Source organism: Arthrobacter sp. SAFR-179, from assembly GCF_059414945.1.
Genome location: NZ_JBPFDM010000005.1, coordinates 1 through 115,343, shown reverse-complemented (window position 1 = coordinate 115,343; position 115,343 = coordinate 1). Strand labels below are relative to the sequence as shown.

Sequence of the window (115,343 nt, the reverse complement as noted above, 5' to 3'; positions counted from 1 at the left end):
ACAAGGAACTGGGCTGCCGGGTGGAACGCCGCAAGGAAGGCTTCACCAAGGGCATTGGCGACTCCGTCCGCGTCGAGGACCCGCTGGGCTTCCCCTACGAGTTCTTCTACGACGTGGAGCACGTGGAGCGACTCACCCAGCGCTACGACCTCTACTCCGCCGGCGAACTGGTCCGCCTGGACCACTTCAACCAGGTCACCCCCGACGTCCCCCGCGGCCGCGCCTACCTCGAAGACCTGGGCTTCCGCGTCTCCGAGGACATCAAGGACGCCGACGGCGTCACCTACGCCGCGTGGATGCACCGCAAGCAGACCGTGCACGACACCGCGCTGACCGGCGGCAACGGACCCCGGATGCACCACGTCGCGTTCGCCACGCACGAGAAGCACAACATCATCCAGATCTGCGACAAGATGGGCGCCCTGCGCATCAGCGACCGGATTGAACGCGGCCCCGGCCGGCACGGCGTGTCCAACGCGTTCTACCTCTACATCCTGGACCCGGACGGCCACCGCATCGAGATCTACACCCAGGACTACTACACCGGCGACCCCGACAACCCCACCATCACCTGGGATGTCCACGACAACCAGCGCCGCGACTGGTGGGGCAACCCCGTCGTCCCCTCCTGGTACACCGAAGCCTCCCTCGTCCTGGACCTCGACGGCAACCCCCAGCCCGTCATTGAACGCGAGGAAAAGTCCGAAATGGCGGTGACGGTTGGTGCCGACGGCTTCTCCTACACCCGCAAGGAAGGCTCCCCCGAAGGCGACCGGACCGGCTTCAAACTGGGAGTGCAGGTCTAGGAGATGCTGGAGCCGAAGACGATTGAGGCCATCGCGGACGAGCTGGTGGAAGCCGGCCGGACCCGCACCCCTGTCCCCCGCCTGACCGCCCGCTACCCGGAGATGACGGTGGAGGACTCCTATGCGGTGCAGCAGCTGTGGCGGCGCCGGAACGAGGACGCCGGCCGGACCCTGGTGGGGCGCAAGATCGGCCTCACGTCCAAGGCAATGCAGGCCGCCACGGGAATCACTGAGCCTGATTACGGGGCCATTTTCGATGACATGGTGCTGGAGACCGGCTGCTCCGTGGAGTGGGACCGGTACACGCATCCGCGGGTGGAGGTGGAGCTGGCGTTCGTCCTGAAGGACGGGCTCAAAGGCCCGGGCGTGACCATCTTCGACGTCCTGAAGGCCACCGATTACGTGGTTCCGGCCCTGGAAATCCTGGATTCCAGGATCGAGATGGAGGGCCGGACCATCGTGGACACCATCTCGGACAACGCGGCCATGGGCGCCATGGTGATCGGCGGCAACCCGGTCAAGCCCGATGCCGTGGACCTCCGCTGGGTCTCCGCCATCCTGTACAAAAACCAGACCGTGGAGGAAACCGGAGTGGCCGCGGGCGTCCTGGACCATCCCGCCAACGGGGTGCACTGGCTGGCCAACAAGATCGCCGCCCACGGCGACGCGCTAAAGGCCGGCGACATCATCCTGGCCGGGTCCTTCACCCGTCCCATGTGGGTCTACAAAGGCGATACTGTCCACGCAGACTACGGACCCCTGGGGAGCGTCACATGCCGTTTCGAGTAGAGGACACCTTCCGGTCCGCCCTGGCCGCGCAAAAGGGTGGAGCAGGCCGGCCGCTGGCCGGAATGTGGGTGTGCTCCGGCAGCCCGCTGATCGCCGAGCTCTGCGCAGGGTCCGGCCTGGACTGGCTCCTGGTGGACGCCGAGCACAGCCCCAACGGGCTCGAATCCATCCTGGCGCAGCTGCAGGCCATCCACGGCTACCCTGTGCACACCATGGTCAGGCCGCCCGTGAACGACACCGTTGTGATCAAGCAGTACCTGGACCTGGGCGTGCAGAACCTGCTCATCCCCATGGTCAACTCGGTGGCGGAAGCGGAGGCGGCTGTTGCGGCCACCCGCTACCCGCCGCAGGGCGTCCGCGGCGTAGGTTCGGCTTTGGCCCGCGCCGCCCGCTGGAACCGTGTCCCGGACTACCTCGCCCGGGCCAATGAAACCATCAGCGTCACCGTCCAGATCGAGTCGACGGCGGCCGTCGAGGCTGTGGAGGACATCCTCAAAGTCGACGGCGTGGACGCCATCTTCGTCGGCCCGTCCGACCTCGCAGCCTCCATGGGCCTGCTGGGACAGCAGGAACACCCCGAGGTGCGCGCCGCCGTCGAACACTGCCTCTCCGCTGCCAAGGCAGCCGGCAAGCCTGCCGGCGTCAACGCCTTCACCGCCGCCACGGCCCGGCATTACCTGGACAACGGCGCCGGCTTCATCCTGGTGGGCGCGGACGTTTCAGTCCTCGCCCGCGGTTCCGAAGCCCTCGCCGCCCAGTACATCCCCCAGGCCGACGGCGGTACAACCGCGAGCTACTGACGCCACCCCCCAGGCGTCCGAGCAGCGTTCGCGGGAGGCGTCCGACGGCGTCACGCACGGCACGCTTTCGGCCCACCTTTGGCGGCGGGACCCCGGAAACCCGGGGTCCCGCCGCCGCGCGTTCCGCAAAAAGATGCCTGGCGTGACGCGGCGTTCGCTCCCGGACAAGGGCTCTGCGCACAAACACAAGAGTTGCCGGCCGGACACAGCGAGACTGGGACATAACCCGCTACGCCGACCGGCTGGCGTCCTTGCTACTCGAAGTGGAGTATCCCTTGGAAACCTACGATGCACTCCTCGCATCCATTGCCCCCGCGGCCGGCACAGGCCGGACCATCCTCAACCCGGCCACTGGCGAGCCGGTAGGCGAGGCGCCTGTCCACAGCCTGGAGTTCCTCGAAGAAGCCGTCGCGGCTGCCGTCGCCGCCCAGCCCGCCTGGGCGGCCCTGGGACACGACGCCCGGTCCGCCGCGCTCCTGAAAGCAGCCGACGCCGTCGAACGTTCCGCCGAGGAACTCGCCCAGCTGCTCTCCCGCGAGCAGGGAAAACCCCTGAACGGCCCCAACGCCCGCTTCGAAGTGGGCGCCTGCGTCGCCTGGCTCCGCGCCACCGCCGGCCTGCCGCTGGAACCCGAAACCATCGTGGATGACGGCGACACCCGTGCCGAACTGCACTACCGGCCCATCGGCGTCGTGGGTGCGATCGGCCCCTGGAACTGGCCCATGATGATCGCCGTCTGGCAGCTGGCCCCGGCCCTGCGCATGGGCAACGCCGTGGTGGTCAAGCCGTCCGGCAACACTCCCCTGTCCGTCCTGGCCCTGGTCAAGGTCCTCAACGAGGAACTCCCTGAGGGCATCCTGTCCGTGGTCTCCTGCGGCCGCGAGGTCGGTGCCCGGCTCACTGACCACCCGGCGATCGGCAAGATCATGTTCACCGGTTCCACCGCCGGCGGCCGCGCCATCATCAAATCCTCCGCGGACACCGTCAAGCGGCTCACCCTGGAACTGGGCGGCAACGACGCCGGCATCGTCCTGCCCGACGCCGATCCGAAGGCCATCGCCACGGACATTTTCTGGGGCGCGTTCCTGAACACCGGCCAGACCTGCGCCGCGCTCAAGCGCCTTTACGTCCACGACGACATCTACGACGCTGTCTGCGAGGAACTCACCGCAGTCGCCAAGGCCATGCCGATGGGCAACGGCCTGGATGAGAACAATGTGCTGGGCCCGCTGCAGAACAAGGCACAGTACGACGTCGTGGCGAACCTCGTGGAGGCAGCCAAGGCTTCCGGAGCGCGCGTCCTGGTGGGCGGGAACCCGGACACCAGCCAGCCCGGATTCTTCTACCCCACCACCCTGGTGGCGGACATCGACAACGACAACCCGCTGGTAACCGAAGAACAGTTCGGCCCCGCACTGCCGATCATCCGCTACAGCAGTGTCGATGAAGCGGTGGAGAAGGCCAACGGGCTCGACGTCGGGCTGGGCGCCTCGGTCTGGTCCCCCAACCTGGACGCCGCCCGCGAGGTTGCGGCCCGCATCCAGGCCGGCACCGTCTGGATCAACCGGCACGGCGCCGTGGACCCCCGCATCCCCTTCGGCGGGGCCAAGCAGTCCGGCTATGGCGTCGAGTTCGGCGTCGAAGGCCTCAAGGCCCTGGGCGTCCCGCAGGTCATCAACGGCTGATGTTGACGCGGGAGCCCGGCGCGCAGCTTGCCAGTGCCGGGCTCCCGGGGCTGTGTGGCATTACCCCATGGCCGGGGCCGTGGACGTCCTGCCGGCAAACTGCCGCCTGGCCCACCGGGCGAGTTTCTTGCCCTTGCCCTTCCACCAGTTGTCCTCGTCCTGGTTGTGGTGGAACCGGAAGACGATGGCCACCAACACAAACATGCCCATCACCACGTCCACCCAGGACGAGACCACCAGGGCGATGAAGACGGTCATGGCATTTGCCACGATCGACGGGATCGCCAGGGTACGGAAAACCGTGCTGGCCAGGTAGCGCCGGTGCGACCGCGGGACTGTCAACTCACGGACCATGTCGAAGCAGACGCAGACCACCACAATGGTCTGGCCGATGGCCAGCACGATCTGGCCCGGCATGGAACTGCTGAACGCTGCCACGGATTCCATTCCCGGGCTCATGGCCGGGCCCTGGTTGAAGCTTTGCTGAGATCTGTAAACACGGAAAAACCCCCAGAACTTGCAGAACTACCGCCGCTGATCCGGCGATGGTTCCATTCAAGTCCCAGGGGGCTTTTCCGTCACGAGTAGCGGGTACTCATATTTGTGCTGGGTGCGGGGAAACAGTACTTATTGTCCAGTCGGGTTATTGTCCGAGCGCCCGCGGCCGCCACAGCATGACCGCCTGGGACCGGGGCCGGGGGCGCTGGCCGCGGGCCAGGCTCACCACGTCGCCCGCCGCGCCGGCCGCGAAGATGCGCGAATCCACCGAACGCGGCCGCCGCGCGAGTTCCTCGGTAAGTTCCGAGACCCGGCTTTGGAGGGCTGCCACCTGGTTCTCGAGTTCCAGGATGCGCTTGATCCCCTCCAGCGAGACGCCTTCCTGGGACAGCCGCTGCACTTCCCGCAGCATGTTCACGTCACGCTGGGAGTAACGCCGGGACTTTCCTGGGGCACGGCTGGGTTTGACGATGCCCAGCCTGTCGTACTGCCTCAGGGTCTGCGGGTGCATGTCCGCCAGCTCGGCCGCCACCGAAATCACAAAGATCGGCTGGTCAGCATTGATGTCCACGGCTCACCTCCGCGCCTAGAGCCGGGCCTTGGCTGCCAGGCCCTCGCGGACATCCGCCGATGACGTTGCTTCGGCGAACGCCTTGACCGCAGCCTCGGCTTCCTTGTTGAGGTTCTTGGGAACCGCGACGTCGATGGTCACCAGCAGGTCGCCGGTGGCCTTGGACGTCTTGACGCCTTTGCCCTTCACCCGAAGGGTACGGCCGGACGGTGTGCCCGCCGGAACGCGGACCTTGACCTTGTCGCCGTCGATCGTGGGAACCTCGATGTCCGCACCCAAAGCAGCCTCCGGGAAGGTAACGGGGACGTGGATCCGGAGATTGTCGCCGTCGCGCGTGTAGAACTGGTGCGGTTGGACAGCGACGGTCACCACCAGGTCCCCGTTACCGGCAGCACCGGGCTGGCCCTTGCCGCGCACGCGGACCTTCTGGCCGTCCTTGATGCCCGCGGGAACCCGGACGTCAATCACTTCGCCGCTCGGTTCGCGCAAGCCGATGGTGGTGCCGCGGATGGAGCCGGCAAAGGAAATGCTGGTGGAAGCGGTCCGGTCGGCACCCTTCTGCGGGGTGCGCTGGAACCCGGGGGCTCCGCCGAAGCCGCCAAAGAGGTCCGCGAACTCGGGCGGAATGCCGCCCGCGGAGGGATTGAACCCGCCGGCGTGGCGTCCGGTGTTGCCGGTGAACAGGCCGCCGAACATGTCCTCGAAGCCGCCGTTCGTGGCGCCTGCGCCGCCCGGAGCAAAGCGTGCCCCGCTGCCCATGGCCCGGATGGCGTCATACTGCTGGCGCTCGTCCGGATCCGAAAGCACCGAATAGGCCTCGGAGATGTCCTTGAACTTCTTCTCGGAAGAAGCGTTCCCCGCATTCGTATCAGGGTGGTGCTGCCGCGCAAGCTTCCGGTAAGCCTTCTTGATATCGGCGTCGGAAGCGTCCTTGGCAACACCAAGGATCTTGTAAAAGTCCTTGTCCACCCAATCCTGGCTAGCCAATGGCGTTTCCTTTCAAGTCTCTTAACTAATAGCTCTCCGCGGTACAGGGGCCCCCGCCCCTACGCTGGATGGCTGAGGATCTGCGATCCCCAGCCACCCAGCTTCGGCAGGCCCGATGCCACTCCCGGGGCCCCTGTACCGCTGCGAGCTTCGTGGTTACCTCACCTTAGGCGAGATGACCGCTGGCGCGGAGGCCGGATATGGGGCGGCGGTGTGGAGGGCACCGCGAAGCGGGCACCGCCCCATATCCGGCGTAGCGCCAAGTACCCCGACTACGCAGGGACCGCGACGATGACCTGGGCTGCGCGGAGGACGCGGTCGCCTGATTTGTAGCCTGAACGGAGGACCTGGCTGACGGTGTCAACCTCGATGTCCTCGCCGGGCTGCTGGATCAGGGCCTCGTGGATCGTGGGATCGAACTCCACGCCGGTCTCATCGATGCGGACCAGGCCGTAGGTCTTCAGCGCGTTCTCCAGCTTGGTGGCGATCGCGGCGAAGGGGCCGTCGGTGAGGTCGCCGTGCTGCCGGGCGGCGTCGACGTCGTCCAGGACCGGGAGCAGGGAGTTCAGGACGCCGATGACGGCCATTTCCCCTGCCACGGCGCGGTCGCGTTCAACGCGCTTGCGGTAGTTGACGTACTCAGCCTGGAGGCGGAGCAGGTCGTTGCGCAGTTCGGCTGCCTCGGCGTTGCCGGCGGACCCTGCGGGCGCACCCTGGGCCACGGATTCCTCGGCCGGCACGTCCACGCCGTTGAGAATCTCCTCAGCCTGGGCCAGCGCGTCGCCGTCGGAATCTGCTGCCCCGGCCTGGGGACCGGCCCCGGAGGCGGACTGGCCGCCCTCCGGGTGCCGGGCCTGCCCGGTCACCGGGTCAACCTTGCGGTTGTCCCGGATAACCGGCTCCTGGCCGTTGCCCTGCGTGTTCTGCTGGCTTGCGGATGTGTTGTGCTCTTCCTCGTTACCGTGGTGCGGCATGGGTTACTTCTTCGCTTCGTCTTCGTCGATGATCTCGGCGTCCACGATGTCTTCGTCGGAGGAACCTGCCGAAGCACCTGCAGCGCCCTCAGCACCTGCAGCGCCTGCGCCGTCCGGCGAACCGGGCTGGGCGTAGATGGCTTCCCCGAGCTTGGTCTGGGAAGCCTGCAGCTTCTCGAACGCGGACTTCACGGCGGCATCGTCGGTGCCTTCGAGGGCCTTCTTGAGGCTGTCGACGTCGCCCTGGACCTCGGTCTTGACCTCTTCGGGCAGCTTGTCCGCGTTGTCGGCGATCAGCTTGTCCACGGAGTAGGCGAGCTGTTCGGCGGTGTTGCGGGTGTCGGTTGCCTCGCGGCGGGCCTTGTCCTCGGCTGCGTGCTCCTCGGCGTCACGGACCATGCGGTCAATATCTTCCTTGGAGAGGCTGGAGCCGCCGGTGATGGTCATGGACTGTTCCTTGCCGGTGCCCTTGTCCTTCGCCGAGACGTGGACGATGCCGTTGGCGTCGATGTCGAAGGTGACCTCAACCTGGGGAACGCCGCGCGGAGCCGGAGCGATGCCGGTCAGCTCGAACGTGCCCAGCGGCTTGTTGTCGCGGGTGAATTCGCGTTCGCCCTGGAAGACCTGGATGGCAACGGACGGCTGGTTGTCATCCGCCGTGGTGAAGGTCTCGGACCGCTTGGTGGGGATGGCGGTGTTGCGCTCGATCAGGTGCGTCATCACGCCACCCTTGGTTTCGATGCCCAGGGACAGCGGGGTGACGTCGATCAGGAGGACGTCCTTGCGCTCACCCTTCAGCACACCGGCCTGCAGGGCTGCACCGACGGCTACAACCTCGTCCGGGTTTACGCCCTTGTTCGGTTCCTTGCCGCCGGCGAGTTCCTTGACCAGCTCGGAAACGGCGGGCATACGGGTGGAGCCACCGACGAGCACGATGTGGTTGATGTCGGAAAGCTTGATGCCGGCTTCCTTGATCACATCGTGGAACGGCTTCTTGGTGCGCTCCAGCAGGTCCTTGGTGAGGTCCTGGAACTTGGCGCGGGTCAGCTGCTCGTCCAGGTGGACCGGTCCGTCGGGGGTGACGGACAGGTACTGGAGCGAGACGTTGGTGCTGGTGGAGGAGGAGAGTTCCTTCTTGGCCTGCTCAGCTGCTTCGCGGAGACGCTGCAGGGCGATCTTGTCCTTGGACAGGTCGATGCCCTTGACCTTGAGCTGGTTCAGCAGGTAGTCAACGACGCGCTGGTCCCAGTCGTCGCCGCCCAGGCGGTTGTCACCGGCGGTGGCGCGGACCTGGATGGTGGAGAAGTTGTCTTCGTCCTTGCCGACTTCCAGCAGGGAGACGTCGAAGGTACCGCCACCGAGGTCGAAGACCAGGATGAGTTCGTCTTCCTTGCCCTTGTCCAGGCCGTAGGCGAGGGCTGCGGCGGTGGGCTCGTTGACGATGCGCAGGACGTTCAGGCCTGCGATTTCGCCGGCTTCCTTGGTGGCCTGGCGCTCAGCGTCATTGAAGTAGGCCGGGACGGTGATGACGGCGTCGGTGACCTTTTCACCCAGGTAGGACTCGGCGTCGTTCTTCAGCTTCATGAGGATACGAGCGGAGATTTCCTGCGGGGTGTACTTCTTGGCGTCGATGTCCACCTTCCAGTCGGTGCCCATGTGGCGCTTGACCGACGCGATGGTGCGCTCGATGTTGTTGACGGCCTGGCGCTTGGCGATCTCGCCAACCAGGACCTCGCCGGACTTGGAGAATGCAACGACCGACGGCGTGGTGCGGCCACCCTCGGCGTTGGCAATAACGGTGGGCTCGCCACCTTCGAGAACGGAGACGACGGAGTTGGTGGTTCCGAGGTCAATACCTACTGCACGTGACATGTGTTGCTTCCTTCTTTCCTTGGAAACTGGTTGGCGCCCTAAGCATTGAGCGTTCTGCACTCAACTCTACTCAGGGCGCCAGCGATGTCAATCCAAAGTTGAGCGGAGGCCGCTCAACTTTGGAGACCATGCCAGGCTTTTAGTTCGATATTCCTTGGATTTCCGGGCTTCCGTGCGCAGGATTACGACGCCGATCCAGGGTTTCGCTTTGGGAGAACGCACCGCCGGGCTGCTTAGCGCTCCGTATCCCGGTCGCCGTGGAGCGGGCCGCGCTCTTCCGCCGTCGTTTGAACCTGGCGGTCGGTGAGTCCTTCACGGATGGACTCCTCCGTACGGCGGCCCGCAGTGCCGGCATCGCCGTAGTCGCCTTCCTCATACTCGCCTTCGTCGTACTCGCCGTCGGCAAGGCCGCGTTCGGGCTTGTTCGCCGCGCCGGTGTCGCCGTAGTCCGCGTCCACGTACTGCCCGCCCTCTCCCGCGCCAGCAGCAGGAGTCGAGACTGTTCCGGCAGCGCCGTAATCGCCCTCCGGATATTGCTCACCCAGTTCCCCGGCCGGCCTTTCCACGGCTCCGGCGTCGCCGTAGTCGCCGTCCACGTACTGCCCGCCTTCCCCTTCAAGTCCGGGGGCGCTGCTGCCCTTGCGGGGCTCCTCGGCTGCAACTTCAGGGTTCTCAGTCATGGTGCATCTCTCCTTCGAGGCTCCGCGTCCATGCGGGCGCACTGGCAGTCTATCGACGGCCCGGGCGCATCAACAGGGCTTCGCCGGCACTTATCGGGAGGCCCGGACCGGCAGTCCGGCGACGCCTGCCAGCACGGCGAGGTGATGGTCGAAGAGCTCCGCGGGAGCCTTGAACGTGTCCGGCCCGTACTGGTTGAACACCTCAAAGCTGACCGCGCCGAAGAGGGAACTCCACACCAGGACACCCCGTGCCACGAGCTCCTCAGGGAGGTCCAGACCATACTCCGCACGGATGGCGCCCAGGTCGGCGGCAAGGATTGGCGGCAGTTGCGGGGAGCCGTCGGCCGGAACTGACAACTGGCCGGCCCGGGAAGCCGCGTCCAGGATCCCGATGAGGCTGACGATGACCCTCGTTCCGGGGCCAGTGGTGCGTTCCGCCGGGGCGTTGTAGCCGGGAACGGGACTGCCGAAAAGAAGTGCATAGCTGGCGGGCTCGCGCAGGGCCCATTCCCGGACAGCCCTGCCCAGCGCCAGGAAGCGGGCACTATGGTCCCCTTCCGGGGCCTGGGCGACGGCGGCGTCCACTTCGTCCCCAAGCTCGCCGAAGGCGTCGATCAGCAACAGCGTCAGCAGCTCGTCGCGGCTCTCCACATAACGGTAGACGGCGGAGGACACCACCCCCAGGTCCCTCGCCACCGCGCGCAGGGAGAGCGCGGTCGCGCCGTGCGTGGCGAGGTGCTGCCGGCCCAGTCGGACAATGTCCGCGATGGTCTGCGTCCTTGCCCGCTGCCGGGGCGTGAGCGGGCGGTCCAGGCCGGCTGCTGTTTCCTGAACTTCAGTCACCGGTCCAGCATGCCACAACCGAGAGCGCCGGAATCAGAAGAGAGCACCGCTCTTGACTTCACCAAGACGCAGCCCCATGCTGTTCCTGAGAGCACTGCTCTCGCAAACCGGAACGAGGAGGACAAGTGGCAGATGCGTATGTGGTGACGGGCGCGGGCCCGGTGGGTTGGACGGTGGCCGAACAGCTGGCAGACCTGGGGCGGCAGGTGCGCGTCCTGACCCGTTCGGGCAGCGGACCCCGGCACCCGCTGATCGAACTCATTGCCGGGGATGCAAAGGATCCGGACATATTGGGCACTGCCCTTGCCGGGGCCAAGGCCGTCTTCCACTGCATCCACGGGTCGGCCTACACCGCCTCGGCATGGCAGGCCGAACTTCCCGCCGCCGAGCAGGCGGTTCTGGCTGCCGCGCAGGAAGCAGGCGCCGTCGTCGTATTCCCCGAAAGCCTCTACTCCTACTCGGAGCCGGACCGCGTGATGACGGAGGGAAGCCCGCGCCGGGCTGCCGGCGGCAAGCGCGGGGTGCGGACTGACCTGCTTCGGGCCCGTGCGGCCGCAGCCGCTCCTGCCGTGAGCGTGGTGGCAGGTGACTTCTTTGGGCCCCGCGTCCGGATGGCGCACGGCGGCGAGCGCATGGTGGTGCCGATCCTGGCGGGGAAGAATGTCAGCGTCATCGGCAGCTCCCGCCAGCCGCACTCGTTCACGTACGTCCCGGACCTGGTTAAGGCAATGATCGCCGCGGCGGACAGGCCCTCCGCCTGGAACGCCGTGTGGCACGCACCCACAGGCCCGGCGCTCACCCAGACGGAACTTGCCCACGCCTTCGCCGCAGCGGCGGGGCGGCCCGCTCCCAAAGTGCGTGTCCTGCCCGGCTGGACGCTCCGGGCGGCAGGCCTAGTCTCAGCCGATGCCCGCGAACTGGCCGAGATGCTGTACCAGTTCGAGCGGCCGTTCATCATGGACTCGGCCGTGTCGCAGGCAGCCCTGGACGTCAGCCCCACCCCGCTGGAAACGGCTGCTGCCGCCACCGTGGACTGGTGGCGGCAGCATGGTTAGTGCTCCGGGTGGCGAGGGGCCCAGTGTTAGCGGCTGGGAACCTCTTCCAGGGGTTCGACGCCGGGCTCCCGCGGCCGCACAGCGCTCGGGCCGTCCGTGCGTCCCAGCTTGCTGGGCCACCAGATCTTCGGTCCGATGTCGTAGGCCAGGGCAGGCACCAGCAGCGAACGCACCAGGACGGTGTCCAGCAGCACGCCGAACGCCACAATGAACGCCAGCTGGACCAGGAACATGATGGGAATGACGCCCAGCGCCGCGAACGTGGCGGCGAGCACCACGCCTGCGGAGGTGATGACACCGCCGGTCACCACCAGGCCGCGGAGGATGCCGGGCCGGGTGCCGTGCTTGAGGGATTCCTCCCGGACCCGGCTCATCAGGAAGATGTTGTAGTCCACGCCCAGGGCCACCAGGAACACGAAGCCGAACAGGGGCACTGTGGCATCGGCGCCGGGGAAGCCAAAGATGTTGTTGAAGACGAAGGCCGACACGCCAAGCGCCGCCGCGTAGGAAAGCACCACGGAGAGCACCAGCAGGACCGGCGCCACGATGGAGCGCAGCAGCAGCATCAGGATGAAGAGGATCACCACCAGGACCACGGGGATGATGACCACCAGGTCATGCTGGGCGGTGGTGTTGGTGTCGAGTGCGGTGGCGGTGACGCCGCCCACCAGGGCCCCGGGGTCAACGGCCTTCACCCCGGTGCGCAGGGCCTTGACGGTTTCCTCCGCCTCCAGCGAGTCGGCAGCGTCGTTGAGGGTGGCGTTGATGATCACCCTTCCCTCTCGGACGTCCGGGGCGCTGGGAGCTCCGGGGGCTCCGGTGATGGGCACACTGCCCGGGCCCAGCAGGTAAGCCTCGCCCACGCCGTCGTCCGCTTTCACGCGGTCCAGCACCTCGGCCGCCTTGGCCTGGTCGGCAATCACGACGGCGGGGCTGCCGCTGCCGGCGTCGAAGTGGCGGGCCAGCGCGTCCTGGCCGTCAACGGCGTTGGAGGCGGTGAGGATGACGTCGGTCTGCGGCACGCCGTTGGCCTTGAGCTGGAACAGGCCGCCTGCCGCAACCAGCAGCAGGAGGACCGAGGCCACCCAGACCGTCCTGGGCCGCCGTGCCACGAGCGAACCGGTGGCACGCCACAGCCCCTTCTGCCCTTCCAGGCCCGTGACCAGCTCGGGTTCGCGCTGGTCTGCAGGGAGGAGCTTGGGGCGGAACGGCCAGAAGGCGGCCCGGCCCAGCAGGGCCATCAGCGCGGGCAGCAGGGTCAGCGCGGCGAACAGGGCACAGAGGATGCCTGCGGCAGCCACGGGGCCCAGGGCCTTGTTGGAGTTCAGGTCGGAGAAGAGCAGGCACAGCAGCGCAATGATCACGGTGGCGCCGGAAGCCAGGATGGGCTCGAAGGAGGCCTTCCATGCGGTGAGGACGGCGGCCGTGCGGTTGGTGGTGTGGGTGAGCGCTTCCCGGAAGCGAGCCACGAACAGCAGGGCGTAGTCCGTGGCCGCGCCGATCACCAGGATGGAGAGGATGCCCTGGCTTTGGCCGTTGAGCTGGATCCAGCCGGCCTTGGCCATGCCGAACACCAGCAGGATAGCCGCGCACAGGGCAAACACGGATGTCAGCAGCACCATGATGGGCAGCAGGAGGGACCGGTAGACAATGAGGAGGATCACGAACACGGCGGACAGGGCAACCAGCAGGAGGATGCCGTCAATGCCGCCGAAGGCTGCGGTGAGGTCGGCTGCGAGGCCGGCTGGGCCGGTCACGAAGGTCTGCGCGCCCTGCGGTGCAGCTTCCGTCACCGTTTCCCGGAGTTCCTTGACCGCTTCCTTAACCTCAACGGAGGACCCGACCGGGACCACGAACTGGACTGCCTTGGCGTCCTTGGATGGAATCGGGCCGATCACCGTACTACCCAGCTTGAGCTCTTCAAGGCTGGTCTTGAGCGTGGCCAGTTCCCCCAGCTGCGCCGGCGTGAAAGCCTCGTTCTTCTCGATGACGATAATGCCCGGAACCTCGTCCGAGTCACGGAACTTTGCCTGCCAGTCCTGGGCCTCGGTGGCCTCGGCGCTGGCGGGCAGGAACGACGCCTGGTCGTTGGAGGACACCTCCTCCAGCCGGCCGAATGTGGGGCCGCCAACCCCGGCCAGTCCCAGCCAGGTCAGCACCAGGACGACAGGGACCAGCCAGCGCAGCCAGAAAGGGACTCGCTCCTTGGCAACTTTTGTGCGGTTCATGGCGCCTTCCATCAATAAGCGGGTGGAGTAGTATTTGTTCCAGCATAGATTATCTCCATGATAGACATAAGTGGCTGCCAAGCTTTTTTCAGCTGCTGAAGACGTAAGCGGGACCTGCAGTAATATCCGTCAGTACGGCCGGATAGAAACGTTCGCGTGGAACAAGGAATGCAGGGAGGTGGACATGGCAGGGAAAACTTCGCCTGATGCGGCCCCGGGTCCGCTCGCCGGCGCGCCCGGAGGTCCGCCCGGAGGCCCGCTGCTGCGCCTTCTCCAGGAGTTCACCATGGAGGCCAACCGCTACGTGGATGTTGCCGGCGGCCGGAAGGACATGCACCGCACGGACATGAATGCCCTGGCCGTCATCATGCGCCACACGGCCGCCGGAAGCGTGGTGACTCCCGGGGTCCTGCGCAAGGAGCTGAACCTGAGTTCCCCGGCCACCACCGCCCTGATCGATCGGCTGGACAAGTCGGGGCACATCGTTCGCGAACGGAACAGCGCGGACCGGCGCCAGGTCCAGCTGAAGATGACTCCCAAGGCGTTCCAGGAAGGCGGGGCCGTCTTCGCTCCGCTTGCGCAGCATATGGGCAGTGCCATGGCCGCCTTTTCAGAAGCGGAGCTGAAAACCGTCACGCGCTTCATGACGGCGATGGTGGAAGCCACGGTGGCGGCCCGCGGCGAATCCGAATAGCTTCCCGGCCGAGGGGGTAGCGTTTGGTTATGAGTGCCCAGCAGCCCGAAGACGACGTTTACACGCACGGCCACCACGAATCCGTGGTCCGCGCCCATGCCGCCAGGACCGCCGAAAATTCCGCGGCGTTCGTCCTTCCGCACCTCACCCCCGGCTCGACACTGCTGGACGTGGGCTGCGGCCCCGGTACCATCACCTGCGACTTCGCCGCCCTGGTCAGCCCCGGGAAGGTCACGGGCCTGGACCGGTCACCGGACATCATTGCCCAGGCCCAGGCCCTCGCCGTCGAGCGGGAAGTACCCAACGTCGAATTCGTGGCCGGCAATATCTATGACCTCGACTTCGCCGACGAAACGTTCGACGTCGTCCATGCCCACCAGGTGCTCCAGCACCTCACCGACCCCGTCGAGGCCCTGCGTGAGATGAGGCGGGTGGCCAAACCCGGCGGCATCGTGGCAGTGCGCGACGCCGACTTCCACGGCATGAGCTGGTACCCCGCCATTCCGGAGCTGGACGAGTGGATGGACCTGTACCAGCGGATTGCGCGACGGAACGGAGCAGAACCCGACGCCGGGCGGCGGCTGGTCAGCTGGGCACAGGCCGCGGGATTCAGCGACGTCGCCCCCAGCAGCAGCAACTGGCTTTACGCCACAGCCCAGCAGCGCCGCTGGCAGGCGCGCGTCTGGGGTGAGCGGGTGCTGCACTCGGCCTTCGCGGAACAGGCGCTGGAGTACGGGTTCGCCAACCCGGCTGACCTTGCCCGGATTTCTGCCGGCTGGCACCGCTGGGGCTCCACCGACGACGGCTGGTTCCTGATCCCGAACGGCGAGGTCATCGCCAGGGCTTGAGGGCGATACCCCATATAGGGTGGCAACCCCCTGGCAGCAAGGGCACTAAACTTGGTTGGTGCAATTCTCTCTCTGGCTGGCCCTTGCGGGCGCCGGCGCCCTAATCAGCTTCACCCCCGGCGCCGGGGCCATCAACACCATGAGCAACTCCCTGAACGCGGGCTTCCGCCGGTCCATCTGGGGGATCCTGGGCCAGCAGGCAGCACTGGTGGTGCACGTGTTGATCGTGGCCCTGGGCGTTGGCGTCCTGGTGGCCAGTTCACCCCTTGCCTTCAACGTGATCCGCTACGCGGGCGCGGCCTACCTGGTGTACCTGGGAATCCGCCAGTTCCTGAGCAAGCCCACGGTGGCCCAGGAGCAGGCCGCCACCCTTCGCAACGAACCCGCGTGGTCCATCTTCCGGCGCGGGTTCTGGGTCAACCTCCTGAACCCGAAGGCGATCGTGTTCTTCCTGGCCTTCACTCCCCAGTTCATTCGGCCCGATCAACCGCTGTTCACCCAGTACGCCGTGCTGACGGCCACGATTGTGGTCATCGACATCCTGGTGATGTGGTTCTTCTTTGCCGCAGCCGCGAGGTCATTTCAACGGTTCACCAACACGGAGCGGGGCCAGATGGTCCTCAGCAGGGTGTTCGGTGTGCTGTTCGTGGCTGTGGGTATCCTGCTGGCCCTGATCCACTGAAAGAGTTACCCGCCAACACCGGCACCAACGTGACCCGTACCCATTCCGGCGTTAGTAATGCATCTTTACAAACCCGTAAAGCTTTGTGAACAGGCCGCTAGCCAAGAGTGATTGGAAGCGCGCATGCTTAGGGGCATGAACTCAGCGTCGAGCGCATATCGCGTCATCACCGTCTGCACGGGCAACATCTGCCGGTCCCCCATGGCTGAGCTGATGCTCAAGGCAGCGCTTGAACGCGAGGGCCTTGACCGCCTGGTGGAGGTGGACTCCGCAGGCATTACCGGCTACGAGGCAGGCCGGCCCATCGATCCCCGCGCCGCCCGCCGGCTCGCCGCAACCCAACTCGCCTCCGAACACCACGTGGCCCGGGAGTGGGAGCCTGGCTGGTTCCGCGAGCGCGACCTGATCCTGGCCCTGGACATCGACCACTACGCCTGGCTCAGCGAGGCGGCGCCGGACCAGGAATCCCTGGAGAAGATCCGGATGCTCCGCAGTTTCGATCCCACCATGGCCGAACGTGACCGGCTGGACCTGGGCATCGAGGATCCCTGGTACGGCGGCCATGCGGATTTCGATGCCGTCTGGCACCAGATCCATGCAGCACTGCCAGGCCTTGTGCAGCACATCAAGTCCGCGGTCCTGCACAACACCCAGCTTCAGCCGCACTAGGGCCGGCGGACCCGGGAAAAGCGGTGCAATCCCCTGGCAGTAGGAGTATTTTGTGCTGCATGCAGGCCGCATCCAATCCCGGTAGTTACACCAGGCTCCTTGGGAAGCTCGAGAGAGCACAACCTTTGGACGCTGCCGTCACAGCGGCCGAGCCACTGGCGTCCCGCCTGATGTCGGGGCGCAAAATCCCGTCAATCATCCGCGGGGACACCACGGGCATCCCGCTGCACGTCATCCTCACCGACGCCCCCTTTGGCACTTGGTGGTCGGCGGTCTTCCTGGACTTCTTCGAGGACGAGGGTTCCCGACGTGCGGCGCGGCGCCTGGTAGGCCTCGGCGTTGTGGCCGCGGTGCCCACGGCCCTGTCCGGGTGGGCCACGTGGTCCGGCAAGGACCGTGCCCTGAAGCGCGTAGGCGTCGTGCATGCTGCCGCCAACGCCGCCGCAACCATTGTCTATGGTGCGTCCTGGACTGCCCGGTCACGCGGACGGCATCAGCTGGGCGTGGGGCTGGCGCGTGCGGGAGCAGTGCTGCTGCTGGTGAGCGGGTTCCTGGGCGGGCACCTGAGCAGCGGGCGGCACGCCTCCGGGCAGGGCGTACCACGTGGATGAAAGCGAGCGGAGGAAAACGGTACGCTCTAGTCCATGAGCCCAGCCCCCGTCATTATCGCCATCGACGGGCGCTCCGGCGCAGGGAAGACCACCCTCGCCGTCGAGCTGGCGGCCCGGCTCCGTGCCCACCACAAGGTCTCGCTGTTCCACCTTGAGGACATCTACCCTGGCTGGGACGGACTGGCTGCCGGCGTCGAGCGTTATATCTCCACCGTCCTCACCGCGCTGAGCCGAGGCCAGGCGGCCTCCTGGACCAGTTGGGACTGGGAGAACCACTACGACGGCGACGCACGGGTGACGCTTCCTGCGGAGATCGTCATCGTGGAGGGGGTAGGGGCTGCCGCGGAGGCGGCCCGTCCCATGCTGGACGCGGTGATCTGGGCGGAATCCCCCGATGATGTGCGGCGGACCCGGGCACTGGATCGCGACGGCGCAACGTATGAACCGTACTGGGACCTGTGGGCCGCGCAGGAGGAGGAATGGCTGGGCCGCGACAATGTGCCCGGCCACGCGGACCTTCGCGTCCGGAACCTCGCCGACGGCGCAGCCCCGGCGGAGCTTTTGCAGCTGCTCCCCTACCTGCCCGCCCTGGCTCCGGTCCTCGCCCCCGAACTGTCGGCCCGCCGCGGTCTCCGCCTTCAGGCCCAGCGCATGGAGGCCGTCCCGGATGCGCCGGCCCTGTTCCAGTCGCTGTACGGCCGCTCCGCCAATGCCGTGTGGCTGGACTCCTCCAACGCGGGCACGGAACCTGGCGACGGGGAGCCCTCACAACGACCGGCGGCAGAGCGCAGCCGTTTCAGCATCATGGCGGACGACGGCGGCACGTTCGGCCAGTGCGTCACGCACCGCGGGGGTGTGAGCCGGATCAGCGCAGGCTCGTCCACTGCCAGCGTCCCCGGCCCCTTCTTCCGCTGGCTGGACACGGTCTGGGGCCGCCGCGCGGTGCGGACCCCGGAGGGCTACCCCGGTGAATTCACGCTGGGCTGGCTGGGCTTCCTGGGGTACGAACTGAAGCGTGAAACCGGCGGCAGCGATCTTTCCGCGCCCACCCCGGATGCCGCCTTGATCTTCGCGGGCAGGGCAGTGGTCCTGGACCATGCCGAGGGTTCCGCCTGGCTTCTGGCGCTCGAGGCACCGGACGCGGATGATTGGCTGGCCCATGCCCGGTCAGCCGTGGAAGCCGCCGCTGGCCCAACGGTGGAAGCCGGCGGCAGCACCGGCGTCGTACCCCCTGCGCCGCCCGCTTTCCGCAGCCGGGACACGGGCGAACGGTACCGGGAGAAGATCGCCGCCGCCCAGCATCAGATCGCCCAGGGAAATACCTACGAGGTGTGCCTGACCACCACATTGGAAGCCCGGGTCCACGCCGGTGCCCTGGATCCGTGGGCCACGTACCTGGCGCTCCGCCGCAGGAACCCGGCCCCCTTCGCCAGCTACCTCCGGCTGGGAGACCTTGCCGTGGCCAGCACCTCGCCGGAGCGGTTCCTCAAGATAGGGTCCGACGGCGGCATGCGCGCCGAGCCCATCAAGGGCACCCGGCGCCGGGCTGCCGACCCGCAGGAGGACAGCCGGCTGCGCACAGAGCTGGCCACCTCCTTGAAGGACCGGGCCGAGAACATCATGATCGTGGACCTGCTGCGCAACGACCTCAGCCACTTCGCCGAACCCGGCTCCGTTACGGTCAGCCGGCTCTGCGCCATCGAGAGCTACGCCACCGTCCACCAGATGGTCAGCACCATCGATGCCCGCCTCCTCCCCGGGGCGCCGGGGGCAGAGGCGGTGGCAGCCTGCTTCCCTGCCGGCTCCATGACCGGCGCCCCCAAGATCAGCACCATGGCCATCCTCGACCAGCTGGAGGCCGGGCCCAGGGGCATCTATTCGGGAGCCATCGGCTACTTCTCGCTCAACGCAGCGGCGGACCTCGCCGTCGCCATCCGGACCCTGGTGATCAATGCGGCCGGCGACGGAACGGCGGAACTCTCGCTCGGCGTCGGCGGTGCCATCACCTCGGATTCCGATGCCGACGACGAGTATGAGGAAATCCGGACCAAGGCCTACGGGGTCCTCTCCACGCTGAGTGCGGAGTTTCCCGACGACTGACCCGTCCAGCCCGGGCCGGCCGCCAGGTTGCCCTGCCGCCACACGCGGGAAAACGGTTTAGGAGGACACCACCGCGGGTAGGGACCTGAGCGTCAGCTGAACCGCTCAAGCAATGCGGCGGAATACCCAAGCGCCCACGAGTGAGGTTTGCCGCGTGACGGACCCGTCCCTCCCCCACAACAACAGCAAGCAGGCACCGCGGAGCGTCACGTACATCCTCATGCTTGGCGCCCTGGCCGCACTTCCAGCCATCACCACGGACATGTACCTGCCCTCGCTGCCTGCTGTGGAAACCGATCTCCACACCACCCAGACCGCCGCCCAACTGACACTGTCCGGAACCCTCGTGGGGGCCGGCGTCGGCCAGCTGGTAATCGGGCCGTTCTCGGACCGGTTCGGTCGACGGCTGCCGCTGGTGATCGGGATCTCGCTGCACGTGGCCATCTCGCTGCTGTGCTCCCTGACGCCGAACATCGAAACCCTGACCGGGCTGCGCGTTCTACAGGGCTTCTTCAACGCGGCCGCCGCCGTGGTGGCACTCGCCGTCATCCGCGACCGCTTCGTTGGGTCCGCCGCCGCCCAGCTGCTCTCCCGGCTGATGCTGGTGATTGGCGTAGCGCCGCTCCTGGCGCCCACCGTGGGCCAGGCGATCGCCGGCGCCTGGAACTGGCGGGCCGTCTTCTACGCCCTGGCACTGATCGGGGTGGTCCTGGTGGCCATCGTCTGGCGGTTCATGCCGGAGACGCTGCCGGAGGACAACCGCAGCCCGGGCCACCCGCGGCATGTGGCCGGCGCCTACTGGTCGCTCCTGCGGGACAGGCATTTCATGGCACTGGCGGTCATCCCGGGGCTGGGGCTCGCCCTGATCATGAGCTACGTGGTGGGATCACCCTTTGTCTTCCAGAACGAATACGGCCTCACCGCCCAGCAGTTCGCCCTGGTCTTTGCCCTTAACGGCGCCGCGCTGGTCCTTTCCGCCCAGCTCAATGCCGCCCTGGTCCGGAAGTTCCCGCCGGCCCGCCTGCTGCGCACCGCCCTCGTGGTCCAGTTGTGCCTTGCCCTGCTGCTGCTGGTGGTGGTGGCCACGGGTGCCGGTGGCATCTTTGGCCTGGTGGCCGCCCTGTGGCTGGTCCTGTCAGCCCAGGGAATGGTCCCGGCAAACGCCTCCGTACTGGCCCTGCACAACTACGGGCACATGGCGGGAACGGCGGCGGCGGTCATCGGCGCCCTGCAGTCGGGGGTAGCCGGCCTGGTGAGTCCCCTGGTGGGGATCCTGGGCGGGAATTCGTGGTCGATGGCCGGCGTCATGATCGGCAGCTGCGCCCTGGCGGTGACGGTGCTTGCCCTGGGGACTCCCGCTTACCGGAAGGGCGGCTGGGCAGAGCATGCCGGGCGCGACGACGGCCAGCGGGTGGGCGCGGACGAATAGTTCGTTGCGGAGCCGGCTTGTTGGAACGTGTTTATTGAACAGTGCTTACTGGACCGTACCTATTGGACTGTGGCCGTCAGCCGGGCCACGTTGTCCACATAACGTGCGGCGAGCGGCCTGTTGAGCCAGTCCGCCAGCTTCAGTTCATGTGAAATGTCCCGGTAGGTATCCTCCACCGCCCGCATCTTGTTCACGATGTCCTCGCCCAAGAGCATGACCGACACCTCCAGGTTCAGCGAGAACGACCGCATGTCCATGTTGCTGGAGCCCAGGACGGCCACTTCGTCGTCGATGGTGAAGTGCTTGGCATGCAGCACGAACGGCGCCTTGTACAGGTAGATCCGCACGCCGGCTTCAAGGAGCGCCTCATAGTAGGACCGCTGGGCGTGGTGGACCAGGAACTGGTCGCCCTTCTCGGACACGAACAGCTCCACGTCCACGCCGCGCTGGGCCGCAGTGGTGATGGCGTAGAGCAGTGAATCGTCTGGAACGAAGTAGGGGCTGCAGATGGAGATCCGGTGCTGCGCGGAGTAGATGAGCGTGTTGAAGAGCCGGAGGTTGTTTTCGGTGATGAAGCCGGGGCCACTGGGCACCACCTGGGCCGTGACGTTGCCGGGTTCGGGGTTCGACGGAAGCTGCAGCTGGTGTTCCAGGGATTCGTCGGTCTCGGTCAGCCAGTCGGTGGCGAAGACGACGTTCAGGGTGGTCACGATGGGGCCGCGCAGGCACGCCATCAGCTCCACCCATTCGCGGCCTGCCTTGCGGTGCCGCGGGTTGTTATAGGAGGGCTCGATCAGGTTCTGAGAGCCCGTGAACGCGACTTCGCCGTCCACCACCAGGATCTTGCGGTGGTTCCGCAGGTCCGGCCGGCGCCACTGGCCGTGAATGGGCAGCAGCGGCAGCATCCGCTTCCACTGGATCTTGCCGGCCTTGAGCCGCTTGAGCAGCTTCCGGTAGCCCTTGATCCGCAACGTTCCGATGTGGTCGAAGAGGAGCCGGACTTCCACGCCTCGTTCGGCGGCTTCCTCCAGTGCGGTGAGCAGGTCGTTGGTGATGTGGTCCGAGCTCATGATGTAAAACTCGGCATTGACGAATTTCTTCGCCTTCCGCACGGCGTTCGTCATGTCCAGGATGGAGTCCGGGTAGCCGGGGATGAGCTCGACGGAATTGTTGTCCACCATGGGCAGCGAACCCAGGGTGCGGTTGAGCTCAGCCGCGGACTTCACCCACTCAGGCCCCGGATAGTCACTTTCGGCATCCGCGAGGGCGGTGATGCCGGCCCGCACCCGGTCATTGACCTGCTGCTGCTGTGCGCGGCGGCGGCTGGAGAGCTGGAAGTTCCCGAACAGCAGGAACAGCACAATGCCCACGAACGGGATGAAGAAGATCCCCAGCAGCCAGGCCATGGCGGTGGTGGGCCGCCTGTTCCCGGGGATGATACCCAGCGCCAGGACCCTGATGACAAGGTCGGCGAAGCCCAGGAGCACCACAACCCATGTCGGCGCGGTGCCGGCAAGCGAAAAAGGCCACAACACGTCAATAACTCCCGGGGAGATTGGGCTCCCGGAGGACGGTTTTCGCCCGGGGCACTCTGCCCAGCTTATCCGCGGCACCGCACTAAGCTGGTGCCATGAGCTCTCCAGCCCCCGTGGTTCTCGTTTTCCTTGACCCTGCTTTCCCCGACGGCAGGGTGGCCGACGCCTCCAAGCCCCAGCTGCTGGTCACCGACCTTGGCGTCACGCGCGGCGACGGCGTCTTCGAAACCATGCTGGCAGTCGGTGGGACGGTGCGGAAAATGCAGGCACACCTTGATCGGCTTGCCGGTTCGGCAACGGCGCTGGACCTGGACATCCCGGACCAGGACGCCTGGCGGCGTGCCATTGCCGCTGCCGTGGCCCGGCACCGGTCGGAGAACGTGCCGGCAGACCCTTCGGCAGATGAACTGGTGGTCAAACTGGTGGTGACCCGCGGCGCGGAGGGCGCCACCACTCCCACCGCGTGGGTCCAGGCCTCCCCGGCCGGTGCTGTCGGCCGCCGGCAGCGCGAAACGGGCATCGATGTCATCCTCCTTGACCGGGGCTACGACAGTGACGTGGCCGAACGGGCCCCCTGGCTGCTCCTGGGTGCCAAGACGCTCTCCTACGCCGTCAACATGGCGGCACTGCGCCACGCACACAAACAGGGCGCCGACGACGTCATCTTCACGTCATCCGATGGTCGCGTCCTGGAAGGGCCCACGTCCACGGTGCTGCTGGCCCATGTGGAAAAGTCCGACGACGGCACAACAGTCAAACGCCTCATCACCCCGCAGCTGGACAGCGGCATCCTGCCCGGAACCTCCCAGGGCGCCCTCTTCGCTGCAGCCAAGGCGGCAGGCTGGGAACTGGGCTATGGCCCCCTGGAACCCCGGGACCTCCTGGACGCCGACGCCGTCTGGTTGATCTCCAGCGTCCGCCTGCTGGCGCCCGTGAACCGGATCGACGGCAAGGAGATCGGCACCCCGTCCGTCCAAAAGGAACTGACCACCGAATTGAACGGGCTCTTCGCGGGCATCCATTAGCCCCCGACAGGCCCGCCCTGCCCTTTTCCCGTCCCGGCTTCACCCGTAAGGTGTGCACCATGGACTCGCAAAAGCTGCCGATCGAGAATTTGTCCTTTGACGACTGCTGGGATCTCCTTGCCAATGACATCGTGGGCAGGCTGGCCATTGTGGTGGACGGGCATCCGGAGATCTTTCCCGTGAACTACGTTGTCCATCTGCGCAGCATCCTGTTCCGCACGGCGCCCGGGTCCAAGCTCTGGGGCGCCAGGATGGAAAGGCCCGCCGCACTGGAAATTGACGGCTACGATCCCGCCACCGAACTGGCCTGGAGCGTGGTGGTGCGGGGCGATACGGAGATCGTCGAGGACCAGGCCGTCAAGGATGCGGTGGACGGCCTGGGCCTGGAACCGTGGCAGCCCGGCGAAAAGGCAAACTACGTCAGGCTGAACGCCAAGGCACTGACCGGGCGCAGGTTCCAGGTGAACCGGCCGGACGTCTGGAACACCCGCGTCCAGGACCGGCGCCGGGCGTCATTCGAATAGCGCCGCTCCTAAGGCTTCACCTCTCGGCGGCGGCACTTTCACGCTCTGGAACCGGCCACCTGCCGCGAAAGCTGCGCCTCCAGCCCGGACAGCAGGATGGTGAGTCCCTGGTCAAGCTCCCTGGCGCCGTCGTACTCTGACAAGGCCGGTGCCAGAGCCCGCAGGCGGGGGAATTCCTTGGCGGGCAAGCGGTGGAGCCCAAGGCGCAGCAGCACTTCGTTCTCTTCCGGGTCCACCACGTACTCCTGAAGTTCGTTCAGGATGTGCCCGTAGAGGAAGCCGTAATAGGCACGGTAGACATGGAGCGCATCCGCCGGTTCGAATCCCGCGGACGCCAGCAGGGTCAGGATCTGTTCCAGCGGCCGTAGGGTGCCCAGCGGCCGCAGTCCCAGCGGCGTGGACAGGGGCCGGGTCACCAGCAGGGGGACCACGTTGGGGTGCTCGAGCGCCAGCATCCGCAGATCGTGGGCGATGTTCCGCAGCTGGGCTTTCCAGTCCGGATCCTCGGGATGAATCGGGAGCTGGTCAAGGACCAACTCTGAAACCCCGTCCAGGAGCGCAGCGCGGTTCTCGGCGTAGCGGTAGAGGCTCATGGGGTCCCGGCCAAGCTCCTGCCCCAGGCGCCGCATGGTCAGCGCGTCCAGCCCTTCGGCGTCAACCAGTTCGAGGGCCTTGGCCAGCACGGTTTCCCTGCTTAACCTTGCCTTGGCAGTTGTGCGGCCGGAAGCACGCGGGGAATCCATGATGTTGTCCTAGCGGTGGAGGTGGTCCCGAATAAATCGAGACGGTTGCGTCACTTGTAGTCTACGGGTACAGTCTACAGCGTAGACAGGCGCTGACAACGCTGAGGCCCACTGCATTCCAGGGGGACTCAACCTATAAATCCGATGGCCACGTGCAGGGCATCGGATTTTGCTGCTGTAGCCGAACGGCGGCGCCGAGCACTTAGCGAAGGGGGCCGTCATGGCACATTCGCAGTTCGATATTTTCCTCAATGAAGCCACCTACCCCGACCAGGCCTCGGGTTCCAGCCTGGACCGCGACCGCCTCTACGGGCTGTACACCAGCTGGTGCTTCATCAACCAGCAGCCGCCCGGCAACGAGGACAGCTTCTGGGCAGCCATGAAGCAGAGGATTTCGCCGCGCCGCAACGGCCTTCGCATGAAGGGTCCTGCCGCTGCGGACTACATCCTCACCAGCTACCCCGGGCTGGTCTAAGACCTCCAGGGCTTTACAACGGCCACCTGACAACGAGTGGTACTGATCAAATGCTGTGGCACACCGTGCCGCAGCATTTTTCATGCCCGCCTTGACGTGGCAGCATAGCGGCGGCTGGGCTGGGCCGGAGTGGAACTAGGTAGGGATGATCCGGAACAGGAACTTGGTGCGGACCATTACCCAGAGCAGCGCCAGGACCACGGCGTAGGCCGCCGTGTTGAGGAAGATGCTTTGCTGCTGCAGCGCCGGAATGTTGGCCACGACGGCGATCAGCACCACGTGCATGATGAACACGTAGAGCGTGGCGCGGCCCAGCGGAACCAGGAACCAGCCCAGGGCCCGCTCCACCGGTTTCCAGTAGGCGCTGAGGAACGCGTAGGCCGCCACCACCAGGACCAGGACGTTGAGCAGGCGGCCCGGGGCCAGGTATGTCCGGGAGAAGAAGGCGTCGTACATGGCCCGGTAAGAGGCGTCCGGCAGGAGCGCCAGCCGGACGTCATAGTTGTTGGCCAGGTACGGGTTGCCCCAGGACAGGAAGGCCAGCGCGAACGCCACCGCGGTGCAGGCAACCACCGCCCAGGCGTGCCGGGACAGCCATGCCGTGATGCTGTGCCGGTGATAACCCGCCACCAGCCCGAGCACGAACAGCACTTGCCACACCAGCAGCGGGAAGGAGTCCTCGAACTGCGAGGGCAGCATCCGGAACCTGGTGACGGCCCCCACCGCATACAGGACGAGCGTCGCAGCCAGCACCCAGATGGCCTTGCCGCGGTTAAGCGCAGCGAGGATCAGCGGGCTGGCCAGCAGGAGCACCACATAGAGTCCCATGACGTTGAACTGCCAGGGTCCGAACTGCAGCAGAACGATGGCCGGCAGCACCTGGGGCGGGACGGGGAACTGGAACAGCGATGACATGCCTGCGTACAGGTCATAGGACCGGCCGGTTCCGGTATGCCCGGCTCCACCGGTTCCCTGGTCAACGAATGTGGTCAGGGCCTCGGTATTGAAGAGCGGGAGCAGGGACAAGAGGAAGACGCCGATCAGAACCGCCAGTGCCGTCAGGTAGAGCTTGCCTGCGCGGCGTGTGGTGAGGTCCACCACCCGCCCGAAGTCCTCCCTGGCCTTGGGCCCGTACACCATGCCCACCACCAGGCCGGAGAACAGGACGAAAAGTTCCGCGCCGGACACGAAGCCCACCGTCTCCTGGGTAAGCAGTTGGAACAGCGAAGCCATGCCCAGGTGGTTCACCACCACAAAGACGATGGCCACTCCGCGCAGCAGATCCACCCGCGAATCCCGGGTGGAGGGATCCCGGTAGCTCCAGGCCGTGGCAGCGTTGATCCGGCGGGGAATCTGCCACAAGGCCACCAGGAGAATCACCATGGCGGCAGCGACAGTCCAGGCGGCAGCCCCGGAGAGGGTGTTGCTCCGGTCGTACGTGATTCCGGAGGCAACGCCGGTGAGCGGACCCGTGACCATCGGAGATTCCTTAAGTCTCTCCAGTGCCGCTTTGGCAATATCCGGGTGGCCGGTAAGCAGCCAACTGATGCTTGCCACGCCGGTATCCCTGGTGCTGGTGCGCTCGTCCCAGACCACTGCGGCAGTCGCGGCAAACCCGGGGGACGTGGCAGTGGTTACCACCTGGTCCCACCAGCCCGTTTTGATGTCCGCCTCGGACGCCCCGCCGGAGGCAGGGCTGTAGAAGGCCGCGGTCTGGAGGAGGAAAGGCTTATTGTGCCCCTCGGAGTAGGTGCCGTAGAAGTTTTCGCTGCCGGAGTCCGTCAGCATCTCCTGGAGTTCGCCGGCCCGCGGCAGGGTGTTGGCGGCGGCACCACCGGCGGTGTCATCGTGATAAGCAGCCAGCCCCACCCAGTCCACGGCGTCATCGCCCGGGTAGAAGGGCGCGTAGGCGCTGTCTTTTCCGTCCCAGGCACCGTCACCGTTCGTGTCCAGGACGGAAAAGCCTTCGCTTCCCGGCTGCGGCGCATTCCGGTTCCGGTCGAAGGGGTAGTCCTTGCCCAGGTAAGGCGCCCACACCATGGCGGCCCGGCCGCCGTCGTACTTCCTGAACGCTGCCGCAACCGTTTGGAAGGCCTCACGGTAGGCGGCAGGTTGTTGGCCCCATGCCACCCAGCTTGTGTTCATGTCCGGGGCAAACCGGACCAGCAGCTGCCCCTTGAATCCGGCGGCGAGGCCGCGCACCTGCTGGGCGAACGCTTCTGCCTCCGGGGCGCCGAGCTGGTCCAGCGGCACCGCCGGCTTCACCGTGAGCAGGGCGTGGGCGCCTTCGGCCCCGGCCTGCTGAAGGAAACCATCGATGTCATTCCGTTCAGAATCGCGGTACGGAATGGTGATGTCGTGGCCGAAGACGGCCGGGCCTGCGCCAAGCCTGCCGCTGAATCCTGCGGCAGTGTCCTCGCCCCATTCGAGCACCGCACCGAGCCAGGGCTTCCCCTTCTCGGGTTCAGCCTCCGCCGCATGCGCAGGAGGAGCCGCCAACAGGACCATGAGCCCAATGAGGGCCGCTGCCAGAAGCGCGGCAATCGGCTGCCGGTGGTTCCGGCGGGTTGCGGCGTGGTGGTGCGATGTGACTGGCCGCATGGTGCGAAGACCCCCGGTACTCGTTGCCCTGATGACGCCGGCGGCGCCCCGGTAAGAACTTTATCGGCCCGGCGGCTGCTGACTGTGCGCGGCGGGCCGCCCACCTGCGGCGATGTCCGTCGTCGGACTGTCCTCCGGCACTGCACCTTCCCTCGGCTCAGCTCAATTACGGAACATGACGACGGCGGCGATGCGGCCTGGCGCGGCAGGTGTTACGTTTTTGGGGAGTAATGAGTACCGGTGTGAAGCCCTGACTGGCCGGTCGGCAACCCTCCCTTTCGCGGCGGGGTGCCTCAGGTGAATACTCGGCATATCGACCGATTCGAGCTGCAAGCGTGAAAGAAGGAGATCCGTCGTGTCTGACGCACCCGCCCCTGAAGAGAAACTGTCCTACCGCCTGATCAGTGGCCCGGACAACCGTGAATTCTGCGAGCGGATTTCTGCCGCCCTGGCCGAGGGCTACGTGCTGCACGGCAGCCCTGCGGCAACCTTCAACGGGACCAGCGTCATCGTGGCGCAGGCAGTGGTCCTTCCGGCAGCGATCGCCTCCGCAGACGCAGCGGTGGCCACCGCAGTGGATCAGCTGGACGCAGACTTTGAGGGCGAGTTCGACGGCGAGGGCCACGCATGAGCTACGCGGGAGACCTCACGCCCCATGAGGCATGGGAAAAGCTGCAACAGGGCGCCGTCCTGGTGGACGTCCGCACCGAGGGCGAATGGGCCCACATCGGCATCCCGGACACCAAGGCCACGGACAACGATCCCCTCTTCATCCAGTGGACCTTCCCCGGCGGCATCCCCAACCCCGACTTCGTCAAGGACCTCAAGGAGCAGGCGCCGGAGGACCCGTCCGCTGAACTGGTGTTCCTGTGCCGGTCCGGCGCCCGTTCCGTTGCGGCTGCCACCGCCGCCACGCAGGCCGGCTTCATCTCCTACAACGTGCTGGAAGGCTTTGAAGGCGAGCCGGACCGCTACGGTGAACGCACCGTCAACGGCTGGAAGAACCGCGGCCTGCCTACCAACCTCGGAAAGAACTAAGTGAGCTTCAACCAAGACGCCCCCGGCTGGAGCCCCGACACCCAGGCTGTCCGCGGCGGGCTGGACCGCACCAACTTCCAGGAAACGTCCGAGGCCATCTTCCTGAATTCCGGCTTCGTCTACGAATCCGCCGCAGCAGCTGAACGTGCCTTCACCGGCGAAGACGAGCGCTTTGTCTACTCCCGCTACGGCAACCCGTCCGTTGCCACTTTCCAGGAGCGGCTCAGGCTGCTGGAAGGCACCGAAGCATGCTTTGCGACGGCGTCGGGCATGTCCGCGGTGTTCACCGCCCTGGGTGCCCTGCTCGCTGCGGGGGACCGGGTGGTGGCCGCCCGTTCGCTCTTCGGTTCCTGCTTTGTGATTCTGAACGAGATCCTCCCGCGGTGGGGCGTGGAGACGGTCTTCGTGGATGGTCCGGACCTGGACCAGTGGCGCGAAGCCCTCTCCCAGCCCACCACCGCCGTCTTCTTCGAATCCCCGTCCAACCCCATGCAGGAGATCGTGGACATCGCCGCGGTCAGCGAACTTGCGCATGCTGCCGGGGCCACCGTGGTGGCGGACAACGTCTTTGCCACTCCCCTGCTGCAGCGCTGCGGGGACCTGGGCGCGGACGTCATCGTTTACTCGGGCACCAAGCACATCGACGGGCAGGGCAGGGTGATGGGCGGCGCCATCCTGGGCACCAAGGAGTTCATCGATGGCCCGGTGAAGCAGCTGATGCGCCATACCGGGCCGGCGCTCTCCGCGTTCAACGCCTGGGTCCTGACCAAGGGCCTGGAGACCATGAGCCTGCGGGTAAGCCATTCCTCTGCCACCGCCCTGCGGCTCGCGGAGTGGCTGGAGCAACAGCCTGCCGTGAGCTGGGTGAAGTATCCGCTGCTCACGTCCCACCCACAGTATGAGCTGGCCGCAAGGCAGATGAGCGCCGGCGGTACAGTCCTCACCCTTGAGCTCGCTTCCTCCGGTGGGCGCTCCGGCAAGGAAGCGGCCTTCGCACTGCTGGACGGGCTGCGGATCATAGACATCTCCAACAACCTCGGCGATTCCAAGTCCCTGATCACGCACCCCGCCACCACAACGCACCGCGCGATGGGCCCGGAGGGTCGTGCCGCCATTGGCCTCACTGACGGTGTGGTCCGGCTTTCCGTGGGTCTTGAGGATGTTGACGACCTGATCGGCGACCTGGAACAGGCACTGAAGCAGATCTAGCCGGGCGGGGAATGGTCCGTCCGGACTTCCAGGTGGACTTGCACGCTGTCACCGTCCTTGAGGTGCGCCTTGTCCCTGACTTCCTTTTTGACGGGCAGCAGGTACGACGCGCTTTTGCTGTCGCGGAACAGCGACGTCTGCCACGAATGGCCGTCCACCTCGGCCTGGACTTTGACGGAGCCGAATGCCTTGCTGGCCCCTGCCGTTAGGGCGCGGACGTCGTCCGCCACCTCTGGCGGCAGGGTCAGGAAGTGCCAGCCGGCTTCGCCTGGGTACAACCACAGTTCGGCTTTGAAGGAATACGACGGCGTCACGCGCCGAGTATGGCACGCCGCCCCCGCAGGTGCCACAGATTTCGCCGGTGTGGCTATGAGCCGGCTAGAACCTAAAGTGTCGGCTTCGTCGTCTGCTGCTCTGAAGGAAGTGAAACCAAGGCGAGATAGCGCATTACCAGGGCCGCTGAAATCAGGGCCGCCGAGAACGGCAGGCAACCCTGGGCCGCCAGGACATAGATTTGCGTCAAGGCGAAGAAGAAGCCGTTGGAACCGTTTAACGTATAGGTTCCGATCGTCTGCATAAACGTGTTTGAAAACAACAGGATCAACAGGCCCACCGCACCCAGGATGATTCCCGCCCACAAGGTGCGCCGATACAGCATAGACTTCGCGTTTTCCACCAATTCAATCCCCCAACTACAAGAGCAGCCCATGGCACCGTTAACCCACCTAAGCACGGGCTGGAATGCTCGACAAGGCTCGGGGAAATCGGGCCGGCTATCCTTCAGGACTGGCGGACGCGCAGCAACTCAGGCGTGGCCTCCACATCTGCAAGATCCAGGGCATCGCGCATTGTGACGTGGACGGCCTGCCGGACCACGGCGCCGAACCCCATGTCCTCCGGGGGCGGTCCCGCCAAGGCCTTTTCGCGGGCGCGGCGCTGTTCAGCGGCTCCAGTTCCGCGGGCGATGATGTCCTCCACGCCCTGGCGGGCCAGGGCCAGCTCGCCCTGTTCGGTCAGGACGGGAGCCAGGTAATCCACCAGGGAGCGCACCACGTCCGCGGCCGGCGCGGGGCGGAAATTGCCGAAATCAAGGAGTTCACCACTGAGGCCGGCACTGCTGGCCTGCCAGGAAGCCATCCGCAATAGGACAGTGGGAACAGGCGCAGGCTCCACGCCGTCCCGCCATTCCCTGCTGGCGGATTCCACCAGCGCCCGGACCAGCACGGCAATGAGCGCAGCGTCCTCCGCACGAAGGCACACATCCGCCACCCGGACCTCCACCGTGGGGTGGTTGCGGGAAAGCCGGGCATCGAAATACAGCATGCCCTCATCGAGCATGACGCCGCTGTCCAGCAGCCGGGTGACCACCCGCCGGTAGGCAGCGTATGTGCCGTAAATACCGGCGGGCCCCGCGGTAGGCCACCGGTTCCAGGCCTGCGTGCGGTAGCTTTCGAACCCGGTGGGAACGCCGTTCCAGAAGGGCGAATTGGCGCTTAGGGCCGTCAGTACTGCCAGCTTGTCCCGGATCCGGTCCAGGACCGCCACGCCCTCTTCAGGCGATTCGATGAACGTGTGGACGTGGAAGCCGCAGGTCAACTGTTCCTGGGCGGTGAGGCCAAAGCGTTCCAGCATCCTGGCGTAGCGCGGGTCCGGGGTGGTGTGGGTGGTGGACGCCATCGGCGACGTGGCGAGTGCCGCCACCCGGGCGCCGTGTCTCCTGGCGGACTGATCAGCCAGAGAGCGGCCCGCGCGGATCTGTTCGAGCAGGCTCCCGTACTCCAGGCAGGGCCGGGTCTGCGTCTCGATCTGCTCAAGCTTCAGCTCGGCACTCAAGCCCATCTCGTCGTCGTAATCCGCCTCCCTTCCCGTGTGGTGGACCTCCGCGTCGACGGGAAGATCATCAGCTGCAACGTGGTGGTTGGCCAGGAGGGCGTCGGCCAGGGCAAGGGGCTCCCCCGACTCCGGATCAACGATCAGGAGTTCTTCCTCCACGCCAAAAGTACGCATACCAACATTCTGCGATACTTGCCCCGCATTCACAGGGCACCAGCGGTTCATGACGAACCGTGAATGCTAGTCCTGGAAGTACTCCACCTTGGCGCCGATGGTGTTCAGTCGCTCGGCCAGGTCCTCGTACCCACGCTCGATCACGTAGATGTTCCGCAGCTCGGATACTCCCCGCGCGGCAAGCATGGCCAGCAGCAGGCAGGCGGCCGGACGCAGCGCAGGCGGGCAGCCCACCTCGGCGGCGCGCCACTTGGTGGGCCCATTGACGTAGATCCGGTGCGGATCCAGGAGCTGCACCTGCGCCCCAAGCCGGTTCAGCTCCGTCAGGTAGATCGCCCGGTTCTCGTACACCCAGTCGTGGATCATGGTCTGGCCATGGGCGTTCGCCGCGATGACCGCAAAGAACGGCAGGTTGTCGATGTTCAGCCCGGGGAACGGCATGGGGTGGATCTTGTCCTCGGGGGCACGCAGCGTGGAGGGTTTGGTGGTGACATCCACCAGCCGGGTACGGCCGTTGCGGGCCATGTACTCACCGGAGATTTCCAGTTCCTGGCCCATTTGGCCCAGGGTGGCCAACTCGATCTCCATGAATTCGATGGGCACCCGGCGCACCGTGACCTCGGAGTTGGTGACGATGCCGGCGGTGATGAGGCTCATGGCCTCGATGGGATCCTCCGAAGGGAAGTATTCAATCTCGGCATCAATTTCGGGCCGGCCGGTGATCTTCAAGGTGGTGGTGCCCACGCCCTCGATGGTGACGCCGAGCATCTGCAGATAGAAGCACAGGTCCTGAACCATGTAGTTGGGGCTCGCATTGCGGATCACGGTGGTACCGGGCCGGTGCGCCGCAGCCATGATGGCGTTCTCAGTGACGGTGTCCCCGCGTTCAGTGAGGACGAAGGAGCGGTCGCGGGTATCGGCAGGGGGCGCCTGAACGGTGTAGAAACCTGAGGTGGCCTCCACCGACAGGCCGAACTGGCGCAGTGCCTGCATGTGCGGCTCCACGGTGCGGGTGCCAAGGTCGCAGCCGCCGGCGTAGGGCAACCGGTACTCCCGCGACTCATCCAGGAGTGGACCCAGCAGCATGATGACGCTGCGGGTCCTGCGGGCCGCGTCGACGTCCATCGCATCCAGGTCCAGGACGGCGGGACGGCGCAGGCGCAGGTCCGTGTCGTTGAGCCAGGTACATTCCACGCCGATGCTGGTCAGCACTTCGACGATGCGGTTGACTTCCTCGATCCGGGCCAGCCGGCGAAGCACGGTGGTGCCGCGGTTGATCAGGCTGGCGCACAGCAGGGCGACGCCGGCGTTCTTGCTGCTGTTGACGTCCACGGCGCCGGACAGGGTGCGGCCGCCCTCCACGCGGAGGTGCGTCATCTGCGGTTTGCCCACGTTGACGATGCTGCGGTCGAAGATGGTTTCCAGCCTCTGGATCATCTTCAGGCTCAGGTTCTGCTTGCCCTGTTCCATCCGGGCGACGGCGCTTTGGCTGGTGCCGAGTTCGGCGGCCAGCTGGCCCTGGGTCCAGCCCTTCTCGGTGCGGGCGTCCCTCAACATGGCGGCAACGTGCTCAGCGGTTTCCTGCGTCATAACCAAAAATATATCATAAATGAGTTATTCTGGCTGCTGTCGCGCCACGAGCCGCATCGCTGGAAAGCCTGTACCCGCTGGATGCGATACAAATCACCAGCAGGGTCACCGCCAACCTCAGCTGCCCAGCCACACCATGTTCCATGTTCCGGCAGCCAGTGCTGCAAAAAGGGCAAGTCCGGCCACGAGCACCCCACCGGCCACTACCCCAAGATCCAGCGTGCTGAACGTGGATTCGCGTGCCCAGGTCCGTTGGCCACCGCCGAAACCCCGGGCTTCCATGGTCACGGCGAGCCGCGACGCGCGGCGGACTGCCTGCACCAAAAGCCCGAAGCTCTGCCCCAGGGTCGCTTTGACCCGCTGGCCCAGGCTTCCGCGCGAACCCACGCCGCGTGCACGGCGCGCCATCCCGATGGTCTGCCACTCCTCGGCCATCAGCCCCACAAGGCGCATCGCGGCGAGCGTTCCCAGGACGAACCGGTGCGGCAGGCGGGCCTTCTGCGCCAGCGCGTCGGCAAGGTCGGTGGGATCCGTGCAGCTCATCAGGAGCACCGCCGGAAGGGCGATGGCAAAGCCGCGCAGCATGAAGCCGACGCCCAGCTGCAGGGATCCTTCGCTCATGGTCCAGATGCCGGCGTCGAGCAGGGTCCTGCCGCTGTCCGGCGCAAGGATGGACGTGCTCCAGCCGCCCACGGCGGCGGCGATGATCAGCGGCCACCCGCGCTGCCACAGCAGGGACAGGGTGAGCCCGGCCAGTGGAAACAGCAGCAGCTCGAAAACCAGGGCCACGGATGCCGACACCCAGTCGATGGACAGCGCCAGGACCGCGGTGATGAGCAGGACGGCCGCGAACTTACTCAGTGGGTTGGCGCGGGCCAGGAGGGCATGGTTGCCGGTCAGGGTGAGTTGCTGCCTCATGGTGCCACCGCTTCCGCCGCAGCCATTCGCAGTTCGGTCCCGCCCAATGCTTCCGTGAATTCGGCGTCATGGGTCACGGAGACCACCGCGGTGCCGGCGTCCAGGAGTTCGGACAGGAACGAGGCCAGCTCGGCCCACGTGTTGGCGTCCTGCCCGAACGTGGGCTCGTCCAGGACCAGCACCTGCGGGCTGGCGGCAAGGACGGTGGCTACGGACAGCCGCCGCTTCTCGCCGCCGGAGAGCGTATAGGGGTTCGCGTCCACCAGGTGGGTGAGCCGCAGCCGCTCCAGCAGTTCGTCCACCCGGTCCTCGCCGTGGCCCAGGTGCCGGGGGCCGAACAGCAGCTCATCCAATACCTTGCCGGTCACGAACTGGTGCTCCGGCTCCTGGAACACCGTCCCCACGCGCGAAATCAACTGGTCGGCCTTCCAGCGGTATGGGTCGATGCCCGCCCCGCGGCTGAGGTCCAGGGTGGCGGACACCTTTCCGGAGACCGGCTCCAGCAGCCCGGCCAGGGTGAGCGCGAAAGTGGACTTGCCGGCACCGTTGGGGCCTGTGACGGCGAGGGCCTGCCCGGCGCGGACCTGCGCGGACAGGCCTTCCTGGACCGGTACCGGCGGAATCTTCCGGAAGCCTTGGCGGCGGGGACGTTCGCGGGAGACACCCAGCTGTTCGGCGGCCAGCAGCAGGTTCCCCGTGCCGGGCGCCGGGACAACGGCGCGGGCGCGGGTTGCCGGCACGTAGCCGGGCACCCACACACCGGCTGCGGCGAGCATGGCACGGGCCTCCGTGAGCACCCGGTCCGGCGGGCCATCCAGGAGCACGGCAGGATTGGTGCCGGAACCCGGCTGCAGGACCACGATCCGGTCCACCAGGTCCTTCCACACCGAAACCCGGTGCTCCACCACCACCAGGGTGGCCCCTGTCTTGTTTAGGCAGCGCGCCACGGCGTCGCGGACCTCCAGCACGCCGGCGGGATCCAGGTTGGCGGTCGGCTCATCCAGCAGGATCAGGCCCGGGCGCATGGCCAGGATGCCGGCCAGCGCCAGGCGCTGCTTTTGCCCGCCGGACAGGGCCGACGTCGGGTGGTCCAGCGGGAGGTGGGACAGTCCGACGTCGGCAAGCGCCTCGTGCACCCGCGCCCAGATTTCCTCCCGCGGCACCGCAAGGTTCTCGGCACCGAAGGCGGCGTCGTCCCCCAACCGCGACAGGACCACCTGCGTCTCGGGGTCCTGCTGCATGAGCCCGGCGCACCCGCGCTGGGTCCGGGGCACGGCGCCGTCAACCAGGAGCGAACCTGACTCGTCGGCGTCCCCTGCCTCGCCGCCGTCGTCGTTGATGTCCCCCAGCACCCCTGCCAGCGCATGAAGGAGGGTGGACTTGCCGGCGCCCGAGGGGCCGAGCAGGAGCACCCGCTCCCCCGGGCTGATGTCCAGGTCAAGGGCGTGGACGGCGGGCTTTGCCCTGCCGGCGTGCCGCCATCCCCACCCGCGGGCGGTGACAGCGGCAGGGCGGACCGCCGTGGCCTGGGCCATTGCCATCAGGAGAAGACAGGCTCCGTGGCAGCCTTGCGCGAGGCGAAGGAGCTCAGGACTCCCGTCCGCGCCAGGCCGCGGGTGGCCACCCAGGACAGGGCGCCGGCAATGACTGCTCCGGAAATCATGCAGAAGACGATATAGGCCAGCTTGTCGCCGCCGGAGTACGCGATGTTCCAGCCCCACGGCGCAAAGGAGTCATTCAGGCCGCAGAAGAGACCTGCTGCCGCACCTGCCAGCAGGGACACGGGCAGGTTGAACTTGCGGTAGACGAAGATGGCAAAGATGATTTCCGCGCCCAGGCCCTGGACGAAGCCGGAGAAGAGGACCGAGGCGCCGTACTGGGAGCCCATGAGCAGTTCCCCGGTGGCGGCCACGGTCTCGCAGAACAGTGCGGCGCCCGGCTTGCGGATGATCAGCATGCCCAGCACGCCCGGGATCATCCATCCGCCGGCAATGATGCCGGTCAGGGGCGGGTAGGCGGCGTTCATCGGCACGGATACTGCCGCCGCCCCTTGCGACCACGCCCAGAAAATAACGCCGCCGGCGATGGCCACCAGCGCGGCGACGACGATGTCCACGACGCGCCAGGACTTACTGGTGGTCTTCTTGATTGCTGCAGTGCTCATTGGAATCCTCCTGGGAAACAGGAGGGGAAAGTGGACCCGGCTGACGGCCCGTTGCCGTGCAGCCGCGACACTTCGAGAACTCGACTCCCTTGCGCCGGTACTAACCGGATCAGGTTCGAGGGTCTGCGGCTGTCCGCACTCTCAGCGCCCACCTGCGGTGCCCGGCGGATGCCAGGATGCCCGACGGCGGCGCTCCCCTGTCGTTTGTAGTGTTGCTTTTTGTTGGGTAAGGCTTTTGATTGCCCTTCCGGGCGTGGTCAAGTTTACACCGGGCGGGGGTAGATTGAAGGCCATGAGCGCCATTCCACCGGATGTGACCGGGTTCGATCCCGATTCCCCCGACGCCCAGCCCGAGGGGTCGCTCGAGGCCCTGGTTGCCCGGGTCGAGGCGGAGGTCCGGGAGCTCCACTTCCCCGGCTTTTCGCCGGATGACGCACTGAACCTTGGGCTGCTTCTGGTGGAACTGGGCAAGGAGCGGTCGCTTCCCATCGCCATCGATATCACTAAGGGCGAGCAGGTACTGTTCCACGTCGCGCTTCCCGGCGCCACTCCTGACAACGGGCACTGGATCCGGGCCAAGCAGAGCACTGCCGCCCGGTACGAGGTGCCGTCACTTTTGGTGGGACTGCGGGGCCGGCTGGGCGGGGGCAGGATCGAGGACAACGCCTGGTTCGACCAGTCCCGGTATGCAGCCCACGGCGGCTCATTTCCCATCTACGTCACCGGCGTGGGTGCCGTGGCCACGGTCACCGTCTCCGGATTGCCGCAGCTGCAGGACCATGACCTGGTGGTGGAGGCGCTGCGCGACATACTGGGGTCGGCCCTGTCTGACTGACCACTGCCTGGCTGAACACTGTCCGCAGCTGGGTACGGGGGGACCCAGCAAAACCCCTATATACAAAGCCTGCTTAGCTTTTATTAGTAATCATGCTTACTATATTGTCCCCCGGGTTTCGAGGAGGACAGGGCATGGAACTCACCATGGGCGGTCCCGCGTTCGTTCCCGTCACCAGCGCGGCAGACCAAGGAGCACCATGAGAATCCCGGAAACCAGAGGCCCCCTCAGCAGCGCCCTGTTCACGGTCCTGGCGCAGGCTCCGGACTCCGCCGGGACAGAACTGGACGCCCTGTACCGCCTGGCCGCACGGCAGGTGGCTGCCACCGCTGACATCATTGGCGACGAGGACATCCAGTTGGCCCTCTTCTGCCTCTACGAGCTCCATTACTCGGGGCTGGACGGCGTCTCCGACCACTGGGAGTGGGAGCCGGGGCTGATCAGGGTCCGGCGGCTGCTCGAGGAACCGTTTGAGGCGGACCTTCGCGCCGCCGCACAGCAGGCCGCCGGGGACCTCGAACTGCCCGCCGGCGGTGCCATGACCAGCGACCAGGTAGCCGATGTCCTGTTCGGCCTCGCCGGCAAGGACACCGGCCCCAGCGTCTCCCGGTACGTGGCCAGGAAGGCAGACCTGGGGCAGCTCAAGGAATTCCTGGTCCACAAATCCGTGTACCAGCTGAAGGAAGCCGATCCCCACACATGGGCCATCCCGCGCCTCAGTGGACGGCCCAAAGCCGCACTCGTGGAAATCCAGACGGACGAATACGGCGGCGGCCGCCCCGAGCGGATGCACAGCGCGCTGTTCGCACGGACCATGCGTGGCCTGGGCCTCGACGACAGCTACGGCGCCTACGTTGATGCCGTCCCCGCAGTCTCCCTCGCATCGGTAAACCTCATGTCCCTCTGCGGACTGAACCGGCGGCTCCGCGGTGCCATCACCGGCCACCTGGCAATCTACGAAATGACCTCCTCCCAGCCCAACCGGTTCTACGGCAACGGATTTCGCCGGCACGGGTTCGGCGCGGACGTCACGCACTACTTTGACGAACATGTGGAGGCCGACGCCGTGCACGAGCAGATCGCCGGCCGTGACCTCGCCGGCGGCCTCGTCGAAGCCGAGCCGGAACTCCTGGCGGACGTCCTGTTTGGCGCGACGGCCGTCATGGCCATCGACAGCCGGCTCTCCGCCCACCTCCTGTCCTCGTGGGAAGCCGGGACATCATCGCTGCGGGCGGCCGTGCCGGCGGCAGCATGACGGCCCGCCCTAACAGTGTCCAAGGGCGGGCACGCCTGCTTGGCCGGGGCGGAGTACATCCTTCCCCTGCGCTGGAATGAGGATTCCGGCCTGGCTGATCTGTCGGACTACCTCCGGCGCCTCGCGGACTGGATCCCGGTGACGGTGGTGGACGGCTCCGCCCCCGACTTCTTCGAACGCCACCGCGTGGCGTTCCCCGCGGCGGTGCGTCACCTCCGCCCGGACCCAGACGGTTACCCTGACCAGTCCCCGGACCACCGGGGCCCCGGGGGCGGCCTCCACAACGGAAAGGTGGCCGGGGTCATGACCGGCGTGCGCGCCTCCGGCGCGGAGTTCCTTGTCATAGCCGACGACGACGTCCGCTACACGCGCGAGGCCCTCGCCGCCGTCGTGCATCACCTCGGATCGGCCCATCTGGTGCGTCCGCAGAACTACTTCGACCCCCGCCCGTGGCACGCCCGGTGGGACACGGCCAGGACGCTGCTCAACCGCGCCTGGTCCACTGACTACCCCGGAACGCTGGGCGTCCGCCGCAGCGCCCTTCAGGCCACCGGCGGCTATGACGGTGTCCTGTTCGAAAACCTGGAGCTCATCCGCACCATCAGGGCCGCCGGCGGCAGCGAACGGATCCTGCCCGGCCTGTTCGTGGCCCGCCGGCCGCCAACCACCCGGCACTTCCTGCGACAACGTATACGGCAGGCCTACGACGATTTTGCCCAGCCGCCACGGCTTACCGCCGAACTTGCCCTGCTCCCGGCCACCATCGGCGCCACATTTTTTCCGGCCCGGACAAGGCGGACCGCCCTCCTGGCGCTTGCCGCGGCGGCCGTCACCTGCGCGGAAGTTGGACGACGCCGGCACAACGGGACCGCCGTCTTTCCCGCCTCGGCAGCCTGGTTTGCGCCGCTGTGGGCACTGGAGCGGGCCGTCTGCGTCTGGCTGGCGGCCGCCTTCAGGCTGGCGGGCGGGATCCCCTACGCGGGCAGCAGGATCAGGACGGCGGCGCATTCGGAGGCAGAACTCCGGCAGCGCCACGCCAGGAAGCTCCGCCGGGCGCCCGGCAACCAGGAAGCGACGATGAAAGCGGTGCAGGAATGAACCCCGGACAGCAAGGAACAGGAGCCCACATGGACCAGGAAGCAGCCAGCTCCATCGTGGTGTGCCCGGACGGGCCACTGATTATCAGGGGCGAGTTTGAGATCGTCACCCCGTCCGGGGACGCCGTGCCCCGCGACCGCAAGACCGTTGCCCTGTGCCGCTGCGGGGCCTCGGCCATCAAGCCTTACTGCGACGGCACGCACAAGATGATCAAGTTCCGCACGGAGCCGCCCACCGGTTAGTCCAACAACCGCTTAATCCGCCAAGCTGTCAGTCCAACAAGCTGCCTGCAGCACGCCACGCCCTTGCCCGGACCGGCACGGGGGTACGGCTAGGCTGGAGGCAGTCCGTTTTCCGCCCGCAAGGAGTAATAGGAATGAACCTTTTCATCAAGCTGCTCGGGACCGGGGTGAGCCTGGGTGCAGGCCTGGTCGGTACCAAGCTCGTCAACACCATCTGGGAAAAGACCACCGGGCAAAAGGCCCCCACCGGCAAGAACGAGGACGTCCCCACCAGCCTGCGTTCGGCGTTGACCTTCGCGCTGATCTCGGCGTCGGTGAGCGCCATCATCCAGGTCCTGGCCAACCGCGGCACCCAGCGCGCCATCACCCGGTTCGCCAAGTCGCAGGACATCGTCTAGCTCCAAGCGCTACCCGCCGCCGTCGGGGCTGTCCTTCCGGGCAGCCTCGGCGGCGGCTTTTTGCACCACGGCCTCCAGCTCGTCAGCCGTGAGCAGTTCCCGGTGCAGGTGCTTGGTGCGGTACCCGGCGCGGCCCACCATGTGCGCGGACACCGGCACGGTGAGCAGCTGGAAGATCCAGGCCACCGCCAGGACCGGCCATACCCACCACGTCCGCATCTGCAGCCCAATGGCCGCCAGCAGCAGGAACAGGCCCAGGACCTGCGGTTTGGTGGCCGCGTGCATGCGGCTCAGCAGGTCAGGGAAGCGGAGCAGCCCAATGGCCGCGCCCAGGGACATAAGTGCCCCCACCACCATGAACACCGCTGAGACGGCGTCGATCCAGCCGTCGGGACCGGACAGGTCAGGATTCATCAGGCTTCACCCTTCGGTCCGCCACAAAACGGGCCACGGTCACGGATCCGATGAAACCGATGATGGAAATGGCCACCACCAGCATGAGGTTGTTCAGGTGCCGGTTCACGGCCATGTCGATGCACAGGGCTCCGGCCAGGATGGCCAGCAGCACATCGGCCGCCAGCACCCGGTCCAGCAACGACGGTCCGCGGGAGATCCGCATGATGGCGCCTGCCGCAGCAAGCGAGAAGATGACGGCTGTAACAGCCAGGACAACGTGCATCATGCGGCGGCCTCCATTCGGACAGCTTCGAGTTCCTCAGGACTGCCCATGATGCGGATCAGGCCGGCTTCGATGGACCGCACTTCGTTCCGCAGGCCCTCCACGTCCTGCTTGGAGGTGATGTTGAGCGCGTGCAGGTAAAGGGTGGATGTGGAGCGGTCCACCTCCACCACCAGGGACCCCGGGATCAGGGAGATTACGTGGCCGGTGGCGGTGACGATCAGGTCCTGGTGGCTGCGCAGCTTCACCGCGACGACGGCGTTGGTCACCTTGGGGCCGCGGACGGTGGCCAGGTACAGGACCTGGGCGCTGGCCACCACCACCTTGCCCACGAAGGCCAGCGCAAAGGGCACGGCGTACAGGATGTTGAAGCGGCCGCTGAGCTCCACCGGGGGAAGGTAGAAGAGCCGGGCCACGCCCACTGCCAGCAGCGCACCGAACAGGAGGTTTGCGGCACTGAAATCCTGCCACAGGGCACCCCAGACAATCACCAGCCAGACCAGGAGGGGCAGCTCCTGGCGCAGGGAAATGCGTTTGCGGCTCATCGCACTCCTCCCACGGCAGGTGTGGCCGGGATGGGAACATCACTGCCCAGGACCGCCTGGATATACGGGGCCCGGTCCAGCATGTCCCTGGCGGCCCGGTCCGAAAGCCCGAACAGCGGACCGGCAAAGACGGTCAGGGCAACGCCGAGCACCACCAGGCCCAGGGTGGAGCCCACCATGGTGCGCGGCAGGAGCGTCACGGTGTTGTTGGCTTTGGCTCCGGGCCCGGAAAGCCTCGCCGCAGGAGCGGCAAGCAGCACCGGGTCCGGATGTTCGGCGTCGGTCGGCCTGCGCCAGAACGCACGGTTCCACACCCTGGCGATGGCCAGCAGCGTCAGGAGGCTGGTAACAACCCCGCCGATCACCAGCGCGTAGGCCAGCGGCGTGCCCAGCTCGATGCCCGCCTGCATCAGCCCCACCTTGCCCAGGAACCCGGAGAAGGGCGGGATGCCGGCCAGGTTCATGCCGGGAACGAAGAAGAGCAGCGCCAGCAGGGGCGACAGTTTGGCCAGCCCGCCCAGCCGGTCCACAGAGGAGCTGCCGCCGCGCCGCTCGATCAGGCCCGTGACCAGGAAGAGGCTGGTCTGGATGGTGATGTGGTGGGCCACGTAGAACACCGCCGCGGCCAGCCCGGCAGCGGAGGACATGGCCAGCCCGAACACCATGTAGCCGATGTGGCTGACCAGGGTGAAGGACAGGAGCCGCTTGATGTCGCTTTGGGCCAGGGCGCCAAGGATGCCCACCACCATGGTCAGCAGCGCGGCCACCATCAAAGGCGTATTCAGGGTGTCCCCCGGGAACAGCAGGGTTTCGGTCCGGACCATCGCGTACACGCCCACCTTGGTGAGCAAGCCCGCGAACACGGCCGTGACGGGCGCCGGCGCCGTGGGGTACGAGTCAGGGAGCCAGAAGGAGAGCGGGAAGACGGCTGCCTTGATGCCGAACGCCACCAGCAGCATGACGTGCAGCAGGGTCTTGGTGCCCTGGTCCAGGTCGCCAAGCTTGATGGCCAGGTCCGCCATATTGACCGTTCCGGTGGCCCCGTAAACCATGGCGATGGAGATCAGGAACAGCACCGAGGACACGACGGACACCACCACGTAGGTGACGCCCGCGCGGATGCGCGGCCCGGTGCCGCCCAGGGTCATCAGTACGTAGCTCGCGGTCAGCAGGATCTCGAAGCCGACGTAAAGGTTGAACAGGTCCCCGGACAGGAACGCGTTGGACACCCCGGCCACCAGGATCAGGTATGTGGGGTGGAAGATCGAGACCGGGGCGTCGTGGTCGCCGTCGGCCATGCCCTGCCCGGTGGCGTACACCAGCACGGCCAGGCTAATCGCGGAGGACACCACCAGCATCAGCGAGGAGAACTGGTCCACCACCATCACGATGCCCCACGGCGGCAGCCAGCCGCCGATGGTCACTGCCGCCGTCCCGCCGTTCCACGCGGACGCCAGCAGGAGGCATTCGAGCCCCAGGGTCAGCGAGAGCAGGGCGATGCTCACCGCGCGCTGGGCCCGGGTATGCCGGATCAGCAGGAAGGTCAGGGCAGCGCCCAGGATGGGAAGTACGACGGCGAGCGGGGCAAAGCTTGCGATGTTCACTTTCCGCCTCCTTCCGGGCTGGGGTCGATGTTGAGTGAGCCGGGCTGTTCCTCCGCGGCGGCATGTTCGGCGGGCATCTCCCGGCCACCGGCCACGACGGTGGCCACCGGCTGGCTTGTTTCCGGGCCCCTATCCCTGCCGGACGCTTGGTGGTTTGAGACGTCCCGGCCGTCCGATCCCAGCATGGTGAGCGGGAACTCCGAGGTTTCCGCCGGAACCTCGGCGTCGTCCTCGGCATCGAAGCTGGGGGTCGCGGCCACACGGCGGTCTTCCAGGTCGTCCTGGATGTCGTCCTGCCGCGCCAGGACCCAGGTGCGGTAGATGATGCCGAGCATGAACGCCGTGACGGCGAAGGAAATGACGATGGAGGTCAGGATCAGGGCCTGCGGGAGCGGATCGTTGTAGTCCTGGGCCGGCGTGTCCTTGGCGAACAGCGGCGCCAGGCCCGCGTATCCCCCGGTGGCCAGGATCAGGAGGTTGGTGGCGTTGGCCAGGAGCATCAGCCCCAGCAGCACCCGGGTGAGGCTGCGCTCCAGAATCAGGTAGATGCCGCAGGCATAGAGGGCGCCCATGACGATCAGCAGGGTCAGGTTGACGCTCATGCGTGGCCCTTTGCGGTGGTCTCGGCGGGAACGGTGTCCGGTTCCAGCGGCGGCTCAAGGTCCCGTTCAGCCTCCACTTCCGGCTGCCCGGGACGGTCCTCCTCCGGCTCGTCCTGCTGTGCGGCAGCCGCGGACCGCTCCTCCATGTGCTCATCGATCTCGGCGCCCAGGCTGCGGAGCACGTCAAGCACCAGGCCCACCACCACGATGTACACGCCAATGTCGAAGATGGTGGAAGTGACGAACTTGATGTCGCCGAAGACGGGCAGCCACACCTGGATGATGGCGGACTGGAACACCTGGCCGCCCAGCAGCAGGGGCACCACGCCGGACACGGCGGCCAGGGCCAGGCCGGTGCCCAGCAGCGCGCCGGCGCTCAGCGGCGCGGCCTCCCGCAGCTCGAACCGTCCCCCTGCCAGGTAGCGGATGGTCAGCGCCAGCCCGGCGGTGAGGCCACCGGCGAAACCGCCGCCGGGCAGGTTGTGCCCGGCCAGCAGCAGGTAGAGCGAGAAGATGATCATCGAGTGGAAGATCAGGCGGGTGACCACTTCGAAGATGATGGAGCGCCGTTCGGGTGCGAGCGTCCGGCCGGCCACGATCCAGGGATCGCGGGCAGCGGCAGCGAACTTACGGCTGATGGCCAGGGCCGCGCCGTCGCGGGAGCCCGGGTCCACGCCGTGGTGCCGGCCCACCGTGCCTTCGGCAACGGACGCGGAGGTCTGGAGGCGGTCGCCGCGGCCGCGGATGAAGATCAGGCTGGCCACGCCGGTGGCGGCGAGCGCCAGCACGCTGATCTCACCGAAGGTGTCCCAGGCGCGGATGTCCACCAGGGTCACGTTGACCACATTCAGACCGCCGCCGCCCTCGTAGGCAAGCTGCGGGAACTGTAGCGATACTGGAAGTGCGGTCCGTGCGCCCATCGCAAAGATCGCCGCGAACACCATGGTCACGCCGAATCCCAGGCCGATGATGACGCGCACCACGCGGTATTTGCCGCCCGTGCGGTCCCGCAGTTCGGGCGGCAGGCTGCGCATGGCCAGGACGAACGCCACCAGGATGATGGTTTCCACCAGCATCTGGGTCAGGGCCAGGTCCGGCGCGCCCTGCAGGGCGAACACCAGCGCGATGCCGTAGCCGGTCACGGACACCATCAGCACGGCAAGGAAGCGTTTGTTGGCCTTGACGGCGGCCAGGGCGCCGATCACGATGCCCACCCCCGCCACGAGCTGGAGCGGGGAGTTCGGGTCCACCAGGTAGACGTCCCGCGGCAGGGCATTGCCGCCCAGGAGGATGGCCGTCAGCGGCAGCACGAACGCCACGCTGAGGATCACCGCAAGGTAGAAATACAGTGAGCCGCGCTGGGTCCGGCCGGTGATCCACACCGCCACGTCGTCCAGGGCGCCGATGGTCAGCTGGTAACCGCGGTCGCCGTCCACCCAGGCCGGAACCAGGGACTGGACACGGGCCACCGCGTTGCGGCCAAAGTACATCGCCGCGCCCAGCACGAAGGTGACCGCCGTCAGCCCAAGGGCCGGGGTCAACCCGTGCCACAACGCAAGGTGGCCCGCCTGCTCGGCAGGAGTGCCGGCGTCGGGCGCTGTGGAAGCGAACAACGCCGCGTACGGCTGGATCCAGGCGTCCACCGGCACCGGCCAAAGTCCGTAGGCGATGGTCAGGACGCTGAGGACCGCAGGCGCGGCGAGGAAGGAGGGCGTGATCGCTTTGAAAGGGGTGGGGGCCACGCCAGGTTTGGCCGCGAACGCGCCCCACATGAAACGCGCGCTGTAAGCGAAGGTGAGGACTGACCCCACCACCAGCCCGGCCAGGACCACCATGCCCCACGGTCCGGAGTGCGGGTCCGCAGCATGGTGGACGAACGCTTCCAGCACGGATTCCTTGGCGACGAAGCCGCCCAGCAGCGGAACGCCCGCCATGGAGGCGGCGCCGATGCCGGCCACGATGCCCAGTGCACGGGAGGAACGGAAGACGCCGGACAGTTTGCGCACGTCGCGGGTCCCGGACTGGTGGTCGATGATGCCCACCACCAGGAAGAGCGTGGCCTTGAACAGGCCGTGCGCCAGCAGCATGGCCAGGCCCGCCAACGCGGCGTCGGGCGTGCCCAGGCCCACCACCATGGTGAGGAAGCCCAGCTGGCTGACGGTGCCGTACGCCAGGATCAGCTTGATGTCGGTCTGCCGCAGGGCCCGGTAGCCGCCCACCAGCATGGTGGCCAGGCCCAGCCCCAGGACCACGGGCTGCCAGTACGCCGTCTCCGAGAACCCCGGGGCGAGCCGCGCCACCAGGTAAATGCCTGCCTTCACCATCGCCGCAGCATGCAGGTACGCGCTGACAGGGGTGGGCGCGGCCATGGCGCCGGGCAGCCAGAAATGGAACGGGACCAGCGCGGACTTGGTGATGGCACCCACCAGGATGAGGACGACGGCGGCGCCCACCACGCCGGCGGACGTCCCGGAAACCAGCGCGGGGGCCTGTTCCAGGATGCCGGAGATACGGTACGTGCCGGCGGTGTAGCCCAGCATGATCAGGCCCACCAGCATGGCCAGGCCGCCGGCGGTGGTCACCATCAGCGCCTGGAGGGCGGAACGGCGGGCCGCCAGCCTGGTCCGGGCAAAGCCGATCAGCAGGTAGGACAGGATGGTGGTCAGTTCCCAGAAGATGAACAGCAGCAGCAGGTCATCCGCCACCACCAGCCCGAACATGGCCCCGGCGAAGGCCAGCAGCTGGGCGCCGAACCCGCCCAGGTCCTGGTCTTCCCTTTTGAAGTACCGGGCGCAGTAGACCAGCACCAGGGCGCCGACGCCGAGCACCAGCAGGGACATCATCCACGCCAGCGCGTCCATGCGGAAGGCGAATTCCAGGTGGAGGCTGGGGATCCAGTCGAAGGCTTCCGTGACGGCCCCGGGCCCTGAGTAGATGGGGTTGTGCTGGAACAACAGCCAGCCGAAGGAAACCGCCGGAACAGCGGCCAGCGCGTAGAAGGCGTTGCGGCCCCACAGCCTGAAGAGGAAGGGCGCGATGACAGCCACCGAAAAGTGCACGGCAAGGACTGTGATCACTGTATTCTCCGCAACGTCAGGAATTCGATTGTCAAAAGTTGGAGCAGGCGGCAAAAAGTAAGGTCCGGGAGGGTTCAGTTTACCAAGGGCCCTGCGGTACCCTTCCTCTTCCGCGGCTCCAGGGCAGACGGAATCCCCGCCATCAAGGGCCCGTCGTCCCCGGGGTGTTCGCCACAGGCGGATACGATGCATCGTATGAACAGCGCCAGCGCTCCGGGAGCAATGCAGCCTGCCTCGGAACTCGAAACCGGGACCGGGAAATCCAGCAAGGGCCGGGTGCTGGCCTGGGCGTCCTGGGACTGGGGTTCGGCGGCCTTCAACGCCGTGATGACCACGTTCGTCTTCACTGTTTATCTGACGTCCAAGGCTTTTGGCGGCGAGGACAATGCCTCGGCGGTGCTGGGCGCGGCACTGGCTGTTGCCGGGTTTGCCATCGCGTTGCTGGCGCCTGTCACCGGCCAGCGCTCTGATGCGGGCGGCCGGCGGAAACTCTGGCTGGGAGTGAACTCGGCCGCCGTCGCCATCCTTACGGCCCTGTGCTTCTTCGTGTTCCCGCGCCCGGAGTTCCTGCTCCTCGGGGTGTCGCTGATCGCGCTGGGGAACGTGTTCTTCGAATTCGCGGGCGTCAACTACAACGCCATGCTGGCCCAGGTCTCCACGCCGCACAACATCGGGAAAGTCAGTGGCTTCGGCTGGGGCGCAGGCTACCTCGGCGGCATCGTGGCCCTCCTGATCGTCCTGCAGCTGTTCGTCCAGCCGGCCTTTGACTGGTTCGGCGCGTCCACCCAGGACAGCCTGAACATCCGGCTGGTGGCCGTCTTCTCTGCCCTGTGGTTCCTCGTCTTCGCCCTCCCGGTCCTGTTTGCCGTCCCCGAACTGCCCCGGTCCACCCAGGCGGCCCGGCTCGGATTCTTCGCCAGCTACGGACTGTTGTTCCGGCGGATCAAGGCGATCTACGCCACCAGCCCGCACACCATCTACTTCCTGCTGGCCAGTGCCGTGTTCCGTGACGGCCTCGCCGCCGTCTTCACGTTTGGCGGCATCATCGCCGCAGGCACCTTTGGCTTTGCCCTCTCCCAAGTCATCTTCTTCGCGATCTTCGGGAACGTGGTGGCGGCCGTGGGTGCGGTGATCGGCGGTTTCCTGGATGACAAGGTGGGCCCGAAAGCCGTCATCACCGGTTCCCTGGTGGGGCTCCTGGTCGCCGGTACGGCCATCCTGGCGCTGGGCAACGGGGACTATGTCTTCTTCGGCATGCAATGGGCCGGCAGCACCACGTTCTGGGTGTTCGGGCTCTTCCTCTGCCTGTTCGTCGGGCCCGCCCAGTCCGCGTCCCGAGCCTACCTGGCCCGGCTCGCGCCGCATGGCGAATCCGGCGAACTGTTCGGCCTTTATGCCACCACGGGCCGCGCCGTCAGCTTCCTGGCGCCGGCCCTGTTCACGCTCTGCATCACGGTGGCAACTCCGCTGGTGCCCGCCGGCGAAGCCCAGCGGTGGGGCATCCTGGGCATCATGGTGGTCCTTCTGGCCGGGCTCCTGGTGCTGCTGCCCGTGAAGTCCCCGGAGAAGGCATCCATCGCGGTAGTCCCCGTCAGCTGAAAACACCCTCGGGTCCTCTGCCAGGGCCGGGCCAAGGGTTGCCAGGCAGACTAGGCTGGACGTATGAACGTGGACGAAACCAACCTTCCAGGCCTGGGCCGCAGGAAGGATTTCATGACCGCTTCCGGACGCCGCATCGGCGTCGTCGAGCGGCGGGAAGGCCAGACGGAACTGATCGTTTCCACTTGGGACGATCCCGATACCTGCCAGGCTTCCATTCCGCTCACCAGCGATGAAGCCGCCACCCTGGGCAACCTCCTGGGTGGCACGCACCTGGCCATGAAGCTCACGGAGGAACACAAGGACGTTCCGGGCATCGTCACCCGGCAGTTCTCCATCGCCGCGGATTCCCCGTTCCAGAACCAGCCCATGGGCAAGGCGTGCATCCGCACCCGGTGCGGCGTATCCATCGTGGCCATCATGCGCGAGGGCGAGGTGCTGCCGTCGCCCGGGCCCGACGTCGTGCTGCACCCCGGTGACCTGCTGGTGGCGGTTGGCACCCAGGAAGGCCTCGACTCAGCGGCCGATATCCTGCGCCACGGTTAGTTCGTATGGACCCGTTGGCCCTGACCCTCATTGAACTGGGGGCCGTTGTGTTCTGCCTGGGCCTGCTGGCCAGGCTGGCCGGACGGATCGGAATGTCCCCCATCCCGCTCTACCTGCTGGGCGGGCTGGCTTTTGGCGCGGGCGGGATCGTCAAGCTTGAAGGCATGCACGAGTTCGCACATCTCTCCGGCGAGATTGGCGTCATCCTCCTGCTGCTTATGCTCGGACTGGAATATACTGCGTCCGAGCTTTTTACCGGCCTGCGCCGGTCCTGGCAGGCCGGTGTCCTGGACCTGGTCCTGAACTTCCTGCCCGGAGCCGGGCTTGCCCTTCTCCTGGGCTGGGGCGGCGTGGGAGCCATGGTCATGGGCGGCGTCACGTATATTTCCTCGTCGGGCATCGCCGCCAAGGTCATTACCGACCTCGGGCGGCTTGGTAACCGCGAGACCCCGGTGGTGCTGTCCATCCTGGTCTTCGAGGACCTGGCAATGGCCGTCTACCTGCCCATCCTCACGGCCACGCTCGCGGGAGTGAGCTTCCTGGGCGGGCTCACCACGGTGGGAATCGCCTTGGCCGTGGTCAGCCTGGTGCTCATGGTGGCGCTGCGGCACGGACACCACGTCTCCAAGGCCGTGCACAGCGAGAACTCCGAGGTCTTCCTGCTCAACGTCCTCGGGGCCGCCCTGCTGGTGGCGGGGGCCGCGTCAGCCATGCAGGTTTCAGCCGCGGTGGGGGCCTTCATGCTGGGCATCGCCATCTCGGGTGCCACGGCCCACAACGCCACCCGGATCCTTGAGCCGCTGCGGGATCTCTTCGCTGCCATCTTCTTCGTGGCGTTCGGGCTCAACACCGACCCCTCATCCATTCCCCCGGTCCTCGGCTGGGCCCTGGTCCTGGCGGCAGCCACCACGGCCACCAAAATGGCCACCGGGATCTGGGCCGCCAAGCGCGCCGGCATTGCACGGCCCGGCCGGTTCCGTGCCGGCGCCGCGCTCGTGGCCCGCGGCGAATTCTCCATCGTGATCGCCGGCCTGGCCGTTGCTTCGGGAGTGGTCCCGCATGAGCTCGCGGCGTTGGCCACAGCGTATGTGCTGCTGATGGCAGTACTGGGCCCGCTGGCCGCGCGCTACGTGGAAGCGCTGGCCAGGCCGTTCCTCCGCAGGCCGGCCGTCGCCCCACAGCTCTAGGCACACCGGCGGCTCCAAGCACACCCCCGGCACTGGCCTATGCCGGTGCAGCCGTTTACTGCTCTGGCTAAATGCTGGTGCGGTGGAAGTTCAGGTGGCTGCGGCTGGCGGTAGGACCGCGCTGGCCCTGGTACCGGTTGCCGTACTCGCCCTGGCCGTAGGGGTACTCCGCGGCCGAGCTCAGCCGGAAGAAGCAGAGCTGGCCGATCTTCATGCCCGGCCACAGTTTGATCGGCAACGTGGCCATGTTGGACAACTCGAGGGTGACGTGGCCCGAAAAGCCGGGGTCGATGAAGCCGGCGGTGGAGTGCGTCAGCAGGCCCAGGCGGCCCAGGGATGACTTGCCTTCCAGGCGGGCCGCGATGTCATCGGGCAGCGTCACGGTTTCATAGGTGGAACCCAGGACGAACTCCCCCGGATGCAGGATGAAGGCTTCGTCCTGCTCCACTTCCACCAGCCGCGTCAGCTCAGGCTGCTCCTGCGCCGGGTCGATGTGTGCGTACTTGTGGTTGTCGAACAACCGGAAGAATTTGTCGATCCGGACATCGACGGACGACGGCTGGACCATCGCGGGATCAAATGGTTCCAGCACGATCCGCTGGGAATCAATTTCGGCACGAATGTCGCGGTCAGAGATCAGCACCGTCCCAAATTACCGTATCGGTTATCCACAGCCACATTTCCCCGTTGTTGCTGTGGCCTTGTGGGGCTAATGTTGCGAATGATAGCCGCCGGAATGGTCTCCCGGAGGCGTAACAGAGCTGGGGATGTTTGTGAATAAATTTGTGGCGCCTTCTTTTATTGGCGTTCTCTGCGCGTGGGCACTGGTCTCTTCATCAGTTGCGGTGCCCCCCACGCCGCTGCAGTTGGGTCAGGCAGGAGCAGCGGGCATCTCCCTGGCCGCTCCCGTCGTGCACGACGCCGGGACATCCGCCCAGAGTGACGGCACCGCCGGGAGCCTTACCCCCGCCGTGGACCCGGACATCCGGGTCGCTTCACCCCTGCCGAATGTCATCGCCGCGCCCACCGCAACTTCCGCGCCCACTGCAACCGCCGGCACAGCTTCACCTTCCACTGCTGGGCCCACGACCGCCACGGAAACGGCACCGGCTCCGGCACCCTCCGTCGCGTCGGCGGAGCCGGCCCCCCAAACAGTTGCGCTCCCCCCGCTGTGGGCGCCGGACCAGGAGCTGGCTTCCCCTCCCGCCACCAGGCTGGCGGCCCCGGAATCCGCCACCGCGCTTCCCTCCACGGAGGCACTGGTCCCGGACTCCAACGCAGCGGCCGTCCTTACCGTGTTCAACAGGATCAACGAGTACCGGGTGGCCAACGGACTGAACAAGGTCAAGTACCACCCCACGGTGGCCGGCTTGTCGCAGGAATGGTCGGACAACATCGCCAGCCGCGAGGTAATCGAGCACCGGGCAAGCTTCTGGACCGATCCCCGCGCCCTCAGCCCCAATAACGGTGCGGGCGAGGTCATCGCCATCCGTACCGACCGCGATGCTGCCCAGCTGGTGGAATGGTGGAAGGGATCGCCGGGCCACAACGCCATGCTCCTGGACCCGCGTTTCAACGTGATGGGCGCCGGAATCTCCTACACCAACTCCACCTACCAGATCTGGGGCGTGGTGAACTTCTTCGGCTACACCACGCTGCCGGCGGGCACTCTCGATTCCCCGGGCGGCGCAGGATCCAGCGGTGCCTTCCCGGCACCGCCGCCAAGCCTGTGCGACGCCCCCGTCAAGCACATGCCGCCCACCCTTAACCTCGCCGCCGCGGCGATCACCGGCCCGGCAGACCTCGTGTCGGTTGACTCCGCCGGGCAACTGCTGGACAGGGCATCCACCGGGCCCCGCACCTATGCCGCAGCCAAGGTGATCGGTTCAGGCTTCAGCGGAGCCAAGGAAGTCTTCGTCACCGACTGGGACCGTGACGGCACATATGACGTCCTGACCCAGTGGACCGGCGGTGACCTGACGTTGCACCGGGGCAACTCCGGCGGCGGGTTCCAGGCCGCCGTCACTCTCGGCAGAGGCGGATGGAACACGCTGACCCTGGCGGTTGGAGGCTGGTGCGCCAACAACCGGATGCCCCAGATCCTGGCCCTGGACGGCGCCGGGAACCTGTTCCTCTACGGCAACAAAGGCACCGGCGATATCGCGGAGCGTTCCACCGTTGCCACCGGCGTCTACGCTTCCCGCCTCGCCATGGTGGACTACGACGCCGACGGCTTCCAGGACCTGCTGGGACTGAAGGGCGACGGAAGCGTACAGCTCTACCGCGGGTGGGGCACCACCGCCCTCCGTGCGGAGGCGCGGCCTACCGTCGCCACCGGCTGGACGGATGTCACCGGAATCAAGGCGCTGCGCAGTGTCACTGGGCTGAACTCCACGGGTATAGCGCTCCGCCGGGCCAACGACACCGTGCAGTACTGGGACCTGACTGGGGGAAGCCTGGCCTCGGCGTCGGCCATTGCCGGCCCATGGACCGGACAGCGGCTGGCCCAGTAGGCCGGGAACGCCGGCAGGGGCTCAGATGACCGGTTGAAGTTCCAGCACGTGCTTCAGCCGGTCCAGTTGGGCCACGTCTGCGCTGAGGCGGCGCTGCAGCATTCCGTTGAGGAACCCCAGCCTGCTGAGGAAACCGAAGCGGCCCTCGCGTTTCGCTTCCATGGCGAACCGGACTCGCGTCCCCGCGTCCTCGGTGCTCAGGTAGTAACCGCCCCAGCGGGTGGCAGGCCCGGAAACAACGTGGAACTCGATTTCTGCACCGGGCCGGACATTGGTGATTTCCAGGTCCGCGGGGATGCTCAGGCCGGAGCGCCCCGCCACCATTTTGCGGTAGGCGGCACCGGCGGCTTCGGCCGGCCCGTGCACGAGCTTGACGCTGCGGACATCGTTCCGCCAGGCGGGGAGATTGGTGGCGTCAAGGAGGTACTGGTAGACGGCCATGGCGTCGCGCTCTATGAGGACCTCGTATTCTGCGATTGCCATGAAGATATTTCCTGTGGTTGACGTCGGCTGCCGCAATAGCTGCCTCCCCCAACGCGGCCGCTACCCGGATCAGGTTAGCCAGCGCTCAACGGCCAAACCTAGCCGGCAGCACCGACGTTATTGAAGAGTTACTGGATGACGCCATGCGTGCCGGGACACGGAACCCGCCGCCTGCCGCGTTGACGGGGAGCCCGGGGATCTGCGCTAAGCTAAGTTCTGCCCCGCGCGAGTGGCGGCACTGCGGCTGTAGCTCAATGGTAGAGCGCTAGCTTCCCAAGCTTGATACGCGGGTTCGATTCCCGTCAGCCGCTCTCATCTCCCGCTTCCCCCAAAGATCAGCCTCCCCGGAAGCCATTAGGTGCACGGGTGTAGTGTCGGTAGCCAGGAACCTTTTCGGTTCCGCTACAGGAGCAATCAATGGCTGATAAGTCCCCGCGTCAAACGGCATCAAAAAAGTCCGGCAAGTCCATCAAGGAAAAGCGCGCAGACAAGAAGGCCGCCGCAGCGCCGGCCAGCTCCCTGGACACCACGTCCAGCAAGGCCGCTAAAAAGAAGTGAGCGGCCAACAGACCCGGCTGAGCCTGGGCGTCCTGGCCTCCACGCGGAAACCGGACGAGCGCCGTGTTCCCATCCACCCCCTGCACTTCGAGCGGATCGAACCCGCACTGCGGCAGCGCATCATCCTGGAGCAGGGCTATGGCGAGCGCTTCGGCGTCCCGGACAGCCACCTCTCACCCTTGGTGGGACGAATGGCGGCCAGGGAAGAGCTGTTGGCCGCGGCCGACGTCGTACTCCTGCCCAAACCCCAGCCGGAAGACCTTGCCGACATGCGCGACGGGCAAGTCCTCTGGGGGTGGCCGCACTGCGTCCAGGACCGGGCCATCACCCAGCTCGCGATCGACAAGAAGCTCACCCTCATCGCGTTTGAGGCGATGAACCACTGGGCCAGCGACGGCGGGTTCGGCCTGCACGTGTTCCACAAGAACAACGAGCTGGCCGGATACTGCTCGGTCCTGCACGCGCTGGCGTTGACCGGCTCCACGGGAGACTACGGACGCCGCCTGAGCGCCGTCGTGATCGGCTTCGGCGCCACGGCGCGCGGTGCCGTGACGGCACTGAATGCGCACGGCATCCACGACGTCCAGGTGCTCACCAACCGCGGCGTGGCAGCAGTTGGCGCACCGATCCACTCGGTTAACATCGTGCAGTTTGACCACGACGCCGAGGCCCCCTTCCTGAGCCAGGTCATCACGGAGCGTGGCCGGGTTCCGCTGGCCCCGTTCCTGGCCGAAAGCGACATCGTGGTCAACTGCACCCTGCAGGACCCGAACAATCCCCTGACGTACCTGCGGACAGAGGACCTGGCGGGGTTCCGTCCAGGCAGCCTCATCATCGATGTCTCCTGCGACGACGGCATGGGATTCAGCTGGGCGCGGTCCACCACATTTGCCGATCCCATGTTCACGGTGGGCGAGCACATCAACTACTACGCGGTGGACCACAGCCCCTCCTACCTCTGGAACTCCGCCAGCTGGGAGATCAGCCAGGCCCTGCAGCCGTTCCTCGAAACCGTGATGGCCGGCCCGGCCGCGTGGGAGGGGAACGACACTATTGCGCGGGCAATCGAAATCCGTGACGGTGTTATCAGCAATGAGGCCGTGCTCCAGTTCCAGGAGCGGGGCGCGGAGTATCCGCACCGGCCACTGCACCTCGCAACCCTCTAGGCACCGCGCCTGCGCGCAGCGCCTGGGCACCTGGGCATCTGCGTGCCCAGGCTCCTGCGGCTACGCTCCTGCGCGGCTGACGATCCTCACCGGGCGGCGGCCCTTCAGATCCATCCGGAGCTTCAATCCGCCCTTCCGCGCCAGGATGACGCCCACGGTCATGGCCGCCAGGGCGGGGACGCCGCCGGAGACCAGCAGGGCAACATGGGGATCGGCATGTTCAGCGATCCAACCCAGCATTGGCCCGCCCAGTGCCTGGCCGCCGATCAGCACCATGATGTACAGGCTCATCACCCGCCCGCGGATGCCCATGTTGGAGCTGACCTGCACCAGCTGGTTGGAGCCGGTGAGGAACATCAGGCACCAGAAACCGGAGAGCACCATGACGGCCCCAAACCACGGCATGGAGGGGGCAAGGGCGGCGAGGCAGAGCATCAGGCCGTACATCCCGGCGCAGAACACCACGGAACGCAGCCGGAGCTGCCGACGCCGGGTGGACGCCACGGCGCCGGCCAGCGCACCGAGCGCCACCAGGGCATTAAGGAGGCCGTACCCGCCGGCCCCCACCTGGAAGACATGGTCCGCGAAGGCGGCGAGCACCACGGGCAGGCTCATGGCGAAGACCGCGATGAAGCCGGCCATGAGCCACGGCCAGTAGATGGTCGGTTTGCTTAACGCGTAGCGCAGACCCTCACGGAGCATGCCCTTGCTTTTGGGTGCGGGGGCGCTGACGTGCAGCTGGTCCTTCCGCAGGATCAGGAGCATGGCAACCGTGGAGCAGCAGGCCACGGCATTGGCGGCGAAAGCCCAGCCCGCCCCCACGGCGGTGAGAAGCAGGCCTGCGAGCGCCGGACCGATCAAACCGCCCAGCTGGAAGGTGGTGGAGTTGACGCTGATGGCGTTCCGCAAATACCGGGGGCCAACGAGCTCGTTGACGAACACCTGGCGGGCAGGCTGGTCAAGGACGGTCACCAGGCCCAGGACCAGGGCGATGGCATAGACATGCCACACCATGATGGCGCCGGCGAGGGCCAGCGTGGCCAGTGTCGCGGCCAGGATGGCGGCCATGCCCTGGCAGAGGATGAGGATCTTCCGCTTGGCGAACCGGTCCGCGATCATGCCGCCCCATGGCCCCAGCAGCAGCGAGGGCAGGAACTGCAGCGCCACGGTGATCCCCACGGCGGTCACGGATCCCGAGAGCTGCAGCACCAGCCAGTCTTGGGCGATCCGCTGCATCCAGATGGCGACGACCGCAATGAAATGGCCGGCGGCGAAGATCCGGAAGTTGGGCACTTTCAGCGAGATGAAGGTGTGCTTCCAGGGGAGCCGCTCCGCCACGACGGGAACCGGCTGGGTCTGGCTGTCCGGCGGCGCTGAGCCCGCCGCGTCGATGACTGGCTGGGAGACGGAGGCCGACGAAGGCGGTGGGGGTGCCACAGGAGTGTCCTCAAAATTGCGGGCGGTCTGGGATGCCCTTAACGCTAGGCTGGCGGAGCAGATTATGGAGGCGTATGGTCCCTATAACTCGTATTGCAAAACGCAATGAAGCACCAAGACCGGAAGGCCGGGGAGCCACCTATGTTCGAGCCAGCCCAGCTGCGTTCCTTCCTCGCGGTGGCGGACACCCTCAGCTTCACCAAGGCCGCGGAGCGGCTGGGGCTGGCGCAGCCCACCATCAGCCAGCACATCCGCAAACTCGAAGCCGCCGCCAAGCGCAGCCTGATCACCCGGGACACCCGCGACGTCCGGCTCACCGACAACGGCGATGCCATGGCAGGCTTTGCCCGGAACATCCTGTCCGCGCACGACGCCGCCGCGCGCTACTTCTCCGGCTCCGCGATGCGGGGACGCCTGCGGTTCGGCACCGCGGACGACCTCGCCATCACCGGGCTGCCCAGGATCCTGCGTGAATTCCGGCAGATCTACCCCCAGATCAACCTGGAACTGACCGTGGGGCAAAGCGACCAGCTGTACCGCAAGCTCAACGCCGGCCAGCTGGACCTTGTCTTCGTGAAATGGGTGGCCGGGGCAAAGGACGGCACCGTGGTCCAGCACGACTCCTTCTCCTGGGTGGGGCTGGAACAGACAGTGTTGGAGCCCGGGACGCCCGTGCCCCTGATCGCCTACCCGGCCCCCAGCCTCAGCCGGAAGCTGGCCATCGATGCGCTGGAAGCCAACGGCAGGACCTGGCGGATCACCTGCACCACCCGCCAGATCAGCGGCGTGCTCGCAGCGGTGCGCGCCGGCATCGGCGTCGCCGTCATGCCCACGTCGCTGGTGCCCGAGGACCTGAAGATCATCACCCGGCGCTTCGACCTTCCCGCCGTGGGGGACGTGGACTTCACCCTGATCCGCAACCCGCTGGCGAACGCCGAAGTCATCGACGCCCTCACCCAATCGATCGTGGGCCGGACCATTAACCGCCAAACTTAACCCCCCGCCGTCGCAATTTCCAGCATTTAGGGGAGTTAGGGAGCCCGTGTCCATTGATAGGGGAAGTGGCATCCCCTATGCTGTCTTCCAGGGTCAAGCAGCAGGCCAGTTCACCGAAACAAGCGCGCATCCGCATGCCGGAACGCCGCGCTTGGGACAGGCAGCCAATGACGACAGCCAGGAACACCCATCTCAGTTCTGCACACGCGCGCCCGTACTCCGCAGCACGGCCGTCTACCCGCCAGAACACCCTCGGAACCGGACACGCCTCCGTAGACTCCGGATACGTGGGAAAACCCACCTGCGACAAATGCCGTACCGACGAATTCGTCTACCTTGAGTCGTACATTCCGCCCACGTACCGGCGTGACGGAACAGTTGCCACCCTGGGCGAAGTGGCCTACACCTGCACCCGCTGCGAGGAATTCTCAGCACACAACGTCCCCGTTACCTGGACACCGCCCGGCTGGTATCTGGGCTAAACCCATCTGGTCTCCGGGCTAAAGCGACAAGGCCGGGCAACCACGCATCAGGTGGCTGCCCGGCCTTTTTTAGCGCCAGGAACTTAGCCCGGACGCTTCAGTTCCGGTTCAGATCAGATCAGCGCGTCCGACAGGTGGTTCGGGGTGCCGAACCGGTGCGCGGTGATGCTGACGGCCTGTTCGTGCAGGAACGGCAGCAGTTCCACCCGCCCTGCCTCGGTGACGGCGTGGGCGTAGATGGCCAGGTCGGGCCGTCCGCCGGTGGCTTCAGCCAGCGCCGAGGCGTCGCCGCCGATCAGGCGGATGCGGGCACCGGACAGCTTGCCCGCGGAGGCGAGGTGCCCCGCCGAAGCCAGCCAGCCGGCGTCGGACTCCACGGTCACTTCGATGTCCTGTGCGGTGAGCACGGAGCGCAGCTGGGCGGGAAGTTCGACGGCGGAGGACACGGTGAGTGCGGATCCCGCCACAACGCCGGCGGCCACTGTCCGGACGAGGTGAGCCAGCGGCTCGCCTTCGGACAGCCGGATGGTGACCGGCAGGCTGCGGTAGCGGAAGATGTTGCGCTCGGCGCTCAGTCCGGAGACGTCCTTTGCCGTGCCGAACTCCCCAGCCCATGCTTCCGCGTCGGATGCCAGGGCACGCTGGACGGACTCAAGCTCGGCGGGCTGCAGGGCGGGGCCGGCCGCGTTGAGGATGCGGCTGACCGCGGGGTGCGTGATGGATGCCGTAGCGGTGCTGGTTGCAGGGGTCCAGTCGCCCAGGCCTGCCAGGTAGTTGGGTCCGCCGGCCTTGGTTCCGGCACCGACGGCGGACTTCTTCCAGCCGCCGAACGGCTGGCGCTGCACGATGGCGCCGGTGATGCCGCGGTTCACGTAGAGGTTGCCCGCCTGGATGCCGTCCAGCCAGATGCCCAGTTCCTCGGAGTTGAGGGAGTGCAGGCCTGCGGTGAGGCCGTACTCGATCTGGTTCTGGATGGCGATGGCCTCTTCCAGGGTGTCTGCGGTCATGACGCCCAGGACCGGGCCGAAGAACTCGGTCAGGTGGAAGTAGGAGCCGCGCTTGACGCCGTAGCGCACGCCCGGGCTCCAGAGCCGGCCGGTGTCGTCCAGCTTCTTCGGTTCCACCGCCCAGTTTTCGCCGTCGCCCAGGGTGGTGAGGGCGTTGAGGAGCTTGCCGTTGGCGGGCTCGATGATGGGTCCCATCTGGCTGGTGGGGTCCTCCGGGTAGCCCACCTTCAGCGACGTGACGGCGTCGATGAGCTGGTTGTGGAACCGCTTGGACTTGGCCACCGAGCCCACCAGGATCACCAGTGAGGCGGCGGAGCACTTCTGGCCGGCGTGGCCGAACGCGGAGTAGGCCACGTCCTTGGCTGCCAGGTCCAGGTCGGCGCTGGGGGTCACAATGATGGCGTTCTTGCCGCTGGTTTCGGCCAGCAGCGGCAGGTCCTTGCGGAAGGAGCGGAACAGTTCGGCGGTTTCGTAGCCGCCGGTGAGGATCACCCTGTCCACGGCGGGGTGGCTGATCAGCTGCTTGCCGAGCTCACGCTCCCCCAACTGCACCATGGTCAGCACGCCCTTGGGGACGCCGGCTTCCCACAGCGCCTCCACCATGACGGCGCCGCTGCGTGCGGCCTGCTTGGCGGGCTTGATCACGACGGCGGAGCCGGCGGCGAGTGCCGCAAGGGTGGATCCTGCCGGGATGGCGACCGGGAAGTTCCATGGCGGCGTGACAACGGTGAGCTTGGCTGGGACGAACGTGGCGCCGTCGACCGCGTCCAGCTTGCGGGCGGACTCGGCGTAGTAGTGTGCGAAGTCCACGGCTTCACTGACTTCCGGATCGCCCTGGTCGATGGTCTTGCCGGTTTCGCTGGCCATGACCTCCAGGAGGTCGGCCCGGCGGGCTTCGAGGATCTCGCCTGCCCGGTGCAGGATTTCGGCGCGTTCGTTGCCGGAGAGTTCACCCCAGGCCTTGCCCTTGTCCACGGCATTGGCGATGGCCGAGTTGAGCGTCTCTTCGTCGTTAATGAACGCGGCCTTCACCGAGTCGTTGCCCAGCGTCGACGTCGCGACGCGCTCCAGGATGGCGCGTCCCCAGGTGCGGTTGGCAGGCAGCGCGGGATCGGTATCCGGGGTGTTCCGGAAACCGTTGTGCGGCATAGGCTCCGGGGGAAGGCTGCGGTCCTGGCGGCGGTTGGGCAGCGGGACGTTGTTGTCCAGGGTTTCAAGGGAGGCGAGGAAGCGCTGCTTCTCGCGCTCGAACAGGCCCTCGTTCTCGCTGAGTTCGAACACGGCGGACATGAAGTTGTCCTGGCTGGCCCCCTCTTCGAGGCGGCGGATCAGGTAGGCGATGGCGACGTCGAACTCGGACGGGTGCACCACGGGGGTGTAGAGCAGGAGGGAGCCCACGTCCTTCTTGACGGCCTCGGCCTGGCCCTGCGCCATGCCCAGCAACATCTCGAACTCGATGCCGGATTCCACGCCGCGCTGCTTGGCCAGGAGCCAGGCGAAGGCGATGTCGAACAGGTTGTGGCCGGCAACGCCGATGCGGATGTTCTTGATCCGCTCAGGGTGCAGTGAGTAGTTGATGACGCTCTTGTAGCTGGTGTCCGAGTCCTGCTTGGAGCCCCAGGTGGCCAGCGGCCAGTCGTGCAGCGAGGATTCCACCTGCTCCATGGGCAGGTTGGCGCCCTTGACCACGCGGACCTTGATGCCTGCGCCGCCGTTGGCGCGGCGCTCGGCGGCCCAGTCCTGCAGGCGGATCATGGCGGACAGCGCGTCCGGGAGGTAGGCCTGGAGCACGATGCCGGCCTCAAGGTCCTTGAACTCGGGCTTGTCCAGGATCCTGGTGAAGACCGCGATGGTCATGTCCAGGTCCTTGTACTCCTCCATGTCCAGGTTGATGAACTTGGCCTTCCCACCGGTGCTGCTTCCGGCGGCGGCGAAGGAGTTGGCACGCTGGAAGAGCGGGGTGAGCTTTTCGACGACGTGTTCCACGGCTTCGTCGAAGGCCCAGGCCGAGTGCGGGGCAACGGTGGAGGAGACCTTGATGGAGACGTAGTCGACGTCGGGGCGCGCCAGCAGGGTGTGGGTGCCTTCGAGCCGGCGGGAGGCCTCGTGCTCACCCAGGACTGCCTCGCCCAGGAGGTTGACGTTGAGCTTGATGCCGTCCTTGCGGATCTTGGCGATGGCCGGGCCCAGCTTGGCGTCGGTGGCGTCAACGATCAGGTGGCCCACCATCTCGCGGAGGACCTTGCGGGCGACGGGGATGACCACCTGCGGCAGCACCGGGGCCATGGTTCCGCCCAGCGCCACAGCGCTGCGCATGTACCAGGGCAGGAAGGCCGGAACCTTCGGGGCCAGGGCGGCGAGGTTGCGGGCTGCAACGTCCAGGTCCTCGGGGCGGACCACGCCGTCCACGAAGCCAACCGTGAATTCCAGGCCGTTGGGGTCCTTCAGAACGCCGGCGAGCTGCTGGGCGGATGCGTCCACCGGGACCTTTGCGGCCTCGGTGAGCCAGCGCCGGACCAGGGCCACGGCGTCATTGGCGAGGGCCTTTGCCTGGGGGACGTCGACGTCAACGGTCTGCTGTGCGGTACCGGCGGAAGTGGCTGGTTCCATTGCAACGTGGGTCATGGTTTTTCCCGATCTTTCTTGCCGTGGGAGGAGGTCTTTCCACCAGTATGAGCTTCTGCTCACATAAGATAAAGCGATCTTTCCCAACCAATACAGGTTAGTAAAACCGATGCATTTCGCACTGCCAACGCCCGCTCACCTTTGACGCTCAAACAGCAAACCCCCGCTCACCTGAGGTGAGCGGGGGTTTGCAAGTAGGCGCCCACAAGTGAGCGCGCGTTCCGGGAAACGCCACCAAAAGTGAGCGGGCGTCGGGAGGTGGGTTATGCCAGGGGGCGGTGCAGTTCCGCGAGCTCCTGGTGCCGGGGGCTGTTGGGGTTCATCAGGGAGTGCTTGCGGCCGTAGCCGAAGTAGATGACCAGGCCGATGACCAGCCATACCCCGAACCGCAGCCAGGTTTCCCAGTGCAGCTGCAGCATCAGGAAGGCCGAGGCCAGGACACCGAACGCCGGGACCACGGGCATCAGCGGCAGGCGGAACGTGCGCGGCGCGTCGGGGCGCTTGTAGCGGAAGATGATCACGGACAGGCAGACGACGACGAACGCGGCCAGGATGCCGATGTTGGTGAGGTCCGCGACCGCCTTGATGGGGAAGACACCGGCCAGGAAAGCCGAGGCGATGCCGCCGATCCAGGTGACGCGCTGCGGGGTGCCGTGGCGGTCGGTCTTGGAGAACCAGCCGGGCAGCAGGCCGTCACGGCTCATGGAGAACCAGACGCGGGTGACGCCCAGCAGGAAGGTGAGCATCACGGTGAGGATGGAGAGCACGGCGAACACGGAGATGATGGTGGCGATCACGGGCAGGCCCACCGAGGTGAAGGCGGAGGCGAAGCCTGCCTTGGGATCGATGTCCTTGTAGTTCTGCATGCCGGTCAGCACCAGGGTTGCGGCAACGTAGAGCAGCATGGCGATGATGAGCGAGAGCACGATGGCCTTGGGCATGTGCTTCTTGCCGTCCTTGGCTTCCTCGGCCGCGGTGCTCATGGCGTCGTAGCCGAAGACTGCGAAGAAGACGGTGGCGGAGCCGGCAACCACTGGGCCGAAGCCGCTGGGCATGAACGGGTTGTAGTTGTTGGTGTCGATGTAGAACACGCCGAGCCCGATGATGAAGAGGATCAGGATCACCTTGATGGCCACGGCGACGAGTTCGAACCGGCCGAAGGCCTTGGTGCCGCGGGAGAGGATCCAGGTGACCAGCAGGCAGACCAGAATGGCGGGGATGTTGACGATGCCGCCCTTGCCCTCGTCTGCGGTGGACGTCATCCAGGTGGGCAAATGGATGCCGATGCCGGACAGGAAGGCGTCAAGGTAGCCGGAGATGCCGATGGCCACCACGGCCACAATGGCGATGTATTCCAGCAGCAGGTCCCAGCCGATGAACCAGCCGATCACCTCGCCAAGCGCTACGTAGCCGTAGGTGTAGGCAGAGCCGGCGCGCGGGATCATGCCCGCGAACTCTGCGTAGGACAGGGCCGCGGCCGCTGAGGCCAGGCCTGCGATGAGGAAGGAAATCAGTACCGCGGGCCCCACCCCGGGTGTTCCTCCACTGCCGGCGGCCACCAGTCCCGCAAGGGAAAAGATGCCGACGCCGATAATTCCGCCAACGCCGATGGCGGTGAGCTGCCACAGCCCAAGGGACTTGAACAGTCCGCTGTGCTTGTTTTCTTCTTCGATGTCATCGATGGACTTGCGCCGCATGATCGATTGGCTCAAATCTTTACTGCTCATCAGGAACTCCTGCTCGGGGGTGCGACCCCGCCGCGGCACGCCAAGGAAACTGGCTGTGACGGGGGTAACTCGGTTTCAACAGTATGCGTGCGCGGTTGCGTTAGATAAAGTGGCTACTTCTAACCTATATTCGTTAGTTTCAGTTAGGAATCCGCCATGCTTGACGTTCGCAGGCTCCGGCTGCTCCGGGAGTTAAGCATCCGGGGGACGCTCGCCGAGGTGGCGGAGGCACTGCAGTACAGCCCGTCGTCGGTATCGCAGCAACTGGCCCTCCTGGAGAAGGAAGTGGGCGTTGAACTGCTCCGGAAAACGGGGCGGCGGGTGCAGCTGACGCCACAGGCCGAGGTGCTGGTGGCGCACACGGCGCAGCTGCTCGAAACCATGGAGCAGGCCGAGGCGGACCTGGCCGCCTCCCTGACCACTGTCACCGGCACGGTGCGGATCGCGGTGTTCCAGTCCGCGGCGCTGGCCCTGATGCCGGACACCCTGACCCGGATGGCCGCCGCCTATCCCGAGGTCCGCATCGAAATGATCCAGCGTGAGCCCGAGACCGCGCTGCATGAGACGTGGGCGCGCGACTTCGACCTGGTGATCGCTGAGCAGTATCCCGGGCACGCGGCGCCGCGCTATCCGGAGCTGGACCGGGTGAAGCTGACCACCGACGCCATCCGGCTGGCCGTTCCCCCGGCGTCCGACGGCGGCCCCTCCATCCGTTCACTGGCGGACACCGCGGAGCGCGCCTGGGTTATGGAACCGCGGGGTGCGGCGTCCCGCCACTGGGCGGAGCAGGCGTGCCGCAGCGCCGGCTTTGAGCCGGATGTGCGCTTTGAGACCGCCGATTTGCAGGCCCAGGCCAGGTTGATCGAGTCGGGGAACGCCGTGGCCCTGATGCCGGACCTGGTGTGGACCGGCCGCGGCACCACGGCCCAGCTGCTGGAGCTTCCCGGCACGCCGCACCGCACCATCTTCACCTCGGTCCGCCGCTCCAGCGCCCAGCGCCCCGCCATCCTGGCCGCCCGGGAGACCCTCGCTGCTGCCGCCGCCGCAGTGGCAAGGAACGACGCCGGGTGACCAGCCGCCGTCGTACAAGTACCAAGGCGTTGTGTTTCCTGCGTCACTGCGGGTGAGGGGCCGCAGGTCTAGACTGGAGCCGTTATGAATCGAACAATGTTCAAGTCCAAAATCCACCGGGCCACCGTCACGCACGCCGACCTGCACTACGTAGGCTCGGTCACCGTGGACCTTGACCTGCTCGAGGCCGCCGACATCCTGCCCGGCGAGCTGGTGTCCATCGTGGACGTCACCAACGGCGCGCGGCTTGAGACCTACACCATCGCCGGCGAGCGCGGCTCCGGCGTGATCGGAATTAACGGTGCAGCGGCGCACCTCATGCACGAGAACGACATTGTCATCCTGATTACCTACGCGCAGATGACCACCGAAGAGGCTCATGCCTACCAGCCCCGCGTGGTCCACGTGGACGCAAACAACCGGATCATCCAGCTGGGCAACGATCCCGCAGAGGGCCTCACCCCCGGGATGATGCGCCCCCCTTTCGCGCTTAACAACGCCACCCTGTAACCGGAGCGTGCGTCCCGGTCCTGTCCTCCGCTGTGCCCAAAAGGCTGATCCTTGCTAGGGGTGCTGGCGGGGTTCTTCGTGGTCTGGTGCATCATCCTGGTGGGATGGTTCGTGGGCCGGCGGAGAATCCTCGGCGATAACGCCCGCCCCGTGCTCAGCGGCCTTACGTTCTTCGTCGCCAGCCCCGCACTGCTGTTCGAGACCCTCAGCAAGGCCCGCCTGCAGGAAGTGTTCGCCGAACCGCTGCTGGTGACAGCGGTGGCCGCCATCATTACCGCCGCCGCATTCTTCGCCCTGGCCAGGTTCTGGCTGAAGCGGGCGCTCCCCGAAGCACTGATGTCCGCCATGTCCGCGTCGCTGGCGAACTCGGCAAACCTTGGTATTCCTATTGCGGTATATGTTCTGGGCGACGCAAGCTACGTGGCGCCGCTGCTGATCTTCCAGCTGGCGTTCTTCACCCCGATGTTCCTGATGATCCTTGACTCGAGCACCAGCACGCACCGCACCACCGCCCTGGGGTTCTTCCTGATGATCCTGCGGAACCCCATGATCGTAGGCTCGGGCCTGGGGCTGCTGGTGGCCGGCACCGGCTTCCAGGTTCCGGCGCTGGTCATGGAGCCCATCCACCTGATTGGCGGCGCCGCGATTCCTGCCATGCTGATTGCTTTCGGGATGAGCCTGAACGGCACCCGCCCGCTGCAGGCTTCCGCCGGCCGGCGCGTGGACACGCTGCTGGCGAGCGGCTTCAAGCTGGCAGTCCAGCCGGCCCTTGCCTATGTTTTCGCCCGCTTCGCGCTGGGGATGGACGGGCACGCACTGTTCGCGGTGGTGGTTACGTCGGCCCTGCCCACCGCCCAGAACGTGTTCGTGGCCGCCAGCCGTTACCAGACCGGGCTTACCGTGGCCAAGGACACCGTGCTGATCACCACCGTGGTGGCAGTGCCGGCAATGATCGGCGTCGCGCTGTTGCTGGCGTAAGGCGTGCTTGCAATGTGACCATAACCGCAGCTTGGAGGGCTGATGAACACTGTTCTTGACACCGTGGTGATCGGCGGCGGCGCCATGGGCTCGGCCGCCGCATGGGCGCTGTCCCGCCGGGGCCGGCAGGTGACGCTGGTGGAGCAGTTCGGTCCCGGGCACAAGATCGGCGCGTCCCACGGGGCAACCCGGAACCTGAACCCCGGCTACCACCGGCCGGAGTACGTGGCCATGCTGGCCGAGGGGCTGGCGCTGTGGGATGAGCTGGAGCAGGAAAGCGGCAAGCAGCTGCTGGCGCGCACCGGCATCGTCAACCACGGCCCGGGCGGGGACCTCCGGAGAGTATCTGATGCCCTCACCGCTGCCGGGATCCGCGCCGAGTTCCTGGACCCGGCGGAGGCGCATGAACGGTGGCGCGGCATCCGCTTCGACCAGCAGGTCCTGCATATGCCCGATGGCGGCCAGCTCAACCCTGAAGCGGCGCTGCCCGCCTTCCAGCGGCTGGCCTCCGCCCGGGGCGCCGAGATCAGGCACCACACCAAACTGGTGGACTTCGAGGTGTTCGACGACGGCGTGCGGCTGACGCTCGAATCGGCTGCGGGCACCGAGGTGGTCACGGCAGCCCAGGCAGTGGTGACGGCGGGCGGCTGGACGGAGAAGCTGCTGGAGATGGCTTCCGGCAGGGTTTCCGGCAAGGACGGCGCCGCGATCCGGATTCCCCGGCTCAGGGTCACGCAGGAGCAGCCGGCGCATTTCCGGGTGGCAGATGCCGGAGCAGTGTGGCCCGGCTTCAACCACTACCCCGGCCCGGACTACCGGGGCTGGTACTCCCCCGTCTACGGCATGCAGACTCCGGGTGAGGGCATCAAGGCCGGCTGGCATGGGGTGGGCCCCGTGGTGGATCCGGACCACCGCGACTTCCGGCCCGAACCGACCCAGCTCGCAGCGCTGCAGGACTACGCGCGGCAGTGGCTGCCGGGAGTGGACCCCGATGACCTGGAGGCCATCAGCTGCACCTACACCACCACCCCTGACGAGGACTTCATCCTGGACCGCATGGGACCTGTGGTGATCGGCGCAGGATTCTCCGGCCACGGCTTCAAGTTCACACCGGTGGTGGGACGGATCCTGGCCGATCTTGCCACCGGGACCCGGCCCGCGCCGTCGATCTTCCGCGCGTCCCGCTAAGGCGGGCAGTTAGCTGGCGCGGCCCTCCGCGCTGCGCACGGATTCCTCCACGGGTTCCGCTGGACGTTCCCCAGGTTCCGCAGATTCCCCGGTCTCCGACGGTTCCGCAGATTCCGCCGTCTCGGCCTTGACCGCGGGCATGGCCAGCACCGCCGCAACGGTCAGCAGCCCGGCCACCAGCGCCGCCAGGAACACGGCACCGGACGCGGAGATAACGGTGGCGGGGTCCGCTTCGCCGCCGCTGCTGCCGCCGTAGATCGAGTTGGCCACCGCACCGAACACTGCCACACCCAGGGCGCTGCCGATGGAGCGGGCGAACATGTTGGTGCTGGTCACCACGCCACGCTCATGCCAGGGCACACTGGACTGGGCGGCGATCAGGGTGGGGGTGGCCAGCAGGCCCAGGCCGAGCCCGACGACGAAGCAACTGACGGCGATCAGCGCCACGTTGGGTGCGCCCGCGGTCAGCGACAGGATCAGCAGGCCCACCACGGAGATGGCGATGCCGATCAGGGCCGTGGACTTGAAGCCGATCCGCAGGTAGAACTTGCCGGCCTGCGATGCGCTGAGCGGCCAGCCGAGGGTCAGGGCCGCCAGGGCCAGGCCGGCCACCAGGGGCGAGGAGGACAGTGCCCCCTCAAGGAAGGTGGGCACGTAGGAGGTCAGGCCGATCATCACCGTGCCAACCCCGAAGGACACCAGCGCGGTGGTGCCCAGCAGACGCCGCGAGACCACCCAGGAGGGCAGGATGGGTTCGGCCGCCCGGCGCTCCACCAGGAGGAACGCGGCCAGCAGGACTGCGCCCACTGCGAAGACGCCAATGCTGACGGGCGAGTTCCATGCCCAGGCCTGGCCGCCCTGGAGGGCGCCGAGGATGAGCAGGCCCAGCGAGCCGGCCAGGAGTACGGCGCCGGCGTAGTCCACCTTGTGCTTTGCCCGTTCCACGTTTTCGTGGAGGGTGCGCACCAGCATCCAGCCGGCCAGCAGGCAGAGCGGCACGTTGACCAGGAAAATGCCGCGCCAGATGCCCAGTGCGGAGAATACGCCGCCCAGGCTGGGGCCCACTACCGAGGAAACAGCCCACACGCTGGCGAGGTAGCCCTGGACTTTGGCGCGCTCCTGCAGGGTGTAGATGTCGCCCGCGATGGTGATGGACACCGGCAGGACTGCCCCGGCACCCAGTCCCTGCAGGGCGCGGAAGGCAATCAGCGATGGCATGCTCCAAGCCAGGCCGCACAGCACGGAGCCCAGCAGGAACAGCCCAATGCCGGTGAGGATGATGGGTTTGCGGCCCGCCATGTCGGAGAGCTTGCCATAGATGGGCACGGTCACGGCCTGCGCCAGCAGGTAGGCGGAGAAGAGCCAGGGAAAGGATGAGAACCCGCCCACGTCACGGACGATCGACGGCACGGCCGTGGCCACAATGGTGGAGTCGATGGCCACGAGTCCGGTGGACAGCATGAGGGCGATGAGGATGGGCCCGCGGTCGGACCGGAAGCCTACGCCGTCCTTTGCGTTCGCTTGTGCGTTCGCCATGTCAGACCCGGACCAGTCCGGCGGCCTCGGCCAGCAGTTCCACGGACCGCAGCCGCTCCTGGGTCCCCGGGCTCTGGTGCGCCACGATGAGTTCGTCGGCGTCGGCGTGCTTTCCGAAGCTGTCCAGGTACTCGATGACCGCGTCGGGCGTCCCCACTGCTGAATAGGTCATCATCTGGGCCATGTGGCGTCCCTGCGGCGAGTCGAGGATCATGTCCGCCTCGTCGTCGGTGAATTCGCGGGTGCCCCCGCCAAAGAACAGGGAGACGCGGGCACGCTTGGTGGCCTGCAACATCTCCTGCGCCTCGGCGGCGGAATCAGCGGCGATGACGTTGACGCCGGCGATCACGTGCGGGGCATCCAGCTGGGCGGACGGCTTGAACTCCCGGCGGTAGATGGCCACGGCCTCCTGCAGTGCAGCGGGGGCGAAGTGTGAGGCAAAGGCGTAGGGCAGGCCCAGCTGCGCAGCCAGGCGGGCACCGAACAGGGACGAACCCAGGATGTACAGCGGCACGTTGGTCCCCTTGCCCGGCGTGGCCTCGACGCCCTGGATGCGGGTGGGGCCGGTCAGGTAGCCCTGCAGTTCCAGGACGTCCTGGGGGAAGCTGTCGGCAGACATGGGGTCGCGGCGCAGCGCGCGCATGGTGTTCTGGTCGCTGCCGGGGGCCCTGCCCAGGCCCAGGTCGATCCGGCCGGGGTGCAGGGTTTCCAGGGTGCCGAACTGCTCGGCGATGGTCAGCGGGGAGTGGTTGGGCAGCATGACGCCGCCGGCGCCCAGCCGGATGCTTTCGGTATGCGCGGCCACGTGGGCGATCAGCACGCTGGTGGCGGAGGAGGCGATGGAGGACATGTTGTGGTGCTCCGCGTACCAGACCCGCCGGTAGCCCAGCTTTTCGGCGCTCTGGGCCATGGCCACACTGCCCGCGAAGCTCTCCGCCGCCGTCTGGCCTTTGCCAATGGTTGCCAGGTCAAGGATGGAGAGGGGAAGAGTCACGTCAGGTGCCGGCCTTTCAAAAAAGTTTCGTAGGGCGCGCCGGCCGGATTACGGCGGGCACTTGAGGCATAACGACGGCGGCGCCCGGCTTATTTCTGTGATTTGCGGAATACTCAGCACACTGATGAGGTTGCCGCCCCTATGAGCCATGATTCAACGAACCAGCTGGAACTGTCCGCAACGATTGAACTCAAGGACCTGGGAACCGTGCACCGGCTCGGTTTTGGTGCCATGCGCATCGTGGGTGACGGCGTCTGGGGTGAGCCCGCAGACCGCAAGGCCGCCCTGGCCGTGGTGCGCCGCGCCGTCGAACTCGGCGTGGATTTCATCGACACCGCCGATTCCTACGGCCCCAACATCAGCGAGGAAATCATCTCCGAGGCCCTCCACCCCTACAAGGAGGGGCTGAAGATCGCCACCAAAGTGGGCTTCACCCGCACCGGGCCCAACAAGTGGATTCCGGTTGGCCGGCCGGAGTACCTGCGCCAGCAGACGGAACTGAGCCTGCGCAAGCTGAAGGTGGACACGCTGGACCTGCTGCAACTGCACCGGATTGATCCCAAGGTGGACGCCGAGGAGCAGTTCGGCGTGCTGCGTGAGCTCCAGGACGAGGGCAAGGTCCGCGCACTGGGCCTTTCCCAGGTGAGCGTGGCGGAGCTTGAAGCCGCCGGAAAGCACTTCACCGTGTCCACCGTGCAGAACCGTTACAACCTGACGGACCGCAGCTCGGAGGACGTGCTGCGCTACTCGGAGGAGAACGGCATCGGCTTCATCCCGTGGGCGCCGATTTCCGCGGGCGAGCTGGCACAGCCGGGAGGCCCGCTGGACGAGGCCGCCAAGCGCCTGGACGCCACCACCTCCCAGGTGGCCCTGGCCTGGCTGCTGCGCCGCTCCCCCGTCATGATGCCCATCCCCGGCACCGGCTCCGTGCAGCACCTCGAAGAGAACATGGCTGCCGCCAACATCACCCTCGACGACGACACGTACGCCGAGCTTGAAGCAGCCGGCAAGTAAAGAATTACAGACAGGAGCTACACCATGGCAAACATTCTGATGGTCGTATCGGCCGCCGATTCCCTCACCATGAAGGACGGCAGCGAACACCCCACCGGCTACTGGGCAGAGGAACTGGTGGTATCCCACCAGACCCTGACCGAGGCCGGCAACACAGTGCACATCGCAACTCCCGGCGGGAAGAAGCCCACCGTGGACCAGGTGAGCCTGGCCGCCGAGTCCGCAGGCGGCGAGGAACGCGCGCAGGGCTTCCGCGACTACCTGGAGAAGATCGACAGCGAGCTGGCGCACCCGCTGGTCCTTGCCGACGTCGACGTTGCCGCCTATGACGCCGTGGTGATGCCCGGCGGCCACGGCCCCATGGCCGACCTCTACAAGGACGCCGACCTGGGCCGTCTGCTGGTGGCAGCCAACAGGGACGGCAAGATCATTGCGCCGTTCTGCCACGGTCCCGCAGGCCTGCTGAGTGCAACGGACGACGACGGCACGTTCGCTTTCGAGGGCCGGCGCCTCACGGTCTTCACCAACGAGGAGGAGCTGGGCGGCGGGACCGGCGAGAACACCCCGTGGCTGGTTGAGGATGCGCTCAAGGAAAAGGGCGCTGTGATCGAGAACGGTGCTGCCTGGTCCTCCAACGTGGTGCGCGACGGCAACCTGATCACCGGGCAGAACCCCCAGTCCAGCGAGGATGTTGCCAAGGAAGTCCTGGCTGCGCTCAGCTGAGCGGCGGCCGCTTTCCAGGCAATAGCAGAGGGGACCAGTTCGCAATGAACTGGTCCCCTCCTTGCGGCGCGCGTCATTGGGCGCCGGCCCGGCTGCGCTACTTCAGCTTGAAGTTCGCACTGATGGAGCTGCCGTCGTTCGCCGTCATGGTCAGCGTGTAGCAGCTGCCAGCCATGGCGGGCGTCTTCCAGTTGTAGATGAACTGGCCTGACGTGGCGTCGTACCGCAGCGACGTGTTGCCTGTGGCGGTGGTTTCGATGTCGTCGATCGGGCTCAGGAGCGAGCAGGCCACTTGCTTGGCGGTGAACTTGGCAAGTGACGGATCGGTCAGCTCGGTATCACCGGCAAAGATCTCGAACTTCGCCGGAACCGTGCTGCCGTTCTTCACCGTGTTCAGCACACCATTCATGTCGACCGGCTGGTAGAAACCCTTCAGGGTCCAGGCCTTGACCGTGTAGGTCTGCTCCACCGTGGTGGAGTTACCGGCCAGGTCGGTTGCCGTTGCCGTGAGCGTGTGCAGGCCAACCCCGGTGTCATAGCCTGAGACCACGCAGCTCCCACTAACCCCGGACAGCGTATCGGAGGCGGTGCAGGTGGGCTTTGCGGCGGTAGAGCCGAAGTAGCCGTCCGCGATGACAGAGTCGAAGGAAACGGCGGGTGCCGTCTTGTCGATCTTGAAGGTCTGCGAGGCAGCGCCCGCGGGGGTGGTGTTGCCGGCGTTGTCACTGAAGTCCGGGCTTTCGACCGTTACTGCTGCGCCTTCACCGTCAGACGTTGCCGTCTGCGTGGGCGTGGCAGGGCCGGAGGTGGCGTCCGTGCCGGTGAACGTGGCGGTCACGTTGCTGCGGTACCAGCCGTTGTTGCCCTCGGTTCCCGCTGCGCTGGTGTAGCTCACCTCGGGTGCCGTCTTATCGATCTTGAAGGTCTGCGAGGCAGCGCCCGCAAGGGTGGTGTTGCCCGCGATGTCCGTGAAAGCCGGGCTGTCTACCTTCACATTGGCGCTCTCACCCGAGGAGGTCACCGTCTGGGTTGCGGCAAGCAGTCCGGAGGTGGCATCGGTGCCTGTGAAGGAGGCCTTCACGTCGGAGATGTACCAGTCATTGCTGCCCTTGACTCCGTCGGCGCCATCGGCAGCGACCGTGGGGGCTGTTTGGTCCTTCCCAAGGTTCACGGTCTGCTGCGGGGCGTCTCCGCCGGAACTGGTGACGGAGCAGCTGTAGTCGGTGGCCACCTGGTCAGCGGTGATTTCCTGGTCCTCGCAGCCGGTCAGGTCGAGCGTGCTGGGGGAATCCTCTTCGGTGACAATCCAGTGAAGTTTCACGGCGGTCTTGTACCACCCGTTATCTCCGTCTGGAGTGGAGGGTGAGAGCGTGTACCCGATGGTGGGCGCGGACCCGTCAATAATGCTGTAAGTGACGGAGTTGGTGGCCGTGAGGCCGCCCTTGTCGGTGTAACTGCAGATTGCTTCGAGGGAACCGATGCCGGTTGCCGCATCATTGCCGGAGATGTCGCTCAGGTCAGGGTCGAACGTGATGTGTCCGTCCTCTGCATCCGTCACATCACAAACCGCTTCCGGGACTTTACCCTTGGTGTAGGTGCCGCCGTTTGTCACTCCCGTGATGTTCAGGACTGGCGCGGTATTCGAGGGTGCCGGCGCTGCAACGTTAACTGCAAAGGTGGCCGGGGCAAGGTTGAAGGTTCCGCCGGTATTGTTGCTGGCCTGGCTTGCACTCACCGTGGCTGAACCAGCACCGACCGGGCTGATGGTCAAGGACTTTGTGTCACCGCACGAGGTGAAGGTGACCGAGGACGGGGACACCGTGGCGACGGCCGGATTGCTTGAGGCGAGGTTCAGGGTAAGCGTCGTTGAGCCTGTCAGGTTGCAGCCGCTCTTGCCATCCCCGTTAGTGGGGTCTACGGCCAGGGTAGTGCTGCCACTGACACCGCCTACATTGAGTGGCATGATCTCAGCGGTTGCATCGATGTCGGCGTCCAGCTTGTTGTAAATGTCGTCCGCGAACGCCACCCCGCCGCCCGCGAGCAGCAGGCTTCCCGCCGCAACTGCAGCCGCTGTCCTGGTGCTGGTTCGCCTAAGCAGGCCCGTCCCTCCAGCAGTAGTCTTCCCGCTTGGCGAATGATTCATCTGTATGCCTCCCTCATGGCTTGCGGCCCACCCCGGGCCGCAACGTAATTCACCGTAAGTTCCGGCATCCGGGGAGAACACGCGTAATCACCACCTGTCTTTCTTCCCCGAGTACTCGTTTTCTGATGAATTTGTGACGGACCGCCACTTGGGAATGCTGCAGCGCGGGACCAAGGAAATGTGACCGCCGCGGTCCTCCCGTTAACCGCCGTTACTCCCTGTATCCCAGGGTTTCGGAGGCTTTGATTCCCGTTCCGGGGCTGCCGGATAGTTGCTGCAACGCGCACATTCCGTTGCATCCCCGCCCCCTTCCAAGGAGGAACCATGGCCTTCAAACCCAAGCCGGCCGCCGTCGTTGCCCTGGCCGTCTCAGCGCTGCTGGGACTGGCTGCCTGCTCCGATCCCGGCGCCTCGGCGGCGACAGCACCGTCGTCGTCCGCCACCAACTCCAGCGGCAAGACCTTCAACCTGTCCCCGCAGCAGGACCGCTTCAAGGTGACCAAGGATGACGCCGCAGCGGCCCTGGTCCCGGAAGCCATCAGGGCCGACGGCAAGCTCACCGTGGTGACCACCGGCGGCACGGTTCCGCTCAGCCTGTTCGCCACTGACAACAAAACCCTGATCGGCAGCGAGGTGGACATCGCCTACGCGGTGGGCGGGGCGCTGGGCCTCGACGTGGAGGTCCTGCCCGTGGCGTGGGCCGACTGGCCGCTGGGCATCGAATCGTCCAAGTACGAGGCCGTCCTCTCCAACGTGACCGTCACCGAGGCGCGGAAGGAGAAGTTCGATTTCGCCACCTACCGCAACGACCTGCTGGGCTTCTACACCAAGAGCGGTTCCAGCATCGGGGAGATCAAGGAAGCCAAGGACGTGGCGGGCAAGAAGATCATCGTGGGCTCCGGCACCAACCAGGAAGCCATTTTGGTGCGCTGGGACGAGGAGAACAAGAAGAACGGTCTGGCGCCGGTGGAGTTCCAGTATTACGACGACGACTCGGCCTCGAGCCTGGCCCTTCAGTCAGGCCGTGCGGACCTCACGTTCGGCCCCAACGCGGCTGCCGCCTACAAGGCAGCGCAGGACGGGAAGACGAAGCAGGTGGGCACGCTGAACGGCGGCTGGCCGCTGACCGCGCAGATCGCCTTCACCACCAAGAAGGGCAACGGCCTGGCGGTCGCCGCCCAGGCCGCACTCAACCACCTGATCGAGGACGGCACGTATGCCAAAATCCTGGACCGCTGGGGCCTCTCCTCGGAGGCCATCCAGAAGTCCGAGCTGAACCCGGCGGGCCTGCCTAAAAAGTAGGCGCCTGCCGACGAATGAATCCCCGCCTCACTTCGGTAAGGCGGGGATTCTCCTGCGTCAGCGCGGGTCCGGCTCCACTGCCCACGCCAGCCGGTGCAGGAACGTGGCCGTCCTGCTCCGGGCCGCCATCCAGAGGGCCGGCAGCCGCGAAGGCCTGGCAACGATTTCGCGGGCGTTGGGCTGGGCGCTCCAGCCTCTCCCGGCGGCACCCACAAATAACAGGGCCATGAGGCTTGCGCTTTCCATCTATCTCCAAAGCTGTACAGACAAAATCCAGATGCACAAGCAAGGTGCCCTGCTGGAGAAGGCTTCAAACAAGAATCAACAGCCGACTGCCCGGCCCGCCCGGAAGTGCGCTCCCACCCGGTTAGGCAATAGTCTGGCCAGATGGGGACCAGTGCCGTGAACTCCGGCGAACAGACTGACAGACAGACCCGCATTCTCGAAGCGGCGATGGATCTGCTCTCCCGGCACGGCATTTCCGGTGTGAGCATGCGGGCCGTGGCCCGGGAAGCCGGCGTGGCGCTGGGCCTGGTCAACTACTACTACGACGACAAGACCACCCTGATCCGGGCAGCCCTGCGACGGGTGGATGAGCATGACCTGGCGCTCGTTGCCCCGGATCCGTCGTCGCCCCCGGATGAGCAGCTGCGCAAGGCCCTCCGGCGCGTGGCCGCCACCGACCTGCTGACCACCCGCTACCTGTCCCTGCGCCTGCACCTCTGGGCCCTCGCCCAGGCGGACGAGGACTACGCACAGATCAACGCCGCGGCCTTCGACCGGTACATCGACGGACTCGCGGCACTGGTGTCCAGCGCCAAATCGGATTTGTCATGGGAGGCATGCCGGGAGCGGGCGGCGGACATCGTGGTCATCCAGAACGGCATGTGGCTGACGGCGCTGCTCGGCGTGGACAAGGCCTCCATCCAGCGGAGCATCGAGCGCACGGAGCAGATCGCTTTCGCCTAAGAGAGCTGCCGCAAGGCAACGGTAGCCCCTTCAAATTCATTGAACAAGTGTTCAAGAAATGTATTGAACACTTGTTCAACGTGCATTACTGTCCTTCCTATGACTTACGCCACACCGGTCCGGGATGCAGCCCCGACCGAAGAAACTGAGACAGCTTCCTCCCTGTTCATCAACGGCGTTTGGGAGCCGGCCGCGTCCGGCGCCGTGCGCCGGATCCACAACCCGGCAGACGGCGAGCTGGTGGCCACCGTCTCCGAGGCCGGCCGCGAAGACGCCGAACGCGCCATTGCAGCGGCCCGTGCCGCCTTCGACTCCGGCGTCTGGTCCTCCGTTCCGGCACCCGAGCGCGGATCCTTCCTCCTGAAGGTCGCGGCGGGGCTTCGCGAACGCAGGGAAAAGTTCGCCCGGGCCGAGTCCCTGGACACCGGCAAGCGGATGGTCGAAAGTCGCATCGACATGGACGACATCGCCGCCTGCTTTGAATACTTCGGCAGGCTGGCCGGGCAGCAGGCCGGGCGGGTGGTGGATGCCGGGGACCCCGGCGTCGTGAGCAGGATCGTCTACGAACCCGTCGGCGTCTGCGGCCTGATCACGCCGTGGAACTACCCCCTGCTTCAGGCGGCATGGAAGATCGCCCCCGCTCTGGCCGCCGGGTGCACCTTCGTCCTCAAGCCTTCCGAGCTGACGCCGTCCACCAGCATCCTGGCCATGCAGCTGCTGCAGGACCTCGGCCTGCCGGACGGGGTGGCCAACCTCGTCACCGGCGCCGGCGCCCAGGCGGGCGCACCGCTCTCTGAACATCCCGACGTCGACCTCGTCTCCTTCACGGGCGGCCTGGAAACGGGCAAGCGCATCGCCGCTGCCGCCGCCGGCACCGTCAAGAAAGTGGCACTGGAGCTGGGCGGCAAGAACCCCAACGTGGTGTTCGCCGACGCTGACTTCGACGCCGCCGTGGACAACGCCCTCAACGGCGCCTTCGTGCATTCCGGCCAGGTCTGCTCGGCCGGCGCCCGGCTGCTGGTGGAGGAATCCATCGCCGAACGCTTCGTGGCCGAGCTGGTCCGGCGCGCCGAGGCCATCCGGCTCGGCGGCCCCTTCGATGACGCCGCCGAAACCGGCCCGCTGATCTCCGCCGCCCACCGCGACAAGGTGCACGCCTACGTCCAGCGCGGCATCCAGGAAGGCGCGCGGCTCCGCACCGGGGGTGCCGCGCCTTCGGAAGAGAAATACGACGCCGGGTTCTACTACCAGCCCACCATCCTGGACCAGGTGCGGCGCGGCATGTCCGTGGTCACCGCCGAGGCGTTCGGCCCCGTGGTCACCGTGGAAACCTTCCGCGCCGAGGACGAGGCCGTAGCCACCGCCAACGACACCATCTACGGGCTGGCCGGGGCGGTGTGGACCCAGGACGCCGGGAAGGCCCAGCGCATAGCGAACCGGCTGCGGCACGGCACCATCTGGATCAACGACTACCACCCCTACCTCCCGCAGGCCGAGTGGGGCGGGTTCGGCCAGTCCGGCGTCGGCCGCGAGCTGGGACCCACCGGCCTGGCGGAGTACCAGGAAGCCAAGCACATCTACCAGAACACCAACCCCCAGGTAACCGGCTGGTTCGCTGACCACGGCAAGGAGAACTAGATGCACGTCGACAACATCGAGGACCTCAGCGGGCGCTCGTTCGATTACATCGTCATCGGCGGCGGATCGGCCGGCGCAGCAGTGGCCGCACGCCTGAGCGAGGACCCGGACGTCACCGTGGCGCTAGTGGAGGCCGGACCGGATGACCGCAACATTCCCGAGATCCTGCAGCTGGACCGCTGGATGGAGTTGCTGGAATCCGGCTACGACTGGGACTACCCGGTGGAACCGCAGGAAAACGGCAACTCCTTCATGCGCCACGCCCGCGCCAAGGTCATGGGCGGCTGCTCCAGCCACAACTCCTGCATCGCGTTCTGGGCGCCGAGGGAGGACCTGGACGAGTGGGAATCCAAGTACGGCGCCACGGGCTGGAACGCCGACGCCGCCTGGCCGCTGTACAAGCGGCTGGAAACCAACCAGGACGCCGGCCCGGACGCACCCCACCACGGGGACTCCGGCCCCGTGCACCTGATGAACGTGCCCCCGGCGGATCCTGCCGGCGTCGCGCTTCTGGACGCCTGCGAGCAGGCCGGGATTCCCCGGGCGAAGTTCAACACCGGCACCACCGTGGTCAACGGCGCCAACTTCTTCCAGATCAACCGCCAGGCGGACGGCACGCGCGCCTCCAGCTCCGTGTCCTACATCCACCCGATCATGGAACGCGAAAACTTCACCCTGCTGACCGGCCTCCGCGCCCGCCAGCTGGTGTTTGACGCGGACAAGCGCTGCACCGGCGTGGACGTGGTTGACTCGGCGTTTGGCCGCACCCACCGGCTCACCGCGCGCCAGGAGGTCATCCTGTCCACCGGCGCCATCGACTCCCCCAAGCTGCTCATGCTCTCCGGGATCGGCCCGGCGGCCCACTTGGCCCAGCACGGCATCGAGGTCCTGGTGGACTCCCCCGGCGTGGGCGAGCACCTGCAGGACCACCCCGAAGGCGTGGTCCAGTTCGAGGCCAGGCAGCCCATGGTGCAGACCTCAACGCAGTGGTGGGAGATCGGGATCTTCACGCCCACCGAAGAGGGCCTGGACCGCCCCGACTTGATGATGCACTACGGCTCCGTCCCGTTCGACATGAACACCCTGCGGCACGGCTACCCCACCACGGAAAACGGCTTCAGCCTCACCCCAAACGTCACCCACGCCCGCTCCCGCGGCACCGTCCGGCTGCGCAGCCGCGACTTCCGCGACAAGCCCATGGTGGACCCCCGCTACTTCACGGACCCCGAAGGCCATGACATGCGCGTCATGGTGGCCGGCATCCGGAAGGCCCGCGAAATCGCCGCCCAGCCCGCCATGGCGGAATGGACCGGCCGCGAACTCTCGCCCGGCGTCGAAGCGCAGACGGACGAGGAACTCCAGGACTACATCCGCAAGACCCACAACACCGTCTACCACCCGGTGGGCACCGTCCGCATGGGCCCGAACGACGACGACATGTCGCCGCTGGACCCCCAGCTGCGGGTCAAGGGCGTCACCGGCCTCCGCGTCGCCGATGCGTCCGTCATGCCCGAACACATCACCGTCAACCCCAACATCACCGTCATGATGATCGGCGAGCGCTGCGCCGATCTGATCCGCGCAGCCCAGACCGGATGCGCTGCAACTGAAGAAGCGGAGCTCAGCCCTTCCTTCGCCTGAGACCAGGCAACCACCATCTGCTTTTCTGATCTAGGAGTCCATATTGGAACCCAGCAAGAGTATTGATTCAAGCGGCATGGACGAATTCGGCTACACCCAGACCCTGGACCGGAGCATCGGCAAGTTTGCCAGCTTCGCCGCAGGCGTCAGCTACATCTCCATCCTCACCGGTGTCTTCCAGCTGTTCTACTTTGGTTTTTCCATGGCCGGCCCGGCCTACGCCTGGTCCTGGCCCCTCGTCTTCGCCGGCCAGCTGATGGTGGCGCTGTGTTTTGCCGAACTGGCCGGCCGCTACCCTGTGGCCGGGTCCGTGTACAACTGGGCCAAACGGCTCGCATCCGGCACCACCGCGTGGCTGGCCGGCTGGCTGCTGATGCTGTCCAGCATCATGGCGCTGGGAGCCGTGGCACTGGCCCTGCAGCTGACGTTGCCGCAGCTCTGGTCCGGCTTCCAGTTCGTTGGTGACGGCACCGGCCCGTACGACTTCGCCATGAACGGCGTGGTGCTGGCCACCATCATGATCACCATCTCCACCCTCATCAACGCGTTCGGCGTAAAGCTGATGACCCGGATCAACAGCATCGGCGTCTTCGTGGAACTGATCGCGGCCGTGCTGCTCATCCTGGCACTGGGCTGGCACGTGGTGCGGGGGCCGGAGGTCTTCTTCGACACCGCGGGCTTCGGGGAAGGCAATGACCTGGGCTTCTTCGGCGTCTTCCTCATCGGCGCCATGGCTTCCGGCTACGTGATGTACGGCTTTGACACCGCAAGCTCCCTGGGCGAGGAGACGAAAGACCCCAAGCGCACGGCGCCCAAGGCCATCCTGCGCGCCGTCACGGCCTCGTTCGTGCTGGGCGGCCTGATCCTGCTGTTCGGCATCCTGGCCGCACCTGACCTGACCGACCCCAAGGTGGGATCTGCCGACGGCGGCCTGCAGCACATCGTGCTCTCCGTCCTGGGCGGGCCTTTCGGCAAGGCTTTCCTGCTGTGCATCGTGGTGGCCGTGGTGGTCTGCACGCTGGCGGTCCACGCGGCAGCCATCCGCATGGTGTTTGCCATGGCCCGGGACAACAACCTGCCGTTCAGCCGGCAGCTCAGCAAGGTGGATCCGGTCCGCAGGACCCCCACCGTCGCGGCCATCGTGGTGGGCGTCCTGGCCGTCGTCCCGCTGCTCATCAACGTCATGCAGCCGGCGATCTTCACCATCCTGTCCAGCATCAGCATCGTGCTGATCTACCTGTCCTACCTCCTGGTCACGGTGCCCATGCTGCGCAACCGCTTCCTGAAGAAATGGCCCCTGGCGCACGACGGCTCCGAACCCGGTTTCAGCATGGGCAAGTGGGGTGTTCCCGTGAACATCCTGGCGGTCCTGTGGGGCGGTGCCATGACCCTGAACCTGATCTGGCCCCGCCCGGAGATCTACAACTCGGTGCCGCCCTTTGAGTGGTACCTGCAGTGGGGCGGCGTGATGTTCGTAGCCGCTGTGGTCATCGGCGGGACGCTGCTCTACCGCCTCAAGATCCGGCACCAGACTGGGGTGCTGGCCGAGCACGCCGCGGCCGTCGCCGCCCACCCGTCGTCAGGCGCCGGACGGCACCAGGCACCCCACGACACGCCGCAGGATGCGCTGGCGGTCAACGGGACCCTGGCAACGGAATCCGCCTAACACTTCCCGCAGAAAGGGCCGACGGCGGCACTCACCCGAGTGCCGCCGTCGGCCCTTGTGCGTCACCAGCCCCCGCCCATGTTGAGTGATGGCGTCACACAAGGGGACGGCCTCCTGCTCCGGACCGGCAACGCCCTACCCTTGACAGGTGACTTTGACTAAGATTCGTACCGCCGCCGCGGGCTCACTCGCCGCCGCCGGTCTCCTGATTGCCCTCGCCGGCTGTTCCACGCCGGCCAACCAGCCCAGTGCCTCTGACTCCCCGGCATCCGCTTCTGCCAGCGCTTCTTCCAGCAGCTCAAGCGGGGAATGCGCCGGAGTGAAGGTCATCGTCGATTCCGGTGCCCTGAAACAGGCTGCCGCCAGCACCTCCACCTGCGTGTCCGTGGACGGTCCCACCGTGGCTTCCAAGGTGCTCGACGAGGCAAAGATCAAGACCGAGGGCACCACCCAGTACCCCGATGCCGTATGCCGCGTGAACGGCGTCCCCGCCGCCGACTTCGACGTCAAGCACAAGGACGGCACCTACCGCGAGGAATGCAAGGGCATGCCCGCGGCCTCCGCCTACTGGTCAATCTGGATCAAGCCGGAGTCCGGGAACTGGGAATACGCGCAGGAGGCCCTCTCCACCCAGAAGGTAAAGCCGGGAGAGAGCCTGGAACTGCTCTTCACGGTGGACGGCGAGCCCGCAGCCCCCGCGGCATGACCTTCCGGCCCGCGCCGTTGCGCGCAGCGGCAGTCCTCGCCGTTGTGTTCATCGCGGCGCGGGTCGTCTACCGCGTCCTTTTCAACGGGGCGGGCACCGGCAGCCCCATCCTGCTCGACCTACCGCCGCTAAGGCTTCCTGCCCCATATGCCCACGTGGTCTTCCTCGGCCCGGTCACCTTGCCCGGCCTCTGGGCGGCAGTCCTGTCCGCCCTGCCCATCGCCGCGACCATCCTCGGCTTCGGCCTGCTCAATGCTTGGGTGGATGTTTCCCGCGGCTTCGTCCGGCTGGCCCGCGGCGGCCCCCTGCAGGGCGTAGCCAGGATGCTGGTGGTGGCGTGGGCGGCGCTCCCGGCACTGGCCGACGCCGCGGCCTCCGTGCGCCTGGCGTTCCGCTTGCGGGGCGAGCGCTTTGGACCCCGCGCCCTGGTGCCCGTGCTGGAGCGCACCCTGGAACACGCCGGCCGGGTCGCCGCGGCCTTGGAGCTGCGCGGCTTCGGCAGCCGCGGGGCGCAGACGCAAGGGTTCGACGGCGGCATGCCGCTCCTGGTGCGGAACGCCGGGTTCCGGATTGGGGACACGTGCATAAGGGTTGACGGGTTCGTGCCCCCGGGCGGCTCGGTCACGGTCATCACCGGGCCGACGGGCTCCGGCAAGTCCACCGTCCTGCGGGGTATCGCGGGCCTGCTCTCCCATGTTGACGATGGGGAGGTTTCCGGGACGGTGCGCGTGGGCGGACTGGACCGTGCTGCTATTCCGCCGCGGGATACGGCCCGCCTTGTTGGGGTCGTCCTGCAGAATCCCCGCGCCGCCTTCGCCAGCACGCGGGTCAGCGACGAAATTGGCCTGGCGCTTGAGCTGCGCGGCGTACCCGCCCCTGCTGTGAAGGCGCGGGTGGATGAGGTAGCGGAGCGGATCGGGGTCACCGCGTTGCTGGACCGGAACGTCAGCACCCTCTCGGCCGGTGAGGCGACGCTCGTGGCCATCGCCGCCGCCGTCGTGGACCATCCGGCCCTGCTCCTGGCTGACGAGCCCCTGGCCGACCTTGACGCCACCGCACGCGCGCGCGTCATCACCGTGCTCAGCGCCCTGGCCCGGGAGGAAGGGGTCTGCGTCATCGTGGCGGAGCACCGCGCGGAAGCACTCGCCCCTATTGCCGATTCCTGGTGGACCATCGACGACGGAGCCTTGGTGCCGGGCAGTGAACCCGCGACTCCTGGCCATCCCGATGCCGGTCCTGCGCGGGAGGTGCTGGACTCCGCGCCGGTGCTCACCGCGGAACACCTCACCGTGCACCGCAAGGGCAAGCCGCTGGTGCGCAACGCGTCCCTGGCCCTGCACCGCGGTGAAGTGGTGGCCCTGGTGGGGCCAAACGGTGCCGGGAAGTCGTCCTTCCTGGTGGCACTGGCCCTGGGCGACGGAGCTGTTGAAGGCAAGGTTGACGGCGGCAGGGTTGCCCTGGTGCCGGACGCCTCGGACGACCTCTTCACCAGGGATACCGTTTCCGGCGAGCTCCGCGCGGCCGAGCGACGCCTGGCGCGGGGCAAGAAGGGTGAACACATCGCCCCTGGCTTTGCCGCCTCACGCCTGGCCTGGTTGCGGGGAGGCGTGCAGATTCCCATCGGCCACGAACATCCCCGGGACCTGTCGGCCGGCGAGCGCAGGATCCTTGCCATCGCGCTGCAGACCATGGACCGCCCGCAGGTCGTGCTGATCGATGAGCCCACGCGCGGCCTGGATCCCACGGCGCGGGCAGCCGTCTCGGCGGCGTTGCGCGCGGCGGCCGATGACGGCACGGCAGTCCTGATCGCCACCCACGACCTCGAATTCGCCCACAACCTTGGCGCCCATATCCTGCCCATGCGGGATGGTGTGGCGCCGGCAGCCGAACCACTCGTCAGCCCCGAACCGCTTGTCCTCCCGCCCCGGCCCGCAGCGAGGCCCCAGCCAGCGACCCTCAACGAGCAGGCTGGCCCCCGCGACACCGTGAAGCCCAACCGCGTCAGGATGCCGCGCCCGGTCGAGCTGGCAGTCCTCGCCGCCGCCAACCTGCTGGCCCTCGCGGCATTCTGCTGGCCGCTGCTCGCCGCGGCGCTCCCGCAGGACGCCACCGCTGCCCTGCCCTACGCGGCGCTGGCCATCGCACCCGTGGCGGCGGTCGCCGTCGTCGTATCCCTGGACGGATCGGTCCGTTCGGCACATACGGTGGCGCTGCTCGGCGTGTTGGCCGCCGTCGGTTCGGCTGTCCGGGTGGCGAGCACCGGCGTCGGCGGCGTGGAAGCCGTTTTCATCCTGCTGATCCTGGCCGGACGGGCGTTCGGTGCGCGTTTCGGCCTGCTCCTCGGCGCGGCCACTATTGCCGTCTCCAGTGTGCTGTGGGGCGGCGTTGGGCCGTGGACGCCGTTCCAGATCTTTGCGTGTGCATGGGTGGGCGCGGGGGCCGGTCTGCTCCCCCGCCGGGTGCGGGGCAGGGCGGAACTGTGGATGCTGGCCGGCTACGGCGTGGTGGCGTCTTACTTGTTCGGGCTGCTGACCAACCTGTGGTTCTGGCCCTTCGCCGTGGGTGCCGGCACCGGCATTTCCTACGTGCCGGGTGCGCCGCTGGCCACCAACCTCAGCAGCTTCCTGCTCTACTCACTGCTGACCTCGACGGCGGGCTGGGACACCCTGCGCGCCGCCACCACGGTGATCGGCATTGCCGTGGTGGGCCGCGCCATCCTCGCCGCGCTCCGGCGGGTGAAGCCCGTCTCCGGCGTGGGCGGGCAGGCAGCGAAGGCTCACTCGGAACAGGCCAAAGACGGGCTGCAACTCAGGGTCTGAGGACCCCGCCGAGAATTAGTGGCAAAGGTTTTGAGCGTGACAAACCATGCATAGATTCTGCAGGGTTATCTTCAAAATCTCGCGCTTTTGTTGCAGCTCCTGTGACCCTAGTCTCATCCTTACAAGCTCTTCCAACATCAGAGGCAGAAAGAGCCGTCCCATGCCCGTGAAGGGTGCTTCGGTGGCCTGAAACCTGGGGAGGTATCCCTATCGAAGCACCGCTCTCGGGCCATGGGGCAGCGCCTGCAACGTTGCAGGACCAGTGCAAAGCCATCCGAATGGAAGGCCTGGCACCAAGTACCCCTACCAAAAGGAGTGTCCATGTCAGGAAACAGAGCCGTTGCCTACAAAGAACCCGGCGTCGTCGAAATCATCACCACCGACTACCCGACGTTCGAACTCAAGGATGGGCCTGGCGTCAATCCCGCCAATGTGGGCCGAAAAGTACCCCACGGCGCCATCCTGCGCACGGTGACCACGAATATCTGCGGCTCGGACCAGCACATGGTGAGGGGCCGGACCACGGCCCCCAAGGACCTCGTCCTTGGCCATGAAATCACCGGCGAAGTGGTGGAGGTGGGTCCGGACGTTGAGTTCATCAAGGTGGGAGACATTGTCTCTGTACCTTTCAACATCTCCTGCGGCCGTTGCCGGAACTGCAAGGAGCGCAAGACGGGCATCTGCCTGAACGTCAACCCTGACCGCCCGGGCAGCGCCTACGGTTACGTGGATATGGGCGGCTGGGTGGGCGGCCAAGCCGAATACGTGCTGGTCCCCTATGCCGACTGGAACCTGCTCAGGTTCCCGGATCGCGACCAGGCCCTGGAAAAGATCATGGACCTGACCATGCTTTCCGATATCTTCCCCACGGGCTTTCACGGTGCCGTCACCGCCGGAGTGGGCGTTGGATCCACCGTGTACATTGCCGGTGCCGGCCCGGTGGGCCTCGCGGCCGCCGTCGGCGCGCAGCTGCTCGGTGCAGCCGTGGTGATTGTCGGTGACATGAATGAAGACCGCCTGGCCCAGGCCCGCTCCTTCGGCTGCGAAACGGTGAACGTCACCAAGGGCGATCCGAAGGACCAGATCGAGCAAATCCTTGGCGTCCCCGAGGTGGATTGCGGCGTGGACGCCGTAGGGTTCGAAGCCCGCGGCCACGGCAAGGACGCCTCCCACGAGGCCCCCGCCACCGTGCTGAACTCGCTCATGGACATCACCGCTGCAGGTGGCGCCCTTGGCATTCCCGGCCTCTATGTCACCGGCGACCCCGGTGGAATTGACGAGGCAGCAAAGCATGGCTCCCTGTCGCTGTCCCTTGGCACCGGATGGGCAAAGTCCCTGTCCTTTACCACTGGACAGTGCCCCGTCATGTCGTACAACCGCCAGCTGATGATGGCGATCCTGCACGACAAGGTCCAGATCGCCAAGGCGGTAAACGCCACAGCGATCCCACTTGAGGATGCACCGCGCGGTTACGCCGAATTCGACGCCGGTTCGGCGACCAAGTTCGTGCTGAACCCGAACGGATACGTCGCGGCGTAGAACCATAGCAACCCGCCCGGTGGCACGGGCTTTCAGGGCCCGTGCCACCGGCGCGCATCCACTCTCCACATACCAGCAAAGGCAATGACATGACCCTTCTCACCGACCAAGAATCAATCCTCCGCCTTAGCAGCAACGGGCAGGAGCATGTCGACATCCGACTCGAAGCATCGAGTCCGGTGACCGTTCGGCTGCAGCTTGATGGTGGCTGCAATTGCCAGCATCCAGCCGAAAAGCGCCCGGGCTCGTATGTTGACAGCGACTTCGGCCGCCGCTGAGAGGGGCTGCACCGGAGTTTGAGCCGGCCGCTCCGCCAGGACCGGCTTCAACTCACACCTTGAAGTACTTCGCCTCCGGGTGGTGGAAGACGAATGCGTCGGTGGACTGCTCGGGGTGCAGCATCAGCTCATCGCTCAAAACAACACCCATCCGCTCGGGCTTCAGCAGCTCCGTCACCTTGCGGCGGTCCTCCATTTCCGGGCACGCTGGGTAGCCGAGCGAGAACCGGGCACCGCGGTAGTCGAGCTTGAAATACCCTGCCGTGTCCTTCGGTTCCTCGGCCGCGAAACCCAGCTCCTTGCGGATGCGGGCGTGCCAGAACTCGGCGAGCGCCTCGGTGAGCTGCATGACCAGGCCGTTGAGCTCGTAGTAGTCGCGGTACTGGTTTGCCGCGAACATCTTGGACGTGAACTCTTCAATCTTGGAGCCAGCGGTGACCAGCTGGACCGGCAGCACGTCGATCTGGCCGGACTCGCGGGACTTCACGAAGTCGGCCAGGCACAGGTGACGGTCGCGGCGCTGGCGCGGGAAGTCGAATCGCAAGCGATCTGTGCCGATCGGACCGCCTGAACCACCATCGGGGGCGAGCAGGCCCGCCTGGCCCAGGACGCCGTCGTGGTCCTCTCCGTGGTGCAACACCACCACCTGCTCCCCCTCGGAAACCACCGGGAAGTAGCCGTAGGCGACGGACGCGTCCAGCATTCCCTCGCCAAGGATGCGGTCCAGCCAGTAGCGCAGGCGCGGGCGTCCTTCGCGTTCCACCAGTTCCTCGTAGGAGGCGCCGTCCTCGCCGCGGCCGGGCTTCAGGCCCCACTGCCCCATGAAGGTGGCGCGCTCATCGAGGAAGGCGGCGTAGTCGTGGAGCGAGACGCCGCGCACAATTCGGGTGCCCCAGAACGGCGGCACGGGGACGGGGTTGTCGCTGGCGACGTCGGACCGGCCGGGCATGGCCTCCGGCTCGGTAATCGTGAACTTCGCGCCGCCCTTGTGGATGCGCTTCTTCAAAGGCGGCAGGCCGACGTCGTCCGGCGACTCGCCGCGGGCCACGCGCACCAGCGGCTCCATGAGGGAAAGTCCCTCGAAGGCGTCCTTTGCGTACCGGACCACGCCGTCGAACTGCTCGGCCAGGTCCTGCTCCACGTAGGCGCGGGTGAGGGCTGCGCCGCCGAGGATTACCGGCCACTTCTTGGCCAGGCCGCGGGACTGCAGCTCGGCAAGGTTCTCCTTCATCACCACCGTGGACTTCACCAGCAGGCCGGACATGCCGATCACGTCGGCGTTGTGCTCCTCGGCGGCGGCGATGATCTCGGCGATGCCCTGCTTGATGCCGATGTTGATGACCTTGTAGCCGTTGTTGGTGAGGATGATGTCCACCAGGTTCTTGCCGATGTCGTGCACGTCGCCGCGGACGGTGGCGATCACCATGGTGCCCTTGCCGGAGGAATCGGACTTCTCCATGTGCGGCTCGAGCAGGGCCACGGCGTTCTTCATGACCTCGGCGGACTGCAGCACGAACGGCAGCTGCATTTCGCCGGCGCCGAAGCGTTCGCCAACCACCTTCATGCCCTCGAGCAGGTGGTCGTTGATGATGCCCAGCGGGGTCATGCCTTCGCTGCGGGCCAGGTCCAGGTCCGCTTCGAGGCCCTTGCCTTCGCCGTCGATGATGCGCCGTTCCAGGCGTGCGCCGGTGGGCAGCGCCGCGAGTTCGGCGGCGCGCTGGTCCTTGAGCGCTGCGGTGTCGACGCCGGCGAACATGTCGAGCATGCTGGCCAGGGGATCGTACGTGGTGTTGCCGTCGGCGTCGTATTCGCGGCGGTCCCAGACGAGGTCCAGGGCCACCTTGCGCTGCTCTTCCGGGAGGGAGGCGAGCGGGACGATCTTGGCGGCGTCGATGATGCCGCTGGTCAGGCCCGCCTGGACGGCCTCGTGCAGGAACACGGAGTTCAGGACGACGCGGGCTGCCGGGTTGAGGCCGAAGGAGACGTTGGAGACGCCGAGGGTGGTGTTGATGCCGGGGTACTTGGCGGTGATCTGGCGGATGGCCTCGATAGTTTCGATGCCGTCCCGGCGGGTTTCCTCCTGACCGGTGGCGACCGGGAAGGTGAGGCAGTCGACGATGATGTCCTCGACGCGCATGCCCCATTCGCCCACCAGGGCGTCCACCAGGCGGGAGGCGATGGCCACCTTGCCCTCGGTGGTGCGGGCCTGGCCCTGTTCGTCGATGGTGAGGGCGATGACGGCGGTGCCGTGTTCCTTCACCAGCGGCATGATGCGCGCGAAGCGGCTGTTGGGGCCGTCACCGTCCTCGTAGTTGACGGAGTTGACCACAGGGCGGCCGCCGATGAGTTCCAGGCCGGCCTGCAGGACGGGCGGTTCGGTGGAGTCGATGACCAGCGGGAGGGTGGAGGCGGACGCGAAACGGCTCACGACTTCCTTGATGTCGGCGACGCCGTCGCGGCCCACGTAGTCGATGCAGACATCCAGCAGGTGGGCGCCCACGCGGATCTGCTCGCGGGCGATGTCCACGCAGTCGTCCCAGCGTTCTTCGAGCATCGCCTGGCGGAACGCCTTGGAGCCGTTGGCATTGGTGCGCTCACCGATGGCCAGGTACGCGGACTCCTGGTCGAAGTTCACGTGCTGGTAGAGGGAGGCGACGCCGGCTTCGCGTTCTTCGGGGATTCTTGCCGGTGCTGTTTTGCCCTCGGTGGTGGCCACGGCTTTGGTGCGGAAGGGCGCAAGACGTTCGACGACGGCGGCCATGTGCTCCGGCGTCGTACCGCAGCAGCCGCCCACCAGGCCCAGGCCGAATTCACGCACAAACTGTTCGTGCGCGGTGGCGAGTTCGGTGGGTGAGAGCGGGTAGTGGGCGCCGTTGGCGCCGAGCACCGGGAGGCCGGCGTTGGGCATGCAGGCGATGGCCACGGAGGACTGCTTGGACAGGTGCCGGAGGTGCTCGCTCATCTCGTCCGGACCGGTGGCGCAGTTCAGGCCGATGGCGTCCACGCCGAGTGGTTCCAGGGCGGTGAGTGCGGCGCCGATTTCGGAGCCCATGAGCATGGTTCCGGTGGTTTCGACCGTCACCTCGACGAAGATGGGGAGGCGGATGCCGCGGTCCACGATGGCCTGCTTGCAGCCGTTGACGGCGGCTTTGGTCTGCAGGAGGTCCTGGCTGGTTTCGATGAGGAAGGCGTCCGCGCCGCCGTCGATCAGGCCCTGGGCCTGGAGGGCGAAGGTCTGTTTGAGGTAGTCGTAGCTGGTGTGGCCCAGGCTGGGGAGCTTAGTGCCGGGGCCCATGGAGCCGAGGACCCAGCGCATGCGTCCGTCAGTTTGTTCCGCGGCTTCTGCGCGTTCGCGGGCGATTTTCGCGCCCTTGCGGGCGAGCTCTTCGATGCGGTCGTCGATGCCGTAGTCGGAGAGGTTGGACCAGTTGGCGCCGAAGGTGTTGGTTTCCACGGCGTCGATGCCGGTGGCGAAGTAGGCGTCGTGGATGTCAGCGATGACGTCCGGCCGTGTGTCGTTGAGGATCTCGTTGCAGCCTTCGAGGTTCTGGAAGTCCGTGTCCAGCTGCAGGTCCCGGCCCTGGAGCATGGTGCCCATGGCGCCGTCAGCGATGACGACGCGGTGGTTCACGCCATCCAGCAGCTCCTGCGAACGGGCGGGGCGGGGGACGGACTCAATATCCAGTGCAAAACGGGGCATCTAAACAGGTTACGGGCGGGGGCGCCTGCGTTGCGTTGTGTGTCCGTGTACTACGACGGGGGGGTGGTGGCGTCATGGGACCTTGTAGCCGAATCCAGCACGGCCCCGCCCCAACCACGCTCATGCCTTGAGGGGACTACACATGGCCGAATCCGATGCGGTAGTCGAGACTCATCGGTGCTTCGGCGGATCAGGATTGGGCTTTACTCGTAGTCTCGCTAGAGGCTGAATACTCGAGTGAACTGTGAATCACCTTCTCAGCGTAATCCAGAAAGAAGGACAACACTTCGCGTCCTTTTATGGCACCCTTAGTCGGTCGAGACGCTAAAAACTCACCTACTGTCGGAGGGGTAACGGGGGGAGCGGTCAAGATCGATTCAAGCGCACGTATGTACTTGTTCATGCTCTCGGTGCTGTTGTGTGCTACATGATTCCGCAGGATTTTCATCCAGCCTAGTTGCTGACCAAAACTACCTAAACTCAATTCAATTGGATTGTCCTCTTTGAAAAAGATCCCGGATCGCTCACGGACCGTGCGAGCGTCGGACCAGTCAACCCAGTTGCTGCCGGACCCTAGGAGCACCTGGTCCACATGGGCTTTATCGCGAGGCACAAGGCACGACTCTACTTTGGCTCCTGCCAATGTACTGTCGCCCAACAAGTACGAAGTGAAGATAGCGCCAAGGGCGGTTTCGACGGCGCGAAAAGAACGCAGGAGAATCGACTCGTAGACCAAGAACTGCCCTGTCAGTGGGACACCTGATGCGTTGTCGATTGCACTTCTCAGGTCCCGACAGTCATTGATCTCCGAATTGAAACTATCAAATGCAAGCTGTGCGGAATAGTCATTCATGGGTGGAAGGAAGCGAAGCGTTGCGAGATGAAATGCGATCTCAGCAGCCTTTTATCTTGGTCCGTCGTGGCGCGTCGCGAAGCTTCAACAAACCGGTCCATTGATTCCCCCCCAGTACGCAAATCGCCCCTAACGTACTCATCATATTCCGCAGATATCCCGTCCAGAACTAGGCGCACCTCCTTGGGAGTCAACGACCGGTACTCGCTCACATCGAGATCTGGTGACTGAAAAAGCATATGAGCAAGGGATACAAATAGGGAATAGAAAAGGTGTACCCGGTTAAAATTTGTTAGAGCCAGATCTTGAGGGTCATATGTTTCGCCAATAAATGCCATAACCGCAGAAAAGCGCTTTGCAGCGCGAGCAACATCCGGCTCATATTCCTCCGAATCGTACTTTTTGTACAAACTAGGTATCTGCTTCTTGGCAGAAACACCGTCTAGCAGGGCACCCAACAGGTCAGCGGAAAGTTCGACCTCACCCATACGGGCAACCTTTGGCTGAGTTAGAACTCTTGCATCCAACCAATAGGCAGCAAATCGATGACCGATCTGATGAGCTGTAGTCTTGAAACCGCCAAGATAGGTGGCATTCAAGAGTTCTGTTTCGTTCAGCTTCACAGAATAGGTGTTGAGACGAGCAAAAGTGTCCAGTAATTCACTTAGCTCGGTTTCGAAAAGAACATCTACACCAATCTCGTATTGCCAGAAACTCTTCTTCACCTCATCGGGAAGATCATCATACACATGACCGGCGAACTCCTCGTTATGACCACGCAGGACGGAAAATGTATTATCTAGAAATTCAAGAATTGCACGTAACCGCTGTTGACCGTCAACAACAGTTCGAACGCTCTTACCATCTACTAGTGATTGTGTGATCAATACCTTTGGCATTGGCTTCCCACGCAGTATGGTGTCTATAAGATAAGATTTGGCCTGTCGACTCCATACTGACCGTCTTTGAAAATTTGGGTCCAGCACCAAGCGTCCGGCAGCATTCCATTCTGCAAAATCAGAAATACTATAGGCGCGTGTGTCGAAATTCTTCACATATCTCCTGATCGGTTCGCATAACCGCCCGCTTACGGGCTCGTGAAACGTAGGGTTTTCCTGTTAATAGCTTGTCTTACCGCAGCATTACCGCGGCAGTGTCCTATGTTACTTCTAAAGGACCCGATCCGGCAGGAAACTAGCAGAGTTGGCGACATTGATTACCTCCAAGCTCCAAGCACGTTCAGCACACACAGCAAACGTGACTTGTTCCACGCCGTCGGCTAATCCTTCCGTTGCGCGGTCCTACCAATCGGGGAGAGTCCTAACTGATCCCCCGGTACCGAAAATTGAGACAGGCAGTGTCGACTCGTCTATCACTGTCCATGCCGAGCCTGAAGTTATCTTGTAGCTAATTTCCCTGGCATTCCGCAGCCACTGCATCGTTGGAGGACGTTCACCGTATGAGGGCGAACTTAGCACTGCATCAAAGGCGCTACCGATCGCATCTGCTACGGCATGGGGATCCTCCACGGCAGAAAAGGTGAACGTGAGGTGATTCGGCGACTCCGCCTCAAGGTACAAAAGACAATCATTAACAGGAGGAAAATAACTGCTTCTCCACAGTGCTTCGATATCTATTGTGGATTTCCTGGAGTAGAAGTCGGCGTGCCACAGCATCCCCGCGCCTCCGTCCGCTAGAACGGAGGGCGCCGCCCAAGGTCGCCTACTCTTGTGGAGTTGAAACGAGACGTCATACTGGTTCTCGCCATGACTCAGCAGCCGCATCGCATCCAAATGTTTCCCGTTGGCCCAGCCGTCTGCCACGGGATCCATGTGCTCAGCGGGCAGCACTCGTCGCCGCCGGTTGAAGCTTGCCACAGTTATGAAAGCGCCCCGCTCAAGGTCTCGTAGGGCCTGTTCCAACCGAGCAAGGTCATCCGGATGTGCCTGGCGCAAGTGGGCGATTCTCCTTCGCACCATATTCAGTTCGCTTGCGTGCCCTTTCCATGTGTCTAGTCTCGGCAATGCAAATTTGAACAACTCCCACTCGTCGATAAGAAGGTCCGAAAGCTTAGGAAAGTCGAGATAGGCCAGTGGATTTTCGCTATCACGGCCCAACATGTGCGTCCATTCGGCGTCCTTCAGCTGATTGTTGTTGGATCCCGAGAGCTTGGTCGTCCAAGACCTCCCGTATCTTGCCCTGAGCTCTACGTAGGCGAGCTGTCGGAGCCAGTCTTCAAACTGCCACCAGCGGCCATACAAAACCAATGCCTTTTCACTCAAGCCAAACCTACTGAGTGAATGAAGCTGTTCTAGGGCTGAAGGGGAAAGGTCATCGTCATCGAGATCCATAAATTGGATGATTCCACAAGCCAGTTCCGTCTTGCTAAAGGACTCCTGCGAAAGAGTTCCATTTTAGCCTTGAGGCGAGTCAAACCTCCGCCGCTGGAGCCGCGAACTGAGCCTCATACAGCCGCGCGTAAGCCCCGCCGGCAGCCAGCAACGAGGCGTGCGTCCCCTGCTCCACGATCTGGACGGCTTCCATCACTAAAATCAGGTCGGCGTCGCGGATCGTGAACAGCCTGTGGGCAATCACAAAAGAAGTCCGGTCGGACCGCAAAGCACTTATCGCCTTCTGCACCACCTCGGTCCGGGTGTCCACCGAAGACGTCGCCTCGTCCAGGATCAACACCGACGGCCGGGCCAGGAACGCCCGCACAATCGTCAGCAGCTGCTTCTCCCCCGCGGACACGTTGCCACCTTCGTCCTCCAACACGGTGTGGTACCCCCTGGCAGTGACCGCACAAACCGGTCCACGTAGGTCGCCCGGCAGCCTCCAGGATCTCGGCTTCGGCAGCCCCAGGCCGGCCGTACGCAATTTTGTCCCGGATGGTCCCGCCGAACAGCCACGTATCCTACAGCTCCATCCCCAGCCGCGAGCGCAGCTCGCGCCGCGGCACCGAGGTGACGTCCACGCCGTCGAGCGTTATCCGCCCCGCGACCAGCTCGTAAAACCGCATCATCAGGTTCACCAGGGTGGACTTGCCCGCCCCGATGGGGCCCACAATCGCCACCGCCTGCCCCGGCTCCGCCACCAACGACCGCCCGGAAATCGGCGGTTTGTCCGGCGAATAGGAAAAACGACACGTCCTCGAACACCAGCCCGCCCCCGCCCAAACACAGGACCGGCAGACGGGGCAGGCTCCCGCCGCCTCCTCGTCCTCATCCAGCAGCGAGAACACCCGCTCGGCCGACGCCGCCCCGGACTGCAGCAGGTTGACCATGGATCCCAGCTGCGCCAGAGGCATGGTGAACTGCCGCGAGTACTGGATGAACGCCTGCGCGTCGCCCAGCTGCATCGCCCCGGACGCCATCTGCAGACCGCCCACCACGGCGATCCCCACGTACTAAGAAGGAGGCTAGTCGCCTTTACCGGTAGCCCAGCCCAAAGCCGGACCCAGCTTTCCCGCAATATCGGTCAGGATCTGGACGTAGTCCGCGTGGTCGAAGCTGAAGGGCAGGGCGAACGCCACCTCGTCCACTTCCTGAAAGCCAGCGTGGGCGTACAACTGCTCCGCGATCTCGTCACTGGTGCCGATCAGGTCCCTAGCGAACATCATGCCCCTCGGCCCCTGCGGCGTAGCAGTGCGGGGCGTGCGTTCGTTGACATACCGCTGGTACTTCGCCCGCTGGGCAGGCGATGCCGAATCGGTGGGGATGACCACCAGGCCCTGCGAAACCCTCACCCCGCCATGCCCTGCCTCTGCTGCCGCCTCCCTGAACGCCCGGATCTGCGACTGCTGGACGAGGGCAAAGTCCACTTCTTGGTCCTTGTCCGGGAAAATCACGCTGCTGGAGAGCAGGTTGAGGCCGTTCGCACCGGCCCAGACAGCTGACTTCGTGCTGCCGGCCCCATACCAAAGGCGATCGCGCAGGCCGGGCGAGTGCGGCTCCACGCGGTTGGAGAACTCCTCCACCACCCCTTGCTTGCCGGAAAACTCCCGCACCGACTCCCCCGCCACCAAGCGGGCAAACCGCTCCACCCGGGCGTAGCTGAAGTCCTCCACGTCGGCCGTATCCGGGTAGAGCTCGTGCTTCACCGTGTCGTACTGCATCGGCTCCCCCACACTCACGCCGGGGTTGATGCGCCCGCCGGCGAGCAGGTCCACGGTGGCCAGGTCCTCCGCCAGGCGCAGCGGGTTCTCCCAGCCCAGCGGCGTCACGGCCGTGCCAAGCTCAATCCGGGAGGTGCGCTGACTGGCAGCTGCCATCACCGCCACAGGAGATGAGATGCCGAACTGCAGATGCCGGTGGCGCAGCCAAGCACTGTCGAAGCCCAGCCGCTCGCCCAGCTCGATGATTTGCAATGTGGACTCGTGGCCCGCTGCGGGATCAGTGGGATCGAACAGGCCAATCGTGAGGAACCCCAGCTTCCGCAGGGGACGGGTGGGATGCGGCATCGGCTTCCTTCAAACGCAGGGACGTGGCTGATTTTCAGACTAGGCGGTGGGCCATCCCATGAACCAACATTCCCACGGACCCGGAGCCTCCACACAAGAAACACCTACATCCTTGACGGCACCGTCCATCCCAAGGTTAGGCTCACCTCGAGCGGGCGACGGCGCCGCCACAGGAGGAATACATGTCATTGCAGGAAATCGAGTTCACGTCCGCCAACGGCCGCGACAAAATCCAGGCGTGGGTCTACGAACCAATCGGTCAGCCCAAGGCGATCGTGCAGCTGATCCACGGGCTCGGCGAGCACTCCCGCCGCTACCTCCACCTCATCTCCACCCTGGTGGACGCGGGATTCATCGTGGTGGCAGGCGACCACTCCGGGCACGGGCGCACGGCGATGCAGCAGGGCACCTGGGGCGACGCCGGCGAGGATGCCGCCAGCGTGGTGGTCGCGGATGAGGTCACCCTCCAGGCCAAGGCCAGGGAGGCGCTCCCCCACCTTCCGTACGTGGTGTTCGGCCACAGCTGGGGATCCATGATCGCCCGCGGCATGGCCGTCGATCCGAGAACACAGCTTTCCGGCCTGATCCTCTGCGGAATCGCCGCCCAAATGCGGGGCATCGAGAAAATGATCAACCGGCCCGAACTCGCCCGGCTTGCCTCCGGCGAGCGCGCCACGGAGCCCGCACCCCCGGAACTGGTGGGCCAGTTGTTCGACGGTTTCCTGGGCCGCTTCGGCGAAAACGCCGGCCCCACCGCCTGGGTAGCGCTGGACGTTGACGTCGTTGCCGACCACGGCAGGGACCCCTTCAACAACTTCGGCGCACCCCTGAGTGCGCGGTTCCTGCAGGGCTTCGTGGACCTCTACGACCAGGTCACCTCCGACGACTGGTACAAACAGCTCCCCGCGGAACTCCCCGTCCTGATCCTCGCCGGCGACCAGGACCCCGTGACCAACTACGGCGAAGGCGCCTACCACGTGGCCAACCGCCTGGCTGATTCCGGCCACGCGGACGTCCGCACCCGCGTCTTCCCCGGCGTACGCCACGAGGTGCACAACGAACCCACCACCCGCGCCGAAACGGAGCGCGAGACGGTTGAGTTCATCCAGCGGGTCTCGCACCAGCGGCAGGAGTCGCCAGCACCGTCAGCTACAGCCTGACGGCCCCGGAGGAAAGCAGCCCAACGGAAGGGTCGACGACGGCACTCAGCTTGCCGCCGTCGTCGTCCCTTCCAGCAAAGCCGGCCAGCGGCGGCCGGCTCAGTGGGCTGCTAGGCGGCGTCCTCAGCGATGTCCTCCGCCCACAAGTCCGGGTTGTCCTCCTGGAACGCACGCATCATCTCCACGCACCGCGGATCATCCAGGACCACCACCTCAACACCGCGTGAGCGCAAAAGGTCGAACTCGCCGTCGAACGTTCGCGCCTCCCCCACCACCACCCGAGGGATCTTGAACTGGATGATCGTTCCCGTGCACATGGCACACGGGGCCAGCGTGGTGTAAAGCGTGGTGTCCCGGTAGCTCTTCTGCCGGCCAGCCGCGCGGAGTGCGGACATTTCCCCGTGCGCTATCGGGTCGCCGTTCTGGACGCGTTCGTTGTGTCCGCTCGCGATGACCACACCGTCACGGGCGAGTGCTGCCCCGATCGGGATGCCACCCTCTTTGAGGCTCTTCTGGGCAGCCTGGTACGCGGCTTCGAAGGCAGGGTCCAGGTTCGCTGGTGCAGCAGCAGACGCTTGGGATTCGTCAATCATGCGGCCATTGTCGCATGGCACCGTCACTGGAAAATCAGACCGCTGCTGGTTCCAGGGTCTCGCCATCGATGAAATGGGCGCCGAGCTGGGTTGCTAGAGCCTGGCCCCCGGGGGTCTCCCTGCACACGAGACGCCGATAACCACGATGCACTGGGCCGTTACAGTGCGCCCTGATGAGCGGTACCTGCGGGGATGGGGGTCAGGCGGGTGACCTCGACGGGTTCGGCCAGGAGTCCTTCGAGGGAGGCGTTGAGCCGTTTGACGGCTTTCCCGGCGCCGTGGGCGTCGAGCAGCTTGGCGCTCTCCCATTTTTCAATCATGATGATTTGGCCGTTCGGCGCATCATGGATGGCATACAGGAGGCACCCCGGTTCTTCGTGGACCTCGGCGATAGCTGGCTCTAGGGCTGCAACAACTTGGCCGCGGGCGCCGTCTTTGGGCGTGAATACTGCGGTGACGATGACAGTCATGTTGGTACCTTATCGTGTCAAGCGCCCGCTGAGGTCCGGCTCGGGGAGGTTTTCATTGCGCGGTTCCGGTCCAGGATCAGCGCGAGGGCAATTCCGAACATCCAGACGTCCTTTGCCAGCGCGGTGCCCTGCTGGCTTGGCCGGATCCCGTCCTCCAGGGTCATTTCCGGAATCCTTCGGTACATGGTGAGAAGGGATCCGGAGAAGAGTCCCAGGCCCAGCCCGGCCAGCCGGCTCGGCACGAACGGCGCCAGGAGCGTTGCACCCAGGGTCATCTCGGCGTAGCTGAGCAGCTTTCCGAACGTTTCCGGCTCCATCCAGGCCAGCTGCGGGTACACCTTGGCCCCCATGCCCTGCATCTGGGCGGCGCTGTCCTTGTCCAGGTTCCGCTTGCTGTAGCCGGCGTTAAGAATGAATGTTCCGGTGGCCAAGCGGAGGGGAATATGGCTCAGTTTCATCATTAAAGTTTAGTCCTGCACCTCCGGCCCGGCCTAGGAACTACGCCCACTGCTCCCACACCGTCAGCTGCAGCCTGACGGTTCCAAGCCAAGCACCTTCCACGGAAGGGTGGACGACGGCGCTCACGTTGCCGCCGTCGTCGCTCCTCCCAGCGAACCCGGCCCCGCCGGCAAAGCCGGCCCTTCCAGCAAACCCGGCCCTTCCGGCGAATCCAGCCCAGTGCATCAGGCGGTGACCGCCTGGGCAGCCGTTTCCGCAGTACGCACCGGCGTCTCCAGCCCGAGGTGCTCACGCAGCGTACTGCCGCGGTATTCGGTGGGGTACACGCCGCGTTCCTGCAGCTGCGGCACCAGGTGGTTCACGATGTCGTCCAGGCCGGTGGGGATCAGCCACGGCGAGATGTTGAATCCGTCCACCGCACCCACCCGCGCGTACTCGGCCAACTGGTCCGCCACAGCGGTGTAGGAGCCGGTGAAGGTGGCATCGATCCGCGCGGTCTTCGAGGTGACGAACTGCCGGATGGACAGCCCCTTGTCCTTGGCCTCGGCCCGCCACTGGTCCGCCAGCTGCCGCGCCTTGGCACCGTGGAAGCCGCTGCCGCGGGTCTCGGACGTCTTCTCCACCACGGGATCGATCTCCGGCAACGGCCCGTCCGGATCGTACCCGGACAGCTCTCGGCCCCAGAACTGCTCCAGGTAGGCGATGGCCTGCTGCGGGCCGATCTGCAGGCTCCGCACCCACTCCTTCTTTTCCGCCGCCTCGGCATCAGTGGGCGCCAGGATGAACTCGCTGGCCGGCATGATCTGCACGGCATTCGCGCCGCGTCCTGCGGCCACGGACCGCTCCACCAGGTCCTTCCGGAACTCCACGGCGTCGTCGAACTTGGGGTGTGCTGAGAAGATCACGTCCGCCTGACGGGCCGCGAAGTTGCGGCCTTCCGGCGAGTCGCCGGCCTGGAACAGCACCGGCCGGTACTGGGCGCTGCGCGGCAGCCGCGGCGTCACGTCCACCGTGTAATGCTGGCCCTCGTGGAGCACCCGGCGGGCGGGACCGTCCGGCGTTTCCAACGAATCCCAGATCCGCTTGGCCGTCTCCACGAAGGCCTCGGCATGCTTGTAGCGGTCGGCGTGGTCCAGGTACCCGCCGCGGCGGAAGTTCGCCCCGGTCCAGGCGTTGTCCGTGGTCACGATGTTCCAGGCCGCACGACCGCCGGAGATCAGGTCCAGCGAGGCCAGCCGGTGCGCCAGGTCTGCGGGATCGTTGTAGGTGGTGTTCTGGGTCGCCACCAGGCCGATGTTCTTGGTCACCGACGCCAGCGCAGCAAGCATGGTCTGCGCGTCAGGCCGGCCCACCACGTCCAGCGCGTGCGGCCGCCCCAGGTGCTCCCGCAGGCGCAGTCCCTCGCCCAGGAAGAACGCGGCGAACAGCCCCCGCTCCGCGGTCTGCGCAATACGGCGGAACGATTCGAAGTCCGTCTGCGAACCAGATTCCGCCGCCTTCCAGATGGTGCCGGAGTTCACGCCCTGGAAGAAGACACCGAACTGGATCTGGCCACTGGGTTTGAAAACGTCCGGCACAAAGGTGTCGGATTTAGCACGGATGTGCTGTGTCATGGTGTTCCCCTTACTTTCCGGCGCTGGCATGCGCGGCGGAGGCGGTTGCATAGCGGCTCACCGGGTGCGGAAGCCCCAGCAGGTCCCGGAACGTGCCGTCCTGGACCACCGGGCGGAGAGCTCCGCGGCGGCGCAGGTCCGGCAGGACCAGCCGGGCCAGTTCTTCCAGGTCAACAAAGAGCGACGCCGGGTGCAGCCGCACGCCGTCGGCCTCCGTCAGGAGGTCCGTCAGAAAGTCGGTGAGACCGGCAGCAGACCCCGCGTAAACAGCACGGCCGGAATCAAAGCCAGCCGCCCGCCCGCCCGCAGCCTGCCCGCGGGCGTCCAGGACGACGTCGAGCTCGGCGACAACCGCAACGGACGCACCCACCCGGGCCCGGACGTCGCGGATCTCGGCCGCCAGCAGTTCCGCCGTGGGCGCGGACACCAGCACGGCATCCACGGCATGCGCCGGAACTTCGCCAATCAGCGACGCCGGCACCAGCACCGGCAACTGCCCCTGCAGCGGCCGCGGAATGATGGACGGCCCCTTGACGGAATACGCGGGACCCGAAAAACCGGCAGGCGTCTCAAAATCGGCATAGTGCAGCTTGTCCACATCGATGTACCGCCCGGTGGCCACATCGCGGATCACGGCGTCGTCCTCCCATGAATCCCACAGCCGCCGGGATACCTCGATGGACGCGGCGGCCTCCTGCCCCAGGGCAGCACCGGTCGCGGAAGTGCGGCCGACGGCGGCAGCAGCCTCCGGTGATTCGGCCGCCGTCGCGATCCACCCGGCCCGGCCGCCGGACACGTAGTCCAGGCTGGCCAGCTGGGTGGAGACGTGGAACGGCTCGGTGTAGACGGTGTCCACCTCGGGGACCAGGGCGATGGTGCGCGTGACGGGCCCGGCGAAGGCCGCCCGCTGCATCGCGTTGGCCCGGCCCGGCGCCGGCGCGTCGGTGAAGGTAGCGGCGTGGAAGCCTGCCGACTCCGCTGCCAGCACGGCCCGGGTGATGTCCGCGCCGTCCCAGCCGGCACCGTCGAGCTCGATGGCGAGGAAGCCTTGCCTGTTTGAAGGGTGTATCGCGTTCATGATGCCTTCCCTGACGGTGTGGCAGACGGAGTGGCCTGCGTGGCCGCGAAGTTCTCTTCGGTGATGGTCTTGGATTCCGGCAGCGCTTCCTCGGACAGGCCCCAGCGCTCCAGGATCTTCCCGTAGGAGCCGTCCTTGATGACTGAGTTGAGCGCCTCGGAGATGACCGGCGCCAGGCCGTTGCCGCGCAGGGTCGTGGCGGCCACCAGGGTTTCCGACGGCCAGCCGGCGTTGACCTTGCCCACCACCTTCAGGTCGTCGCGGGTGTTCTCGCGGTACACGGTGGACGGGTACGGCGCAATGTTCAGGTCCGTCCGGCCGGAGGACAGCGCCAGGATGGTGTCGGCATCGGACGAGTAGTACTGCAGCGTGGCCGGCGCCTTGCCCTTGGACTCGAGCTCCTTGTTCCACGCCAGCAGGATCTTCTCCTGGTTGGTCCCGGACCCCACGGAGACCTTCAGGCCGGAGATGTCGTCCGCACCCTTGATGTCATACGTGGCCGACTTCTTCGCCTCGAAACCCATGTACGCGGCCCGGTAGGTGGCGAAGTCGAACAGCTTCACCCGGTCCTTGTTCACGCCCACGTTGGAAAACACTGCCTCAAAATCGCCGGACTGCGTCTTCAGCGGCCAGTTCTCCCACGACGTGACCCGCACGTCGAGCTCCAGGCCCAGCTTGTCCGCCACCAGCTGGGCGATGTCCAGTTCGGAGCCGATGGGCGTCTTGTCGTCCGTGGCGTGGAAGGACAGCGGAATGGACCCGGCCGTGGTGGCCACGGTCAGCTTGCCGTCCTTCCCGATCAGCGCGGGGACCTTGGCGGCGAGCGCCGCATCCTTCTCCGCCCGGATCCGCTGCTGGTCCGGGGAGGTGTTGTAGACGACGCCGTTGCGGGCCGCCGTCGTCTGCGCTCCTCCACTGGGGTTGCCGGCGGCTGATGCACCGGGGTCGGCGCACCCGGCGAGCGCGGCCGTGCCCAGGAGGACGACGGCGGGAAGCACCGCGAGTGCGCGGCTGCGGGTTGGGAATGCCATGGGTGGTCCTTAGATGTTGAACGCCGGTTCCAGCACCTTGGAGAAGAAGCTCCGGGTGCGTGGTTCCTGCGGGTTGCTGAAAATGTCCTTGGGGGTGCCCCGTTCCACGATCTGGCCCTGGTCCATGAACACCACGGTGTCCGCCACGTCGCGGGCGAAGCCCATCTCGTGCGTGACGATGATCAGCGTGGTGCCGGACGTTGCCAGTTCGCGGATCACGTCCAGCACCTCGTTGACCAGCTCGGGGTCCAGGGCGGAGGTGGGTTCGTCGAACAGCAGGATCTTGGGGTCCAGGGCCAGGGCGCGGGCGATGGCCACGCGCTGCTGCTGGCCGCCGGAGAGCTGGCGCGGGTAGGCGTCCGCCCGGTCCTTGAGCCCCACGCGGTCCAGGAGTTCCAGGCCGCGGCGGCGGGCCTCCTCCTTGGAGCGGCGCGCCTTGCCAGGCTGATGGGCGACGACGGGTGCTTCGGCCACGTTTTCCAGCGCGGTGAGGTGCGGGAACAGGTTGAAGTTCTGGAACACCATGCCGATCTCGGTGCGCTGCTTCAGGATCTCCTTTTCGCGCAGCTCGTGCAGCCGGTCGCCGCGGATTTCGTAGCCCACCAGCTGCCCGTCGATGGTGATGTGCCCGCCGTCCACCTTTTCCAGGTGGTTGATGGTGCGCAGCAGGGTGGATTTGCCGGAGCCGGAGGGGCCCACGATCACGGCAACCCCGCCCGGCTCGACGGTGAGACTCACGCCTTTGAGGACTTCCGTAGCGCCGAACGACTTGCGGACGCCGGTGATTTCCACCAGGCCGCGGGTGGCTGGAGGGGCGGTAAGGGTCTCAGTCATCAGAAGTTCCTCCGGTTGGGGACCGCCGCGTGGGTGGCGAAGAATTTGCGGGCCTTCTGCAGGGGCGTCAGCGGCAGGTTCCGCACCGCGCCCTTGGAGTAGTGCCGTTCGATGTAGTACTGGAAGACGCTCAGCACGGACGTGATCACGATGTACCAGAGCGTGGCCACCAGCAGCAGCGGCAGGACCTGCTGGGTGCGGTTGTAAATGACCTGGACCGTGTAGAACAGCTCGGAGTAGGCCAGGACGTAGACAATCGAGGTGCCCTTGACCAGGCCGATGATCTCGTTGAACGCGGTGGGCAGGATGGCCCGCATGGCCTGCGGCAGCACGATCCTCGTGGAGCGGCGCCACGCGGGGATGCCCAGCGCGGCCGCCGCCTCCAGCTGGCCCTGGTCCACGGACAGGATGCCGCCGCGGATGATCTCGGCCGAATAGGCGGCCTGGTTCAGGGTCAGTCCCAGCACTGCTGCCGCAAACTGGCTGATCAGTGTGGTGGTCTGGACCTCGAAGAACCGGACGTCGGTGAAGGGGATGCCCAGGCTGATTTTCTCGTAGAGGTAGCCCAGGTTGTACCAAAGGAGCATCTGGACCAGCAGAGGCGTGGACCGGAAGATCCAGGAGAACGTCCAGGACACCGAGACCAGCAGCGGCGACGCGGAGAGCCGCATCAGCGCCAGGATGAAGCCGAGCACAAACCCGAGGACGCCCGAGATGGCAGTCAGCTTCAGGGTTTCCACCAGTCCGTTGACCACGGACTGGGCGGTGAACCACTGCGCCACCACGCCCCACTCCCAGCGCGGGTTGGTGGCCAGGGACCACGCCACCGCAAGGACACCGAGCGCGACGACGGCCGTCCCCACCCAGCGCCACGGATGCCTGGCTGCCACCACCCGGTAGGACGAGTAATCCGCCGGGATCCGGGCGGAGACACCAGTTTTGTCCGGTGGCGCTGCCGGCGGCACTGCCGCGGCTTGTTCCGGCAGCGCCTGTTCCGATTGCGGCTGGGCAGGTTGCTGCTGGTTTGACTGCGCCACCCTGGTTGCTGAACTCACGGGCCACCTCACTTCTCATTCCTGGACTGGAGCCGGGTTGCCCGGCGTCGGGGCGGCTGGCCCCGGGTGCTGGCTGCAAATCTAGGACCGGCCGGAACGGGCCAGCAAGGCGCCGGGTTGCAATACTTCACGGGGCTTCGCACGGCGTCATGAGTCGGTTTTTTGCGTCTTTTAACCCGCTGTGACGCGCGGTTAACGGCCGTGACCATGCGCTCGACCGCCGTCGTCACGGCTGCCTAGCATGGGCACTCCGACGGCGGCTTCCGCACCGTCCCTGCACCCCAAGCACCCGTCAGGAGAGCCCATGCCAGCCACCATCCCGGCCATCGTCTTCATCGGCGGCGGACCGCGCACGGCGGGTGTGCTGGAACGGATTGCGGCCAACCGGCCGGAGGTCTTCGCCGGCCCGCTGCAGATCCACGTGGTGGAGCCGCACATCCCGGGGTCGGGCCGCATCTGGCGGTACGACCAGGACCCGGGGCTCCTCCTGAACTCGATGGCCGCGGACATCACCATGTTCACGGACGCGTCCGTGGACTGCGAAGGTCCTGCCGCGCCCGGCCCGGGGCTGGCCGAGTGGGCCGCCGGCGTGCTGGACGCCTCCATCATCGACGTACCGGACTTCCCGCAGCCGCTGTGGGACCAGCTGCGGGCCCTGACCGGCACCACCTTTCCCACCCGCCAGCTGCAGAGCCAGTACCTGGAGTGGTTCTTCCGCCGCACGGCCAGGTCCCTGGGGCGCAGCGTCACAGTCCACCGGAGCACCACCGTCGGCATCACTGAGCTGGCAGCCGGCGGCCACCAGGTGGAACTGGCCAACGGCCGCAGCCTGCACGCGGGCATCGTGGTGACCGCGCTAGGGCACACCGACTCCCGCCCGGACGCCGTCTCCGCCGGTTTCACGGACTTCGCCGCCCGGCACGGCGGATACCACGCGGCACCCAGCTACACCAACGACGTCGACTACTCCCCCATTGCCCCCGGGCAGGACGTGATCGTGGCGGGGATGGGCCTGGCGTTCGTTGACCTGCTGGTCCTCCTCATGGAAGGGCGCGGCGGCAGGTTCCAGGAGACGGACGACGGCGGGCTGCGCTACCTTCCGTCCGGACGGGAACCGGTGCTGTGGGCCGGGTCGCGGCGGGGCGTGCCCTACCACTCCAAGATCTCCGCGGTGCTGCGCGGGCAGGCTCCCGGGCCGCTGCAGTTCTTCACGAAAGCCGCGGTGGACTCCTTGCTGCAGCAGCACGGCGAGCTGGACTTCCGCCGGCACCTGTGGCCACTGATCGCCAAGGAAGCCGGCCACTACTACTACCGGGAGCTGCTGACTGGAAGCCCGGAACGCGCCGCCATGGGCTGGGACGAGTTTGCCGCAGCCTACGCCGGACTGGACTGGTACAGCGCTGAGCGTGCGGACCTGGTTGCCGCTGCCGTCCCGGATTCCGGCCTGCACCTGGACCTGGAGCGGCTGGACCGTCCCTTCGAGGGCCGCCGCTTCGCGGGCCACCGGGACGTGCAGGAAGCCGTGGCTCATTACATCGAGAATGACCTGGCGCTGCGGGACAGCCCGGACCACCCGGAGACCCTTGCCCTGTTTTTGGCCCTGCTGCACGTCTATATGGAGGTGGGGCGGGTGGTTCCGCCGGAGCGGCTGAACGCCCGCTCGCAGCAGATGATCCACGGCGGGTGGCACGGCTTCTTCAGCTTCGTGGACTCCGGTCCGCCGCCCCACCGGCTCCGCCAGATGCTGGCACTGCACCGGGCGGGCCTGCTGCAGTTCCTGGGTCCGGGCCTGCAGGTGTCCGCCGACGACGCCACCGGGTTGTTTGTTGCCTCGTCCGCGCAGTCGGGGGTGACCGTCACGGCCACGGCCCTGATCGAGGCCCGGCTGCCGTCCACCTCGGTGGCCCGCTCGCTCAACCCGGTGCTTGCCTCGCTGTACGCGAGCGGCCTCGGCAGCGAGCAGCAGCTGCTGACCTCCGACGGCATCCACTCCACCGGGAAACTCCTGGTCTCCGCGCAGCACCAGCTGGTGGGAGCCGACGGGAAACCGCGGCGCACCCTCTTTGGCATCGGCCCGGGAACCTCCGGTTGGGGCGCGGGCGCCTTCGCCCGGCCCAACACCAACGCCGCGCCGTTCCGGGAGAACGATGCCCTGGCCCGGACCATCCTCGGCCTTGCCCGTGACCTGACTGCCCAAGACCCTGCTGTCCGTGACCTGTCCGGCCGGGCCACAATTACTCCAGAACCAGCCGCCGCCGGAAAGAACTGACCGGCAACAATAAACGACCAGTGACAAGGAATGACCAGTGACCGCAGAACCCCACCTTCGTCCCAGGCCGCTTGACCCTGCCAGGCTGGCCGTCCTCAGCCTGCCCATGCACGATCCGCGCGTCCGGCCGCTCCTGGACGAACTCGCCGTCGAATACGACACCCGCTACGGGGACCTGTTCGGACGCTCCGCTGCCACGGAGGAACTGAACCGATACCCGGCAGCGGAATTCGAGGAACCGCACGGCGCCCTGCTGATCATCCAGGAGGATGGTGAGTCAATTGCGGGAGGCGCGTTCCGCCGGTATGACGACACCACCGCGGAACTGAAGCGGATCTGGACGCACTCGGCCCACCGCCGTCGTGGTTTGGGCCGGCTGGTGCTGGCCGAGCTGGAAGCCCTGGCTGCCGCCCGCGGCTACACCAGGCTGTACCTCACCACCGGCCCGCGGCAGCCCGAAGCCAGGCACCTCTACCTCACCACTGGCTACGAGGCGCAGTTCGACCTGGACGCCGACCCCGAAACCATCGGGCCGCTGGCCTTCACCAAGCAACTGGCCACCGCGCCGAAGGACTGACCGCCCGGGCACCGCCGCATCCGGGGCATCCGCCGCTAAGCTGGCGCCATGGCCACCAAAACCACAGCAGAGAAGCTTGCCACCATCCAGAAGGGCTACACGCTGGAAGGCCCCACGATTGAGCTGGGGGCCGCCATCATCGACGGCGAGCTCCACAAGGACGCGCCGGTGCGGCTGCCGCTGGCCATGATGAACCGGCACGGGCTGGTGGCCGGTGCCACGGGTACGGGCAAGACCGTCACCCTGCACATGATGGCCGAACAGCTGTCCACCGCCGGCGTCCCCGTCTTCCTGGCCGACATCAAAGGCGACCTCTCCGGCCTGGCGACTGCCGCCGCCGGCAGCGACAAACTCACCGCGCGCACGCAAAGCATCGGCCAACCGTGGCAGGGCAAGACCTTCCCCGTGGAGTTCCTGGCGCTGGGCGGCGACGGCAACGGCGTCCCGGTGCGCGCCACGGTGACCTCGTTCGGGCCCATCCTGCTCTCGCGGATCATGGAGCTGAACGACACGCAGGAATCGAGTCTGCAGCTGGTGTTCTACTTCGCGGACAAGAACGGCCTGGAGCTGATCGACCTCAAGGACCTCCGCGCCGTCATCCAGTTCCTCACCTCGGACGAAGGCAAGGACCAGCTCGAGGAACTCGGCGGCCTGTCCAAAGCGACCGCGGGCGTGATCCTGCGGGAGATCGTGACTCTGGAAGCGCAGGGGCTGGAAAAGTTCTTTGGCGAGCCGGAGTTCGATACTGCCGAACTGCTGCGCACCGCCCCGGACGGGCGCGGCGTGGTCACCTGCCTGGAGCTGCCCACCCTGCAGACCAAGCCCATGCTGTTCTCCACGTTCCTGATGTGGCTGCTGGCGGATTTGTTCGAGGACCTGCCCGAAGCGGGCGACCTGGACAAGCCCAAGCTGGTGTTCTTCCTGGACGAGGCCCACCTGTTGTTCAACGGCGCGTCCAAGGCCTTCCTCGAGGCGATCACCACCACCGTCCGGCTGATCCGGTCCAAGGGCGTGGGCATCTTCTTTGTCACCCAGACGCCCAAGGATGTCCCCGCCGACGTCCTAGGCCAGCTGGCCAACCGGGTGCAGCACGCCCTGCGCGCATTTACCCCCGAGGACGCCAAGGCGCTCAAGGCCACGGTGTCCACGTTCCCGCTCAGCGACTACGACCTCGAAGAGACGCTCACGTCCGCCGGCATCGGCGAGGCCGTCATCACCGTCATGAACGAAAAGGGTGCGCCCACGCCGGTGGCCCTCACCCGGCTCCGCGCTCCCGAGTCCCTCATGGGCCCCAGCGACGAGGCGCTGGTCCGCAGCACGGTGGCCGGTTCGGCGCTTCTGGGCAAGTACGGAACCGCCGTGGACAACCCGTCAGCGTACGAGAAGCTTTCCGGCAAGGCCGCCGCACCCACTGGTCCGGCGGCTGGGTCTCCTGCCGCCGCATCCGAGGCGTCCGGCGGGTACGACGTGGATGCCGAAGCCCGGCGGATCGAGGAGGAGATCCTGGGCCGGCCCAGCAGCAGGCCGCCGCAGGTGCCGGTGCCGCAGGATCCGGAACCCCAGTACGGTGGGCCCCAATACTCTGAACCCCAGTACAGCGAGCCGGCGGCATCCAAGCCCCGGGCAAAAGCCCCGCGGGCACCCCGGACGCGCCAGCCCCGGGAGCCGCAGGCACAGCCCGGCGGCATGATGGGTGACCTCGGCGGCGTACTCGGGGGTGCCCTGGGCGGCGGGCTCAAGAGCATGGCGCGGTCCATGGGCACGCAGCTGGGGCGCGAACTGCTCCGCGGAGTGTTCGGCACGTCGTCCCGGCGCCGCCGCCGCTGAGGCTGCCGCTCCCGGCCCTGCCGTTCGCGACCCTGACACCCCGGCCCTGCCGCTCCCTGCCCTGCACCTCACAGCCCTGCACCGGGTGTCCCGGGGACCTGCCCAAGGTTTCCTGTTGACGCTGTCCCGGCGGCCCGGCGTCGGGCGTTAACCCGCCGTCGCCCGGCAGATTAGGGGGGACCCTAACTTTAGTGTGTGTCCGCACTGCCGTTACTGTAAGGAACGTGCAGATGAGTCAAGCGTTGGTGAGGATTGCGGCCGGATGGCTGCTGGGCCTCATGCTTGCCGTCGCCGGAGCCGTGGTGGCCATCAATGTGGTGAACAATACCGTGGCCAGCCCGCAGCAGCCCGTCAGGGAGTATCTGGATGCCCTGAAGAGCGGCGACGGGGGGCGTGCGCTGGGGCTCCTGAAGGCCGCCGTTCCGCCCAGCAACGCCGCCATGCTGGATGGCCCCGGGTTGCAGACGTCAGCGTCCCGCGTTGCCAATGTGGCCATCGGCGACCCCCAGGAACGTCCGAACAACCAGGTGATGGTGCCCCTCGAGTACACCATCGACGGCAGCCGCCTGCACACGGAATTCCTGCTGCAGAAGACCGGCACCGAGTGGCTGTTTTTCAACACCTGGGCGTTCGTCCCGTCCCGGCTGCCCACGGTTGACATCACCGTGGTCAACAGCAGCGAGGCCACCGTCAACGGCGTCCCGGTCAACATGCCCAACGGCCGCAACTCCTTTGCCGTGTTCTACCCCGGAGAGTACGAGGCATCCCTCGACGGGCAGTATTTCTCGGCACCGGCCAGCCGGGCCACCGTCACCTCCAAGGACACCCCGGTGGCGCCGCTCAACCTGCTGACCCAGGCCACGGACAAGCTGAAGAACGATGTCGCAGCCAAGATCCGTGAATTCCTGGACAGCTGCGCGGCGGAAGCCGTCAAGGAACAGAAGCTCCAGCCCGACTGCCCCTTCTACTACACCAGCAACAACAGGGTCCGGGACGGCAGCATCAAGTGGACCGTGACCGAGTACCCCGGCGTATCGGTGGAGCCGTTCGACGGCCGCTGGGTGGTGGCACCCCTGGACGGCAAGGCCAAGGTGGAGGCGCTCCAGCAGAACTCGTTCACCGGGGCCTGGTACCCGCTGGACCAGGAGGTGGACTTCAGCTTCACCACCCGCCTGGACGTCGCCGGGGACACCGTCAAAGTCACCCCGATGCTCAGCTTCTAGCCCCTCCGGTCAGTCCGCGTCACGCCAAGCACGCTTTCAGCCCTGGTGCATGCCGCCGCCCTTGATTTTGCAGGGCTCCTGCAACTCCACCGAGGTGAAAACCTGCTCCGCGCGACGCCGCCGGCTGGTTACCGCCGCCGTTTCAGGACGGCAAGCACCTCCGCGACCATCTCCTGCGGCCGGAACACCACGTCGGTGTAGTAGTAGCGGAGTGCCGTGTACCCCTGCAGGACCGACTCATTGTTCCGACGATGGTCCTTTTGAACCTGTTTCCACTCCGCGTGATGCCTCCCGTCCAGTTCCACCACCAGCCACCCGTCCAGCAGCAGGTCCACATACCCCACCCGTTCCAGGTACACCTGCGCCTGCACGTGGATTCCTGCCTGCCGGAAGTACGTGCGGGCCAGCGTTTCGAGGAGCGAATCCGCCCCACTGTCCACCCAGTCCAGGACGGCCCTGGCCCTTCCGTTGCGATGTCCCGGTAAACGCTGGCGCAGGAAATCCACAGTCATGTCGCCCCGGGTTACGGCGCACTCCACCATGACCAGCGATTCCGCAAAGGACAGGCATCGCAGTGCGTGGATCAGCACATCTGCCAGAGCGGCCACAGGCTGAAGCCGGGACGGCGGCAGGAGAAGTCCGCTGTGGTGGACGGCGTCGCCACACACAGCGTCTTGCCGGCGGTGATAAACGTGGCGCCTTCCGTCCGAGGGCAGCGACCAAAGGCTGTAGGCAGCCGCAGCGCTGGAACACGTCAGCAGCTCCCGGTTCCGCAGCACGGCAACCAAGTCCGGAGGCGCCGTCGGAAGCGCATAAAGCCCTCGGTCCGGTTGCAGCACCCCGGCCCTTACCGCCCGCCGAAGCGCGGCGTCCTCCACTCCCAGCCTTGCCAGGGCTGGCCTCCGCGCGGCTCCACCGCAGACTTCCAGGGCTTTGAGGGCATCCATGCGGCCATGCTGCCCAGCTCCTGAAGGTGGCCGACAGCCTGCCCCAGGCCTATGTGGACAGCAACGGACTCGGTCCGCGTCACGCCAAGCACGCTTTCAGGGCCCTCGGATACCGGAAACCCCGGAATTCCGCGGTTGCCATGAAACCGGAAACGCGAAAGGCTGCTCCCCGTGACGCAGGGTCACAAGGAACAGCCTTTCAGCACAGCGGCCGAGCGGGTCAGTCCATGCCGCGGAGGTCCAACACCAGTTCGGTGTCGCCGTCGGCCTGCAGGACCACGGGGATGCCCCAGTCCTGCTGGTACAGGTGGCAGGCGGCGTGGTCCGGGATCTCGCCGTCCTCGGTCTCCGGGCCGTCGCAGGCCGCGGCCCGGGCGGTAATGTGCAGCACGCCCTCGGGAACGTCCGCGGACAGCTCCAGGGTGCGCAGCAGTCCCACGGAGGTTCCGCCGCCGGACACCAGCAGTTCCGGCGGGGTGGAGGAGATCTTCAGCTGGGTGGGGTCGCCCCAGCGGTCGTCGAGCTTCTGCCCGGTGGGCGCGGTGAAGCGGACGGTCAGGTCCAGCGGTCCGGGAGCCACGGGGCTCTTGGGCCGGTGGGTCTGGGACGCGCCCTCATCCACCTGCTGTGCTTCCTTGGGAATGGGAACGTACACCAGCTGGTGCTTATTCGCCTCCACCACCACCAGCAGGGGCTCCGAACCGGCTGACTGTGTATGATCCACGATCACGTCGGAGGGTTCTGCGAGGCCGCGGGCCAGCGTGGACACGGTGCCCGATGCGGGATCGTAGCGGCGCACTGCCCCGTTGTAGGTATCCGCGATCGCCACCGAGCCGTCGGGGAGAACGGTTACTCCCAGCGGGTGCTGCAGGCGTGCTTCTGCCGCGGGGCCGTCGCGGAAGCCGAAGTCGAACAGGCCTTTGCCCACCGCGGATTCCACGGTGATGGTGCCGTCATCGGCAATGACCAGCTTGCGCAGGGCGGAGGTTTCGGAGTCCGCAGCCCAGATGTTGCCGTCGGCGTCCTCGGCCAGGCCGGACGACTGCGCGAACCAGGCCTCATGGGCGGGCCCGTCGAGCAGGCCTTCGAGCCCGTTGCCGGCAATGATGGCCACGGCGCCCGTAATGGGATCGAAGCTGAAAATCTGGTGGGTGCCGGCCATGGCCACCACCACCGCGTTCAGCTTGCGCGACCACACCACGTCCCACGGCGAGCTCAGGGCAACCTCCAGCGGATCGCTGCCCAGGGAGCCGCTGAACCCGGCGCCTTCCTCGTCCACACGCGCCGGACCGGTCTCCAGCAGGCGCTGGATGCCGTTGCCGGCCAGGGTGGAGGCCTTTCCGTCCGTGAGCGAGAGTCCGCGGAGGCGGTGGTTGACGGAGTCGGCAATGACGACGTCGTAACCCGCCTTGGCTGCCACATCTTCCGGGAGCAGGACCAGGCCCTGGGGCTCGTTGAACTGGGCACTGGCGGTGTCCCCTGCGGCAGGCCCGTCGGCATAGCCCTTGACACCGGAACCGAAGGTAGCCAGGACGGTCTGGAAATCGGTGCCCAGTTCCACCAGGCGGTGGTGGCCGGTGTCGGTGACCAGCCAGGAACCCTTGTCCGCGGCGCCGCCGGCCGTGGCACCTGCGGAAGAGCCGTCGTCGGACGTTCCAGCCAATGCCGTGGAACCGCGTCCCGCCGGCAGGAACAAGGCCTTGCCGGGGAAGCGGAGGGTGCCGGAGGTCGCCTCGGGGGCCACGTACGGGCCGGAGCCGCGGTGCAGGGTGCCCTTGGCCTCGTGTTCGGCGATGAGCTCGGGGATCAGCACGGCGAGCCCGTCCGCGTGGCCCTCACCGGAGAGGTGGGCCACGATGTAGCCCTCGGGGTCGATGACCACCAGGGTGGGCCAGGCGCGGGCGGTGTAGGCCTTCCAGGTGTCCAGCTCCGGATCGTCCAGCACGGGGTGGTGGATCTCGTAGCGCTCCACGGCTGCGGCCAGCGCCACCGGATCGGCCTCGTGCTCGAACTTGGGCGAGTGGACCCCCACCGTCACCAGGACGTCCGAGTACTGCTCTTCCAGCGGCCGAAGCTCATCCAGGACGTGCAGGCAGTTGATGCAGCAGAAGGTCCAGAAATCGAGCAGCACGATCTTGCCGCGCAGGGCCTCGAGGTCCAGGGTCTTCCCGCCGGTGTTCAACCAGTTGCGGCCCACCAGTTCGGAGGCCCGGACCCGGGCATGCGTGCGTACGGTTTCGCTCATCAGCGTCCTTCCAGCTTGTTGCGTTCAGCCAGCTTGGCGTCGCGTTCGGCCAATTTGGCAAACATATCGTTGTAAGCGGTCAGATCGGCGTCATTATTCCTGTCCGCCGCGCGGTCCACCCGTTTGGTCTCCCGCTGGTCTGACCTGGACCACATGATGGCGACGCCGATCGCCACCAGCAGTGTTGGCACCTCGCCGATGCCCCAGGCCACCGCGCCGCCGGTCTGCTGGTCAACCAGGGCCGACGGTCCCCAGGCGCGGCCAAGGTTGCCAAAGTAATCCGCAGCCAGCAGCCCCGTGCCGCCCATGATGGAGACGCCGAAGAAAGCGTGGAAGCCCATGGTGGCCAGCAGCAGGAGCAGCCGCATGGGGTACGGCGCACGGAGCGGCAGGGGGTCGGTGCCGATCATGCTCAGCACGAAGATGTATCCGGTGAGCAGGAAGTGCAGGTTCATCAGTTCGTGGCCCACATGCTCGCGCATGGCGAAGCCGAACAGGTCCGAGTAGTAGAACAGCACGATCGAGCCGGCGAAGTTCGCGGCCGCGAACAGCGGGTGGGTGACCAGCTGCGAGAACTTCGAGTGCACGAAGACCAGGAGCCATTCCCGCGTGCCGCGTGAGCCGTCGCCGCGGGCGGGCAGCGCACGCAGGGCAAGGGTCACCGGGGCGCCCAGCACCAGGAAGATCGGGGCCACCATGGTCAGGGCCATGTGGTCCACCATGTGCGCGGAGAACAGGACGCGGCCATAGACCGACGGCGGCCCGGACGTGATGTAGGTCAGGACCAGCAGGCCGATGACCCAGTTCAGGGACCGGAACCACTGCCAGGAGTCGCCGCGGCGGCGGACCTTGGCCACGCCCAGGAAGTAGGTCACCAGGCCGAAGAGGGCCACGCCAACCCAGAGCCAGTCCAGGCGCCATTCAGTCAACCAGCGTTCGGGCGTCAGCTCCGGCGGCAGGTCATAGCCGCTGAGGATGAAGGCGGGCGAGGCATTGGGCGCCGGTTCGCTGGGCTGCGGCGGGGCGGAGCGGCCCAGCGCCACGGCAATGCCGGAGGTGGCGCCCATGATCAGCAGCTCGGCCAGCACCAGCTGCCAGAGGACGCGCCGCGAGGACAGGGTGGAGCCCTTGCGGCCCAGCTGCGGGATGACCCACTGCCGGTGCATGAAGCCGATGCCGCCCAGCACCACCGCAGCTGCGCTTTTGGCCAGGATCAGCTGGCCATAGGCGGAGCCGAAGAGATCAGACCAGCTGGTGACGCGGATGCTGGCGTTGATGATGCCCGAGGCGAAGACCAGCACGAATGCAAACCCGGCCAGGGCGGAGAACCGCCGGAGCGTGGGTTCGGTGATGTCCGTGACTGCCCCGGCCTTGGTCCCGGTGAGGATCCCGGACAGCAGGGCCAGGATGATGATGCCTCCCACCCAGGTGCTCACGCCCACCAGGTGCAGGCCGAGCGAGTTGATGGCGCCCTCGTGGTCCGAGGAGCTCGACGAGTGGCCGATCAGGGCCGTGGGGACCAGGCCGATGAGGGCCAGGATGAGGGTCAGGGCCAGGCCGCCCAGGGACCTGACGCCGAACAGCGCCGTGGTCACCACTGCGGCGATGATGATGACGGCAAGCCAGGCCCGGCCCGTTTCGATGTCCGTCATGAAATACACCAGGGCCTGGGTGAACGCCGGGTCACCGGACAGCCCCTGCCCCGCAACGTCGGCGTAGGTGAGCACCAGGACTGCGATGGCGGACAGGGTCCACACGGCACCGGCGACGGCGGCCACAGCCAGGACGCGGGTAAAGGCGGGATGTTCGGGTGCATCGTTCCCTTGCGCGTCCCGGTCGCGGCCGCGGGCGTTGAGGCCTTTGGGAAGAATGCCGACGGCGAAGATCAGGCCACCGACGACCGTCGCCAGGGAGACGTTATGGACGGCCTTGCTGACGGGCAGGCCCCAGCGCACCAAGGCGCCGGGGTCGGACACGCTGCGGGCCGCTGCAGCACCGGAGAGCAGCAGCGCCGCTGCGAGGCCCAGGAAGAGTGCTGCCAGGCCTGCAAGCTGCCAGGGCACGGGGATCCCCCGGCTTCCGGCGTCCCGGACCGCAGCTCCCTTGCCAGGATCGGACTGGGGCGCGGTGGAACGTGGTTTTGCGGCAGAAGACACCATTCCATTGTCCGCTACGCCTGCCCGGGCCGCGAATCCGGGAGTAAATGCCAGTGGGCTGTTAAAGCGAAGGAGCGGCAACCCAGGGGGTTGCCGCTCCTTGTTCCAGCCGGCTGAGTGCCGGAAGGGACAAGCCTTACTTCTTGGAGACTGCAGCCTTCAGCTTGGAGCCGGCGGTCAGCTTGACGCTGTGGCCTGCTGCAATCTGGATGGTTTCGCCGGTCTGCGGGTTGCGGCCGGTGCGGGCTGCACGGTCGGTGCGCTCCACGGCGAGCCAGCCCGGGATGGTGATCTTCTCGCCCGCGGCGACAGAAGTCTCGAAAACCTCGAACAGTGCGTCGAGGACGGAGTTGACGGCAGCCTGGCTGGTGCCGGCCTTGCCTGCTACCTCTGCAACAAGTTCACTACGGTTCTTAGCCATTTATGTCCTCCTGGACGATTTTGATTCTGAAGCCTGCACGCGGCATGCGTACAAGCCACTGTCCGAAAACTTACCAGCTTGGGCGCTTCTGGTCCGCAAATTCCGCGTGTTTCCGCGACTTTTTGAGGTTAATCACCGATTCTCAGGGCCGTTTTCAGCCCTCGGCGGAAGGTGCACTGCTTCTGGCAGGTTTACCCGGGGTAGCCGTCCAGGTCCTGGGCTTGTTAAATGTGGGAAGCCCCAACCATGTGCTGGTTGGGGCCTCGACCATTAATGTGTGTCCGGCGGTGACCTACTCTCCCACACCCTCCCGGGTGCAGTACCATCGGCGCTGTGGGTCTTAGCTT

General features: G+C 66.4%; 101 protein-coding genes, 1 tRNA gene, 1 pseudogene and 2 riboswitches (1 of these 105 running past the window's edge). Of the genes and pseudogenes, 52 read left to right on the top strand and 51 right to left on the bottom strand.

Features of this window, described 5'->3' with window-relative positions; genetic code table 11:
* From hpaD to ACR65K_RS10685, 4 genes are all read left to right on the top strand, one after another.
* On the top strand, positions 1–806 hold the 3' portion of the coding sequence (gene hpaD, locus ACR65K_RS10700) for a 3,4-dihydroxyphenylacetate 2,3-dioxygenase (protein WP_440152737.1). It extends 280 nt beyond the left edge of the window; 806 of the gene's 1,086 nt are visible here — the last part of the coding sequence; its start codon lies beyond the left edge, outside the window; the stop codon is at positions 804–806.
* A gap of 3 nt (positions 807–809) precedes the next feature.
* Positions 810–1,595, top strand: a complete 786-nt coding sequence (gene hpaH, locus ACR65K_RS10695; protein ID WP_142029307.1) for a 2-oxo-hept-4-ene-1,7-dioate hydratase — start codon at positions 810–812, stop codon at positions 1,593–1,595.
* The gene (locus tag ACR65K_RS10690; protein WP_440152735.1) at positions 1,580–2,395 is read left to right on the top strand and encodes an HpcH/HpaI aldolase family protein; all 816 of its coding nucleotides are present in this window, start codon (positions 1,580–1,582) and stop codon (positions 2,393–2,395) included. The genes hpaH and ACR65K_RS10690 overlap by 16 nt, the downstream gene beginning before the upstream one ends.
* Positions 2,396–2,670: 275 nt before the next feature.
* Entirely contained in the window at positions 2,671–4,080 is a 1,410-nt protein-coding gene (locus ACR65K_RS10685; RefSeq protein WP_440152734.1) for an aldehyde dehydrogenase family protein, read from the top strand.
* A 60-nt stretch (positions 4,081–4,140) separates the two neighbouring features.
* On the opposite strand, the gene ACR65K_RS10680 is transcribed toward ACR65K_RS10685, so the two are convergent.
* From ACR65K_RS10680 to ACR65K_RS10650, 7 genes are all read right to left on the bottom strand, one after another.
* Positions 4,141–4,527 carry a hypothetical protein gene (locus ACR65K_RS10680; RefSeq protein WP_440152885.1) on the bottom strand — a complete coding sequence of 129 codons (387 nt, stop codon included), beginning with the start codon at positions 4,525–4,527 and terminating at the stop codon, positions 4,141–4,143.
* Positions 4,528–4,723: 196 nt separating this feature from the next.
* Positions 4,724–5,149: a heat shock protein transcriptional repressor HspR gene (locus tag ACR65K_RS10675; RefSeq protein ID WP_056331595.1), complete on the bottom strand. Its 426-nt coding sequence runs from the start codon at positions 5,147–5,149 to the stop codon at positions 4,724–4,726.
* A gap of 15 nt (positions 5,150–5,164) precedes the next feature.
* Positions 5,165–6,136: a DnaJ C-terminal domain-containing protein gene (locus ACR65K_RS10670; RefSeq protein WP_200946174.1), complete on the bottom strand. Its 972-nt coding sequence runs from the start codon at positions 6,134–6,136 to the stop codon at positions 5,165–5,167.
* Positions 6,137–6,408: 272 nt separating this feature from the next.
* Positions 6,409–7,110: a nucleotide exchange factor GrpE gene (locus ACR65K_RS10665; RefSeq protein WP_440152733.1), complete on the bottom strand. Its 702-nt coding sequence runs from the start codon at positions 7,108–7,110 to the stop codon at positions 6,409–6,411.
* Positions 7,111–7,113: 3 nt separating this feature from the next.
* Positions 7,114–8,982 (bottom strand): molecular chaperone DnaK, encoded by a 1,869-nt coding sequence (dnaK, locus tag ACR65K_RS10660; protein ID WP_440152732.1) that lies wholly within the window; start codon positions 8,980–8,982, stop codon positions 7,114–7,116.
* A gap of 233 nt (positions 8,983–9,215) precedes the next feature.
* Complete coding sequence (locus tag ACR65K_RS10655) at positions 9,216–9,662, bottom strand: hypothetical protein (RefSeq protein ID WP_440152731.1); 447 nt, start codon at positions 9,660–9,662, stop codon at positions 9,216–9,218.
* A gap of 90 nt (positions 9,663–9,752) precedes the next feature.
* Positions 9,753–10,505: a TetR/AcrR family transcriptional regulator gene (locus tag ACR65K_RS10650; RefSeq protein ID WP_440152730.1), complete on the bottom strand. Its 753-nt coding sequence runs from the start codon at positions 10,503–10,505 to the stop codon at positions 9,753–9,755.
* Positions 10,506–10,630: 125 nt separating this feature from the next.
* Here ACR65K_RS10650 and ACR65K_RS10645 point away from each other — a divergent pair, with 125 nt between their 5' ends.
* Complete coding sequence (locus ACR65K_RS10645) at positions 10,631–11,560, top strand: NAD-dependent epimerase/dehydratase family protein (RefSeq protein WP_440152729.1); 930 nt, start codon at positions 10,631–10,633, stop codon at positions 11,558–11,560.
* A 26-nt stretch (positions 11,561–11,586) separates the two neighbouring features.
* On the opposite strand, the gene ACR65K_RS10640 is transcribed toward ACR65K_RS10645, so the two are convergent.
* Positions 11,587–13,788, bottom strand: coding sequence for an MMPL family transporter (locus ACR65K_RS10640; protein WP_440152727.1), 2,202 nt, complete (start codon positions 13,786–13,788; stop codon positions 11,587–11,589).
* Between the two features lie 184 nt (positions 13,789–13,972).
* Between ACR65K_RS10640 and ACR65K_RS10635 the strand changes: the two genes are divergently transcribed.
* The 7 genes from ACR65K_RS10635 (at position 13,973) to ACR65K_RS10605 (ending at position 20,821) form a co-directional block, all read left to right on the top strand.
* A complete protein-coding gene (locus ACR65K_RS10635) occupies positions 13,973–14,482 on the top strand; it encodes a MarR family winged helix-turn-helix transcriptional regulator (RefSeq protein WP_440152726.1) in 510 nt (169 codons plus the stop codon).
* A gap of 29 nt (positions 14,483–14,511) precedes the next feature.
* The gene (locus tag ACR65K_RS10630; protein WP_056331579.1) at positions 14,512–15,330 is read left to right on the top strand and encodes a methyltransferase domain-containing protein; all 819 of its coding nucleotides are present in this window, start codon (positions 14,512–14,514) and stop codon (positions 15,328–15,330) included.
* Positions 15,331–15,388: 58 nt separating this feature from the next.
* The gene (locus ACR65K_RS10625) at positions 15,389–16,012 is read left to right on the top strand and encodes a LysE family transporter (RefSeq protein ID WP_440152725.1); all 624 of its coding nucleotides are present in this window, start codon (positions 15,389–15,391) and stop codon (positions 16,010–16,012) included.
* 135 nt (positions 16,013–16,147) lie between these two features.
* Positions 16,148–16,681, top strand: a complete 534-nt coding sequence (locus tag ACR65K_RS10620) for a low molecular weight protein-tyrosine-phosphatase (RefSeq protein ID WP_440152723.1) — start codon at positions 16,148–16,150, stop codon at positions 16,679–16,681.
* Positions 16,682–16,851: 170 nt separating this feature from the next.
* Positions 16,852–17,292 carry a DUF2231 domain-containing protein gene (locus ACR65K_RS10615; protein ID WP_440152722.1) on the top strand — a complete coding sequence of 147 codons (441 nt, stop codon included), beginning with the start codon at positions 16,852–16,854 and terminating at the stop codon, positions 17,290–17,292.
* A 33-nt stretch (positions 17,293–17,325) separates the two neighbouring features.
* The gene (gene pabB, locus ACR65K_RS10610; RefSeq protein ID WP_440152720.1) at positions 17,326–19,392 is read left to right on the top strand and encodes an aminodeoxychorismate synthase component I; all 2,067 of its coding nucleotides are present in this window, start codon (positions 17,326–17,328) and stop codon (positions 19,390–19,392) included.
* Between the two features lie 154 nt (positions 19,393–19,546).
* A complete protein-coding gene (locus ACR65K_RS10605; RefSeq protein ID WP_440152719.1) occupies positions 19,547–20,821 on the top strand; it encodes a multidrug effflux MFS transporter in 1,275 nt (424 codons plus the stop codon).
* A 59-nt stretch (positions 20,822–20,880) separates the two neighbouring features.
* On the opposite strand, the gene cls is transcribed toward ACR65K_RS10605, so the two are convergent.
* A complete protein-coding gene (gene cls / locus ACR65K_RS10600) occupies positions 20,881–22,356 on the bottom strand; it encodes a cardiolipin synthase (protein WP_440152717.1) in 1,476 nt (491 codons plus the stop codon).
* Between the two features lie 95 nt (positions 22,357–22,451).
* On the opposite strand from cls, the gene ACR65K_RS10595 reads away from it, so the two are divergent.
* A complete protein-coding gene (locus tag ACR65K_RS10595) occupies positions 22,452–23,381 on the top strand; it encodes an aminodeoxychorismate lyase (protein ID WP_440152715.1) in 930 nt (309 codons plus the stop codon).
* Between the two features lie 59 nt (positions 23,382–23,440).
* Positions 23,441–23,905: a pyridoxamine 5'-phosphate oxidase family protein gene (locus ACR65K_RS10590; RefSeq protein WP_056331565.1), complete on the top strand. Its 465-nt coding sequence runs from the start codon at positions 23,441–23,443 to the stop codon at positions 23,903–23,905.
* Positions 23,906–23,943: 38 nt separating this feature from the next.
* Here ACR65K_RS10590 and ACR65K_RS10585 read toward each other — a convergent pair whose 3' ends face one another.
* The gene (locus tag ACR65K_RS10585; protein ID WP_440152714.1) at positions 23,944–24,648 is read right to left on the bottom strand and encodes a TetR/AcrR family transcriptional regulator C-terminal domain-containing protein; all 705 of its coding nucleotides are present in this window, start codon (positions 24,646–24,648) and stop codon (positions 23,944–23,946) included.
* A gap of 220 nt (positions 24,649–24,868) precedes the next feature.
* On the opposite strand from ACR65K_RS10585, the gene ACR65K_RS10580 reads away from it, so the two are divergent.
* Complete coding sequence (locus ACR65K_RS10580) at positions 24,869–25,123, top strand: hypothetical protein (RefSeq protein WP_056331561.1); 255 nt, start codon at positions 24,869–24,871, stop codon at positions 25,121–25,123.
* 135 nt (positions 25,124–25,258) lie between these two features.
* On the opposite strand, the gene opgC is transcribed toward ACR65K_RS10580, so the two are convergent.
* Entirely contained in the window at positions 25,259–27,724 is a 2,466-nt protein-coding gene (gene opgC / locus ACR65K_RS10575) for an OpgC domain-containing protein (protein WP_440152713.1), read from the bottom strand.
* Between the two features lie 226 nt (positions 27,725–27,950).
* A riboswitch (SAM riboswitch) is annotated at positions 27,951–28,066 on the top strand.
* A 13-nt stretch (positions 28,067–28,079) separates the two neighbouring features.
* Here opgC and ACR65K_RS10570 point away from each other — a divergent pair.
* Genes ACR65K_RS10570 through ACR65K_RS10560 form a run of 3 tightly spaced genes read left to right on the top strand, consistent with a single transcriptional unit; the run spans position 28,080 to position 29,971 of the window.
* The gene (locus ACR65K_RS10570; protein WP_056331557.1) at positions 28,080–28,355 is read left to right on the top strand and encodes a DUF1737 domain-containing protein; all 276 of its coding nucleotides are present in this window, start codon (positions 28,080–28,082) and stop codon (positions 28,353–28,355) included.
* Positions 28,352–28,762 (top strand): rhodanese-like domain-containing protein, encoded by a 411-nt coding sequence (locus tag ACR65K_RS10565; RefSeq protein ID WP_056331555.1) that lies wholly within the window; start codon positions 28,352–28,354, stop codon positions 28,760–28,762. The genes ACR65K_RS10570 and ACR65K_RS10565 overlap by 4 nt, the downstream gene beginning before the upstream one ends.
* On the top strand, positions 28,763–29,971 hold the full coding sequence (locus ACR65K_RS10560; RefSeq protein ID WP_056331552.1) for an O-succinylhomoserine sulfhydrylase: 1,209 nt from the start codon (positions 28,763–28,765) through the stop codon (positions 29,969–29,971). It abuts the gene before it with no gap.
* Here the strand turns inward: ACR65K_RS10560 and ACR65K_RS10555 are convergent.
* The 7 genes from ACR65K_RS10555 to ACR65K_RS10525 all read right to left on the bottom strand — a co-directional run bounded on the left by ACR65K_RS10555 (position 29,968) and on the right by ACR65K_RS10525 (position 36,650).
* A complete protein-coding gene (locus ACR65K_RS10555) occupies positions 29,968–30,285 on the bottom strand; it encodes a DUF1905 domain-containing protein (RefSeq protein ID WP_440152710.1) in 318 nt (105 codons plus the stop codon). The two genes, ACR65K_RS10560 and ACR65K_RS10555, sit on opposite strands and share 4 nt — an antisense overlap.
* A 71-nt stretch (positions 30,286–30,356) precedes the next feature.
* Complete coding sequence (locus ACR65K_RS10550; protein ID WP_142118176.1) at positions 30,357–30,647, bottom strand: DUF3611 family protein; 291 nt, start codon at positions 30,645–30,647, stop codon at positions 30,357–30,359.
* Positions 30,648–30,751: 104 nt separating this feature from the next.
* Positions 30,752–31,978: a glutamate--cysteine ligase 2 gene (locus tag ACR65K_RS10545; protein ID WP_440152708.1), complete on the bottom strand. Its 1,227-nt coding sequence runs from the start codon at positions 31,976–31,978 to the stop codon at positions 30,752–30,754.
* A 66-nt stretch (positions 31,979–32,044) separates the two neighbouring features.
* Positions 32,045–33,568, bottom strand: a complete 1,524-nt coding sequence (locus tag ACR65K_RS10540) for a UDP-N-acetylglucosamine 1-carboxyvinyltransferase (protein WP_440152706.1) — start codon at positions 33,566–33,568, stop codon at positions 32,045–32,047.
* Between the two features lie 117 nt (positions 33,569–33,685).
* Positions 33,686–34,486 carry an energy-coupling factor transporter transmembrane component T family protein gene (locus tag ACR65K_RS10535; protein WP_440152705.1) on the bottom strand — a complete coding sequence of 267 codons (801 nt, stop codon included), beginning with the start codon at positions 34,484–34,486 and terminating at the stop codon, positions 33,686–33,688.
* Positions 34,483–36,021, bottom strand: a complete 1,539-nt coding sequence (locus ACR65K_RS10530) for an ABC transporter ATP-binding protein (protein ID WP_440152884.1) — start codon at positions 36,019–36,021, stop codon at positions 34,483–34,485. Before ACR65K_RS10530 ends, ACR65K_RS10535 begins: the two co-directional genes overlap by 4 nt.
* 5 nt (positions 36,022–36,026) lie before the next feature.
* The gene (locus ACR65K_RS10525; RefSeq protein ID WP_142029339.1) at positions 36,027–36,650 is read right to left on the bottom strand and encodes an ECF transporter S component; all 624 of its coding nucleotides are present in this window, start codon (positions 36,648–36,650) and stop codon (positions 36,027–36,029) included.
* Positions 36,651–36,718: 68 nt separating this feature from the next.
* Positions 36,719–36,859: riboswitch (TPP riboswitch) on the bottom strand.
* 83 nt (positions 36,860–36,942) lie between these two features.
* Here ACR65K_RS10525 and ACR65K_RS10520 point away from each other — a divergent pair.
* From ACR65K_RS10520 to ACR65K_RS10500, 5 genes are all read left to right on the top strand, one after another.
* Complete coding sequence (locus ACR65K_RS10520; RefSeq protein WP_440152703.1) at positions 36,943–37,485, top strand: heme-degrading domain-containing protein; 543 nt, start codon at positions 36,943–36,945, stop codon at positions 37,483–37,485.
* Positions 37,486–37,684: 199 nt separating this feature from the next.
* A complete protein-coding gene (locus tag ACR65K_RS10515; protein ID WP_440152701.1) occupies positions 37,685–38,740 on the top strand; it encodes an iron-containing redox enzyme family protein in 1,056 nt (351 codons plus the stop codon).
* Between the two features lie 39 nt (positions 38,741–38,779).
* Entirely contained in the window at positions 38,780–39,838 is a 1,059-nt protein-coding gene (locus ACR65K_RS10510; RefSeq protein WP_440152699.1) for a glycosyltransferase family 2 protein, read from the top strand.
* Positions 39,839–39,867: 29 nt separating this feature from the next.
* Positions 39,868–40,080: a CDGSH iron-sulfur domain-containing protein gene (locus ACR65K_RS10505; RefSeq protein WP_440152698.1), complete on the top strand. Its 213-nt coding sequence runs from the start codon at positions 39,868–39,870 to the stop codon at positions 40,078–40,080.
* Between the two features lie 134 nt (positions 40,081–40,214).
* On the top strand, positions 40,215–40,478 hold the full coding sequence (locus tag ACR65K_RS10500; protein ID WP_056331531.1) for a DUF4235 domain-containing protein: 264 nt from the start codon (positions 40,215–40,217) through the stop codon (positions 40,476–40,478).
* A 9-nt stretch (positions 40,479–40,487) separates the two neighbouring features.
* Here the strand turns inward: ACR65K_RS10500 and mnhG are convergent, their stop codons facing one another.
* Genes mnhG through ACR65K_RS10470 form a run of 6 tightly spaced genes read right to left on the bottom strand, consistent with a single transcriptional unit; the run spans position 40,488 to position 46,985 of the window.
* On the bottom strand, positions 40,488–40,892 hold the full coding sequence (gene mnhG, locus ACR65K_RS10495) for a monovalent cation/H(+) antiporter subunit G (RefSeq protein ID WP_142070467.1): 405 nt from the start codon (positions 40,890–40,892) through the stop codon (positions 40,488–40,490).
* Complete coding sequence (locus ACR65K_RS10490) at positions 40,882–41,160, bottom strand: MrpF/PhaF family protein (RefSeq protein WP_056331526.1); 279 nt, start codon at positions 41,158–41,160, stop codon at positions 40,882–40,884. Before ACR65K_RS10490 ends, mnhG begins: the two co-directional genes overlap by 11 nt.
* Positions 41,157–41,702 carry a Na+/H+ antiporter subunit E gene (locus ACR65K_RS10485; RefSeq protein ID WP_440152695.1) on the bottom strand — a complete coding sequence of 182 codons (546 nt, stop codon included), beginning with the start codon at positions 41,700–41,702 and terminating at the stop codon, positions 41,157–41,159. Before ACR65K_RS10485 ends, ACR65K_RS10490 begins: the two co-directional genes overlap by 4 nt.
* Positions 41,699–43,306 carry a Na+/H+ antiporter subunit D gene (locus ACR65K_RS10480; RefSeq protein WP_440152694.1) on the bottom strand — a complete coding sequence of 536 codons (1,608 nt, stop codon included), beginning with the start codon at positions 43,304–43,306 and terminating at the stop codon, positions 41,699–41,701. The genes ACR65K_RS10485 and ACR65K_RS10480 overlap by 4 nt, the downstream gene beginning before the upstream one ends.
* Positions 43,303–43,908, bottom strand: coding sequence for a Na(+)/H(+) antiporter subunit C (locus ACR65K_RS10475; RefSeq protein ID WP_440152692.1), 606 nt, complete (start codon positions 43,906–43,908; stop codon positions 43,303–43,305). The genes ACR65K_RS10480 and ACR65K_RS10475 overlap by 4 nt, the downstream gene beginning before the upstream one ends.
* On the bottom strand, positions 43,905–46,985 hold the full coding sequence (locus ACR65K_RS10470; RefSeq protein WP_440152691.1) for a Na+/H+ antiporter subunit A: 3,081 nt from the start codon (positions 46,983–46,985) through the stop codon (positions 43,905–43,907). The genes ACR65K_RS10475 and ACR65K_RS10470 overlap by 4 nt, the downstream gene beginning before the upstream one ends.
* Before the next feature lie 195 nt (positions 46,986–47,180).
* On the opposite strand from ACR65K_RS10470, the gene ACR65K_RS10465 reads away from it, so the two are divergent.
* The 3 genes from ACR65K_RS10465 (at position 47,181) to ACR65K_RS10455 (ending at position 50,317) form a co-directional block, all read left to right on the top strand.
* A complete protein-coding gene (locus ACR65K_RS10465) occupies positions 47,181–48,584 on the top strand; it encodes an MFS transporter (RefSeq protein WP_440152689.1) in 1,404 nt (467 codons plus the stop codon).
* Between the two features lie 63 nt (positions 48,585–48,647).
* On the top strand, positions 48,648–49,130 hold the full coding sequence (locus ACR65K_RS10460; RefSeq protein ID WP_056331515.1) for a cation:proton antiporter regulatory subunit: 483 nt from the start codon (positions 48,648–48,650) through the stop codon (positions 49,128–49,130).
* A 5-nt stretch (positions 49,131–49,135) separates the two neighbouring features.
* Positions 49,136–50,317: a cation:proton antiporter gene (locus tag ACR65K_RS10455; protein ID WP_056331513.1), complete on the top strand. Its 1,182-nt coding sequence runs from the start codon at positions 49,136–49,138 to the stop codon at positions 50,315–50,317.
* Between the two features lie 67 nt (positions 50,318–50,384).
* Here ACR65K_RS10455 and dcd read toward each other — a convergent pair whose 3' ends face one another.
* The gene (gene dcd, locus ACR65K_RS10450) at positions 50,385–50,960 is read right to left on the bottom strand and encodes a dCTP deaminase (protein ID WP_018769967.1); all 576 of its coding nucleotides are present in this window, start codon (positions 50,958–50,960) and stop codon (positions 50,385–50,387) included.
* A 124-nt stretch (positions 50,961–51,084) separates the two neighbouring features.
* Between dcd and ACR65K_RS10445 the strand changes: the two genes are divergently transcribed.
* Entirely contained in the window at positions 51,085–52,830 is a 1,746-nt protein-coding gene (locus tag ACR65K_RS10445; RefSeq protein WP_440152686.1) for a CAP domain-containing protein, read from the top strand.
* A 21-nt stretch (positions 52,831–52,851) separates the two neighbouring features.
* Here ACR65K_RS10445 and ACR65K_RS10440 read toward each other — a convergent pair whose 3' ends face one another.
* Positions 52,852–53,313: an SRPBCC family protein gene (locus ACR65K_RS10440; RefSeq protein WP_440152684.1), complete on the bottom strand. Its 462-nt coding sequence runs from the start codon at positions 53,311–53,313 to the stop codon at positions 52,852–52,854.
* Between the two features lie 240 nt (positions 53,314–53,553).
* Between ACR65K_RS10440 and ACR65K_RS10435 the strand changes: the two genes are divergently transcribed.
* The 3 genes from ACR65K_RS10435 (at position 53,554) to ACR65K_RS10425 (ending at position 55,037) form a co-directional block, all read left to right on the top strand.
* Positions 53,554–53,624 (top strand) — tRNA-Gly (locus ACR65K_RS10435).
* Positions 53,625–53,730: 106 nt separating this feature from the next.
* Positions 53,731–53,871: a hypothetical protein gene (locus ACR65K_RS10430; protein WP_200830458.1), complete on the top strand. Its 141-nt coding sequence runs from the start codon at positions 53,731–53,733 to the stop codon at positions 53,869–53,871.
* Positions 53,868–55,037, top strand: coding sequence for a N(5)-(carboxyethyl)ornithine synthase (locus ACR65K_RS10425; protein ID WP_440152683.1), 1,170 nt, complete (start codon positions 53,868–53,870; stop codon positions 55,035–55,037). The genes ACR65K_RS10430 and ACR65K_RS10425 overlap by 4 nt, the downstream gene beginning before the upstream one ends.
* A gap of 60 nt (positions 55,038–55,097) precedes the next feature.
* Here ACR65K_RS10425 and ACR65K_RS10420 read toward each other — a convergent pair whose 3' ends face one another.
* A complete protein-coding gene (locus ACR65K_RS10420) occupies positions 55,098–56,474 on the bottom strand; it encodes an MFS transporter (protein ID WP_440152682.1) in 1,377 nt (458 codons plus the stop codon).
* Positions 56,475–56,615: 141 nt separating this feature from the next.
* Between ACR65K_RS10420 and ACR65K_RS10415 the strand changes: the two genes are divergently transcribed.
* Entirely contained in the window at positions 56,616–57,470 is an 855-nt protein-coding gene (locus ACR65K_RS10415) for a LysR substrate-binding domain-containing protein (protein WP_142118212.1), read from the top strand.
* Between the two features lie 287 nt (positions 57,471–57,757).
* Positions 57,758–57,952, top strand: coding sequence for a hypothetical protein (locus ACR65K_RS10410; RefSeq protein WP_235010440.1), 195 nt, complete (start codon positions 57,758–57,760; stop codon positions 57,950–57,952).
* A gap of 113 nt (positions 57,953–58,065) precedes the next feature.
* On the opposite strand, the gene ACR65K_RS10405 is transcribed toward ACR65K_RS10410, so the two are convergent.
* On the bottom strand, positions 58,066–61,584 hold the full coding sequence (locus tag ACR65K_RS10405; protein WP_440152681.1) for a bifunctional proline dehydrogenase/L-glutamate gamma-semialdehyde dehydrogenase: 3,519 nt from the start codon (positions 61,582–61,584) through the stop codon (positions 58,066–58,068).
* Between the two features lie 263 nt (positions 61,585–61,847).
* Complete coding sequence (locus ACR65K_RS10400; protein ID WP_440152680.1) at positions 61,848–63,311, bottom strand: amino acid permease; 1,464 nt, start codon at positions 63,309–63,311, stop codon at positions 61,848–61,850.
* A 156-nt stretch (positions 63,312–63,467) separates the two neighbouring features.
* Here ACR65K_RS10400 and ACR65K_RS10395 point away from each other — a divergent pair, with 156 nt between their 5' ends.
* From ACR65K_RS10395 to ACR65K_RS10380, 4 genes are all read left to right on the top strand, one after another.
* A complete protein-coding gene (locus tag ACR65K_RS10395; RefSeq protein ID WP_056331497.1) occupies positions 63,468–64,382 on the top strand; it encodes a LysR substrate-binding domain-containing protein in 915 nt (304 codons plus the stop codon).
* Positions 64,383–64,466: 84 nt separating this feature from the next.
* Complete coding sequence (gene panD / locus ACR65K_RS10390) at positions 64,467–64,892, top strand: aspartate 1-decarboxylase (protein ID WP_200946172.1); 426 nt, start codon at positions 64,467–64,469, stop codon at positions 64,890–64,892.
* Positions 64,893–64,943: 51 nt separating this feature from the next.
* Positions 64,944–65,870, top strand: a complete 927-nt coding sequence (locus tag ACR65K_RS10385) for an AEC family transporter (RefSeq protein ID WP_440152679.1) — start codon at positions 64,944–64,946, stop codon at positions 65,868–65,870.
* A 42-nt stretch (positions 65,871–65,912) separates the two neighbouring features.
* Positions 65,913–67,058: an FAD-dependent oxidoreductase gene (locus ACR65K_RS10380; protein WP_056331492.1), complete on the top strand. Its 1,146-nt coding sequence runs from the start codon at positions 65,913–65,915 to the stop codon at positions 67,056–67,058.
* Positions 67,059–67,067: 9 nt separating this feature from the next.
* Here ACR65K_RS10380 and ACR65K_RS10375 read toward each other — a convergent pair whose 3' ends face one another.
* Positions 67,068–68,594: an MFS transporter gene (locus ACR65K_RS10375; protein ID WP_440152678.1), complete on the bottom strand. Its 1,527-nt coding sequence runs from the start codon at positions 68,592–68,594 to the stop codon at positions 67,068–67,070.
* 1 nt (position 68,595) lies between these two features.
* Entirely contained in the window at positions 68,596–69,588 is a 993-nt protein-coding gene (locus ACR65K_RS10370; protein ID WP_142118228.1) for an LLM class flavin-dependent oxidoreductase, read from the bottom strand.
* 141 nt (positions 69,589–69,729) lie between these two features.
* Here ACR65K_RS10370 and ACR65K_RS10365 point away from each other — a divergent pair, with 141 nt between their 5' ends.
* Together ACR65K_RS10365 and ACR65K_RS10360 are read left to right on the top strand one after the other, a co-directional pair.
* Entirely contained in the window at positions 69,730–70,602 is an 873-nt protein-coding gene (locus ACR65K_RS10365) for an aldo/keto reductase (RefSeq protein ID WP_440152677.1), read from the top strand.
* Positions 70,603–70,626: 24 nt separating this feature from the next.
* Complete coding sequence (locus tag ACR65K_RS10360; protein ID WP_440152676.1) at positions 70,627–71,325, top strand: type 1 glutamine amidotransferase domain-containing protein; 699 nt, start codon at positions 70,627–70,629, stop codon at positions 71,323–71,325.
* A gap of 97 nt (positions 71,326–71,422) precedes the next feature.
* On the opposite strand, the gene ACR65K_RS10355 is transcribed toward ACR65K_RS10360, so the two are convergent.
* The gene (locus tag ACR65K_RS10355) at positions 71,423–73,468 is read right to left on the bottom strand and encodes a PxKF domain-containing protein (RefSeq protein WP_440152674.1); all 2,046 of its coding nucleotides are present in this window, start codon (positions 73,466–73,468) and stop codon (positions 71,423–71,425) included.
* A 324-nt stretch (positions 73,469–73,792) separates the two neighbouring features.
* Between ACR65K_RS10355 and ACR65K_RS10350 the strand changes: the two genes are divergently transcribed.
* Positions 73,793–74,770: an ABC transporter substrate-binding protein gene (locus ACR65K_RS10350; protein ID WP_440152673.1), complete on the top strand. Its 978-nt coding sequence runs from the start codon at positions 73,793–73,795 to the stop codon at positions 74,768–74,770.
* A 57-nt stretch (positions 74,771–74,827) separates the two neighbouring features.
* On the opposite strand, the gene ACR65K_RS10345 is transcribed toward ACR65K_RS10350, so the two are convergent.
* A complete protein-coding gene (locus ACR65K_RS10345) occupies positions 74,828–75,016 on the bottom strand; it encodes a hypothetical protein (RefSeq protein ID WP_440152671.1) in 189 nt (62 codons plus the stop codon).
* A 141-nt stretch (positions 75,017–75,157) separates the two neighbouring features.
* Between ACR65K_RS10345 and ACR65K_RS10340 the strand changes: the two genes are divergently transcribed.
* The 8 genes from ACR65K_RS10340 to ACR65K_RS10305 all read left to right on the top strand — a co-directional run bounded on the left by ACR65K_RS10340 (position 75,158) and on the right by ACR65K_RS10305 (position 86,026).
* Complete coding sequence (locus ACR65K_RS10340) at positions 75,158–75,739, top strand: TetR/AcrR family transcriptional regulator (RefSeq protein ID WP_440152669.1); 582 nt, start codon at positions 75,158–75,160, stop codon at positions 75,737–75,739.
* Positions 75,740–75,838: 99 nt separating this feature from the next.
* The gene (locus ACR65K_RS10335; protein WP_440152668.1) at positions 75,839–77,377 is read left to right on the top strand and encodes an aldehyde dehydrogenase family protein; all 1,539 of its coding nucleotides are present in this window, start codon (positions 75,839–75,841) and stop codon (positions 77,375–77,377) included.
* A complete protein-coding gene (locus ACR65K_RS10330; RefSeq protein WP_440152667.1) occupies positions 77,378–79,018 on the top strand; it encodes a GMC family oxidoreductase in 1,641 nt (546 codons plus the stop codon).
* 76 nt (positions 79,019–79,094) lie between these two features.
* The gene (locus ACR65K_RS10325) at positions 79,095–80,684 is read left to right on the top strand and encodes an APC family permease (protein WP_440152883.1); all 1,590 of its coding nucleotides are present in this window, start codon (positions 79,095–79,097) and stop codon (positions 80,682–80,684) included.
* A gap of 148 nt (positions 80,685–80,832) precedes the next feature.
* Positions 80,833–81,390, top strand: coding sequence for a hypothetical protein (locus ACR65K_RS10320; RefSeq protein ID WP_440152666.1), 558 nt, complete (start codon positions 80,833–80,835; stop codon positions 81,388–81,390).
* On the top strand, positions 81,387–84,209 hold the full coding sequence (locus ACR65K_RS10315; RefSeq protein ID WP_440152665.1) for an ATP-binding cassette domain-containing protein: 2,823 nt from the start codon (positions 81,387–81,389) through the stop codon (positions 84,207–84,209). Before ACR65K_RS10320 ends, ACR65K_RS10315 begins: the two co-directional genes overlap by 4 nt.
* A 321-nt stretch (positions 84,210–84,530) precedes the next feature.
* Complete coding sequence (gene fdhA / locus ACR65K_RS10310; RefSeq protein ID WP_142118249.1) at positions 84,531–85,748, top strand: formaldehyde dehydrogenase, glutathione-independent; 1,218 nt, start codon at positions 84,531–84,533, stop codon at positions 85,746–85,748.
* Positions 85,749–85,837: 89 nt separating this feature from the next.
* A complete protein-coding gene (locus ACR65K_RS10305) occupies positions 85,838–86,026 on the top strand; it encodes a hypothetical protein (protein WP_440152664.1) in 189 nt (62 codons plus the stop codon).
* A gap of 52 nt (positions 86,027–86,078) precedes the next feature.
* On the opposite strand, the gene metH is transcribed toward ACR65K_RS10305, so the two are convergent.
* From metH to ACR65K_RS10275, 6 genes and pseudogenes are all read right to left on the bottom strand, one after another.
* Complete coding sequence (metH, locus tag ACR65K_RS10300; protein ID WP_440152662.1) at positions 86,079–89,726, bottom strand: methionine synthase; 3,648 nt, start codon at positions 89,724–89,726, stop codon at positions 86,079–86,081.
* 190 nt (positions 89,727–89,916) lie between these two features.
* Entirely contained in the window at positions 89,917–90,579 is a 663-nt protein-coding gene (locus ACR65K_RS10295) for a hypothetical protein (protein ID WP_440152660.1), read from the bottom strand.
* Positions 90,576–91,634, bottom strand: coding sequence for a DUF262 domain-containing protein (locus ACR65K_RS10290; protein WP_440152658.1), 1,059 nt, complete (start codon positions 91,632–91,634; stop codon positions 90,576–90,578). The genes ACR65K_RS10295 and ACR65K_RS10290 overlap by 4 nt, the downstream gene beginning before the upstream one ends.
* Before the next feature lie 246 nt (positions 91,635–91,880).
* Complete coding sequence (locus ACR65K_RS10285) at positions 91,881–92,930, bottom strand: Swt1 family HEPN domain-containing protein (RefSeq protein ID WP_440152656.1); 1,050 nt, start codon at positions 92,928–92,930, stop codon at positions 91,881–91,883.
* A gap of 79 nt (positions 92,931–93,009) precedes the next feature.
* A pseudogene (locus tag ACR65K_RS10280) lies at positions 93,010–93,985 on the bottom strand (ABC transporter ATP-binding protein); the annotation flags it as partial.
* 12 nt (positions 93,986–93,997) lie between these two features.
* A complete protein-coding gene (locus ACR65K_RS10275) occupies positions 93,998–95,038 on the bottom strand; it encodes an LLM class flavin-dependent oxidoreductase (protein ID WP_440152655.1) in 1,041 nt (346 codons plus the stop codon).
* Positions 95,039–95,220: 182 nt separating this feature from the next.
* Here ACR65K_RS10275 and ACR65K_RS10270 point away from each other — a divergent pair, with 182 nt between their 5' ends.
* Positions 95,221–96,198, top strand: coding sequence for an alpha/beta fold hydrolase (locus ACR65K_RS10270; protein ID WP_440152654.1), 978 nt, complete (start codon positions 95,221–95,223; stop codon positions 96,196–96,198).
* Between the two features lie 110 nt (positions 96,199–96,308).
* On the opposite strand, the gene ACR65K_RS10265 is transcribed toward ACR65K_RS10270, so the two are convergent.
* The 8 genes from ACR65K_RS10265 to ACR65K_RS10230 form a co-directional block, all read right to left on the bottom strand.
* Positions 96,309–96,791 carry a nucleoside deaminase gene (locus ACR65K_RS10265; protein WP_440152652.1) on the bottom strand — a complete coding sequence of 161 codons (483 nt, stop codon included), beginning with the start codon at positions 96,789–96,791 and terminating at the stop codon, positions 96,309–96,311.
* 158 nt (positions 96,792–96,949) lie between these two features.
* Entirely contained in the window at positions 96,950–97,261 is a 312-nt protein-coding gene (locus tag ACR65K_RS10260) for a putative quinol monooxygenase (protein WP_440152651.1), read from the bottom strand.
* Between the two features lie 17 nt (positions 97,262–97,278).
* Positions 97,279–97,719, bottom strand: a complete 441-nt coding sequence (locus ACR65K_RS10255) for a hypothetical protein (protein WP_440152649.1) — start codon at positions 97,717–97,719, stop codon at positions 97,279–97,281.
* 225 nt (positions 97,720–97,944) lie between these two features.
* Positions 97,945–99,333, bottom strand: coding sequence for an NtaA/DmoA family FMN-dependent monooxygenase (locus ACR65K_RS10250; RefSeq protein WP_440152647.1), 1,389 nt, complete (start codon positions 99,331–99,333; stop codon positions 97,945–97,947).
* 10 nt (positions 99,334–99,343) lie between these two features.
* Positions 99,344–100,411, bottom strand: coding sequence for an LLM class flavin-dependent oxidoreductase (locus ACR65K_RS10245; RefSeq protein WP_440152646.1), 1,068 nt, complete (start codon positions 100,409–100,411; stop codon positions 99,344–99,346).
* Positions 100,408–101,442 (bottom strand): transporter substrate-binding domain-containing protein, encoded by a 1,035-nt coding sequence (locus ACR65K_RS10240; RefSeq protein ID WP_440152645.1) that lies wholly within the window; start codon positions 101,440–101,442, stop codon positions 100,408–100,410. The genes ACR65K_RS10245 and ACR65K_RS10240 overlap by 4 nt, the downstream gene beginning before the upstream one ends.
* Positions 101,443–101,451: 9 nt before the next feature.
* A complete protein-coding gene (locus ACR65K_RS10235; protein WP_440152644.1) occupies positions 101,452–102,276 on the bottom strand; it encodes an amino acid ABC transporter ATP-binding protein in 825 nt (274 codons plus the stop codon).
* Positions 102,276–103,241 carry an amino acid ABC transporter permease gene (locus ACR65K_RS10230; protein ID WP_056331621.1) on the bottom strand — a complete coding sequence of 322 codons (966 nt, stop codon included), beginning with the start codon at positions 103,239–103,241 and terminating at the stop codon, positions 102,276–102,278. The genes ACR65K_RS10235 and ACR65K_RS10230 overlap by 1 nt, the downstream gene beginning before the upstream one ends.
* A gap of 394 nt (positions 103,242–103,635) precedes the next feature.
* On the opposite strand from ACR65K_RS10230, the gene ACR65K_RS10225 reads away from it, so the two are divergent.
* From ACR65K_RS10225 to ACR65K_RS10210, 4 genes are all read left to right on the top strand, one after another.
* On the top strand, positions 103,636–105,600 hold the full coding sequence (locus tag ACR65K_RS10225; protein WP_440152642.1) for an FAD/NAD(P)-binding protein: 1,965 nt from the start codon (positions 103,636–103,638) through the stop codon (positions 105,598–105,600).
* Between the two features lie 37 nt (positions 105,601–105,637).
* On the top strand, positions 105,638–106,177 hold the full coding sequence (locus ACR65K_RS10220) for a GNAT family N-acetyltransferase (protein ID WP_440152641.1): 540 nt from the start codon (positions 105,638–105,640) through the stop codon (positions 106,175–106,177).
* 48 nt (positions 106,178–106,225) lie between these two features.
* Positions 106,226–108,004 carry a helicase HerA-like domain-containing protein gene (locus ACR65K_RS10215; protein WP_440152639.1) on the top strand — a complete coding sequence of 593 codons (1,779 nt, stop codon included), beginning with the start codon at positions 106,226–106,228 and terminating at the stop codon, positions 108,002–108,004.
* Between the two features lie 230 nt (positions 108,005–108,234).
* Complete coding sequence (locus tag ACR65K_RS10210) at positions 108,235–109,227, top strand: hypothetical protein (RefSeq protein WP_200946168.1); 993 nt, start codon at positions 108,235–108,237, stop codon at positions 109,225–109,227.
* A 128-nt stretch (positions 109,228–109,355) separates the two neighbouring features.
* Here the strand turns inward: ACR65K_RS10210 and ACR65K_RS10205 are convergent, their stop codons facing one another.
* The 4 genes from ACR65K_RS10205 to ACR65K_RS10190 all read right to left on the bottom strand — a co-directional run bounded on the left by ACR65K_RS10205 (position 109,356) and on the right by ACR65K_RS10190 (position 114,996).
* Entirely contained in the window at positions 109,356–110,174 is an 819-nt protein-coding gene (locus ACR65K_RS10205; protein WP_440152638.1) for a DUF559 domain-containing protein, read from the bottom strand.
* A gap of 220 nt (positions 110,175–110,394) precedes the next feature.
* Entirely contained in the window at positions 110,395–112,419 is a 2,025-nt protein-coding gene (locus ACR65K_RS10200) for an NHL domain-containing thioredoxin family protein (protein ID WP_440152636.1), read from the bottom strand.
* The gene (locus ACR65K_RS10195; RefSeq protein WP_440152634.1) at positions 112,419–114,578 is read right to left on the bottom strand and encodes a bifunctional copper resistance protein CopD/cytochrome c oxidase assembly protein; all 2,160 of its coding nucleotides are present in this window, start codon (positions 114,576–114,578) and stop codon (positions 112,419–112,421) included. Before ACR65K_RS10195 ends, ACR65K_RS10200 begins: the two co-directional genes overlap by 1 nt.
* A 133-nt stretch (positions 114,579–114,711) precedes the next feature.
* Positions 114,712–114,996, bottom strand: coding sequence for an HU family DNA-binding protein (locus tag ACR65K_RS10190; protein WP_011693739.1), 285 nt, complete (start codon positions 114,994–114,996; stop codon positions 114,712–114,714).
* Positions 114,997–115,343: the final 347 nt, after the last annotated feature.

Bases quoted from the DNA above. Each gene is read 5' to 3' on its own strand.
- hpaH (WP_142029307.1), top strand. From the start codon at position 810: ATGCTGGAGCCGAAGACGATTGAGGCCATCGCGGACGAGCTGGTGGAA.
- ACR65K_RS10260 (WP_440152651.1), bottom strand. From the start codon at position 97,261: ATGACTGTCATCGTCACCGCAGTATTCACGCCCAAAGACGGCGCCCGC.
- ACR65K_RS10245 (WP_440152646.1), bottom strand. From the start codon at position 100,411: ATGAACGCGATACACCCTTCAAACAGGCAAGGCTTCCTCGCCATCGAG.
- ACR65K_RS10455 (WP_056331513.1), top strand. From the start codon at position 49,136: ATGGACCCGTTGGCCCTGACCCTCATTGAACTGGGGGCCGTTGTGTTC.
- ACR65K_RS10210 (WP_200946168.1), top strand. From the start codon at position 108,235: ATGAGTCAAGCGTTGGTGAGGATTGCGGCCGGATGGCTGCTGGGCCTC.
- ACR65K_RS10680 (WP_440152885.1), bottom strand. From the start codon at position 4,527: ATGGAATCCGTGGCAGCGTTCAGCAGTTCCATGCCGGGCCAGATCGTG.
- ACR65K_RS10445 (WP_440152686.1), top strand. From the start codon at position 51,085: ATGTTTGTGAATAAATTTGTGGCGCCTTCTTTTATTGGCGTTCTCTGC.
- ACR65K_RS10270 (WP_440152654.1), top strand. From the start codon at position 95,221: ATGTCATTGCAGGAAATCGAGTTCACGTCCGCCAACGGCCGCGACAAA.
- ACR65K_RS10620 (WP_440152723.1), top strand. From the start codon at position 16,148: ATGAACTCAGCGTCGAGCGCATATCGCGTCATCACCGTCTGCACGGGC.
- ACR65K_RS10585 (WP_440152714.1), bottom strand. From the start codon at position 24,648: ATGGATTCCCCGCGTGCTTCCGGCCGCACAACTGCCAAGGCAAGGTTA.
- pabB (WP_440152720.1), top strand. From the start codon at position 17,326: ATGAGCCCAGCCCCCGTCATTATCGCCATCGACGGGCGCTCCGGCGCA.
- ACR65K_RS10430 (WP_200830458.1), top strand. From the start codon at position 53,731: ATGGCTGATAAGTCCCCGCGTCAAACGGCATCAAAAAAGTCCGGCAAG.
- ACR65K_RS10530 (WP_440152884.1), bottom strand. From the start codon at position 36,021: ATGGCCCAGGCCACGGCGGTCCGCCCTGCCGCTGTCACCGCCCGCGGG.
- ACR65K_RS10295 (WP_440152660.1), bottom strand. From the start codon at position 90,579: ATGAATGACTATTCCGCACAGCTTGCATTTGATAGTTTCAATTCGGAG.
- metH (WP_440152662.1), bottom strand. From the start codon at position 89,726: ATGCCCCGTTTTGCACTGGATATTGAGTCCGTCCCCCGCCCCGCCCGT.
- ACR65K_RS10315 (WP_440152665.1), top strand. From the start codon at position 81,387: ATGACCTTCCGGCCCGCGCCGTTGCGCGCAGCGGCAGTCCTCGCCGTT.
- ACR65K_RS10355 (WP_440152674.1), bottom strand. From the start codon at position 73,468: ATGAATCATTCGCCAAGCGGGAAGACTACTGCTGGAGGGACGGGCCTG.
- ACR65K_RS10540 (WP_440152706.1), bottom strand. From the start codon at position 33,568: ATGACGCAGGAAACCGCTGAGCACGTTGCCGCCATGTTGAGGGACGCC.
- ACR65K_RS10285 (WP_440152656.1), bottom strand. From the start codon at position 92,930: ATGGATCTCGATGACGATGACCTTTCCCCTTCAGCCCTAGAACAGCTT.
- ACR65K_RS10505 (WP_440152698.1), top strand. From the start codon at position 39,868: ATGGACCAGGAAGCAGCCAGCTCCATCGTGGTGTGCCCGGACGGGCCA.
- ACR65K_RS10240 (WP_440152645.1), bottom strand. From the start codon at position 101,442: ATGGCATTCCCAACCCGCAGCCGCGCACTCGCGGTGCTTCCCGCCGTC.
- panD (WP_200946172.1), top strand. From the start codon at position 64,467: ATGAATCGAACAATGTTCAAGTCCAAAATCCACCGGGCCACCGTCACG.
- ACR65K_RS10515 (WP_440152701.1), top strand. From the start codon at position 37,685: ATGAGAATCCCGGAAACCAGAGGCCCCCTCAGCAGCGCCCTGTTCACG.
- ACR65K_RS10475 (WP_440152692.1), bottom strand. From the start codon at position 43,908: ATGAGCGTCAACCTGACCCTGCTGATCGTCATGGGCGCCCTCTATGCC.
- ACR65K_RS10305 (WP_440152664.1), top strand. From the start codon at position 85,838: ATGACCCTTCTCACCGACCAAGAATCAATCCTCCGCCTTAGCAGCAAC.
- ACR65K_RS10690 (WP_440152735.1), top strand. From the start codon at position 1,580: ATGCCGTTTCGAGTAGAGGACACCTTCCGGTCCGCCCTGGCCGCGCAA.
- ACR65K_RS10330 (WP_440152667.1), top strand. From the start codon at position 77,378: ATGCACGTCGACAACATCGAGGACCTCAGCGGGCGCTCGTTCGATTAC.
- ACR65K_RS10395 (WP_056331497.1), top strand. From the start codon at position 63,468: ATGCTTGACGTTCGCAGGCTCCGGCTGCTCCGGGAGTTAAGCATCCGG.
- ACR65K_RS10365 (WP_440152677.1), top strand. From the start codon at position 69,730: ATGAGCCATGATTCAACGAACCAGCTGGAACTGTCCGCAACGATTGAA.
- ACR65K_RS10235 (WP_440152644.1), bottom strand. From the start codon at position 102,276: ATGACTGAGACCCTTACCGCCCCTCCAGCCACCCGCGGCCTGGTGGAA.
- ACR65K_RS10440 (WP_440152684.1), bottom strand. From the start codon at position 53,313: ATGGCAATCGCAGAATACGAGGTCCTCATAGAGCGCGACGCCATGGCC.
- ACR65K_RS10595 (WP_440152715.1), top strand. From the start codon at position 22,452: ATGAGCTCTCCAGCCCCCGTGGTTCTCGTTTTCCTTGACCCTGCTTTC.
- ACR65K_RS10350 (WP_440152673.1), top strand. From the start codon at position 73,793: ATGGCCTTCAAACCCAAGCCGGCCGCCGTCGTTGCCCTGGCCGTCTCA.
- ACR65K_RS10380 (WP_056331492.1), top strand. From the start codon at position 65,913: ATGAACACTGTTCTTGACACCGTGGTGATCGGCGGCGGCGCCATGGGC.
- ACR65K_RS10500 (WP_056331531.1), top strand. From the start codon at position 40,215: ATGAACCTTTTCATCAAGCTGCTCGGGACCGGGGTGAGCCTGGGTGCA.
- ACR65K_RS10405 (WP_440152681.1), bottom strand. From the start codon at position 61,584: ATGACCCACGTTGCAATGGAACCAGCCACTTCCGCCGGTACCGCACAG.
- fdhA (WP_142118249.1), top strand. From the start codon at position 84,531: ATGTCAGGAAACAGAGCCGTTGCCTACAAAGAACCCGGCGTCGTCGAA.
- ACR65K_RS10255 (WP_440152649.1), bottom strand. From the start codon at position 97,719: ATGAAACTGAGCCATATTCCCCTCCGCTTGGCCACCGGAACATTCATT.
- ACR65K_RS10415 (WP_142118212.1), top strand. From the start codon at position 56,616: ATGTTCGAGCCAGCCCAGCTGCGTTCCTTCCTCGCGGTGGCGGACACC.
- ACR65K_RS10205 (WP_440152638.1), bottom strand. From the start codon at position 110,174: ATGGATGCCCTCAAAGCCCTGGAAGTCTGCGGTGGAGCCGCGCGGAGG.
- ACR65K_RS10190 (WP_011693739.1), bottom strand. From the start codon at position 114,996: ATGGCTAAGAACCGTAGTGAACTTGTTGCAGAGGTAGCAGGCAAGGCC.
- ACR65K_RS10490 (WP_056331526.1), bottom strand. From the start codon at position 41,160: ATGATGCACGTTGTCCTGGCTGTTACAGCCGTCATCTTCTCGCTTGCT.
- ACR65K_RS10630 (WP_056331579.1), top strand. From the start codon at position 14,512: ATGAGTGCCCAGCAGCCCGAAGACGACGTTTACACGCACGGCCACCAC.
- ACR65K_RS10265 (WP_440152652.1), bottom strand. From the start codon at position 96,791: ATGATTGACGAATCCCAAGCGTCTGCTGCTGCACCAGCGAACCTGGAC.
- ACR65K_RS10615 (WP_440152722.1), top strand. From the start codon at position 16,852: ATGTCGGGGCGCAAAATCCCGTCAATCATCCGCGGGGACACCACGGGC.
- ACR65K_RS10535 (WP_440152705.1), bottom strand. From the start codon at position 34,486: ATGAGGCAGCAACTCACCCTGACCGGCAACCATGCCCTCCTGGCCCGC.
- ACR65K_RS10215 (WP_440152639.1), top strand. From the start codon at position 106,226: ATGGCCACCAAAACCACAGCAGAGAAGCTTGCCACCATCCAGAAGGGC.
- ACR65K_RS10520 (WP_440152703.1), top strand. From the start codon at position 36,943: ATGAGCGCCATTCCACCGGATGTGACCGGGTTCGATCCCGATTCCCCC.
- ACR65K_RS10565 (WP_056331555.1), top strand. From the start codon at position 28,352: ATGAGCTACGCGGGAGACCTCACGCCCCATGAGGCATGGGAAAAGCTG.
- ACR65K_RS10580 (WP_056331561.1), top strand. From the start codon at position 24,869: ATGGCACATTCGCAGTTCGATATTTTCCTCAATGAAGCCACCTACCCC.
- ACR65K_RS10345 (WP_440152671.1), bottom strand. From the start codon at position 75,016: ATGGAAAGCGCAAGCCTCATGGCCCTGTTATTTGTGGGTGCCGCCGGG.
- opgC (WP_440152713.1), bottom strand. From the start codon at position 27,724: ATGCGGCCAGTCACATCGCACCACCACGCCGCAACCCGCCGGAACCAC.
- ACR65K_RS10340 (WP_440152669.1), top strand. From the start codon at position 75,158: ATGGGGACCAGTGCCGTGAACTCCGGCGAACAGACTGACAGACAGACC.
- ACR65K_RS10635 (WP_440152726.1), top strand. From the start codon at position 13,973: ATGGCAGGGAAAACTTCGCCTGATGCGGCCCCGGGTCCGCTCGCCGGC.
- ACR65K_RS10525 (WP_142029339.1), bottom strand. From the start codon at position 36,650: ATGAGCACTGCAGCAATCAAGAAGACCACCAGTAAGTCCTGGCGCGTC.
- ACR65K_RS10250 (WP_440152647.1), bottom strand. From the start codon at position 99,333: ATGACACAGCACATCCGTGCTAAATCCGACACCTTTGTGCCGGACGTT.
- ACR65K_RS10375 (WP_440152678.1), bottom strand. From the start codon at position 68,594: ATGGCGAACGCACAAGCGAACGCAAAGGACGGCGTAGGCTTCCGGTCC.
- ACR65K_RS10200 (WP_440152636.1), bottom strand. From the start codon at position 112,419: ATGAGCGAAACCGTACGCACGCATGCCCGGGTCCGGGCCTCCGAACTG.
- ACR65K_RS10590 (WP_056331565.1), top strand. From the start codon at position 23,441: ATGGACTCGCAAAAGCTGCCGATCGAGAATTTGTCCTTTGACGACTGC.
- ACR65K_RS10655 (WP_440152731.1), bottom strand. From the start codon at position 9,662: ATGACTGAGAACCCTGAAGTTGCAGCCGAGGAGCCCCGCAAGGGCAGC.
- ACR65K_RS10335 (WP_440152668.1), top strand. From the start codon at position 75,839: ATGACTTACGCCACACCGGTCCGGGATGCAGCCCCGACCGAAGAAACT.
- ACR65K_RS10665 (WP_440152733.1), bottom strand. From the start codon at position 7,110: ATGCCGCACCACGGTAACGAGGAAGAGCACAACACATCCGCAAGCCAG.
- ACR65K_RS10360 (WP_440152676.1), top strand. From the start codon at position 70,627: ATGGCAAACATTCTGATGGTCGTATCGGCCGCCGATTCCCTCACCATG.
- ACR65K_RS10545 (WP_440152708.1), bottom strand. From the start codon at position 31,978: ATGCGTACTTTTGGCGTGGAGGAAGAACTCCTGATCGTTGATCCGGAG.
- ACR65K_RS10225 (WP_440152642.1), top strand. From the start codon at position 103,636: ATGCCAGCCACCATCCCGGCCATCGTCTTCATCGGCGGCGGACCGCGC.
- ACR65K_RS10400 (WP_440152680.1), bottom strand. From the start codon at position 63,311: ATGAGCAGTAAAGATTTGAGCCAATCGATCATGCGGCGCAAGTCCATC.
- ACR65K_RS10325 (WP_440152883.1), top strand. From the start codon at position 79,095: ATGGACGAATTCGGCTACACCCAGACCCTGGACCGGAGCATCGGCAAG.
- ACR65K_RS10465 (WP_440152689.1), top strand. From the start codon at position 47,181: ATGAACAGCGCCAGCGCTCCGGGAGCAATGCAGCCTGCCTCGGAACTC.
- ACR65K_RS10485 (WP_440152695.1), bottom strand. From the start codon at position 41,702: ATGAGCCGCAAACGCATTTCCCTGCGCCAGGAGCTGCCCCTCCTGGTC.
- ACR65K_RS10460 (WP_056331515.1), top strand. From the start codon at position 48,648: ATGAACGTGGACGAAACCAACCTTCCAGGCCTGGGCCGCAGGAAGGAT.
- ACR65K_RS10195 (WP_440152634.1), bottom strand. From the start codon at position 114,578: ATGGTGTCTTCTGCCGCAAAACCACGTTCCACCGCGCCCCAGTCCGAT.
- ACR65K_RS10640 (WP_440152727.1), bottom strand. From the start codon at position 13,788: ATGAACCGCACAAAAGTTGCCAAGGAGCGAGTCCCTTTCTGGCTGCGC.
- mnhG (WP_142070467.1), bottom strand. From the start codon at position 40,892: ATGAATCCTGACCTGTCCGGTCCCGACGGCTGGATCGACGCCGTCTCA.
- ACR65K_RS10275 (WP_440152655.1), bottom strand. From the start codon at position 95,038: ATGCCGCATCCCACCCGTCCCCTGCGGAAGCTGGGGTTCCTCACGATT.
- dnaK (WP_440152732.1), bottom strand. From the start codon at position 8,982: ATGTCACGTGCAGTAGGTATTGACCTCGGAACCACCAACTCCGTCGTC.